The sequence below is a fragment of the Pseudomonas hygromyciniae genome (genome assembly GCF_016925675.1).
GTDB lineage: Bacteria > Pseudomonadota > Gammaproteobacteria > Pseudomonadales > Pseudomonadaceae > Aquipseudomonas > Aquipseudomonas hygromyciniae.
In genome coordinates this window covers 5,108,485-5,221,653 of record NZ_CP070506.1, presented here as the reverse complement: position 1 = coordinate 5,221,653, position 113,169 = coordinate 5,108,485, and the positions used below count along the sequence as shown (strand labels likewise).

Sequence of the window (113,169 nt, the reverse complement as noted above, 5' to 3'; positions counted from 1 at the left end):
AGTGGCAGTTGCGCCTGGGCGGCGAGCAGCAGGCGTTGTTCCTGGTGCAGTTCGACGCCGGGCAGGGCAGTGAGGTGTTTTTCGGCAAGGAACAGCACGCTGGCTTCACGCAACCATTGGTCCTGTTCGGCGCTGATGCCGTCGAGGAAGTTCAGGTGATGGCGCACCCGCTGCCAGATTTCATCGGCAACGGGATGCTTGGCCAGAAGGCGCCGGCGACGCCAGGCGCTGAGGGACCACATGGCCGGTCAGTGCGGCTTGGCTTCGGATGAGGTGCGGCCAAAACGGCTGCGGACCACGCCAATGATCATCGGCACCAGCGAGAGCAGGATGATGAACACCACCAGCAGCGACAGGTTTTTCTTGATGAACGGTACGTTGCCGAAGAAGTAGCCGAGGGTGACCAGGCCGCCGACCCAGAGGATGGTGCCCAGCACGCTGAAGCCGAAGAACCGCGGGTAAGGCATTCTGGCAACACCGGCGACGAACGGCGCGAAGGTACGCAGGATCGGCAGGAAGCGCGCCAGGGTCACGGTTTTGCCGCCGTGTTTGTCGTAGAAGTCGTGGGTTTTTTGCAGGTAGTCGCGACGGAAGATTTTCGAGTTGGGGTTGCTGAACAAGCGTTCCCCGGCGGTTCGGCCGATCACGTAGTTGGTACTGTCACCCATGATCGCCGCTAGCATCAGCAGGCCGCCCAGCAGGACCGGGTCCATGCCGCCACCTGCAGCTACGGCGCCGGCAATGAACAGCAGCGAATCGCCCGGCAGGAACGGCATGACCACCAGGCCGGTTTCGCAAAAAATCACCAGGAACAGGATGGCGTAGATCCACGGACCGTAATTGGTTACCAGCAAGTCGAGGTACACGTCGAGATGCAGGATAAGGTCGAGCGGGTTGAAATCCATGGATGGCACCTGTGTGAATGGCCCAACTCAGCGGGCCTGTGCGGAAGCTTCGGGCAATAAGGCTACAGGCGTATGCCGGTTTTCTTACAGTCCTAAAAGGTCGGCATTATACGTATTGAATGATGAAAAGCGTGTTGGTTTTGTAGCGGGGGATGTCGCAGCTATTCTGGCTCGCGCTGATCCAAATGTGGGAGCTGGCTTGCCTGCGATAGCATCACCGAGGTCTGACTGACACACCGAGGTGCCTGCATCGCAGGCAAGCCAGCTCCCACATTTTTTTGCGGTGTTTCACTCTTCGCTGATCGGCAAGGTGTAGTTCTTGAACTCGGTGTCTTCACGAAAGCCCATGGATTCATAGGTCTTTTGCGCCACGGCGTTGTCGCTGCTGGTCGACACGCGCAAACGCACGGCATTGGTTTCCTTGGCCATCTTTTTTGCGGTGCGCATGAGGTTGTCGGCCACCAGTTGGCGGCGAGCGTCCTCGGCGACGTAGATGTCATTGAGGATCCACACCCGTTTCAACGACAGCGAGGAAAAGCTCGGATACAGCTGACAAAAGCCCAGCAGCTTGCTGTCGTCGTCATCTGACAGGGCCAGGTAGATCACCGACTCTTTGCGTCGCAGACGCTTTTCCAGAAAGGCTCGGGATGAGTCGGGAAAGGGCAGCGCGCCATAGAACTCGCGGTACTTGACGAATAATGGGGTCAACAGGTCCAGGTGTTCCAGAGTCGCTTGAGTGATCCGCATGCTAGGCCTCAACTTCTATAGGAATACGACGGCAAACGGTCCTTTACTCGGGCGCCCGCTGCTTGATGCTGCCTAAAGCGGTGAAAAATCGCAATCGTGCTGGTATCACTCCTTGGGCGGACTGAGCAGGAAGTTGCCTTTCATCAAGTCCGGATCATCCGATTCGAGGGTCTGAACCTGCGCCTCATCCTTGAGGTTGACCCCCGACAACTGCCGTCGACAGGCCTCGCGCATCAAGTACAGCAAACGGTGCGCCGCCATGCCGTAGCTCAGGCCTTCCAGGCGCACATTGGAAATACAGTTGCGGTAGGCATCGGTCAGGCCAACCTTGGGGTTGTAGGTGAAATACAACCCCAGGCTGTCCGGCGAACTGAGTCCCGGCCGTTCACCGATCAGGATCACCACCATTTTGGCGCCGAGCAATTGGCCGATTTCATCGGCGACCGCCACCCGGCCTTGTTCCACCAGAATCACCGGCGACAACGACCAGCCTTCGGCGTGGGTCTGTTCTTCCATGCGTGTCAGAAACGGCACGGTGTGTTTATGCACCGCCAGCGCCGATAAACCATCGGCCACCACCACCGCCAGGTCCACACCGCCCGGGTTGGCCAGGGCATAGTCGCGCAGGGTCTGTGCCGATTCATCGCTCAGGCGTCGCCCCAGGTCCGGGCGTTGCAGGTAGCTGTGGCGGTCGGGGGCGGCGCTGTGTAGCAACAGGCTGTCGCGGCCGCGCTCGGCCATCTGGCTGCTCAGGCCGGCATGGTCGAACGGTAGGTGTACCGCGTCGCGGGCCTGGGCGTGGGCGAACTGGAAGTCCAGTTGCGCGCCGGTGGGGATGCTGGTGCCGGTGCGGCCCAGGGCAATCCGCGCCGGTGTCAGGCGCCGCAGTTCCAGCCATGGGTTGTCGTTTTCTGGGGTATCAAGCTGCACTTCAGGCTCCTTCTTCATCCCAATTGCGCCAAGGCATGGCGGAAGGCCGGGGGCAGGTTGTTGCCAAACTGCACCTTGCCATCGGCTTGCGTGAAGATGCCCATTTTCGCCAGCCACTGTTCAAATTCCGGCGCGGGCTTCAAGCCCAGGGTCTGCCGGGCATAGAGCGCGTCGTGAAAGGACGTGGTCTGGTAGTTGAGCATGATGTCGTCTGAGCCCGGGATGCCCATGATGAAGTTGATTCCGGCCACCCCTAGCAGGGTCAGCAGGGTGTCCATATCGTCTTGGTCGGCTTCGGCGTGGTTGGTGTAGCAGATGTCGCAACCCATGGGCACGCCCAGCAGCTTGCCGCAGAAATGGTCTTCGAGGCCGGCGCGGATGATCTGCTTGCCGTTATACAGGTACTCAGGGCCGATAAAACCGACCACGGTGTTGACCAAAAACGGCTTGAAATGCCGCGCCACGGCATAGGCGCGGGTTTCGCAGGTTTGCTGGTCGATGCCAAAGTGCGCGTTGGCCGACAGGGCGCTGCCTTGCCCGGTTTCGAAATACATCAGGTTTTGCCCCAGGGTCCCGCGATTCAGGCTCAAGCCCGCCTCGTAGCCTTCCTGCAGCACATTCAGATTGATCCCGAAGCTGGCGTTGGCCGCCTCGGTGCCGGCAATCGACTGAAACACCAGGTCCAGGGGCACGCCACGGTTGATGGCTTCAATGGAGGTGGTGACGTGGGTCAGCACGCAGGCCTGGGTCGGAATCTCGTAGCGCTGGATGATCGCGTCGAGCATCTCCAGCATGGCGCAGATCGAGGCGATGCTGTCGGTGGCCGGGTTGATGCCGATCATGGCGTCGCCGTTGCCGTACAGCAACCCGTCGAGGATGCTCGCGGCGATGCCCGCCGGTTCATCCGTGGGGTGGTTGGGTTGCAGGCGCGTGGACAACCGCCCGCGCAGGCCCAGGGTGCCGCGAAACTGGGTGACGACGCGGATCTTCTGCGCCACCAGCACCAGGTCTTGCACGCGCATGATCTTCGACACAGCCGCGGCCATTTCCGGGGTTAGCCCCGGCGCCAGCGCACGCAGGCTGTGTTCGTCGGCCGCATCGCTGAGCAGCCAGTCGCGCAGGCCGCCGACGGTCAGGTGGCTGACCACCGCAAAGGCCTGCTGGTCGTGGGTGTCGATGATCAGCCGGGTGACTTCATCGCTTTCGTAAGGGATCAACGCTTCTTCAAGGAAGTGCTTGAGCGGGATATTGGCCAGGGCCATTTGCGCCGCAACCCGTTCGCCATCGTTCTGCGCGGCGACGCCTGCGAGAAAGTCCCCGGAGCGGGCGGGACTGGCCTTGGCCATCACGTCCTTGAGGCTGTCGAAACGGTAGGTCAATGCACCGACCGAGTGGGAAAAACTTGCCATACAGACTCTCCATGACGACGCGGGCGCTGGCCCGCGTCGTGGTTTACGGCGTTTAGTGCAAGGCGGCCTCTGCGGCCTGGATCGCCGCGAATTCTTCTTCCGGCGTGCCTGCTACCAAGTGATGCCGACTGTAGAAAGCAAAGTAAGCAATTAATACTCCATAGATGATCGCCGCGCCAATCACCACGCGTGGATCCACCAGGAAACCCGCCACTACGGCGATGCAGGCCAGTATCAAGGCCAGGCCCGAAGTGAAGATGCCGCCCGGGGTGCGGTATGGCCGCTCCATTTTGGGGCGACGGATGCGCAGGGTGATATGCGCGGCCATCATCAACACGTAGGAAATGGTCGCGCCAAACACCGCCACCAGGATGAGCAGGTCGCCCTGGCCGGTCAGCGACAGGCCAAACCCGATGATCCCGGGGATGACCAGGGCCAGCACCGGTGCTTTGCTTTTATTGGTTTGCGACAACTTGCGCGGCAAGTAGCCGGCGCGGGACAGGGCGAAGATCTGCCGGGAGTAGGCATAGATGATCGAGAAGAAACTCGCGATCAGCCCGGCCAGGCCCACCAGGTTGACGAAGCTGCCCATCCAGGTCGAACCGCCGTAGGCCAGGGCCAGGGATTCCACCAACGGGTTGCCGGACTTGACCAGCGCCAGAGTGCCGGCGCCGCCCGGTGCGATTACCAGGATCAGCAGGGCGAAACTGGTCAGCACCACAATCGCGCCGATCAGGCCGCGGGGCAGGTCGCGTTTCGGGTTCTTGGTTTCTTCGGCGGCCAGGGGCACGCCTTCGACGGCGAGGAAGAACCAGATGGCATAAGGAATTGCCGCCCACACACCCACATAGCCAAACGGCAGGAAGCTGCTGGCGCCCTTGGCCTCGGTCACGGGAATGTCCAGTAGGTTGGCGACGTTGAAGTGCGGCACCATCGCCACCAGGAACACGCCCAGGGCAATCGCGGCGATGGCGGTGATCACAAACATCAGCTTCAGCGCTTCACCGACACCAAAGATGTGGATGCCGATAAAGATGATGTAGAACGCCAGGTAGATCATCCAGCCGCCAATGCCGAACAGCGACTCGCAATAGGCGCCGATAAACACTGCGATGGCGGCGGGGGCGATGGCGTATTCGATGAGGATCGCCGTGCCGGTGAGGAATCCACCCCAGGGCCCGAACGCACTGCGGGCAAACCCGTAGCCACCGCCGGCGGTGGGGATCATGGATGACAGCTCGGCGAGGGAAAAGCACATGCACAAGTACATGGTGGCCATCAGCAATGTGGCGAGGAACATCCCGCCCCAGCCGCCTTGGGCCAGGCCGAAGTTCCAGCCGGCGTAGTCGCCGGAAATGACATAGGCGACGCCGAGACCGACTAATAGCACCCAGCCGGCAGCGCCTTTTTTCAGTTCGCGTTGTTGGAAATATTCGGAGTCGACTTTTTCGAAGTCGACGGAGGATCCTGTCGGTTCGCTAGGCATGGGGAAGTACCTTTGGTTCTTATTGTTTTATCCCGACTGACTTGAGCCGGATGAGATGCCGAGTATTTATGACGATTCAGTGTGGGAGCTGGCTTGCCAGCGATAGCGGCTTCACATTCAACATGAGTATTGGCTGTGCTGGCCTCATCGCAGGCAAGCCAGCTCCCACATTTGAAGGTATTTCAAATGTGGGAGTCGGTTGTCTGTTAGCGGGTTAGAAGAAACCCAGTGGATTGATGTCGTAGCTCACCAGCAGGTTCTTGGTCTGCTGATAGTGATCCAACATCATCTTGTGCGTCTCGCGACCCACACCGGACTTCTTGTAACCACCAAACGCCGCATGCGCGGGGTAGAGGTGATAGCAGTTGGTCCACACACGCCCAGCCTTGATCGCCCGGCCCATGCGGTAGGCGCGGTTGATATCGCGGGTCCACAAGCCGGCACCCAGGCCAAACTCGGTGTCGTTGGCAATCGCCAGCGCTTCGGCTTCATCCTTGAAGGTGGTGATGCTCACCACCGGGCCAAAGATTTCTTCCTGGAACACGCGCATCTTGTTGGTGCCCTTGAGCAGGGTCGGCTGGATGTAATAACCGGTGGCCAGGTCGCCGGTCAGTTTCTCCACCTTGCCGCCGGTCAGCAGCTCGGCGCCTTCGCCCTTGGCGATTTCCAGGTACGACAGGATCTTGTCGAACTGCTGCTCGGACGCCTGGGCGCCGACCATGGTGTCGGTGTCCAGCGGGTCGCCACGTTTGATCGACTCGACCTTTTTCATCACCACTTTCATGAAGTCGTCGTAGATCGACTCTTCCACCAGCGCACGGGATGGGCAGGTGCACACTTCGCCCTGGTTGAAGAACGCCAGCACCAGGCCTTCGGCGGCCTTTTCGATAAATTGCGGTTCGGCTTTCATGATGTCGGCGAAGAAGATGTTCGGCGACTTGCCGCCCAGCTCAACAGTGGACGGGATAATGTTCTCGGCCGCGCAATGCATGATGTGCGAGCCCACCGGAGTGGAGCCGGTGAAGGCGATCTTGGCGATGCGCTTGCTGGTGGCCAGGGCTTCGCCTGCCTCCTTGCCGAAACCGTGGACCACGTTCAGCACGCCCGGTGGCAGCAGGTCACCGATCACTTCCATCAGCACGTTGATGCCCAGTGGAGTCTGCTCGGCGGGCTTGAGCACCACACAGTTACCGGCGGCCAGGGCTGGCGCGAGTTTCCAGGCGGCCATCAGCAGGGGGAAGTTCCAAGGGATGATCTGGCCGACCACGCCCAGGGGTTCGTGGAAGTGGTAGGCGGCGGTGTGTTCGTTGATTTCGGCGCTGCTGCCTTCCTGGGCGCGGATGCAACCGGCGAAGTAGCGGAAGTGGTCAGCGGCCAGGGGGATATCGGCGTTGAGGGTTTCGCGTACGGCCTTGCCGTTGTCCCAGGTTTCGGTGATGGCCAGCAGTTCGAGGTTCTGTTCGATACGGTCGGCAATCTTGAGCAGCACCAGCGAACGGTCCTGGGCCGAGGTCTTGCCCCAGGCGTCAGCGGCGGCGTGGGCGGCATCCAGCGCCTTGTCGATATCCTTGGCTGTGGAGCGCGGGAAGTCGGCGATGGGCTTGCCGTTCACCGGCGAAGTATTGGTGAAGTAATTGCCATCGACCGGTGCCACAAATTCGCCACCGATGTAGTTGCCGTACTTGGCCTTGAACGAAACGATAGCGCCTTCAGTACCGGGGTGTGCGTAACGCATGGTGGGTATCTCCTGACTTCTTATGTTTATTGGAGTGCAGCATTGCTGCGCTTGATAAGCCTAGAGCAAAGGTCGGGCCAGTGCCTTGCAGCCCAGGTAAATCAAGGGCTTGAGGTTTGTTGCAAGGCGTTGCTGTGACACAGTTGGTACAGTCAGGGTGACACTTTGTGCCATAAGCGATACAGGTCGTGACCCATGGGTCGCCCCGGGATTGCAATGCGCCCAGGCCTGGAGGATGCTGGGCGTCCCGGTCCGCGGTGTGTTTCGCGCAACAGGAGAACAATAAGAATATGCATAACGATCATTTCAGTCGCCATGCCCGCCAAGTCCTGACGGTCGCCCGTGGCCAAGATCCACTGCACGGTCCCGGTAGCGATCCGTCGATTGCTCGCTCCTGGCTGCGTTGCGTGGAGGATTACCACCTCGATCCGGCGCTGACCATTGCCCCCACGGTACTGGAGCATGATCGCCTGCTGGAAAGCCGCGAGCGCTTGCAACAAGTGCTGCACATCGCCGGCAATGAAATGAACAATTTGCATCAACAACTTTCCGGCGCCGGCCACGCGGTGCTGCTGACCGATGCGCGCGGGGTGATCCTCAATTGCGTCACCGCGCCCACCGAGCGCAAGGTGTTCGAGCATGCCGGCCTGTGGCTCGGCGCCGACTGGAGCGAAGCCTGCGAAGGCACCAACGGCATCGGCACCTGCCTGGTGGAGCGCCAGGCCCTGACCATTCATCGCGACGAACATTTTCGCGGGCGTCATACCGGGCTGACGTGCTCGGCGAGCCCGGTCTTTGATCCCCATGGCGAACTGCTGGCGGTGCTCGACGTGTCGTCGGCCCGCGAAGCGGTTTCACGCCAGAGCCAGTTCCACACCATGGCACTGGTCAACCTCTCGGCCAAGATGATCGAGAGCTGCTATTTCCTGCGGCACTTCGAGAATCATTGGTTGCTGCGTTTCCACTTGCAGGCTGAGTCCGTGGGCCTGTTCAGCGAAGGGCTGCTGGCATTCGATGGCGAAGGACGGATCTGTGCGCTCAATCAAAGTGCACAGAACCTGCTGGGCCAGCCGCGTGGGCGTCTGCTGGGCCTGCCGGTAGAGATGTTCTTCGATTGCACCCTGGATCAATTGCTCGGTCGTGCCAGTGCCAATGCCAGCGCCAGTTGGCCGTTGCGCACCCGCGACGGACGTAGCGTGTTTGCGGTGCTGCGCGGCGAGGCCCGCCGGGCGCCAAGCCCGCAGGTGCAAGCACCGCCCAAGGTTGAGCGGCCCCGCTTGCCGGGGATTTGCATGGGGGACGAGGCGCTGCAAAGCGACTTTCGCAAAGCCTTGCGGGTCTTCGAACGTGATGTGCCGCTGCTGATCAATGGCGAAACCGGCTCCGGCAAGGAGGCCTTTGCCAAGGCCGTCCATCACGCCAGCCAGCGTGGCGACAAAGCCTTCGTGGCCCTGAACTGCGCAGCCATCCCTGAAAGCCTGATCGAAAGCGAGTTGTTCGGTTATCGCGGCGGCAGTTTCACCGGTGCCCGCAAGGAAGGCATGCAGGGCAAGCTGCAACAGGCCGACGGTGGCACGTTGTTTCTCGATGAAATCGGCGACATGCCCCTGGCCCTGCAAACCCGGCTGTTAAGGGTGCTGGAGGATCGGCTGGTGGTGCCCATTGGTGGGGAGCCGCAAGCTGTGGATGTCCGAGTGATCAGCGCGACCCACCGCAACCTGCTGGAACGGGTGCAAGACGCCAGCTTCCGCGAGGATTTGTATTACCGGCTCAATGGTCTGGAAATCGCCTTGTCGCCCTTGCGTGAGCGCAGTGACAAGTCGCAGTTACTGGATTTTCTCCTGGCACAAGAGGCGCAGGGGCAGTCGATAACACTTGAGCTTGATGCTCGCCGGGCGCTGCTGGATTTCTCCTGGCCGGGTAACGTCCGACAGCTGCGTACGGTGCTGCGTACATTGGCCGCACTGTGTGAGGGTGGGCGGGTAAGGTTGGACGACTTGCCGGCGGTCATTCGCCAGACGCCCTCCCAGACTCAGATCACTGTACCGCGGGGCAAGCAACCTTTGGAGGATGCCGAGCGCTTGGCGTTGCTTACCACGCTGGAGCAGCAGCGCTGGCATATGACCCTTGTCGCGGAGCAATTGGGTGTCAGTCGTAATACGCTGTACCGAAAATTACGCAAGCATGGCATCGCCCTGCGCTCAGCGCTCTGAGTGACGTAAAAGGCTGCTTTTGGTTTATTACTCCGTTCCTGAATAACTCACTCACGCCTTTGCTTTTTTTAAGGTGTGGGTGGGAGTGTCGTTAAAATCTGGTAGTACATATTTGTATTTGTTGTGGTTGTCAGGCTGTGCGTTAACTTTCAGAAGAGGGTTTGTAAAGTGGCTATTTAATCTGCCCGTTGTCTGTAATCGTTGCGCGGTATGTCGGTGTTAAGAAAGGTTGCGTGTGGAAAGAGGGGGGGATTTTAATTCTGTGGTTTATGGAACCGAATGTGTGTTTTTTGTACTCATAGGGAAAGGATGATTCACTGTTTTTGCTTTTTGGGAAGCAAGGATAAATAAGTTTGGTGACGCGTCATGTACGTGTTTTTACTCTATAGGTGAAGATATGAGTATTACAGGGTTTCCTGTTTTTGTTCCTTTGCAGGTGAAAGATGTGGAGGCGGGCTCGCCGAGTCAGCAGGCAGTCGGCGATACAAAAGTTGTGTCTGGTATGGAGAAATCAGCGGACAACCAGCAGAACCAGTTGTACAGCGAGGAAAGTATCGCTGGTGAAAAGCTGGATAACGGTTCTGTACGTACTAAGCGGGGGTTTAAGTCTCTTGGATTTCCCAGAATTTTTCCTTCAAGAAGGCCGACGATTTCGCCGGTTATCAGTGGGACACAGGGTCATTACAGACCGACTTCCCCTCTCGGTCCTCGTGGGTCCGTTAGTCCGACGAATAGCCCAGGGATAACTAATTTCAGGGCGTTGGTACACAGAACTCTGAACCCCGGCGCGTCAATCATTGGTCCAGTTAAGCCTGTAGTTGCCAAACCCAAGACATTTGGCGATATGGCCTACAATCTAATTGCGGCTGATCGCCTGGTCAAAGCCGGTGTATTCAAAACCGACACGCCTTTGAAGACCGTCGTGCGTGATGCTTTTATAGGGGCGTCGGTAAATGGGCTCGTTAGCACACCGTTGAGTATTGGTACTTATGCGGGATCTGTTTGGACCGGTGAAACCATCAAGGGTAACTTTACTCCCAATACCCCATTGTTGCCCCCGGCCCACCTGCCGGCCCCAAGTCAGCAAGCGAATGGAGTCGCAACAACAGCAACTAATACAGGCGAGCAAAACGCCGAAATGATTAAGTTGCGTATGGATAATACCGAGACAAAATTTCTATATTTGGCTAACACGACTCAACTGCTGGTTGAGGGCGGGGAGGCAAAGGCCCTTGGCAAAAGTCCGACCTGGCCGACCGAGACAAATGAACGTCTCAGTAATATTGAGAAGTTGTACGATGCGGAAGAGAAAAATATGCAGGCAATTGCAACGGAAAACGATTTTGTTTTCAAACCTTATAAAGGGGACGCCGCAAGCGAGCCTAAAACTGTTGCCGCTCGCCTGGATGCACTTGATAAAAGGCATGAGGCAGCCAATAACTTTATTGCGAGGATGATTGCCATTCGGGATGTGGAAGCAAAAGGGAAGGAAGATACTGCGTGATAAAAGCCTGTCTGTTTTTGGTTTGGTAGTTTGAGTGCTTGTATACTTTTTGAGTGGCGGCTATCAGGCCTGGTGTTGCGCAACTCTGCCTAAATGCCAGGCTTGATCTCAGTTTGTGAAATTGCATAAAGAGTAGAAAAAGCCAGCGGTTTATCAATGATGGCGACGCTCGCTGGCGGAAAAAATTGCACGCTAATCGCTAAAAGAGTGCGAATTTTCCCACCCTACGCTAACCTGCCTCGAAGTTTTACGAGGTCCACTATGCACATTCATATTCTCGGTATTTGCGGCACTTTCATGGGTTCGATGGCGGTCCTGGCCAAGGAGCTGGGCCATCATGTCACCGGTTCCGACGCCAACGTCTATCCGCCCATGAGCACGCAATTGCAGGCCCAGGGCATCGAGTTGACCCAAGGCTACGACCCGGCACAATTCGACCCGGTCCCGGACCTGGTGGTGATCGGCAATGCCATGTCCCGTGGCAACCCTGCCGTGGAATACGTGCTGAACAAAGGCCTGCCCTATGTCTCCGGCCCGCAATGGTTGGCCGATCATGTGTTGCAAGGGCGCTGGGTACTGGCAGTTGCCGGTACGCACGGCAAGACCACCACCAGCAGCATGCTGGCCTGGGTCCTGGAGCACGCGGGCATGAGCCCCGGCTTCCTGATCGGCGGCGTACCGCAGAACTTCTCGGTGTCGGCCCGCCTGGGCGATACACCGTTCTTCGTAATTGAAGCTGATGAATACGACAGTGCCTTCTTTGATAAGCGCTCCAAGTTTGTTCACTACCGCCCACGCACGGCGATTCTGAACAACCTGGAGTTCGATCACGCAGACATCTTCCCCGATCTGCCAGCCATCGAGCGGCAGTTCCATCACCTGGTGCGTACCATTCCCAGCGAAGGCCTGGTGATCCATCCGACCACCGAACCTGCCTTGCAGCGCGTGATCGAGATGGGCTGCTGGACCCCGGTACAAACCACCGGCGCGGGCGGGCAGTGGCAGGTCAAATTGCTCCGTGAGGATGGGTCCCGGTTTGAAGTGCTGTTCGAGGGCGAGGCCCAAGGCATCGTTGACTGGGATATGACGGGCCAGCATAACGTCGCCAACGCTTTGGTGACCCTGGCGGCTGCACGCCATGTTGGCGTGGTGCCGGCCATGGGCATTGCGGCGCTGAGTGCGTTCAAGAGCGTCAAGCGGCGGATGGAAAAGGTCGCTGAAGTAAATGGGATTACCATCTATGACGACTTTGCCCACCACCCTACGGCGATTGCCACCACCCTCGACGGCCTGCGCAAACGCGTTGGCGAGGCGCCGATAATCGCCGTTATCGAGCCACGCTCCAACTCCATGAAGCTCGGAGCACACCGCGACGGCCTGCCTGAAAGTGTCAACGATGCCGATCAGGTGGTGTGGTACGCGCCGGCCAACCTGGGCTGGGATCTGGCGGCGGTGGCCGAACTCTGCAGCGTGCCGTCGATTGTCAGCGATTCCCTGGAAGGCATCATCGAGCGGGTCAAGAGCCAGGCCAAACCCGGTACCCACGTGGTGATCATGAGCAATGGCGGCTTCGGCGGCTTGCACGGCAAACTGGCCGAGGCGCTGCAATGAGTGGGCCGGAGCGCATTACCCTGGCGATGACCGGCGCGTCCGGCGCGCCTTACGGGTTGCGTTTGCTGGACTGTTTGGTGCGTGAAGACCGCGAAGTGCATTTCCTGATATCCAAGGCTGCGCAATTGGTGATGGCTACTGAGACTGACGTCTCGCTGCCGCCCAAGGTGCAGATGATGCAGGCGTTCCTCACCGAATACACCGGTGCGGCGGCGGGGCAGATCAAGGTCTATGGCAAGGAAGACTGGATGTCACCGGTGGCCTCCGGTTCCGGTGCGCCTGCGGCGATGGTGGTGGTGCCGTGTTCCACCGGCACGTTGTCGGCGATCGCCACCGGCGCTTGCAATAACCTGATCGAGCGCGCGGCGGACGTGACCTTGAAGGAACGCCGCCAGTTGATCCTGGTGCCGCGTGAGGCGCCTTACTCGAGCATTCACCTGGAGCATATGCTCAAGTTGTCGAATATGGGCGTGACCATCCTGCCTGCATCGCCGGGTTTCTATCACCAGCCACAGACCATTGATGACTTGGTGGATTTCGTGGTGGCGCGGATTCTCAATCTGCTGAATATCCCCCAGGACATGTTGCCGCGTTGGGGCGAGCATCATTTGAGCAGTGATGAATAAAATCTTGCTGATGCTGCTGGCGCTGCACCTGACAGGCTGCGCCACGGTGCGCACCCTCGATGCGGCGAAACCTGGGGCGCCGGTGGTGTATGCGGGGACACGCCTGGACTTGTATGCGATGCAAGGTGGTTGTTGCGCCATGGATCGCTTCGGCGCGCAAGCGCCGAGTTATCCGGGCCTTGATCTGCCAGCCAGTGCATTGCTCGACACGCTGCTGTTGCCGCTGTCGGCGTTGACGGTGCTGGGGGTTGGGTTTAATGCGACGGGTGGGTTGTAACGCTGAGCCAAGGTTTAACACCGACCTGAAATGTGGGAGCGGGCTTGCTCGCGAAGGCGCAGTGTCAGTCACCTGATCCATTGACTGACACTGCGCCTTCGCGAGCAAGCCCGCTCCCACATTGGGGCGGTGCAAAACTGTTGAACAGACTCACTTGCCGAGCTTGCGCAACTCATCCGACTCGACGATCCGCACTCCATCCTGCTCTTCCAGCGCCAGGCGCCACATGGCCCGGGCCAGTTCACACACTTCAATGCCACGATACTTGCCGGGAATCAGCCGCGACAATGGCCCCACGAGCTTTTCTGCCAGGCGTGTTTCCAGGCGTTCGCCCAGCAGCAGCGAGGGCCGCACGATGGTCAGTTGCGGCCAGTCCTGGGCCTGCAAGGCCTGCTCCATCTCACCCTTGACCCGGTTGTAGAACACCGAGGATTTCGGGTCGGCGCCAATTGCGCTGATCACGATCAGGTGCCGCGCCCCCATTTCCCGGGCACGCTTGGAGAATGCGACGACCAGGTCCAGGTCAACGGCGCGGAACGCCTGTTCGGAACCTGCTTGCTTGAGAGTGGTGCCCAGGCAGCAGAAGGCCAGGTCCACCCGGCCGCTCAGTTGTGGCAGCAATATGCTAGGGTCGCCGACCGGGTTTTCCAGGTGCGGGTGTTCGGCCAGCGGGCGGCGGCTGGGCGCCAATACGCGGGTGACGGTGGGCTCGTTGAGCAGGCGGTCCAGCAGATGTTCCCCGGTCAAGCCAGAGGCTCCGGCAAGCAATATATGCTGAGGCGTCAAGTACATGGTGTTTCCCCCCTTGATACAGTTTCAGCTTAGTTGCTCTTTGCTTCCTTGCTATTGATAGAGACGCTTTCCAGCGCCTTTCGTGCCTGCTGTTTGCGTAATAATTGCCAGCGGGCGATGACGCTCTTGGGGGCCCAGATCTGTGGTTCGGAGGCTTCGAAGTTGTCAGCCATTTCGCGTTCGGTCACATGCCGTTGGGCCAGCTTGAAGGCGTGTTGCAAATCGTCGGTCTGGGTCAGGGCCTGGGCGAACAAGGCATCGCCAAAGTAGGTGAAGTCGGCTTCTTCCGAGCAGCCAAACGACACACGATCGGCGCGGGAGGCGGTCATGATCAGGGTGTGATCATCCTTGAGTGCCGGGATGAATCCACCGGAGTAACACGCTGAGATCACGATGACCTTGTCACGGTTTTTCAGCGGCGCCATCACCGCTGCCAGTTCGTCGCTCGGCAGGTCGGCCAGCTCCATGCGGGGTTGGTCGAGCACCAGTTGGTGTTCGTGGGTGCCGTGGCTGGTCAGGTAGATAAACACCAGGTCTTCGGGGCCGGTGCGCTCGGCCAGGGTCTGCACGGCGCGGCGCAGGCTTTCGCGGGTCGCCATCGGGCGGTCGGCGATATGGTCGCGGTGGTTGACCAGGCGGATCTGCCCGCGGGCGCCGAAACGGCTGGCCAGCAGGTTGCTGACATAGTCGGCCTCGCGCAAGAACACGCTTTGCTTGCCGTCGCCGGCCACCACCAGGGTGTACAGCTCGACCGCCGGGGTGGACGCCGGCACGGCGGCGAGGGCGTCGTCGAGCAAGCGGCCCTGGGCCAGTACCCCGACCTCCAGGGCATCGGGCAGCAGCTTGCCGTCGGCATCGCGTACGCGCAGGCCGTTGGCCCAGGTCCCGGCCTGCACCGTGCCATCGGTGAGCACCAGGGTGCCTTGCCCGTGATAGCTGTCGTTGTCGAAGCCACCGATGTAGAAACTGCCATCGCTGAGGTTCAGACGCCCTTCACCGGTAAAGCGCCAGTCACTGAATTGCCCGATGTAATGGCTGCCATCCACGCCGGTCAGCTCGCCTTTGCCGCTGAGGGCGCCTTCGCGAAATTCGCCGGTCCACACATCGCCGTCGGCGTTTTCGTAGCGGCCCTTGCCGTTGAGTTGGTTCTGCTTGAAGTGGCCGATGTACATGTCGCCTTCGGCGCTGTTGAAGGTGCCGTTGCCTTCCAGTTGGCCATTGACGAAGTGACCGCTGAACTGGTTGCCGCTGTCGTCGTTGCGCTGGCCTTCACCGTTGGGTTTGCCGTGGGCGAACAGTCCCTGGTACTGACTGCCATCCGCCAGCTCCAGGCGACCGAGGCCGGAATACTGGTCGTCCTTGAACTCGCCGCGATAGGTCATTTGCCCCTCTTTGAGGGTGCCTTCGCCGTTGCGCCGGCCTTGCTTGAAGCCGCCGATGTAGGTGTTGGCCGCCGTGGTCAGGGTGCCCTGGCCATCGAACAGGCCTTGCTGGAACTGCCCTTTATAGATCTCGCCGTTGCTGCCGTGCCATTCGCCCTGGCCATGCCACTGGCCCTTGTCGAACTGCCCGGCGTACCAACTGCCGTTGGGGTAGTCCACCCGGCCCTGGCCTTGCAGCAGCCCATCGACCACATCCCCGCGATAACGCCCGCCGTCCGGCAGCCGTGCGTCGGGCGGCAACAAGGGTTCGCCGTCGCCGCAAGCGGTGAGCAACAAGGCCAGAGCAAGGGGAACGATTGGGCGCATAGCGGGATCCGGATAATTGAGCGCCGAGTATGCCGCAGCGGGGGAAGCTATACCTAGTGGTCTGTGTGGTAATCATGACTTGTCGGCGATGGCGCCGCAGCGGGCGCTATCGCCGGCAAGCCGGCTCCTACGGATGTATCAGACGAAGCACAGTGACAATGACTCGGCGATGTAGGCGGGTTTTTCCTGGCCGTCGATTTCCAGGGTGCAGGTGGCCTTGAGCAGCCACTGGCCAGGCTTTTTCTCGGTGGCGTCGGTGAGGGTCACCGCCAGGCGCACCTTGGAATTGACTTTCACCGGCTGGATAAAGCGCACGCTGTCCAGGCCGTAGTTGACCGCCATCTTCAGGCCCTCGGGCATGATCAGGATGTCTTCGATCAACTTGGGGATCAGCGACAGCGACAGGAAACCGTGGGCGATAGTGCTGCCAAATGGGGTCTGGGCGGCCTTTACCGGGTCGACGTGGATGAACTGAAAATCGCCGGTCGCTTCTGCGAACAGGTTGATACGCTCCTGGTCGATGGTGAGCCATGCGGAACGTCCCAGTTCCTTGCCGACATAATCATTGAGTTGCGCTACAGGTACGAAGGGCATTGCGACTCTCCTTGGTTCATCAGTCTGTCTCCCTGTAGGCGCGAGCTTGCTCGCGAAAGTCGTCAACGATAACGCGGGCATCCTGGATATGCCCGGTGCCTGGACGACCTTCGCGAGCAAGCTCGCTCCTACAGGGTGTTGTTGTTTTAGGTGGATTCCCGAGAACCAATGTAGATCATCATGGGCAAATGGCCCGGTCAACCCTCCATGCTTTTGGCGAATGCCTGTTCATAGGAGCGGCGTGCTTATAATGCCCACGGGCTTTTGGGGGGAGAAAACCCATGCTGTTACGCGGTCTGACTTGGCTGGTGTTGTTTCAATTGCTGGGCACGGCGATCAATCACTTGTTCCTGCCGATCTTGCCCGGGCCGATTGTCGGCCTGCTGTTGCTGCTGGCGTATCTGGTGTGGCGCGGCGAGGTTGGTGAACCGCTGAGCCTGGCGGCCAGCAGCCTGCTGCGTTACCTGCCACTGCTGCTGGTGCCGCCGGCGGTGGGGGTGATGGTATATGCCAAGGACATTGCTGCCGATTTCTGGGCCATCGTCGGGGCGCTGGTCCTGTCGTTGGTGATCGCCATGGGCGTTGTTGGCGTGATGATGCAAAAACTGGTCAAGCGCCAGGCACGGCGGGAGGAGGGGCAATGACCTTCGATTGGCAGGGCGCATGGACGGCGGTGATCCACCATCCCTTATTTGGTATTGGCATCACGTTGGGCGCCTATCAACTGGTACTGGCGGGGTTCGAGAAAACCCGCTGGATCTTCCTGCAGCCGGTGCTGGTCTCGATGTTGCTGGTGATAGGCGTGCTGCTGGGGTGCGGGTTGACCTATGTCGAATACCGCAAAAGCACCGAGATCATGAGCATCCTGCTGGGCCCGGCCACCGTGGCGCTGGCGGTGCCGCTGTATTTGAACCTGCGGCGGATTCGACAGTTGTTCTGGCCGATTTTTACTACGCTGATGGTGGGTGGGGTGTTTGCCACCGGCCTGTGTGTGTGGCTCGGTTGGTGGTTTGGCGCTGAACACATGGTGCTGATGACCATGGCGCCCAAGTCCGTGACCTCGCCCATCGCCATGCTGGTGGCCGAGCAGATCGGCGGCGTCGCGGCGCTGGCGGCGGTGTTCGTGCTGATCACCGGGGTGATCGGTGCCATGATCGGGCCGGCCTTCCTGTCGCGCCTGGGGGTGCACAGCCCTGAGGCACGGGGCATGGCCCTGGGCATGACCGCCCACGCGGTCGGCACCTCGGTGGCCTTGCAAGAAAGCGAGGAGTGCGGGGCCTTTGCCGCACTGGCGATGAGTTTGATGGGCGTGGCCACGGCAGTGTTCCTGCCACTGGCCGTGTCTTTGGTGATTTAAGTCGGGTTTAAGGAACGCTTTATGAGTCTGGCGCTGTTCCCTCTCAATACGGTGCTGTTTCCAGGCTGCACCCTCGACCTGCAACTGTTCGAGGCGCGCTACCTGGATATGATCGGCCGCTGCATGAAAAAGGGCGAAGGCTTTGGTGTGGTCTGCCTCTTCGGCGGCCAGGAGGTCGGCCAGGTGCCGGAGCGCTATGCGGTGATTGGCTGCGAAGCGATGATTCGTGATTTCGAGCAGCAGGACAACGGCTTGCTGGGGATTCGGGTCGAGGGTGGGCGCAGGTTCCGCGTGCGCGGGGCCCAGGTGCAGCGCGATCAGTTACTGGTGGCCGATGTCGAGTGGCTGGAGGAGATGCCCGAGCGCGACTTGGAGGAGGAAGATGGCGATCTATTGGCGCTGCTGATGGCCCTGGCGGAACACCCGATGGTCGCCTCCCTGGGCATGGACGCCGATGTGCAAGGGCAGCAACAGTTGAGCAACCGTCTGGCTTACCTATTGCCGTTTGCCGACACCGACAAGATCGAGTTGCTGGAGCTTGACGATCCCCTGCAACGGCTGGACGCCATTCAGTTAATGCTGGATGAGTTGCAGGGCGAACTGTTCCAGTGAGTCCGCCCCGCAGGCCATTGTCGAAATTGCCGTCGGCGTAGCTCAATAAGCGTATCGGAGCAGGGCGTGGGAGGTTCCGCTCAGGGCAAAGAACCCCAAGACCGCCACGCACCCCGGCACGATCAACCACCACACCTTTGGCGCCATGGGCGGGAGCAGGCTGTGGCGCTGGCTCAAGGTCAGGCTGAAGGCGCAGACGGTCATGGCCAGCAAGGTGCCGGCGAGAATATCGCTCGGCCAGTGTGCCCCCAGATATACCCGCGACAGGGCAATGGCCGCAGCCGGGATTGCACCCAGCAGCAACCAGGCCAGGCGCATGCGAATTGGCTGGCCGCGACCGGCCAGCACCGCCAGCGCAAGGAAGAACGCAAACGAGCCAGAGGCGTGACCGCTGGGCATGCTGAAGCTGGTCAACGGGTCGACGAGGATTTCGGGGCGGCCACGGGCAAAGAACAGCTTGCTTGCCGTGTTGATCAGCGCGGCACCCAGCAGCGTAGCGCCGACGAAAATCGCCTGGCGCCATTGCCGTGCCAGCAACAGCAGGCCGGTCAGCACGGCGCTGGCGACGAACATCTTCTTGAACTCGCCCAGTTGGGTGATCATCACCATGGCCTGGTCCATGGCCGGGCTGCGGTGTTCCTGGACCAGCGCCATCAAACCTTGGTCGAAATGGTTCAGGTAGGGGTAGCCGATAAACATCGCAATCAGTAGCGCCAGGCTCGCGCAGCCCATCCACAGTGTGGCGCGGCGGTGGCCGCGCAGGGTGCTATTGAGGGTGACGCCGAACAGCACGGCCAAGCAGGCGGCAACCACCCCGGCCTCGGGCCAGAACCCTTCGGGCAGCGGCAGGCGAAACGCCGCGCCAGCAGCCCAGCCTGGCAGCAGATAGGCTACCGTCCAGCCGGCGGCGGCCAGCACGCTCACGGCGGCAAAGCGCGGGAAGGGCATGTCGCACATCCCGGCGACCATGGGCAACATCGGACGCAATGGGCCAATGAAACGTCCTACCAGCAAACTGACGATGCCGTACTTCTGAAAGTAGGCCTCAGCCCCGTCCATCCACTCGGGATGATGACGCAGGCCTGGCAGGCGGCGGATGTTCTGGTGGAAATGCCGACCCACGTAGTAGGAAATCCCGTCGCCCAGCAGCCCGCCGAGCAGGCCCAGCAGCAGGGTTTCGCCCAGCGAAAGTGCGCCGCTGCCGGCCAGCGCGGCAATGGCGAACAGCAGTACCGTCCCCGGCACGATAATCCCGGCGATGGCCAGGCATTCCACAAAAGCGACGATAAACACCGCCGCCGCCAGCCATTGCGGGTTAAGGGTCAGCCAGCCGGTAATGCCATCGAGCCATGGGCCCATAAAATCACTCCATCAATGAACCGCTACCTGGAATACGCTTCTCAAAACACCGGCGCCCCCTGTAGGCGCTGTGTTGCAGATGCCATTTCCAGCAAAAACGGTTGTTTCAAATATTCAAATCAAAACGTAATCGCGGCCTTCGACCTGGCCGCGTCGCAACGGGTTCCGTGTGCAATAGGGCGCCAAGTCAGCATCCACGAAGCGATACATCAGGTGTTCATCGCGCCCGCCGGGAATGCCCAGGCGGGTGGTCTGGATAATTTGCGCGGGCGCCAGGCCCACATCTTCGACGTAGAGCCCCTCCTGGTCGAAGCGTTTGGCGTCCCACATCGGTACCTTCAAACCCAGGGCCTTGCACAGCAACGTCTGTCCGGCGCAGAGCTTATGGGCTGGGCGCGGACGGCCGCTAGCGTCGGGATTGTTCAACAACATTTGCGCCAGGCTTGCAGGCCCTGAGACCTCATCCGTCCATGGGTAGGCCGACTTGATCAAGACGGCGTTGCCTGGCCCCTGGGCGCTGAAGTTCAGGGAGTCCCCACCACGGGCGTAGTACATATAGATGTGGCCGCCATCCAGAAACAAAGCCTTACGCTTTTCTGTGTAGCCAAGGGACGCATGGCTGCCTTTTTCGGCCAGGTAATAGGCTTCGGTTTCAATAATTCGCGCCGACAGCCACACATCGCCGACACGATGGCGGATGACTTTGCCCAGCAAATCTTTCGCGAGCGTTTGCGCATCGCGGTCGAAAAAACCATCAGGCAGGGGCTTGGCGGGGATCTTGGGGTGGGAACTGGACATGACGATGGACGGTTGCGCAGGCCAAATGTGACAGGATGATATCAACTCCAGGCTTAATCACCGCTGAACCTCGAGTTTTTACAGTTCATTTCGACCATCCGCCCCTCACCGCTGTCCGTAGGACGGCGCGACAGCTATAATCTGCCGCTTTCCTCTTTGCCAAGACCCCACCAGACCATGACTGAGTCCGTTCTTGACTACATGACCCGCCTGGGTCGCGCTGCCCGTCAGGCCTCGCGGTTGATCGCCCGTGCGAGCACCGCGCAGAAGAACCGTGCCCTGCTGGCTGCCGCCGATGCTCTGGATGCCTCGCGCTCCGAGTTGACCGCCGCCAACGAGTTGGACCTGGCCAACGGCCGGGCCAATGGTCTGGAGCCGGCATTGCTGGATCGCCTGGCGCTGACGCCGGCCCGTATCGACGACATGATCGAAGGCCTGCGCCAGGTAGCCAAACTGCCTGACCCCATCGGTGAAATCCGCGATATGCGTTACCTGCCGTCAGGCATCCAGGTCGGCAAGATGCGCGTGCCCCTGGGCGTGATCGGCATCATCTATGAGTCGCGTCCGAACGTGACCATCGACGCCGCGAGCCTGTGCCTGAAGTCCGGCAATGCCACCATCCTGCGTGGCGGCTCCGAGGCCATCCATTCCAACCGCGCCATCGCCGCCTGCATCCAGCAAGGCCTGGCCGTGGCCGAGTTGCCGGCCGAGGTGGTGCAAGTGGTGGAAACCACCGACCGCGCTGCCGTTGGCGCGCTGATCACCATGCCTGAATATGTCGATGTGATTGTGCCGCGTGGCGGCAAGAGCCTGATCGAGCGCGTCAGCCGTGATGCCAAGGTGCCAGTGATCAAACACCTGGATGGCGTCTGCCACGTCTTTATCGATGTGGCGGCCGATCTCGACAAGGCGATCCGCATTGCCGACAACGCCAAGACCCATCGCTATGCGCCGTGCAACACCATGGAAACCCTGTTGGTCCACGCCGGTATTGCCGCGCGCGTGTTGCCGCCGCTGGCTGCGATCTACCGCGACAAGGGCGTGGAACTGCGCGGTTGCGAGCGTACCCGGGCGCTGTTGGGCAGCGATGTGATCGAGGCTACCGAGCAGGACTGGTACACCGAATACACCGCGCCGATCCTGTCGATTCGGATCGTCGATGATCTGGACCAGGCCATCGAGCACATCAACACCTACGGCTCCAAGCATACTGACGCCATTGTTTCCGAGCATTTCAGCGATGCCCGGCGTTTCCTTAACGAAGTGGACTCCGCTTCGGTGATGATCAACGCCTCGACACGCTTTGCCGACGGCTTCGAGTATGGCCTGGGGGCGGAGATCGGGATTTCCACCGATAAGCTGCATGCCCGTGGGCCGGTTGGTCTGGAAGGCCTGACCAGCGAGAAGTACGTGGTGTTTGGTGACGGTCATGTGCGCACTTGATGGGTAAACGCATCGGGCTGTTCGGCGGTACCTTCGACCCCGTGCACATCGGCCATTTGCGCAGTGCCCTGGAAGTGGCGGATACCCTCGGGCTGCAAGAGCTGCGGCTGATCCCCAATGCCAGGCCGCCGCACCGCGACACCCCGCAAGTCAGCGCGCAGGAGCGCCTGGCGATGGTGCAGTGCGCGGTGGCCGGGATTGCCCCGTTGGTGGTGGACGACCGCGAGCTCAAGCGCGACAAACCGTCCTACACTATCGACACCCTGGAACAGACGCGGGCCGAGTTGGCCGCCGATGACCAGTTGTTTTTGCTTTTGGGCTGGGACGCATTTTGCGGACTGCCCACTTGGCATCGCTGGGAAGAGTTGCTCCAGCATTGCCACATCCTGGTTTTGCAACGCCCGGATGCCGACAGCGAACCGCCGGATGCCTTGCGCAACCTGCTGGCAGCGCGGTCGGTAAGTGACCCACAGGCCCTGACCGGGCCGAGCGGGAATATTGCATTCGTCTGGCAGACCCCGCTTGCGGTGTCGGCCACCCAGATCCGTCAACTGCTGGCCAGCGGTAAGTCGGTACGTTTCCTGGTGCCTGACGCGGTCCTGGCCTACATCGATGCGCACGGGCTTTACCGTGCGTCGAACTGAAAAGGCGCGCTTGAAGGCACGAATAATCGTGTATTGAAGCGCCCGAACTAATGAGCAAAACGAGTTTTATATGACGAACAAAGACGTAAGCAAAGTTAAGCGCAAAGGCACGTTCAAGAGCGCACCGTTGCCGGTGGAAGCCCTGTTGGTCCCGGCTCCCGAGGGTGAAGCGCTGGTAGCGCTGGCCGTCGCGGCCCTGGAAGACGTGAAGGCCCAGGACATTCAGGTCCTGGACGTGCGTGACAAGCAAAGCATCACCGACTTCATGATCATCGCCACCGGTACCTCCAACCGCCAGATCGGCGCGATGCTGGACAAGGTTCGCGAAGCCGTCAAAGCCCAGGGCGTCAAGCCATTGGGTGAAGAAGGCAAGGGCGACAGCGACTGGGTGCTGGCTGACCTGGACACCGTGATCGTACACATGATGACCAGCAACGCCCGCCAGTTCTACGACCTGGAGCGTCTGTGGAAAGGCGCCGAGCAGAGCCGTGCCGCCGATGGCAAGCACCACAGCCCGGAAGTCGGTCACGCGCACTTCGACAAGCTCAACAAAGACCAGGAATAAGGAACGGCTGTGCGCCTGCGTCTGATTGCTGTCGGTTCACGCATGCCCAAGTGGGTGGAAGAAGGCTGGCATGAATATGCCAAGCGTCTGCCATCCGAGCTTGCGCTGGAACTGGTGGAAATACCGCTCAACACCCGGGGCAAGAACGCCGATGTGGCGCGCTTTATCCGTCAGGAAGGCGAGGCGATGCTGGCCAAGGTCGGTGCCAACGAGCGCATCGTCACCCTTGAGGTGCACGGCAAGCCCTGGAGCACCGAGCAGTTGGCGGTGGAGCTGGATCGCTGGCGCCTGGATTCGCGTACGGTCAACTTCATGGTCGGCGGCCCCGAGGGGCTGGCGCCGGAAGTCTGCGCCCGGGCCGATCAGCGCTGGTCGCTGTCGCCCCTGACGTTGCCCCATCCGCTGGTGCGGATCCTGATTGGTGAACAGCTGTATCGCGCCTGGACAGTTCTGTCCGGGCACCCTTACCACAAATAGTCTGCGCCCTGCCTGATGACCCAGCCGATCCGCATCAAGGACCACGAGAAAGACGCACGCCTTGTACGCGCGCGGGTGATCTTTGGCGCTATCGCGGTGGTGGCGTTGATGTGCGTGTTGATCGCCCGTCTGTATTACCTGCAGGTGATTCAGTACGAGTATCACTCCACGTTGTCGGAAAACAACCGGGTGCATGTGCAACCGATTCCGCCGACCCGTGGCTTGATTTTCGACCGAAATGGCGTGGTGATCGCCGATAACCGGCCCAGTTTCAGCCTGAGCATGACCCGCGAACGCTCCGGTGATTGGCCGCAGGTCCTCGATGTGATTGTCGAGGTGCTGCAGCTGACGCCGGAAGATCGGCTGATCTTCGAGAAGCGCATGAAGCAGGGGCGGCGCCCGTTTGAACCGGTGCCGATCCTGTTTGAGCTGACCGAAGAGCAGATCGCCAGGATCGCGGTGAACCAGTTCCGCCTGCCGGGCGTGGAAGTGGTGGCGCAGTTGGTGCGCCATTATCCGCAAGGGGCGCACTTTGCCCACTCGGTGGGTTACATGGGGCGGATCAACGAGAAAGAGCTCAAAACCCTCGATCCGGTCAATTACAGCGGCACCCACCATATCGGCAAGACCGGTATCGAGCGCTTCTACGAGCCGCAGTTGCACGGTCAGGTGGGTTACGAGGAAGTCGAGACCAACGCCCGTGGCCGCGTGCTGCGGGTGCTCAAGCGGACTGACCCGATTCCCGGCAAGGACATTGTCCTGAGCCTGGATATCAAGCTGCAGGAGGCCGCAGAAATGGCCCTCGGCGGGCGTCGCGGAGCGGTGGTGGCGTTGGATCCGAACACCGGCGAGGTCCTGGCGATGGTCAGTCAGCCGAGTTTCGACCCCAACCTGTTCGTGACGGGGATCAGCTTCAAGGCCTATGCCGAGTTGCGCGACTCCATTGATCGACCGCTGTTCAACCGAGTGCTGCGCGGTCTGTATCCACCGGGTTCGACCATCAAGCCAGCGGTGGCGATTGCTGGCCTGGACGCGGGTGTGGTCACGGCCTCCAGCCGGGTCTACGATCCGGGCTATTACATGCTGCCCAATTACGATCACAAGTACCGTAACTGGAACCGTACCGGCGACGGCTATGTGGACCTGGACACGGCGATCATGCGCTCCAACGACACCTACTTCTATGACCTGGCCCATAAGCTGGGGATTGATCGTTTGTCGACCTACATGGGCAAGTTTGGCCTGGGTCAGAAAGTGTCCCTGGACATGTTTGAAGAATCCCCAGGCCTGATGCCTTCCCGGGAGTGGAAGCGCGCAACCCGTCGCCAGGCCTGGTTCCCGGGCGAGACGCTGATCCTGGGGATCGGTCAGGGCTACATGCAGGCCACCCCTTTGCAGTTGGCCCAGGCTACGGCACTGGTGGCCAGCAAGGGCAAGTGGATTCGCCCGCATCTGGCCAAGACCATCGAGGGTGAAAAGCCGGTGGATGAAAACCCGATTGCGGACATCATCCTGCGCGACCCGTCCGACTGGGCCAAGGTCAACCACGGCATGCAACAAGTGATGCATGGCGCCCGGGGTACGGCGCGCAAGGCGGCCGTTGGTGCGCAGTACCGGATTGCCGGCAAGAGCGGGACCGCCCAAGTGGTGGCAATCAAGCAGGGCGAGAAATACGACCGCTCCAAGGTCCAGGAACGCCATCGCGACCACGCCTTGTTCGTCGGTTTTGCCCCGGCCGACAACCCGAAGATCACCGTGGCGGTGATGGTCGAGAACGGCGAGTCCGGTTCCGGTGTGGCCGCCCCGGTGGTGCGCCAGATCATGGACGCCTGGTTGCTGGACCCGGACGGCAAGCTCAAGCCTGAGTTTGCCAACCCTTCAAGCGCGGAGGCTACGGCCCGTGAAGAGTAATTTTGATCGCATTCTCTCCAGTGAGGATGTGATGCGTCGCCGCGCCACTTTGTTGCAGCGCTTGCACATTGATGGCCCGTTGCTGATCCTGCTGCTGACCCTGGCGGCCGGCAGCCTGTTCGTGTTGTATTCGGCCAGTGGCAAGAACTGGGATCTGTTGATCAAGCAGGCGTCGTCATTTGGTTTGGGTCTGTTGTCGATGGTGGTGATCGCCCAGCTGGAGCCGCGTTTCATGGCGCGCTGGGTGCCGCTGGGATACGTCGCCGGCGTACTGTTGCTGGTGGTGGTGGACGTCATGGGGCATAACGCCATGGGCGCCACCCGCTGGATCAATATCCCTGGGGTGATTCGCTTCCAGCCGTCGGAATTCATGAAGATCCTGATGCCGGCCACCATCGCCTGGTACCTGGCCAAGCGCACCTTGCCGCCGCAGCTCAAGCATGTGGGGATCAGCCTGATCCTGATCGGCATCCCCTTCATCCTGATTGTGCGCCAGCCCGACCTCGGCACCGGCCTGCTGATCCTCGCCGGCGGTGCGTTCGTGCTGTTCATGGGCGGCCTGCGCTGGCGCTGGATCGTCAGCGTGCTGGTGGCGGCCGTGCCAGTGGCTGTCGCCATGTGGTTCTTTTTCATGCATGACTATCAGAAGCAGCGGGTCCTGACGTTCCTCGATCCCGAGAGCGATCCGCTGGGCACCGGGTGGAATATCATCCAGTCCAAAGCCGCCATCGGTTCCGGCGGGGTGTTTGGCAAGGGCTGGCTGCTGGGCACCCAGTCGCACCTGGACTTCCTGCCGGAAAGCCACACTGACTTTATTATTGCGGTGATGGGTGAGGAGTTCGGCCTGGTGGGCATCTGCGCACTGCTGTTGATCTACTTGCTGTTGATCGGGCGCGGCCTGGTGATTACCGCGCAAGCGCAGACGCTGTTCGGCAAATTGCTCGCCGGTGCGCTGACAATGACTTTTTTTGTTTACGTTTTCGTCAACATCGGTATGGTCAGTGGCCTGCTGCCGGTGGTTGGGGTGCCGTTGCCGTTCATTAGCTACGGCGGAACTTCGCTGGTGACATTACTGTCAGCGTTTGGGGTTTTGATGTCGATCCATACCCATCGCAAGTGGATCGCACAGGTTTGAATAAGGTGAAGATGTCAATGCAAGCAATGCGCGGCTGGGCTGCTCGATACGCGTCCTGTCTGGGCCTGCTGGGCGCCTTTGGCGCTTCACAGCCAGCCCTGGCCGGCGATTACGACGGCTCGCCCCAGGTCGCCGAATTTGTCGGTGAGATGACCCGTGACTATGGTTTTGCCGGCGAACAACTGATGGGCGTGTTCCGCGAGGCCCAGCGCAAGCAGGCGATACTCGACGCCATTTCTCGCCCTGCCGAGCGCGTTAAACAGTGGAAGGACTATCGCCCGATGTTCCTTACCGACGCACGTATAGCGCGGGGTGTGGACTTCTGGCGGCAGCACGAGGCCGTGCTGGCCCGCGCCGAGCAGGAATACGGCGTGCCTGCCCAGGTGATCGTGTCGATCATCGGCGTAGAAACTTTTTATGGGCGCAATACCGGCAGTTACCGGGTGATCGACGCCTTGTCGACCCTGGGCTTCGATTACCCGCCCCGCGCCGAATTCTTCCGCAAGGAACTGCGTGAGTTCCTGCTGCTGGCCCGTGAAGAGCAGGTCGACCCATTGACCCTCAAAGGCTCCTACGCCGGTGCCATGGGCCTACCCCAATTCATGCCCAGCAGCTTTCGCGCCTATGCCGTGGATTTTGACGGTGATGGCCATATCAATATCTGGAGCAACCCCGATGATGCCATTGGCAGCGTTGCCAGTTACTTCAAGCGTCATGGCTGGGTAGGTGGCGAACCGGTGGTGATCCGTGCGGACGTCACGGGCGATCGCGCCGATGAGGGCCTGACCCAGGGCATCGAGCCGGTGAAAACCGTCGGGGAGTTGCGGGCGCTGGGCTGGTCAAGTCATGATGCGCTGCGCGATGATATGCCGGTTACCGCCTTCCGCCTGGAAGGTGCAGACGGCCCGGAATATTGGATGGGCCTGAAGAATTTTTACGCAATCACGCGTTATAACCGCAGTGTGATGTACGCCATGGCCGTGCATCAGCTGTCAGACATGCTGGTTCAAGCACGGGGCGTCAAGTAATGCGGGTATCGCCGATCAATAAACCGCTCAAGCTGGTGGCGCTAGCCGCATTGTCCTTGCTGGTTGTCAGTTGCTCCACCAGCCGAGCGCCGGTGCAGAAGGCCGGTGGCCCGGTAGTCCGCGCGCAGCCGGGGCTGGACATCAACCGGGCCCACAAGGACGGCGCGCCGTGGTGGGACGTCGACGTCTCGCGTATCCCGGATGCCACGCCGACCCTGCATACCGGCAACTACAAAGCCAACCCCTACACGGTGCTGGGCAAGACTTACTTCCCGCTGCAAGAGTCCAAGAACTACGTGCAGTCGGGCACGGCGTCCTGGTACGGCACCAAGTTCCACGGCCAGAACACCGCCAACGGCGAGGTGTATGACCTGTACGGCATGAGCGCGGCACACAAGACCCTGCCGCTGCCTGCCTATGTGCGCGTGACCAACCTGGACAACAACCGCACGGTGATCCTGCGGGTCAACGACCGTGGGCCGTTCTATTCCGATCGAATCATCGACTTGTCCTACGCTGCCGCGAAAAAACTCGGCTATGCCGAATCCGGCACGGCGCGGGTCAAGGTCGAAGGCATCGACCCGGCCCAGTACTGGGCCCAGCGCGGCAAACCGGCGCCATTGATGCTCAACGAACCACAAAGCGCGCAACCGCAGATCACCGCTTCGGCGGGCAAGGTCGAGCAGTGGACGCCGCCGCCCCAGCAACACGCCGCGCCAGTCGTGGCCGTGCCACAGGCGGCGCCGGGCAACGCGGCGGGCGGGCAATACCTGCAAGTCGGCGCTTTCGCCAACCCGGATGCGGCAGAACTGTTAAGGTCCAAGCTCAGCGGGATGGTCAGCGCGCCAGTGTTTATCAGCTCCATCGTGCGTAACCAACAGACCCTGCACCGGGTACGCCTGGGCCCCCTGGGCTCGGCGGGCGAGATTGCCCAGGTGCAGAACAGCGTGCGATTGGCCAACCTGGGTCAGCCCAGCGTGGTCAGCGCCGAATAAGCAGTAGCGGATCTAGGGTGCTGGCGCGCTTGCGTGCCGGGGCCCTGGTTGTAGGCTCGTCGAATAATAAAAACCCGAAGGCAAGGGTTGAGCTGGCAACTGAATACGCGACAGCCTGGCAACGGGTTGTCTGAATAGTTTTGCCCGCGAGGGCAAGTTTCCATAAGCAATTTCGAGAGACGGATGAACATCACCACCTTAGCCAAACGCCTGTGCCTGCTTGTCCCGCTGATCATCGCGCCCGCTGCCTGGGCCGTCGAAATGATGCCAGCGCCACCGCAACTGGCTGCCAAGTCCTACGTGCTCATGGATGCCGCCAGCGGCAACGTGCTGGTCGAAAACAATGGTGACCAGCGCCTGCCGCCGGCCAGCCTGACCAAGCTGATGACCGCCTACATCGCGACCCTGGAAATCCGTCGCGGCCAGATCGGTGAAAACGATCCGGTGACCGTCAGCGAAAACGCCTGGCGTACCGGCGGTTCGCGGATGTTCATCAAGGTCGGCTCCCAGGTAACTGTCAGCGACCTGCTGCACGGCATCATCATCCAGTCCGGCAACGACGCTAGCGTCGCCCTGGCTGAGCACATTGCTGGCAGCGAAGATGCATTCGCCGACATGATGAATAAAACCGTGACTGACCTGGGCATGACCAACAGCCACTTCATGAACCCGACCGGCCTGCCGAACCCAGACCACTACTCGTCGGCCCATGACATGGCGATCCTGGCGCGCGCGATCATTCGTGTCGACCCGGTGCACTACGCCATCTACTCCCAGAAAGAGTTCTTCTGGAACAACATCAAGCAGCCTAACCGCAACCTGCTGCTGTGGCGTGACAAGACTGTGGATGGCCTGAAAACCGGCCACACCGACGAAGCCGGCTACTGCATGGTGTCTTCGGCTGTGCGTGACGGCCAGCGCCTGATCGCCGTGGTCTTCGGCACCAACAGCGAGCAGGCTCGTGCCGCCGAGACTCAGAAGCTGCTGACCTACGGTTTCCGTTTCTTCGAAACCCAGACCTTCTACCAGAAGGGCGCTGAACTGGCCCAGGCTCCGGTCTGGAAAGGTACCGAGCGTCAAGTCAAGGCCGGCCTGGCTGATGACCTGACCCTGACCATGCCTAAAGGCCAGCTGAAGAAACTGGCTGCCAGCATGACCATGAACCCACAACTGACCGCGCCTATCGCCAAGGGCGATGTGATCGGTAAAGTCGAAGTGAAGCTGGACGACAAAGTCGTACACAGCGCCGATCTGATCGCACTCGACGCTGTTGAGGAAGGTGGTATCTTCCGTCGCGTGTGGGATAGCATCCGTCTATTCTTCTACGGCTTGTTCAACTGATTGTGTGCACCCGCAAAGCCCCGCGTTGATCCGACGCGGGGCTTTGCTCGTCGCCACGGCTTACCGCTTACGAGGCCGTTACGCCATGACCGATAAAGAAGTAAAGGCGCCAAAGATCGAATTCCCGGTGGTGGACTATCCCATCAAGGTGATCAGCGATACCGGTGTAGGCCGTAAAGACCTGATCCTCGAAATCGTGCGCAAGCACGCTACGATCAACGATCAGCGAGTGGATGAGCGCTCCAGCTCTACCGGCAAATACACCACGATCCAGTTGCACATCGTTGCAACCGATCAAGACCAGCTCTACGACATCAATAGCGCACTGCGAGCCACCGGTTTCGTACACATGGTGTTGTGATGTCACAGGTCCTGGGCTTTCGCGAGCTCGGCCAGATGGCCTACGAGCCCGTCTGGCACGCCATGCAGCGCTTCACCAATGAGCGCGGCACTTCGGCTCCTGATGAAGTCTGGTTGGTGGAGCACCCGCCGGTATTCACCCAGGGCCAGGCCGGTAAGGCTGAGCATCTACTACTTCCGGGTGATATTGCGGTGGTGCAGGTCGACCGAGGTGGTCAAGTGACTTACCATGGGCCCGGGCAACTGGTGGCTTATTTGCTGCTGGATGTGCGCAAGCTGGGTTATGGCGTGCGCGAGCTGGTCAGTCGCATGGAAAACTGCCTGATCGAACTCTTGGCCAGCTACGGTGTAGCGGCGACGGCCAAGCCCGATGCACCTGGTGTGTATGTCGACGGCGCGAAAATCGCCTCCCTGGGCCTGCGCATCCGCCATGGTTGTTCCTTTCATGGCCTGGCCCTGAACGTGGACATGGACCTGGCGCCGTTTCGCCGGATCAATCCCTGTGGTTACGCCGGTTTGGCCATGACCCAGTTGAGCGATCACGCAACACCCATAGAATTTGCCGAGGTAAGTGCCCGGCTGCGCGCGCAGCTCGTCAAACACCTCGACTATGCTGAGCAGACGACCCTGACGGGCGGAATCGACTGATATGACTACTGATGTTGTGCAAACCATGATCCCGACGCTGGACATTACCGAACGTCCGGCCCCGGCTCCGCGTGCCAAGGTGGAAGCCGGCGTCAAGCTGCGCGGCGCCGAGAAGGTTGCACGCATCCCGGTGAAGATCATTCCGACCACCGAACTGCCGAAAAAGCCCGACTGGATCCGCGTGCGCATCCCGGTTTCTCCGGAAGTCGACCGTATCAAGGCCCTGCTGCGCAAACACAAGCTGCACAGCGTGTGCGAAGAAGCCTCCTGCCCGAACCTGGGCGAATGCTTCTCCGGCGGCACCGCCACCTTCATGATCATGGGTGACATCTGCACCCGTCGTTGCCCGTTCTGCGACGTTGGCCATGGCCGGCCGAAGCCACTGGACGTCAACGAGCCAGAAAGCCTGGCCATCGCCATTGCCGACCTGAAACTCAAGTACGTGGTGATCACCTCGGTAGACCGTGATGACCTGCGCGACGGCGGTGCCCAGCACTTTGCCGACTGCATTCGCGAAATCCGCAAATTGTCGCCGAACGTGATGCTCGAGACCCTGGTCCCGGACTACCGTGGCCGCATGGATGTCGCCCTGGAAATCACCGCTGCCGAGCCGCCAGATGTGTTCAACCACAACCTGGAAACCGTGCCGCGCCTGTACAAGGCCGCGCGTCCGGGTTCGGACTACCAGTGGTCGCTGACCCTGCTGCAGAAATTCAAGCAGATGATGCCGCACATCCCGACCAAGTCCGGTCTGATGCTGGGCCTGGGCGAAACCGACGAGGAAGTGATCGAAGTCATGAAGCGCATGCGCGAACACGACATCGACATGCTGACCCTGGGTCAGTACCTGCAGCCGTCGCGCAGCCACTTGCCGGTGCAGCGCTTCGTACACCCGGACACCTTTGCCTGGTTTGCCGAAGAAGGCTACAAGATGGGCTTCAAGAACGTTGCGTCGGGCCCGCTGGTGCGTTCGTCGTACCACGCCGACGAGCAGGCCAAGCTGGTCAAGGCGAGCCTGGTTTCGTAAGCCGCACCGCAATCAATGTGGAATGCGGGCTTGTGTGGGAGCGGGCTTGCCCGCGATGCAGACGCCCCGGTGTATCAGTTGCGCCGAGGTGATGCTATCGCGGGCAAGCCCGCTCCCACAGTTCGTTACGCTGTACAGAATAGGGAGAACCAAGGATGACTAACCCTCCTGCCACCGTCGTCCCCGCCCTACGCGCCGAAGGCGTGATCGGCCTCATCGCCCCCGCAGGCCCCGCCGCGCTGGATGTTGAGAAGGCCGGGCAATGGATGCGTACCCGCGGCTACGAGCTGCGGATTTTCTCGGGGGTGTACGAGCGCGACGGCTACCTGGCCGGCAGCGATGAAGTACGTCTGCGCGACCTGCACGCGGCCTTCGCTGACCCTGATATCGACGCCATCTTCTGCCTGCGCGGTGGCTATGGCACCCCACGCTTACTCGACAGCGTGGATTTCGAGCTGCTGGCCGCCAATCCTAAGCCCTTCGTCGGCTACAGCGATATCACCGCGCTGCATCTGGCAATCAGCCGCTACGCCGGTTTTGTGACCTTCCATGGCCCAATGCTCAATGCTGATCTGCTGGGCGACAAACAACCACCCACTGAGTCATCGCTGTTCAGCCTGCTGCGTGGGCAACTAGGTGCCGGTAGTGTGCTGGCGCATCCGGCGGCCTACCCGTTGACCACCATCGAACCTGGCATCGCTTGTGGGCGCCTGCTGGGTGGCAACCTGTCGATGATCGCGGCCGTGATGGGCACACCGTTCGAAATCGATGCCGAGGGCATCATCCTGTTTATCGAAGACGTCAACGAACCGATCTACCGTATCGACCGCCTGCTGACGCATTTGCGACTGGCAGGCAAGTTGGCGCAGGTTCGCGGTGTGCTGGTGGGGGATGTAGCGGGGGTAGATAGCGCGGCGCTGGACAGGCTGCTGAAACAGACGTTCGCACCGTTATGCATCCCGGTCCTGTCCGGCTGGCGCAGCGGGCATTGCGACCCGAACCTGACCTTACCGATGGGCGCTTTGGTGCGCCTGGATGCGGGGGAACAGCGGTTGGTGCTGGAGCAGGATGTGGTGCTCAGGGCCTGAGTATTTAGTCGTCTGTCAGGCCGTTATCGCCAGCAAGCCCGCATTTGCCCCTGTGGGAGCGGGCTTGCTCGCGAAGGCGGTAGCCGCTTTACGCAGTTCTAGCGGCTTTGCAAGGATTCCAGCAACTTCACCGTCGGGTACCCATCCGCCGGCCAGCCCAACGACTGCTGCGCCGCACGAATCGCCTTGCGCGTATTGGCACCGATGATCCCATCCGGGTTGCCCGCCTCATAACCCTTGGCACTCAACACCGTCTGCAACTCGATACGCTGGGAGCGGGTCAGTGGCAGTTCGTCCGTTGGCCAATCCCCACGAATCACGCCGCCCCCGCCAAAACGCTCGGACAACAGGCCGACCGCCAGGGCGTAGGACGACGAGTTGTTGTACTTGAGGATCGCACGGAAGTTATCCAGCACCAGGAATGCCGGACCACGGTGGCCTGCCGGCAGCAGAAGGGCAGCGGACAGCGTATCTACATTGGGCGGTACGCTGGCACCGGCGGGCACCTGCAGCCCCAGTCTCAACCATTCGCCCACTGGCTTGCGTACCACGCCATCGGCCAGCGCGTAATCGAAGCTCACGGGTAACTGTTGCACCTCAAAACCCCAGGGCTGGCCTTTCTGCCAGCCCGAGCTCTGCAGGTAGTGCGCGGTGGAAGCGAGGGCGTCGGCCGAGCTATTCCAGATATCGCGGCGACCGTCGCCATCGAAGTCCACCGCGTGGGTGTTATAGGTGGTTGGAATGAACTGAGTCTGGCCCATGGCACCGGCCCAGGAACCGCGCATCTGCTCGGCCGGGATATCGCCGTGCTGGATGATTTGCAGCGCGGCCAGCAACTGCGCCTGGGCGAATGCCGGGCGGCGGCCTTCGTAGGCCAGGGTCGCCAGCGAGCGGATCACCGAGTTGTTGCCCTGGAACGTGCCGAAGTTACTCTCCATGCCCCACACCGAGACCAGCACCTGGCGATCGACGCCGTAGCGTTGTTCGATGCTTTGCAGGATATCGGCGTGTTTGATCAGCAACGCCTGGCCATTGCGCACGCGTAGTGGCGACAAGGCGCCGTTGAGGTATTCCCAGACCGGGCGGGAAAACTCCGGTTGGCTGCGATCGGCGCGGATGACTGCCATGTCGGGGGTGACGTTGGCGAATGCTGTATCAAACACCGCAGGGGTAATGCCGGCCTTGAGGGCCTCGACGCGAAAACCTGCCTGCCATTGGGCGAAGGTCTGGGTCGGCTGGATATCGAGATTGGTCACGGCCAGGGGCGCAACTACGGCGGGTGCGGCAACCGGTGCGGTCTGGAGCGTGGGTAGGGGCTGAGCGTCGGCGGCGGTGGGTTTTTCGGCGCAGGCGACTAACAGGATCAGGCTGGAGGCAGCAATCAATTGGCGAAGGTGCCAACGACGGGAAAGACTAGAGGGCATGCACAGGTCCAGGAAATACGAATCAGGTGCAGACCTTATCATGCCAGAGGGGCGCTTGCCTTCAGGCAGCCAGAAAGTAAGAAGCCTCCCAGCTATTAGACTGGAAGGCTTCGCGGCGGTAGCTGCCTTTGCCTTTGCCGGCTCGTTCCTGGCGACTGCGGAACAACGGCTGGGCGATGATGGATTTGGCCTTGTTGGGGCCATGCTTGGATGGCTTTTTGCTCATGATCGGGACTCTCCGATGGGGTGGGTAATGCGGTGCAAATCATCTGCCGAAGTTGGCCGGCTGTCCAGCCCGGCGCGATGTAGGACATGGCCTCGGTCTGAATGTGAAATGCCGGTTTGTGTGGGAGCGGGCTTGCTCGCGAAGGCGGAGTGTCAGTCACCTGATCCATTGACTGACACTGCGCCTTCGCGAGCAAGCCCGCTCCCACATTGGTTTTGTGTTGCTCTGGGGAATTTATTATTCGGCAGGCAGTGTCAGGCGCTGGCCGGACATGAGCAGCGACAAACGGCTCAAGCTCATCCACGGCGATCCTGCAGCCTGGCCCTTGATCTGTGCATCGATGCGCTGTGCCTCGAGTAACAGTTGCGCCCAGCGTTGCGCCGAGTGCCGTTGCAGCGCCTTGCTCATCAGGGGCTTGCGCTTGTCCCAGATCGGCGGGCGGGCCTGGCTGAAACATTTGTCCAGTGGCGTGCCCTGGCTGTATTGCAGGGCAATATTGGCCAGCACGCGCAGTTCGCGGGCCAGGGCCCAGAGAATCACTGGCGGTTCCACGCCTTCGCCGCGCAGCCCTTCGAGCATGCGCAGGGCATGCGCCGGCTCGCCATTGAGGATCGCGTCCACCAACCCGAACACGTCAAAACGCGCACTGTCGGCCACCGCTCCCTGCACGGTTTCGACGGTAATCTGCCCGTCTTCGGCCATCAGCTTGAGCTTTTCGATTTCCTGGGCGGCGGCCAGCAGGTTGCCCTCGACCCGAGCAGCAATCAGTTCGACAGCATCCTGGGTGGCCGATAGCCCAGCTTGCGACAGGCGTTGACGAATCCATTGTGGCAACTGGCTGCTATCGACCGGCCAGATCTGGATGAGCTGGGTTTGCGCCCCTTCCACCAAGGCCTTGCCCCATTTGGTTTTCTGCGCACTGCCATCGAGCTTGGGCAAGCTGATCAACAGCAGCGTGTCCTCGGCGGGGCGTGAACAGTATTCCATCAGGGCTGCCGCGCCTTTATCCCCAGGCTTGCCCGAGGGCAGGCGCAGTTCCAGCAGGCGTTTTTCGGCAAACAACGACATGCTGGCCCCAGCCTGGAGCAGGGTACCCCAGTCGAAGCTGGCGTCGGCGCTGAACACCTGGCGTTCATCAAAGCCTTGCTGGCGCGCAGCTTGGCGAATGGTGTCGGCGGCTTCCTGGCACAGCAGTGGATCATCGCCACTGATGATGTACACAGGCGCGAGGCTGCCTTGCAGGTGTTTGGCGAGTTGGGCGGGAGCGAGTTTCATAGGCAGGATGAACGGGGCGCTTGACGCGCCCCGTCTGGTTTACTCGGCAGGGACTTCAACAGGCGATTGCTTGGGGATGCTGTTTTCATAGTCCTGCGCGGCTTTCAGCGCCTCTGCATCCGCCTTGGCCTTGGCGTCGGCAGTCTGCTGCAGAGCATCCAGTTGGGCCGGGCTGATCATCTGCAGGCGCATGACCATGCGCTGGACCAGGTCACGGCGCATTTCATTGCGCACCTGGCTGACCTCGGTGTCGGAGCCGACCATATTGTTGCCGTCATAGCTCACCACTTTCTGCACTTGCAACTTGTCGTTGATCAGTGGCAATTGGTCGTGGCCCTGGATTTGGAATACGAGCACGCTGCTCATTTCCAGATCGGAAGAGCGGCCGGCACTGGCGTAGCTGATATTACGCTGGGTTTCTTTCTCATCGACCAGCACCAGCTTGTAAGCCGCTCCGGGATAGACTTTGACGCCGCTGTTTTCCAGGGTTTGGCGCAGTTGAGTCACGGTTTCGCCATAGGCGTTGCGTGCGCTGACATCCAGTTCCTTGATCGCCAGTTCCGTGGTGCCGGTGCCGCGCAGCTGGAAGCCGCAAGCGCTCAGCAGTACGGCAAGGCCCATAACCAGCAGGTTGCGTTTGATCATTTTATTGCTCCCCTTGAAACCATGTGGGCCTTATCGAGGCCCTGGAGGTTTTGTTCGGCGCCGGGGCTCTTGCCCTGGCGCCCGATCCGATTAGCTAGCGACGATATTGACCAGTTTTCCGGGCACCACGATCACTTTGCGGATCGTCAGGCCTTCGGTGAAGCGCAGCACGTTCTCATTGCAGCGAGCGGCGGCTTCGACGTCTTCACGGCTGGCGCTGGCCGGCATGTCGATCTGGCCGCGCAGCTTGCCGTTGACCTGAATCACCAGTTGCAGCGTGTCCTGTACCAGGGCGCTGTCATCGGCGACCGGCCATGCAGCATCGATCACCGCGCCACTGTGGCCCAACTGGCTCCACAGGTCGTGGCTGATGTGCGGAGTAATCGGTGCCAGCAACAGCACCACAGTTTCCAGGCCTTCCTGTACCAGTGCGCGGTCCTGTGCGGTGGCTTGTGGCGCTTTTTCCAGCACGTTCATCAGCGTCATCACCTGGGCGATGGCGGTGTTGAATTTGTGGTGCTGGCCCACGTCCTGGCTGGCTTGCTTGATGGCCAGGTGGGTGCTACGGCGAATGAGTTTTTGCTCGTCGTTCAGCGATGCCACGTCCAGTTTGCCCGGCAAGCCCTGGCTGATATGGGCGTGCGCCAGGCGCCAGACGCGCTTGAGGAAACGGTGCGAACCTTCGACGCCGGAGTCCGACCATTCGGCGCTCATGTCAGGCGGCGAGGCGAACATCATGAACAGACGGCAGGTGTCGGCGCCGAACTGATCGATCATCGACTGTGGGTCGACGCCGTTGTTCTTCGACTTGGCCATCTTCTCGGTGCCGCCGATTTCCACCGGCAGGCCGTCGGATTTCAGCTTGGCGCTGATTACCTTGGCCTTGCTGTCACGTTCCAACTCGACGTCTGCCGGGTTGAACCAGGTGTAGGCGCCGTTGGCTTCGCGACGATAGTAGGTCTCGGCGATCACCATGCCCTGGGTCAGCAGGTTCTTGAACGGCTCGTCGGAACTGACCAGGCCTTCGTCACGCATCAACTTGTGGAAGAAGCGCGCGTACAGCAGGTGCAGGATCGCGTGTTCGATACCGCCGATGTACTGATCCACTGGCAACCAGTGGTCAGCTGCGGATTTCTCAACCAGGCCGCCTTCATAGTGTGGCGAGGCGTAGCGGGCGTAATACCACGAGGACTCGACGAAGGTGTCCATGGTGTCGGTTTCACGCTTGGCAGGCTGGCCGCATTTCGGGCAGTTGCACTCGTAGAACTCGGGCATGCGCGCCAGGGGCGAGCCGGCACCGTCTGGCACCACGTCTTCCGGCAGAACTACTGGCAGTTGGTCTTCCGGCACCGGCACATCGCCACAGCTTTCGCAGTGGATGATCGGGATCGGGCAGCCCCAGTAGCGCTGGCGGCTGATGCCCCAGTCGCGCAGGCGGAACTGGGTGCGCGAGGCGCCGAGGTTTTTCTTGATCAGTGCGACTTCCATGGCGTCGAAGGCACCGACGAAGTCCAGGCCGTCGAACTCGCCGGAGTTGATCAGGGTGCCGTGCTCGCCGTAGGCGTCTTGCCACGGGGCCGGGTTGCTATCGCCGGAACTGGTGCGTACCACCGACTTGATCGGCAGGTTGTACTTGGTTGCGAATTCGAAATCGCGCTCGTCGTGGGCCGGCACTGCCATTACTGCGCCATCGCCATAGTGCATCAGCACATAGTTGGCGACCCATACCGGCAGTTTTTCGCCGGTCAATGGGTGCTCGACGAACAGCGAGGTCGGCAGGCCTTTTTTCTCCTGGGTGGCGACGTCGGCTTCGGCCACGCTGCCGCCTTTGCATTCGGCGATAAAGGCCTGCAGCTCAGGATTGTTCTTGGCGGCCAGGGTGGCCAGCGGGTGTTCCGCGGCCACGGCGACGTAGGTCGCGCCCATCAGGGTGTCCGGGCGGGTAGTGAAGACTTTCAGTGCGCCCTCGGCGCCGATGGAATCGACGTTGTACGGGAACTGCACTTCCATGCCCTTGGACTTGCCGATCCAGTTGCGTTGCATGGTCTTGACCTGTTCAGGCCAGCCCGGCAGGTCGTCGAGGCTCGACAAGAGTTCATCGGCGTAGGCGGTGATCTTGAAGTAGTACATCGGGATTTCGCGCTTCTCGATCAGCGCGCCGGAACGCCAGCCGCGACCGTCGATCACTTGTTCGTTGGCCAGGACGGTCTGGTCGACCGGGTCCCAGTTCACGGTGCCGCTTTTTTTGTAGATCACGCCTTTTTCGAACAGGCGAGTGAACAGCCATTGTTCCCAGCGGTAGTAGTCCGGCTTGCAGGTGGTCACTTCGCGGGACCAGTCCACGGCCAGGCCCAGGCTGCGCAGTTGGGACTTCATGTAGGCGATGTTTTCGTAGGTCCACTTGGCGGGCGCTACGTTGTTTTTCATCGCGGCGTTTTCCGCAGGCATGCCGAAGGCGTCCCAACCCATAGGTTGCAGGACGTTTTTGCCGAGCATGCGCTGGTAGCGGGAAATCACGTCGCCGATGGTGTAGTTACGCACGTGCCCCATGTGTAGTTTGCCGCTGGGGTAAGGGAACATCGATAGGCAGTAGTAAGTCTCCTTGCCTGGCTGTTCACTGACTTCAAAGGACTTTTGCTCATCCCAGAAAGTTTGGGCGGCATTTTCTATTTCACGGGGCTGATATTGTTCGTGCATGGCTACTTTTGAACTGAATAGGGGTGGCCTAATCCTCTTCGGTGCATTGTCCGGGTTGATCGACACCAAAAAGCGGCGCGTCCGTGCCCAAACCCTGCGGGAAGTGGAGTTACAGGAAGCGCCGTAGCATACATGACCCCACTCTATCGAGGGAAACCCTGATTACGCAGCGCAGGCCGTTGGTCGCGGCGCGCGGTTGGTTGCGTCAGTGCAGCTACGCTGTTTATTGGGGAGTGAGACTTATCTTTAATGAGGTGAGGGGATGGTTGATTCGCAGCGAATGAGAACGAAACCTGACGTGTATGAAGGACTGATCGACCGCTTGGGTCGAGCACTGGACGCAGCAAGAACCGCTGGCCGATTGCGTGACGAACGGCCTGATGAGCTGGAGCTGCGAGGCTTGAGCCCCGCAGAGTTTGAAGTGATCAAGGCCTACCTGGACTTGAACGTGTACCCAATCCCGCAATGGGTGGCTCCTGTGCCAGCCAGGGAGCCGGTGCGATCGTCCAAGGTGGTATGGCTCAAGGACTTGTCGGCCGGCCGTGGCCCGGAAAAGCTACGGTCTGTGCGATTCAAGTGACCTGATCAGGGTTATCCACCGCTTGTAAAGATTGTCGCTAAACCCCGTTACACCTTAGGCTTCGGGCATCTTTGGAGATGCTCGATGCCTATTCGTTATTTCATCAAACAATTATTGCTGCCGCCCGGCATTCTCTTGCTGTTGCTGGCGCTTGCCTGGTGGTTTCGGCGTAGCCGTCCGCGCCTGGCGGGGCTGTGCTTTGCCCTGGGGTTTGGCGGGATGTGGCTGATCAGCCTGCCGGTGATGGTGGAGTGGGGGGCACGCACCCTGGAAACCGAACCGCCATTGGCCGTGGAAGACTGGGCCAGCCTGGCGCAGCGGGCCGATGCCATTGTCGTGCTGGGCTCGGGTCGTGAGCGGGGTGATCCGGCCTGGGGCGCAGACCAACCGACCGGTGTCGGCCTGGAGCGCCAGCGTTATGCCGCACGCTTGGCCAAGGCGTCGGGACTGCCGGTGCTGACCACCGGCGGCCTGCACTATGGCACGCCGCCCAGCGAGGCGGAGTTGATGGCGGTGTCGATGCAGCAAGACTTTGGCGTGGCCGTGCGCTGGAAGGAAGAGCGCAGCCGCACGACCTGGGAAAATGCGCAGATGAGTGCGGAGATCCTGTTGCCCCAGGGCATCAAGCGCGTGGTGGTCGTGACCCAGGCCTGGCATATGCCCCGTTCGGTATGGAGCTTCGAGAAGGCCGGCTTTACCGTGGTACCGGCGCCGGTCGGCTTCCTGGGGGTGGACAATGCCCGGCCGCTGGGCGGTTGGATGCCCGAGTTCAAGTCGATCTGGCAGAGCGGGCAGTTGATCAATGAGGCGGTGGGGCAGGTAGGTTACCGCCTGTTCTACCGTTAACCCCGCACATCAACATGTAGGAGCGGGCTTGCCCGCGATGGCGGTGTGTCAGTTATTGGATACTTGACTGACCCACTGCCATCGCGGGCAAGCCCGCTCCCACATTGGGTTTTGTGTTTTTCTGCTTAGACGGTCTTGGCCATGCGCCCGGCCAGCAGCGCCCAGCCAAACAGCCCCAGGCACAGGATGATCAGCGGCCACGAACGCCATTGCAGGTAAGGCGTCAGATTATGCATCGGTACCACTTCGCCGTAGAGGATGCCCCGCTGGAACTGCGGGATCTGCTCGGTGATCTGCCCGTACGGGTTGATCAGGCCGGTCACGCCGTTGTTGGTGGCGCGAATCATCCAGCGGCCAGCCTCGAGGGCGCGCATCTGGGCCATTTGCAGGTGCTGCAAGGGGCCGATGGAGGTGCCGAACCAGGTGTCATTGCTGATGGTCAGCAGCAAGTCGCTGCGGGCGGCGAGGCTGGCGGCGAACTCCGGGTAGACCACTTCGTAGCAGATATACGGCGCGATCTGATAGCCCTTGGCTTGCAGCAGCGCCTGGTCTTCAGGGCCGCGGGCAAAGTCCGACATCGGCAGGTCGAAGAAAGCAATCAGGCCGCGCAGCACATCCTGCAGCGGCACGTATTCGCCAAAAGGCACCAGCTTCTGCTTCAGATAGGTGCCGTCGCCCTGGCCGACCACGGTGATGCCATTGAAGTAGCGCTTTTCATGGCGCACTTCCTGGCGGATCGGCACGCCGGTGATCATCGCGCCGTTCCGGTCGGCGGCAAACTTGCCCATCATCCCCAGGTAGCCCTCGACGGACTCCTTGAGTACTGGCACGGCGGTTTCCGGCCAGATCAGCAGGTCTACGCGCTTGGAGGCAAAACTCATGTCGCGGTACAGCGCCAGTTGCTCGTTGAGCTGCGCCGGATCCCACTTCATGCTCTGTTCGACATTGCCCTGAATCGCGGCGACGGTCAGCGGCTCGCCAGCGGGGCTGGTCCAGGCGTGGTGCTTGAGGGCCAGGCCAATGGCCCACGGTGCCACCAGCAGTACCAGGCCGGCGCCGACAAACACGTTGCGCCTGGCCGCCAGCAAGCGGGGCAGGTTGACGATCAGCGCAGCGCTCAGGGCCAGGGCAAACGAAATCAGCCACACCCCGCCCAGCGGCGCGAGCCCTGCCAGGGGGCCGTCGAGTTGGCTGTAACCGGAGTACAGCCAGGGGAACCCGGTGAGGAACCAGCCGCGAAACGCTTCCTGGCCCACCCATAGCGCGGCAAACGCCAAGGCATCGGCCAGGGGCGCTTCGTTACGGCGGATCCAGCGTGCCCAGAGCCAGGCTGGCAGGGCAAAGAATAGGGCGATCGCGGCGGTGAAGGCGAGCATCAACAGCCCGGCCAGCAGCACCGAAGCGCCGCCAAAGTGATGGATGCTGTAGTAGATCCAGCTGGTGCCCGCGCCAAACAGGCCAAAACCGAAACACCAGCCACGCCCGAAGGCCTGGCGCGGTGTCAGTTGGCGCATGCCGGCATAGAACACCCCGACCGCCACCAGCGCCAGCGGCCAGATATCGAACGGCGCCAGCGCCAGGGTGGTGATAGCACCGGCCACCACGGCCAGCAGGTTACCGGGCCAGCCGGGTGCGGTGAGACGGCGCATATCAGTCCTTAGCGGGCAATAGGTGTCAGGCGGATCAGGTGGATGCGACGGCTATCGGCATTCAGGATGCGGAAGCGATAGGCACCGATCTCGGTGGTTTCGTTGCGCTTGGGCAGATGGCCAAATGCACTCATCACCAGGCCGCCGACAGTGTCGAATTCATCGTCGGAGAATTCGCTATCGAAGAACTCATTGAAGTTCTCGATCGGCGTCAGCGCCTTGACCAGGAAATCCCCGCTAGGCAGCGGCTTGATGTAGCTGTCTTCTTCGACGTCGTGTTCGTCTTCGATATCGCCGACGATCTGTTCCAGCACGTCTTCAATAGTCACCAGGCCGGCGACGCCGCCGTACTCGTCAATGACGATGGCCATGTGATTGTGATTGGCGCGAAATTCGCGCAGCAGCACATTCAGGCGCTTGGATTCAGGCACGAAGGTCGCAGGGCGCAGCAGGTCCTTGATGTTGAAGCTGTCGCCGTTCTCCTTGAGGATCAGCGGCAGCAAGTCCTTGGCCAGCAGGACACCCATGACGTCGTCATGGCTTTCGCCGATCACCGGGTAGCGCGAGTGCGCCGAGTCGATCACGGCCGGGAGGAATTCCCGTGGGGTCTGGGTCGCCTTGATGCTGATCATCTGCGAACGCGGGACCATGATGTCCCGAACTTGCAGGTCAGCCACCTGGATGGCGCCTTCGACGATGGCCAGCGCTTCGCTGTCCAGCAACTTGTTCTGATGGGCCTCGCGCAGCAGCTCCAGAAGCTCCTGGCGGTTTTTCGGCTCGTGGGCAAAAGCCTGGGTCAGTTTACCCAGCCATGACTTTTGCCCGTTGCTCGATCGGTCTTCGCTCATAGCGATTACTCTAAATCCTTGATTGTTTCAGTTGAGTGTCGATTAGTGTTCGTCGTCGGCATAGGGATCAGGATGACCCAACTCTGCAAGCAACGTTCGTTCCAGTGCTTCCATTTCTTCGGCTTCTTCATCATCTATATGGTCGTAACCCAACAGATGCAAGCAGCCGTGCATGACCAGGTGGGCCCAGTGGGCCTCCAGCGCCTTGCCTTGTTCCTTTGCCTCGCGCTCCACCACTGCGACGCAGATCACCAGGTCACCCAGTAGCGGGATATCCAGCAGTTCATCCGGTACATCGGCGGGGAACGACAACACATTGGTCGCGTAGTCTTTCTGGCGCCAGGTGTGATTGAGCTCGCGGCCTTCAGGCTCATCCACCAGGCGGATGGTCAGTTCCGAGTCAGCGGTGCGCTGGCGCAGGGCCAGTGCGCACCATTGGCGGAACTGTGCTTCGCTGGGGGCTGGCGCTTGGGTGGCCAGTTGCAGGTCAAGCTCAAGCATCGCGTCGGTTGTCCTTCGACAGGCCGTCGTCGCGGTGTTCGAAGCGCTCGTAGGCCTCGACAATGCGCTGCACCAGCGGGTGACGCACCACGTCCTTGGGCATGAAGTGGGTGAAGCTGATCCCCGGCACATCCTTGAGCACTTCGATGACCTGGCCCAGGCCCGACTTGGTGCCCTTGGGCAGGTCGACCTGGGTGATATCGCCGGTGATCACGGCGGTGGAGCCGAAACCGATACGAGTCAGGAACATCTTCATCTGCTCGACCGTGGTGTTCTGGCTTTCGTCGAGGATGATGAAGCTGTTGTTCAGGGTGCGGCCGCGCATATAGGCCAGCGGGGCGATCTCGATCACCTGGCGCTCGATCAGCTTGGCCACGTACTCGAAGCCGAGCATTTCATACAGCGCGTCGTACAGCGGGCGCAGGTATGGGTCGATTTTCTGGGCCAGGTCGCCGGGCAGAAAGCCCAGTTTCTCGCCCGCTTCCACTGCCGGGCGCACCAACAGGATGCGTCGCACCTGTTCGCGCTCCAGGGCATCTACCGCACAGGCCACGGCCAGGTAGGTCTTGCCCGTACCGGCCGGGCCGATGCCGAAGTTGATGTCGTTGCCGAGGATTTCCTTGACGTAGCGCTGCTGATTCAAGCCCCGTGGGCGAATCATGCCTTTTTTGGTCCGCAGCGCCACGCTGGCTTCGGCCACCGGGTTGTTGGCCAGGTCTTCTACGGCCGATTCCTGCAGGTACAGGTGCACCGTCTCCGGCGACAGCTCGCTACCCTTGGTTTCGCGGTAGAGGCGACGCAGCAGGTTTTCTGCAGACGTGGTGTGCTGGGGTTCACCAATGAGCTCGAACTGATTGCCGCGATTGCGGATCTCGATGCTCAGGCGTTGTTCGATCAGGCGCAGGTGCTCGTCGAACTGTCCGCACAGATTGGCGAAACGACGAGCCTCAAACGGCTCGAGGAGGAAACGATGGGGTTCTGCTATGGGTGCGTTCAAGGTTGCTTTTAGCCGCCCTTTGGCTGTTTAGGTGAAATAGAGGATAACGCCAGCTGCCGGTGTGCGAAAGCACTTAAGTTATCGGAATGCTGCGCGGTTCCCATGTGGGAGCGGGCTTGCTCGCGATAGCGGTGTGTCAGTCAATGTATTTGTCACTGATCCACCGCTTTCGCGAGCAAGCCCGCTCCCACATTTTGATCTCCATCAGTCAGGAGTATTGATCGGTTACTGGATCAACGAGCCGCGCAGCGAGTGCGGTTGCGCCGCGTCGATGTGCACATCGGCGAACTGGCCGATCAGCGTCGGGTTATCGCAACGGAAGTTGACGATCCGATTATTCTCGGTACGTCCCTGCAACTCGCCCGGGTCTTTCTTCGAGTAATCGGTGACCAGAATGCGCTGGGTCGAACCGACCATTTGTCGGCTGATCTCGAAACCCTGCTGGTTGAGGCGATGTTGCAGCGCGTTCAGGCGTTCCTTTTTCAGCTCCTCCGGGGTTTCGTCCGCCAGGTCTGCGGCCGGGGTGCCGGGGCGCTGGCTGTAGACGAAGGAGTAGGAAAAGTCGAAACCGACGTCTTCAATCAGCTTCATGGTCTGCTGGAAATCTTTCTCGGTCTCGCCGGGGAAGCCAACGATAAAGTCCGAACTGATGCAGATGCCCGGCACGGCGGCGCGCAGTTTGCGCAGCTTGGACTTGTATTCCAGGGCGGTGTGGTTGCGCTTCATCGCCGACAGGATGCGATCGGAGCCCGATTGCACCGGCAAGTGGAGGTGCTTGACCAGTTCCGGCACTTCGGCGTGTGCCTGGATCAGGCTGTCGGAGAACTCCAGCGGGTGCGAGGTGGTGTAGCGAATACGCTCGATACCGTCCACCGCCGCGACCACGCGAATCAGCTCGGCCAGGTCCGCCAGGCGCCCATCATGGGTCTGGCCCCGGTAGCCGTTGACGTTCTGCCCCAGCAGGGTCACTTCCCGCACGCCGTTTTCGGCCAGGTGGATGATTTCGGCCAGCACGTCGTCGAACGGGCGGCTGACCTCTTCGCCACGGGTATAAGGCACCACGCAGAAGGTGCAGTACTTGCTGCAACCTTCCATCACCGACACATAGGCACTCGGGCCGTCGATGCGTGGCTCGGGCAAGTGGTCGAATTTTTCGATTTCCGGGAACGAGACGTCAACCTGCGGCAGCTTGGTAATGCGCGCGGCGTCGATCATTTCCGGCAGGCGGTGCAGGGTCTGCGGGCCGAAGACCACGTCGACATAGGGCGCGCGGTCGCGAATGGCGGCGCCTTCCTGGCTGGCCACGCAACCGCCGACGGCGATCACCATCTCCGGGTTGGCCAGTTTCAGTTCGCGCCAGCGGCCCAGTTGCGAGTAGACCCGGTCCTGGGCCCGTTCGCGGATCGAGCAGGTGTTGAGCAGGATCACGTCGGCATCTTCGGCGCGAGCCGTGACTTCCAGGGCCTGATGTTCACCCAGCAGATCGACCATGCGCGAGCTGTCGTACTCGTTCATCTGGCAACCGTGGGTTTCGATGTAAAGCTTCTTGGCCATGGGAATCGTCAACTGGTGGTAAAGAACCGCGCATTATAGGGGGCATGCCCATTGGTTCCTAGCACTGTGCATCGGGTGCCATGCTATAGTTCGCGCCCTCCTTTATATCCGCCGATGTGCTGCCCGCCCCCCATGACCAAACGTGAAGCTCCAATCTACAAGGTGATTTTCCTTAACCAGGGCCAGGTGTTCGAAATGTACGCCAAGCAGATCTATCAAAGTGATCTGTGGGGCTTCCTGGAAGTGGAAGAGTTCGTCTTTGGCGAGCGCACGCAACTGGTCGTCGAACCGGGCGAGGAAAAGCTCAAGGCCCAGTTCGAAGGCGTGGTGCGCAGTTTTGTGCCGATGCATTCGATCGTGCGCATCGATGAAGTCGAGCGCCTGGGCACGCCGAAAATCAGCGAAGCCCGGGGCATGAGCAATGTCATGCCGTTTCCGATGCCGATGCCTGAGAAGTAGCATTCAATTATTTTGTAGGGTGTTTCCGATTTTGCGCTCTCATGCATAGACATTCTGTTTGAAAAATAGCAGATTTTGTTTATGCAGAGAGCAGGCCCTGAATACATAAATAATAAAACGCCGCGAGACTTTCCGAACTCCAGCCGCACTTTACGCCTGCTTTTTACTTAATGGGCAATCGAAAAAAAGCGATCCTGAAATGGATCTGCATTCGTATTCTATTGCCCCGTTAAACATTACCCATTAGTTAACGTCGAGTTTTTTCTAACGCAGCCATCAACGAACTTACTTGTTTGGGAGTAGCCCTGTGCGCGATCCTCGCTATGACGTTCTGTTTGAGCCGGTACAAATTGGCCCGGTGCGCACCCGTAATCGCTTTTATCAAGTTCCCCACTGTAATGGCATGGGCCATGTGCACCCCTCAGCCATGGCACGTATGCGCGGCATAAAGGCCGAAGGCGGGTGGGGTGTGGTCTGTACGGAAGAATGTGAAATCAGCCCACTCAGTGAGTTCTCTCCCTACATTGAGGCACGCCTGTGGGACGAGCGTGACATTCCGGCGCTGGCACGCATGTGTGAGGCGGTCCACCAGCACGGCTCACTGGCCGGCGTGGAGTTGGCGTTCAATGGCTATTCCGCGCCCAACCGCTACAGCCGGGAAATTCCCTGGGCACCGTCCAATACGCCGGTGCGTGGTTATGACCCGGTGCAGGCGCGGGCCATGAGCCGGGCGGATATCCAGCAATTGCGCGTCATGCACCGGGCCGCCGCGCTGCGGGCGCGGGAGGCGGGGTTTGACGTTATCTACGTGTACGCCGGGCATGACCTGGGCATGCCGTTCCATTTCCTCACGCCGCGCAATAACCGCCGCACCGATGAGTACGGCGGGGTACTGGAAAATCGCGTGCGGCTGTTGCGCGAATTGATTGAGGACACCCGCGATGCCGTGGGTGATCGGTGCGCCGTTGCGGTACGCCTGGCGGTGGATGAACACATGGCTGGCGGCCTGAGTCGCGAGGGCGAAGGTGCTGAGATCTTTTCGATGCTGGCCGACTTGCCAGACTTGTGGGATGTCAATGTTGCCGACTGGTCCAACGACAGCGTGACGGCGCGCTTTGCCTCGGAAGCTTACCAAGAGGCTTTTCTCTTGGGGCTTAAGGCCATGACCCGTAAGCCCGTGGTGGGCGTAGGGCGGTTCACTTCGCCGGACACCATGGTCTCTCTGATCCGCCGTGGTGTGCTGGACCTGATTGGCGCCGCCCGCCCTTCGATTGCCGACCCTTTCTTGCCGAAGAAGATTGAAGAGGGGCGCGTGGAGGAGATTCGTGAATGCATCGGCTGCAATGTCTGTGTCAGTGGCGACCACACCAGCACGCCTTTGCGCTGCACGCAGAATCCGACTATGGGTGAGGAGTGGCGACGCGGTTGGCACCCCGAGTCGGTCAAGTGTGCGCAGCAACCTGGGCGGGTGTTGGTGGTCGGGGCCGGTCCCGCAGGGCTTGAGTGCGCACGAATTCTGGGGGCGCGCGGGATGGAAGTGGCGTTGGCTGACAGCCTGCGCACGTTGGGCGGGCGCGTGGCGCTGGAGGCAAAACTCCCGGGGTTGGCGAGTTGGGCGCGGGTGATCGACTATCGACTGGATGCGTTGAGCCGTCTGGCATCGGTTGAGATTTATCGGGAAAGCCCGTTGCAGGCCCAGGACGTCCTGGACTTCGCTGCCGAGCATGTGTTTATCGCCACCGGCTCGCACTGGCGGCGGGACGGCCTGGGGCGTTCCCTGCGTCAATCATTACCGGGCCTGGAGTGCCTGCCCGTGCTGACGCCAGACGACCTGATGGCCGGTGTCCTGCCTCCGTCGCCGGTGCTGCTGTTCGACGACGATCACTATTACATGGGCAGCGTGCTGGCCGAACACTTGGTGGCGCGGGGCGTGGAGGTGATATTCGTCACGCCGGCGGCGGATGTGGCGGCCTGGACTCACAACACCCTTGAACAACATCGCATCCAGCGGCGCCTGCTGGAATTGAATATTACGATCGTCCCGTCCCATACGCTGGTGCGGTGTACGCCGCAAGGCTTGGTCACCGGCTGTGTGTACACCGACCGGACACGCTTCATTCCCGCTACATCGTTGTTGTTGGTTACCTCCCGCGAGCCCGAGCAGGACTTGTATCAGGCCTTGGCCAACGCACCTGAACGGGTGCACGCAGCCGGTATCAGCACACTGAAGTTGATCGGCGACTGCGTGGCGCCAGGCACGATTGCCGCAGCCGTGTATTCGGGGCATCGAATGGCCCGAGAGTTTGATGTGCCTGCTGACTCCTTGGTTGTACACAGAGAAATCCCCTATATCGAGTTGTAGTTCGTTTCGCTGTTTGATCAATAACGAGGAATACAATAATGAAAAAAATAATCCTGATGTTATTCGCCGCACTCTTCGTGACGCTTCCAACTTTTGCCAACGACTATACGGTTATCCGTTTCGGTGCGGATCCCAACTATGCCCCATTTGCCTATAAGGACAATAAGGGAACTTTGGCCGGCTTCGAAGTTGATATCGGTAATGCCATTTGTGAGAAGTTGAACGTTCGCTGTCAGTGGGTCGAGAGCGACTTTGATGGACTGGTCCCGAGCCTGAACGCGGGAAAAATCGATGCGATCCTGGCTTCAATGACGGTCACTGACGCGCGACAGAAAGTCATTGATTTTTCCTCGGAGGTCTTTTCCAGCCCCTCCGCCATGGTGTGGCGGCCAGGCACTGAGCTCTCCCGTGGCACTGCCGTGGGTTATTTGCAGGGCAGTACCCAGGAAGCCTACGCCCGGCAAGTGCTGGCACCGCAGGGTATGAAAATTGTGGCTTATGCCGATCAGGAGCAGGTGTATGCCGACCTGGTCGCGGGGCGTTTGCAAGCCTCCCTTCAGGATGCGCAGCAGGCACAAAGCGGATTTTTGCGTTCCGCCCAAGGCGCGAATTTCGTGCTGGGGCCATTGATTGAAAGCGAATTGATGCCCTCCCGAAGCGCCATCGGCATTGCCAAGGGCAATGACAGATTGAAAACGCTGCTCGACAAAGGACTGGCCGCGCTCCATGCCGACGGCACCTATGCCCGGTTGCAGGAGCACTACTTCCCGGGTGTGGATATGTTCAGCGGTCAATGATCAGCGAGGGCGCAACCATGCTACCTACCTTCACTCAATTCGCCTCGACCCTGGAAGGATTTGCGCCGTTGTTGCTGCGCGGCGTCTGGGTCACCCTGCAACTGGCGCTGTTGTCCCTGTTGCTGGGGCTGGCATTCGGCCTCATCGGTGCCGGTGCCAAGCTCTCCAGGGTCAGAACCTTGCGAGTCTGCGCGCAGCTCTACACCACGCTGATCCGCGGCGTGCCGGACCTGCTGTTGATGTTGTTCATTTTCTATGGGGTGCAAACGGGCTTGAGTCGTCTGACGCAAGCGCTGGGCTGGGCCTACATCGAAATCGATCCCTTCGCCGCTGGCGTACTCACTCTGGGGTTTATCTACGGCGCCTATTTCACCGAAACCTTTCGTGGCTCCTTGCTGGCAGTACCCCGCGGCCAGTTCCAGGCTGCCAAAGCCCTGGGCATGACCTTCAGCCAGGGCTTTGTGCATGTGATATTCCCGCAAATGATGCGGTTCGCGCTGCCGGGACTGGGCAATAACTGGATGGTCTTGCTCAAGGCTACGGCGCTGGTTTCGATCATTGGCTTGGCGGACTTGGTAAAAGTGGCCCAGTTGGCAGGAAAAAGCAGCCAGCAACTGCTGGCCTTTCTGATACTGGCAGGGCTGATCTACCTGTTGCTCAGCAGCATTTCAAACGCCATCTTGCGCTGGTTGGCGCGCCGCTACGGGGCCGGTGTGCAGGAGGCTTCAAGGTGATTGAGCTGATCCTGGAATACTGGCGGCCGTTTATCTATTCAGACGGTCAACAAGTTACCGGCCTAGCCATGACCCTATGGCTGACCAGTGCTTCGCTGTGTTTAGGCCTGCTGTTGGCACTGCCGCTGTCCATTGCCAGGGTATCTAGCCGCCGCTGGCTGCGTTGGCCGGTGCAAGGTTTTACCTATGTGTTTCGCGGCACGCCGCTGTATATCCAGTTACTGATTTTCTACACCGGTATCTACAGCATCGCCGCCGTGCGGGAACAGCCGTTGCTGGACGGATTTTTCCGCGAGGCGCTGAACTGCACGCTGTTGGCGTTCGCCCTGAATACCGGGGCGTACACCACGGAAATACTGGCGGGTGCCATTCGTGCGATGCCTCGCGGTGAAATCGAAGCCGCACGGTCCCTGGGGTTTGACGGTTGGAAGCTGTATGTCCACCTGATCATGCCTTCGGCCTTGCGCCGCTCATTGCCCTACTACAGCAATGAAGTGATTTTCATGCTGCATTCCACCACGTTGGCGTTCACGGCCACGGTGCCGGACATCCTGAAGGTTGCCCGGGATGCCAACGCTGCCACTTTCCTGACCTTCCAATCCTTTGGCTTCGCTGCGGTTCTCTACCTCGGCGTGACCTTTGTCTTGGTTGGGTTGTTTCGCCTGGCTGAACGACGTTGGCTGCGCTTTCTTGATGCGGGCCGATAGGAGACCGATATGCAGACTCAAAGGCACCCATTGCTGGTGGGCGTACCGGGTACGACGCGCCAGATCCACAGCTTTCATTACGGCCCGGCCAAGGCGGCTGGCAAGGTGTATATCCAGGCGTCCCTGCACGCCGATGAACTGCCGGGGATGCTGGTTTTATGGCACCTGAAGCGGCAACTGGCGTGCCTGGAAGCGGCAGGGTTACTGCGCTGGTCGGTTGTGTTGGTACCGGTGGCCAACCCGCTGGGGTTGGAGCAAGTGTTGATGGATGTGCCGCAGGGGCGCTTCGATAACGACAGTCGGGAGAACTTCAATCGTTTCTTCCTGGATGTCAGCCAGCAGGTCGGCGATCGCGTGCAAGGCTTGCTGGGCGATGACCCTGCCTGCAATCTGCGATTGATCCGTTCGACTTTGTTGCAAACGCTTGCCAGCCAAGTACCGGCCACGCAGGTGCAATCCATGCGCTTGACCCTGCAAACCCTGGCCTGTGACGCCGATATAGTGCTGGACTTGCATTGTGATTTCGAGGCTGTGCAGCACCTGTATCTGTCGCCGGATTCCTGGCCGCATGTGGAGCCCTTGGCCCGTTACCTGGGCGCCAGGGCCTGTTTTTTGGCCAAGGAGGCAGGTGGGCAATCGTTCGATGAGTGCTTTACGTTGTTCTGGGAGCAGATGCAGGCGCGGTTTGCCGGGCGTTTTTCGGTCCCTGGGTTCGCTGTGACCGTGGAATTGCGGGGTGTTGCCGATGTTGATCACGGGCTTGCGCGGCAGGATTGCCAGGGGTTGATCAACTACCTGATTCTGCGCGGCGCGATTGATGGCCAGGCACCGCCGCTCCCGCCATTGCTCAACCCGCCAACACCGTTGGCGGGGGTAGAGCCGGTGCAGAGCCCGGTGGGAGGCTTGATGGTGTTTTGCGCGCAGGTGGGAGATTACCTGGAAGCGGGGCAGATCCTGGCGGATATTATCGATCCGATCACAGACTGCGTGACACCCGTCGCTTGTGCGCGGGCAGGGCTCTTGTATGTTCGGTCTGTGCGACGAATGGCGACGGCGGGTATGACGATTGCCCATGTCGCTGGCGCGAAGGCCTATCGACAGGGGTATCTGTTATCGCCCTGAAGTCAGGGCAGGGGGGAGAACGGCGAACGCCCATCCGCACTCTGCAATTCCTGCAGATAGTTGCGGAAAATCTGGCCCAGCACCTGGGTCGCTACTTCCAGTTCATCGCGCTGCATGTGTTCGGCGACTTCGTCGGCAGTGTCCAGCGCGTCTTCGGCGCCGTTGACCGCGGCCATTTTCAGCACGATGTACGCCTGCACGTTATTGGCCGGCACGCCTTCGCCATGGAAGAACATGCTGCCCAGCTTGAACTGTGCCTGGGCATGGCCCTGCAACGAGGCTTTCTCGAAGAAGCTCAGGGCCTTGTTCAGGTCGCGGGCAGGGTTTTTGTCGTCGTAGAAGAATTCGCCCAACTCGTATTGCGCCTGCGCATCCCCGCCATCGGCCAGCGTTTGGCAGGCGCTCAGCGCCTCGGCCTGGCTGTCGGGCTGAGTATTGAGGGTGCAACGACCCATCGCTGGGATCAACAACGAGTTGCCGCCCGCTTGTGCAAGTGCAAGCAGCGGTTGAAGGAGCAACAGGCAGCCCAGAACCAGGGTGCGGCCGGTGCGTTTCATGGGAATCGACTTACCTCTGACGGGGCGCGTGGAGCCACGTGGGGATCCAATAAGCGCGCATTATGAAATAAGCAGGCCCCTGCTTACAAAGTCTTTACTCGTTTTTCTGCTGCATGGGCAAGTTATCTGCCGGATTGCAGGTGATTTCTCGAAAAAAGAAGGAAATTTCTGTAAGCAAGGTAGCAAATCTGACGCCGCCAGGGGCGACGTCAGGTTGTGGCTGGTTTACTTCAGTGCGGCGAAGGCACGTTCGGCGGCGTCCAGAGTCAGCTTCAGCTCGGCGTCGCCATGGGCGATGGAGGTGAAACCGGCCTCAAAGGCACTCGGTGCCAGGTACACACCGCCTTCGAGCATCAGGTGGAAGAAGCGCTTGAACAGGTTGGCATCGCTGCCCATCACATCGTCAAAGGTCACGATGTCGTCGGCACCGCTGAAATACAGGCCGAACATGCCACCGGCCTGGGTGGTGACGAACGGGATGCCCGCCGCATCGGCGCGTTGTTGCAGGCCGTCCAGCAGGCGCGTGGTGTAGTCGGTCAGCTCGGCGTGGAAGCCCGGGCGGCTGATCAGGCGCAGGGTAGTCAGGCCGGCGGCCATGGCCAGCGGGTTACCGGACAGGGTGCCGGCCTGGTAGACCGGGCCCAGCGGCGCGATGTGCTGCATGATTTCGCGCTTGCCGCCGAAGCAGCCGACTGGCATGCCGCCGCCAATGATCTTGCCGAAAGTGCTCAGGTCCGGGGTGACGCCGTAGTAGGCCTGGGCACCGCCGAGGGCAACACGGAAACCGGTCATCACTTCGTCGAAAATCAACACCACGCCATGCTTGTCGCACTGCTCGCGCAGGCCTTCGAGGAAACCCGGCGCCGGTGGCACGCAGTTCATGTTGCCGGCGACCGGCTCGACGATGATGCACGCTACGTCCTGGCCGACTTCGCTGAGCATTTTTTCGACGGCGGCGATGTCATTGAACGGCAAGGTCAGGGTGTGCTTGGCAAACGCCGCCGGCACGCCCGCCGAACTCGGTACGCCCTGGGTCAGCAGGCCCGAGCCGGCCTTGACCAGCAGGCTGTCGGAATGGCCGTGGTAGCAGCCTTCGAACTTGATGATGCTGTCGCGGCCGGTGAAGCCACGGGCCAGGCGGATTGCGCTCATGGTCGCCTCGGTGCCGGAGCTGACCATGCGCACCATCTCCATCGACGGCACGATCGAGCACACCAGGTCAGCCATCTCGGTTTCCATGGCGGTTGGCGCGCCATAGGACAGGCCGTGCTCCAGTTGCTTGCGTACCGCGTCCAGCACCTCGGGGTGGCTGTGGCCGAGAATCATCGGGCCCCAGGAACCCACATAGTCCACATAGCGCTTGTCATCTTCGTCGGTGACGTAGGCGCCTTCGGCGTGCTTGAAGAACAACGGGGTGCCGCCAACGCTCTTGAACGCGCGCACGGGGGAGTTCACACCGCCGGGGATATGTTTCTGGGCATTGGCAAACAGGGTTTCGGAACGAGACATGGGCAGGCTCTCTGAATTCAGGATTTGAGGAGTTCGTTGAAGGCGCGGGCGCGGCGCGTCACTTCCTGGGGGCTGTCGGCACCGAACAGGCCGTGGACAACTGCCAGCAGATCGGCACCGTGTTCCACCAGGGGCGCGGCGTTTTCCAGGGTGATACCACCAATCACGCAGATCGGTACCTGCAAGCGGGCGCGGGCCTGGGCCAGCATTTCAACGGTGGCCGCGGACGCACCGGGTTTGGTCGTGGAGTTGAAGAAACGGCCAAAGGCAACATAGCTGGCGCCTTCGCGCGCGGCCTGTTCAGCCAGTTCGATCTGGCTATGACAGGTGGAACCGATGATTGCATTGCGCCCCAGCAACGCCCGGGCCGGGGTCAGTGGGCCGTCGGTCTGGCCCAGGTGGACGCCGACGCCAAGACGCGCGGCCAGTTCGGCGTCATCATTGATGATCAACTGGGTCTTGTAGCGCGAGCACAGGTCACGCAGCGCTTCGGCTTCGCGCAGGCGACGGGCCTCGTCGCTGCTTTTATCGCGGTATTGCAGCAAGGTCACGCCGCCTTCCAGCGCGGCCTCGACGTAGGACAGGAACTTACCGGCCAATAGTTGGCTGTCGGTAATGGCATACAGGCCACGTAGTTTCATCGAGCAGGCCCCTTGGTGTTACGAACAGAAATCCAGTGGCAGGCGCCGCGGCACAAACTGCCCCTGGCCCAGTTGTTCGGCGTCCCGCAGGGTGCGCCAGGTGTAATTGAGTGCCGACTCCACGGCGCTGGCCAAGCCTTCGCCCTGGGCCAGGCGACCGGCGAGGGCGCTGGCCAGGGTGCAGCCGGAGCCGTGATAGCTGCCTGGCAGGCGCTGGCAGGTGAAGGTGCGGCGCGTGCCGTCGCGGCTGTACAGGCGATTGTGCACCTCATGCTCGTCGCCGTGGCCGCCGGTGATCAACAGGTGCTTGATAAACGGCAGTAGTTTCTCGGCGCATTCGTCTGCCGTGCCATCGGGCAGTTCGGCGAGGATGCGTGCCTCAGGCAAGTTGGGCGTGGCAATCAGCGACAACGGCAACAGCCGCTCGCGCATCGCATAGCCGACTTCATCCTTGCCCAGGCTGCCACCGCCACCGGCACGCAGCACCGGGTCGCAGACCACCGGCAGGTGGGGGTGCTGCTGCAGCAGTTCGACCACGGTATCCACCATCACGGTGGAACCGAGCATGCCCAACTTGACCGCCGCGACTTCGGAGTCGCCAAGCACGGCGTTGGCCTGGGCCAACACCCACTCGCGATCGAGCACGCGGAAATCGCTGACATTCACGGTGTTCTGCACGGTCAGCGCGGTCACGGCCGGGGCCGCGTGACAGCCTTGGGCGAGCAGGGCTTCGATATCTGCCTGCAAGCCGGCGCCACCACTGGGATCATGGCCGGAGAGACAGAGGACAACGGGGCGAGAGCTGTAGATATTCATGGTGCGCGAGCTTACCACCAAACGCTTTTTGCGTGGCTGTCGGGCAACGCATGTATTTCCGGCGGAAACACTTGGGGAGATGGCTACGGGCTATCATGCAATTCCAGCACGTTGTGCCCTGAAAGGCCCGTTTTAGAGCCTTTCAAAAAATTATTTCAATGGTGTCTTTTGGCCTTTAGCGGCTATGCTAGAGTGGATCCAAACAACTTAATGTATCGCCGGTGTACGTCTTCTCAAAAGGAATGGGGGGCTTTTGACATAACCGGACAGGCCACGCTGGGGCTCTATGCGCTATTTGCTGATGTTTCTCTTGTGTGGGCTGCCGATGTTGGCCGGCGCCGTTGAGTTCAATGAAACTACCCGAAGCCTTCCCTTGGGCCGGGTCATGCAAGTACTCGAAGACCCAAGTGGTAGCGTCACCATCGCCGATGCCCGTTCTGCGGCACTGGCCAGTCGTTACACCCGCCATGATAAAGACACCCTCAATGCCGGCTATTCACGCTCGGCGTTCTGGCTCAAGGTCGACCTGCATTACCTGCCCAAGGATCCCCAGGCCCAGCGCACCTGGCTGCTGGAGCTGGCCTATCCGCCCCTTGATCATCTGGAGTTGTACGTTCCCGATGGTGCCGGTGGCTACCGCCTGGCCGGGCGCACCGGGGACGCATTGCCCTTTGCCAGCCGTGAGATTCACCAGAACAATTACTTGTTCAATGTCGACTTCAAGGCCGGTGAACAGAAAACGCTCTATCTGCGCCTGCAAAGCGAAGGTTCGATCCAGGCGCCGTTGACCCTGTGGTCGAGCACTGCGTACCTGGAAGACCAGCCACTGCGCCTGTACGTGCTGGGCCTGATCTATGGCGTGCTGCTGGGCATGCTGGTGTACAACCTGTTCATCTACCTCAGCGTGCGCGACACCAGCTACCTCTATTACATCTTCTATATCGCCTCGTTCGGCATGTACCAGCTCTCGGTGAATGGCGCGGCGGTGGAGTACTTCTGGCCTGACAACCCTTGGTGGGCGAATGCGGCGACGCCGTTCCTGATCGGCGCGTCAGCGTTGTTCGGCAGCCTGTTTGCCCGCAGCTTCCTGCACACCGCCCTCTATAGTCGCTGGCTGGACCGGCTGCTGCTGATGCTGGTGGGCACAGGGGCGGTGGTGATGTTGTTGTCGCTGATGACCAGCTACGCGCTTGCCCTGCGCCTGGCGACCGCGCTGGCCCTGGTTTTTACCGTGACCATCTTTGTCGCCGGGATCAAGGCCTGGTGCTGCGGCCAGCGCGTGGCACGGTATTTCATCATCGCCTGGTCGGCGTTCCTGATCGGCGGGGTGGTCAACACGATGATGGTGCTGGGCTACTTGCCCAACGTGTTTCTCACCATGTATTCGAGCCAGATCGGCTCGGCCATCGAAGTCGCCCTGTTGTCCCTGGCCCTGGCCGACCGAATCAACGCGATGCGCGAACAGCAGGCGCAAATCCTGTTTGATGCCAGCCAGAAACTGGAAGTGCTCAACCAGCAACTGGCCCACAGCAACCAGTTGAAAGACGAATTCCTCGCGACCCTGACCCATGAACTGCGCACGCCGATGAATGGGGTGATCGGTTCATTGGAGTTGATGCAGACCGTGCCCCTGGCCGGGGACCTGGCGCAATACCAGCACACCGCCGCCGGCTCGGCGCGGGACATGATGCGCATGGTCAATGGCATCCTCACCCTCACCGAATTGCAAGCCGGCCGCCTTAGCGCGCAGGCGCAAGTGTTCAGCCTGCGTGGGGTGCTGGATACCTTGCGCCAGCAATTCCAGGGTAATGCCCAAGGCAAGGGCCTGGAGTTCTCCATCGATGTGGCTGGCCAGTTGCCCGATCGCCTGGAGGGCGACGCTGGCAAGCTGATGCAGTGCCTGGAATGCCTGCTGGATAACGCGTTCAAGTTCACCCATGAAGGCGCCGTGCGCCTGCGGGTGGTGGGCGTGCCGCGGCCTGATGGTCATCTGGATCTGACCTTTATCGTCACCGACTCCGGAATCGGTTTTGCGCATCTGGATGAAGCGACCCTGTATCAGCGCTTCTTCCAGGTGGATGGCTCGACCACCCGTGAATATGGCGGCCTGGGCATTGGCCTGGCGATCTGTCGGCAGTTGATCGAGTTGCTCGGCGGGCGCCTGACCCATCATTCCGAGCCGCGCAAAGGCAGCCGTTTTCAGCTGGAGGTGGCCGTCATTGCGGTGCCGCCGGAGCCGGCCCGGGCCGTGGAGCTGCACCGCGCGCCACAGGATTGCACGGTACTGTTGGTGGACGAGAACAACGTCACGCAATTGGTCTTGCGCGGCATGTTGCTCAAGCTGGGTTACCGGGTGAAAGTGGCGGACAGTGGCCCCGTGGCCCTGTCCATGCTGCAGGCTGGGGCGTTTGATGCGGTGCTGCTGGATGTGCCCGAGGATGGCTTCTCCCTGTGCTGCCAGATCCGCGCCTTGCCCGGCTGTGCTGAGCTGCCGGTGATCGCCTTGAGTGACTCCCTGCAAGGCGGCGCACGCCAGCATTGTCATGGCATTGGCCTTTCCGAGCAGTTGCTCAAGCCAGTACGGTTTGAGCTGTTGCAGGCCGTATTGCAGCGGCGCCTGCTGTGCCCGCTAGAGGGCGAAAGCGCCGGCAGTTAGGCGTATATGCCACTTTTTTAAGCGCAGTGACGATGCTTAACTGAATTTAAGGCCTCCATCAGCGTGGCCTTTTCTCAGGAGGCCCGTCATGAATCTGCACCAGTTCGCCGAAACCCACGACGTCACCAACCAGCCGCCGTCCCTGGACGGCGCCAATCTGTATCGGCTCGACCTGCCCCTGCAGGAATGGTCGCGGCGCTTTGGCGCGGGCTGGGCCGAGGCGCGTATCGATGCCTATGGCGCCTTGGCGGGCGGGCCGCTGATGGAGGCCGGGTTCCTGGCGAATCAGAACAAGCCGGTGTTCAGCAGCCATGATCGCTATGGTCACCGCATTGACCTGGTGGAGTTCCACCCGGCGTATCACCAACTGATGCGCACCGCCGTCGAACATGGCCTGCCGTCGCTGCCCTGGGCCCATCCCCAGGCGGGTGCCCATGTCGCCCGTGCGGCCTTGACCTACCTGCACAGCCAGGCCGAAGCCGGCACGGGTTGCCCGCTGACCATGACCTTCGCCTGCGTGCCGGCACTGCGCCTGCAACCGGACCTGGCCGACACCTGGCTGGGGAAAATCCTCAACACCGAATATGATCCGCGCAACGTCGGCATCGCCCATAAGGCCGGCGCAACCATCGGCATGGCCATGACCGAGAAACAGGGCGGCACCGACGTGCGTGCCAATACCACCCGCGCTTACCCCGTGGGTACTGGCGGCCCTGGCCAGCCCTATGAGTTGGTGGGGCATAAGTGGTTCTGCTCGGCGCCGATGTGCGATGCCTTTCTGACCCTGGCGCAGACCGACAAGGGCCTGACCTGTTTCCTACTGCCCCGCCAGCGCCCGGATGACACGCGTAACCAGTTCTATATCCAGCGCCTGAAAAACAAACTCGGCAATTGCTCCAATGCGTCCAGTGAAGTCGAGTTCCGTGGCGCCCTGGCCTGGATGGTCGGCGAAGAAGGCCGTGGCGTACCGACCATCATCGAAATGGTCGCCATGACCCGTTTCGATTGCATGGTCGGCTCCAGCGCCTTGATGCGCCAGGCGCTGACCCAGGCCAGCCATCATTGTGCCCATCGTTTGGTGGGTGGTCGCGTGCTCAGTGAGCAGCCCTTGATGCAAAACGTGTTGGCCGATCTGGCCCTGGAAAGCGAGGCGGCCCTGGCCTTGAGCTTGCGCATGGGCCAGGCGCTGGATCATCTGGACGATGAGCAGCAAGCCAAGTTCGCGCGGCTGGTGACGGCGGTGGGCAAGTATTGGATCTGCAAGCGCGCGCCGGCGATGATCAACGAAGCCGCCGAGTGCATGGGCGGCGCCGGGTATGTCGAGGACAGCATCCTGCCGCGCCTGTACCGTGAGGCGCCGGTCAATTCGACGTGGGAAGGTTCTGGCAACGTGCAATGCCTGGACGTGCTGCGGGCCTTGTCGAAAGAGCCCGGGGTGCTGGAGACATTGTTTGTCGAATTGGGCGATGGGCATGGCGATAAGCGCCTGGCGCGGCATATCGAGCAATTGAAGTTGGCGTTTATGGATACCCAGGACATCCAGTACCGGGCGCGGCAACTGACCGAAGCTATCGCTGTGGCGTTGCAGGCAAAGTTGTTGCTGGAGGCGGGCAATGCCAGTGTCAGCGATGGGTTTATCGCCAGTCGCCTGGGTGAGTCGTCGGGGCGGGTGTACGGCACCTTGCCACGAGGTGTGGATGTGCAGGCCATCGTCGCTCGCTCAACCCCATCGCTCTGAATAACCACGGTAAACAATGTAGGGGCTGATTTGCCTGCGATGGCCATAGGTATCTACACAACTGTCAGACACTGATGAGCTCCCCTGTGGCGAGCGGGCTTGCCCCGCGCTGGGCTGCGAAGCAGCCCCAAAAAGCCCGCCGCGTTTCTTCAGATAAACCGCGATGGCAGGGTTTAGGGCTGCTTCGCAGCCCAGCGTGGGGCAAGCCCGCTCGCCACGGGGGCGTCAGTTTCTGAAGTTGTGTAGATACCTATGGCCATCGCAGGCAAGCCAGCTCCCACATTTGAACGCATTTCAACTCAGAGGTGGGTAGGTCAGCCTATGGATAATCAGGCCTGCCAATTCAGAGTTTGCGTCTGGCGGCGATGCAGGCAAGATGAAGGCCTGCACGTCAGAACACAGGATGCTTACCGTGACCGAAGCTTTTGTTGTCGTTCAAACCGCTGAAGAGGCCGTTGACCGGCTGGCCGCTCTGCATGAGCGTGCTACCGGTGCGCTCAACCAGGCTCTCAAGCAATACCTCAAGGATCGCGTCGAGCCCGACGCTGCACAACGTGCGCTCTTTCGCTACCCCGAACTGCGCCTGACCTACCACTGCCATGGCGAAGTCCCACAGACCACTCGCGCTTACGCCAAGGTGCAGTTGCCGGGCACCTACAGCGTCACCGTCACCCATCCGGCGGCGTTCCGCAAATACCTGCTGGAGCAGTTGGTGCCGTTGATGCACGACTTTACCGTGACGGTGGAAGTGGGCGTCAGCCAGCAGAATATCCCGTACCCCTATGTGGTGGAGCAGGGCGACGAGTTGGCCGGTTCCGGCGTGACCGCCGCGACCCTGGCGCGGGTGTTCCCGAGCACCGACCTGTCCGCCGCCACCGATGGTATCGCTGATGGTCTGTATGACTGGGAAAATACCGATCCGCTGCCCCTGGCGCTCTTCGATGCGGCCCGCGTGGATTTCTCCCTGCGCCGTCTGGTGCACTACACCGGCAGCGATTGGCGGCATGTGCAGCCGTGGATTCTGCTGACCAACTACCACCGTTACGTCGACCAGTTCATCGTCCATGGCCTGGAACAATTGCGCAGCGACCCACGCTTTATCCGCATGGTGTTGCCGGGCAACGTGATCATCGAAAAAGGCATGGACCATGGCGAAGCGTCTGCCATTGCTGCAGGCGTGGTCTGGCACCGTTATCAGATGCCGGCCTACCACTTGCAGGCCAGCGACGGCCATGGCGTGACCCTGGTCAACATCGGTGTCGGCCCGTCCAATGCCAAGAACATCACCGACCACCTGGCGGTGTTGCGTCCCCATTGCTGGCTGATGATCGGTCACTGCGGTGGCTTGCGCCAATCCCAGACCATCGGTGACTACGTGCTGGCCCACGCTTACATGCGCCGTGATGGCATTCTCGACCGCGTGGTGCCGCCGAACATCCCGATCCCGGCGCTGGCCGAAGTGCAGATGGCGTTGCAACAAGCGGCGGCCAACGTCACCGGCGAGAAGGGCGAAGAGCTGAAAAAACGCCTGCGTACCGGCACCGTGTTGACCTACGACGACCGAAACTGGGAGCTGCGCTGGGCTCAGGAACGGCCGTTGATCAACCTGTCGCGTGCGGTGGCGGTGGATATGGAAAGCGGCACCATCGCCGCGCAAGGCTACCGTTTGCGGGTGCCTTACGGCACATTGCTGTGTGTGTCGGACAAGCCGCTGCACAGTGAAATCAAGTTGCCAGGTTCGGCCAACGCGTTCTATGAGCGGGCTGTGAGCCAGCACTTGAAGATCGGCATCGAGGCGGTGGACTTGTTGCGCACCGAGCTCAACTCGTTGCATTCGCGCAAACTGCGCAGCTTCGACGAGCCGCCGTTCCGCTAAATAGCAGGGTGGTTATTTAACGGTCAGGCCACTAGCATGGTCGGTCCTGACCGTTAGATATTCCGTTGCCATGTCCCGTCCTGCCCGTCCTGACTCGCGCCGCCCTGGCGTGAAACCTCCACATGCCGCTGCTCGCCGTGTCGCCAAGGCGCCGCCGGCCGAGCCGAAGTTGATCCTGTTCAACAAACCCTTCGACGTGCTGACCCAATTCAGTGACGAAGGCGGGCGCGCGACCCTCAAGGATTTCATTGATATTCCAGGCATCTACCCCGCCGGACGCCTGGATCGGGACAGTGAAGGCCTGTTGCTGCTGACCAACGATGGCCAGTTGCAGGCGCGGATTGCCGACCCCAAGCACAAACTGGCAAAGACCTACTGGGTACAAGTAGAAGGCGAGCCTACCGAGGAGCATCTGCAACGCCTGCGCGCGGGGGTGGAGTTGAATGACGGTATGACCCTGCCGGCTGAAGCCCGGCGATTGGATGAGCCAGAACTGTGGCCGCGCAACCCGCCGGTGCGGTTTCGTAAAAACCTGCCGACCTATTGGCTGGAACTGGTGATTCGCGAGGGGCGCAACCGTCAGGTACGGCGCATGACCGCCGCCGTAGGCTTGCCGACCTTGCGCCTGGTGCGGGTGAAAATCGGCGATTGGTCGATTGAAGGCCTAGGCCAAGGCCAGTACCGCGAAGTGCCGGCGCGCTTATAAAGCCCCGGATTCGATCAGGCCGATCACCACGCTCTTGATGATAAACGCGGCCACGCCCAGGCCCAGCACGAAGAACAGAATCATCGAGCCAAAGCGCCCGGCTTTGGATTTCTTCGCCAGGTCCCAGACGATAAAGCCCATGAAAATGATCAGGATTGTGACCAGTCCGGTCATCATCCACTCTTCAAACAGCACGGGGTCAATCGAATTCATTGGGCAGTTTCCGACAAAGGCAGGCGCGAAGTATAAGGCAATGAGGCAGGTGCAACGTTGACCTGCGTCGGTGCGTCGCACCCAGGTGTCACTGCCTGAGCACGCCCAAAATGTAGGCGCTGGCTTGCCTGCGATAGCCATAAGTATCTACACAACTTTCAGAAACTGACGAACTCCCCTGTGGCGAGCGGGCTTGCCCTCGCGCTGGGCTGCGAAGCAGCCCCAAAACCAGCCGCTGCGGTGTATCTGGTACAACGCATTCGGCTTATTGGGGCTGCTTCGCAGCCCAGCGCGGGGCAAGCCCGCTCGCCACAACTGCGCTATCTGCCTGGATTTAGGCGTTGCGGCAAAGTTGTGTAGATACCTATGCTGCGATAGCGGACTGTCAGCTGGCCTATCAGCGGCTGAAACACCGCTATCGCAGGCAAGCCAGCTCCCACATGGGTTCGATGGTGAGTCTTAGGTACGCAGGTGAGTCAACGGCAACTCCGTGCTGTTAAGCACCTGGTTGAGCACAAAGCTTGAGCGCACGCTGGTCACCCCTTCAATCCGGGTCAGGTGGCCCAGCAGCAGTTTTTGATAGTGATCCATATCCGGCACCACCACTTTCAGCTGATAGTCGGCATCCATCCCGGTGACCAGGCTGCATTCCAGCACCTGCGGCAAGGTGCGGATGGCTGCTTCGAAGTTCTCGAAACGCTCGGGGGTGTGTCGGTCCATGCCGATCAATACGTAGGCTGTAAGGCTTAGGCCGAGCATCTTGCGGTCGAGCAGGGCGACTTGGCGTGAGATGTAGCCGTCGTCTTCCAATTGCTTGACCCGGCGCGAGCAGGGTGACGGCGACAGGCCGATCCGCTCGGCCAACTCCTGGTTGGAGATCCTCGCGTCGCGCTGTAATTCCGCCAAAATACTCAGGTCGTATCGGTCAAGTTTGCTCATGGGGATGGCCTTTGTCGTAACTATTGCTGTGAATTATCTATCCAGGGTTAAAAATTGCGCAAGCACTGTTTATTGACGCAATCTTCGCAATCATCTGCCGGCGCCTCACGCCTATGATTACCAACAGAATCACTGCCCGGACATACAGTCCACTGCAGCCCGCCCAATCAGGCCGGCTGCGGCCCGCCAACCCCACCGGGTTGCGCTGGCCCCCGGGCTACACACTGTCCACAAGACGGCGTGAGGTGAGCCAACGTCATAAGCGTTGAGCCAGGACGAAGTTCTCAAGGGGCGACCGACGGGTCGCCCCTTTTCTTTTGCCTGCGAAAATTGTTCTGGCGACTGATAACCTGTTGCAGAACCGGGCCCGGCTTTTCCAGTCTCATGCGTAGGCCCTAATCCGCAGTGAGGAATAGCATGAAGCGCATCTGGCGTTTGGCAGGTGTAGGGATGTTGATGGTCACCTTCGGCACGCAGGTGATGGCCGACGAACGAGACAATTCACCACATCAGGGCCAAGGTCCGCAGGGCGGTGGCGGGCAGCGAGAGCGAGGGCCTTCGACCAACCAGCCGCGTGCGGAACACATCCAGCCACGCCCGCAAGAACAGCAGGGTGAGCGCGGCGGCCAGAATGGCCAGTGGCAGGCTCGTCCGCAAGGGCACGAAGCACCACGCCCTGCACCCCAGGCCGGGAGCAACCTGCCAATCCAGGGCCGTCCCGATTCCGTAGGCCAGACCCAGGAGCCGCGCCAGGGCAATTACCGTGACATTCCCAGGCGCAACGACGGTAATCCGCATTGGCAAGCCGGCGGCCCCGGCTCGCGCCCAGGCTACAACGGCCACCCCAATGACAATCGCTGGCCAGGCCGCCCCGACGGGCATGGCAATGGCTGGGGCCCCGGCCCGCAGTATCGGCCCGGCTACACGGTGGACCGCTTCCCCGACCGTAATTACCGCGTGCCCTATCGCGGCCAGGATTATTTCTTCTCGGGCGGCTATTGGTATCGGCCCCAAGGCCCGCGCTACGTAGTGGTCGCGCCACCCTATGGGATTCGTGTGCATTACCTGCCGGACTATGCGCGGGAAGTATGGGTGGGAGGCGCGCTGTTTTTTCTCGCCGCTGGCGCCTATTACAGTTACGAGACCAGTACCCAGCAGTACGTGGTGGTGCAACCGCCGGTGGCCAGTTTGCCGCCGCAGCCGGCGCCCCAGGGCAATGGGTATGACGTGGTGGCCTATCCCGCCAACGGCCAATCGCCCGCCCAGGTGCAGCAGGACGGTTACGATTGCTATCGCTGGGCAGTGCAGCAGAGTGGCTTCGACCCGCAGACCGTCACCTACGCGCCTGCGCCAGCGGTGGTGCAAACCTACCGCCAGGCCCAGGGCAACTGCCTGAGCAGTCGCGGGTATCAGGTGACCTACTAAGTCTTGTTGCCGGTGACCACTTCCAGCGGGTCGGCGTGCACCAGCACCTCGGCCCGTGGATAGGCCTGATGGATGGCATCGGCGGCCTGGTCGCTGATGTCATGGGCTACCGACAGGCTCAACTCTCCCGGTAACTCCAGATGCAACTGCACAAACCAGTGGTGGCCGGAAATCCGCGTGCGTAAATCATGGGCCCCCAGCACGCCGGGTACGCTACGGGCCAGTTCGAGCATGTGCTGGCTGACTTCGGCCGGCAGTTCCTCGTCCATCAGCACGGCAAAGCTTTCCCGGGCGATCTGGATCGCGCTCCACAAGATATAGGCGGCAATCCCCAGGCCAAACCAGGCATCGACTTGATGCAAGCCAAAGGCCGCCAGCACCAGCGCCAATAGAATGCTGCCATTGAGCAACAGGTCCGAGCGGTAGTGCAGCGAGTCGGCGCGCACCGCGTTCGAGCCGGTTTCGCGGATCACCCGGTATTGCAAAGTCAGCAGCGCCACGGTCAGCGCCAGCGACAGCACAATCACCGCGATACTCAGCCATGGCGCGCCCACCGGCTCCGGGTGCTGCAAACGCTGGTAAGCCTGGTAGGCGATCAACACCGCACTGCCGGCGATAAACAGCGCCTGGGCCATGCCCGCCAGGGATTCCGCCTTGCCATGCCCATAACGGTGTTCGTCATCCGCCGGGCGCAGTGCGTAATGCACCGCCAACAGGTTGAGCAGCGAAGTCACGCCGTCGAGCAGCGAGTCGGTCAGCCCGGCGAGCATGCTCACCGAACCACTGAACCACCACGCGACGGCTTTACCGATAATCAGGATGCTGGCCACGGCGACCGAGGCGCGGGTGGCCAGGCGCAATAGGCGGGCGTGTTCGGTGCTCATGGGGCAATCAAATCCTTACGCGGCAGGTTGCAGGCCCAGGGACGCGAGTTGCTGCACGCTGCCCTTGAACTGGATCAGGCGCGGGTCATCCAGCGGCAGGCTGCGCCCGGTTTCGTGCTCGATGATGGTTTGCAGCTTGGTGTTATCCACCTTGCCGTCGGCGCCGATGGCTTCTTGCAGCTTCTCGGGGGCCACTTGTGCGGTCTTGCCCGGCTCGAAGTAAATCGCGCCGGTGGCGAAGTCCACGCCGAAGGCGATCAGGCCGGGGATCACGTAGAACAGCAAGCCGACCGCATCGAGCACGGCAATCGCTGGGTCGATCTTGCCGTCGATCTGGCCACGGCGGTCAGGATAGAAAATCGAACCGCAGGCCGTCAGTTGGCTCAACAGGGTGACGGCCAGAACACCGCCGATGACACGGGTAGCAATACGCATGGGATTCTCCTGAACTTGTATGGGTTGACTATAAAGCAGATCTACCGCGCGCCCCCCCTCTAATGTGGGGGCCAGCGCCTACTTTTGGTCGCATTCCAATTGGACGCGGCACTCCACCGATATCCAGCCGTTCGCCGTTATACTCGCCGCTCTGCCTTGGAGCCAGTATGAATTCGTTGCCAATCGATGATGTTTTACCCGCCTTGCGTGAAGCCTTGGCGACGCGCCATGAAGCTGTGCTCGAAGCACCGCCCGGCGCCGGTAAAACCACGCGGGTGCCGTTGGCGCTGTTGAATGAAACCTGGCTGGCCGGGCAAACCATCCTGATGCTTGAACCCCGTCGGCTCGCCGCCCGTGCCGCCGCCGAGCGCTTGGCCAGTGAACTGGGGGAAAATGTCGGGGAAACCGTCGGCTACCGCATCCGCCTGGACAGCAAGGTCGGCCCCAACACCCGTATCGAAGTAGTCACCGAAGGCATCCTCACCCGCCGCCTGCAGGATGATCCGGCACTCGATGGCGTGGGCCTGCTGATCTTCGACGAATTCCACGAGCGCAGCCTCGACGCCGACCTGGCATTGGCCCTGAGCCTTAATGGCCGCGAACTGTTTCGCGACGAGCAGCCGCTGAAAATCCTCCTGATGTCCGCCACCCTCGAAGGCGAACGTTTGTCGGGTCTGCTGGACGACGCACCGATCCTGCGCAGCGAAGGCCGCATGTATCCGGTGCAGATGCGCTGGGGGCGGCCGTTTCAGCCCGGTGAATTTATCGAGCCACGGTTGGTGCAGACCATCCTTGAAGCCCTGCACGACGAAACCGGCAGCGTGCTGGTGTTCCTGCCGGGGCAGGCGGAGATTCGCCGGGTCAATCAACAGCTGGCCGACGCCCTCGGTGAGCGTAGCGATGTGCTGCTCTGCCCGCTGCATGGCGAGCTCGATCTGGCAGCCCAGCGGGCAGCCATTGACCCGGCGCCGGCGGGCAAGCGCAAGGTGGTGCTGGCCACCAACATTGCCGAGACCAGCCTGACCATCAATGGCGTGCGGGTGGTGATCGACGCGGGGCTGGCGCGGGTCCCGCGTTTTGACCCCGGTAGCGGCATGACCCGTCTCGACACCCAGCGCATCTCCCGTGCCAGTGCTACGCAGCGCGCAGGCCGGGCCGGGCGACTGGAGCCAGGCGTGTGTTATCGCTTGTGGTCCGAAGACCAGCATGAAGGGCTGGCGGCCTATGGCAGCGCGGAAATCCTCTCGGCGGACCTGGCCGGCCTCGCCCTGCAACTGGCGCGTTGGGGCGTGACGCCGACGCAGTTGGTCTGGCTTGATGTCCCGCCCACCGCCGCCTATGCCCAGGCCCAGGATTTGCTGGAACGTTTGGGCGCGTTGAAGGACGCGATCTTGACTCCCCACGGGCAGAAAATGGCCAGCCTGCCGGCGCACCCGCGTATTGCACATTTGTTGCTGCGCGGCCAGGACCTGGGGCTGGCGAACATGGCGTGTGATGTCGCCGCGCTACTGGGCGAGCGCGACATCTTGCGCGGTGCGGGCGCCGATTTGCACAGTCGCCTGGCGTTGTTGTCCGGCGAGGAGCGCGCCCGTGGCACTCAAGGTGGCGTACAGCGGGCCAGGCAGTTGGCCCGGCAGTATCGCGGTTATCTAAGAGGCAAGGCCGAGCAGCCGGTGGCCGATCCCGATCACCCGCGTTGGCTTGGCGCGTTGCTGGCGCTGGCCTACCCCGACCGGGTGGCGCAGCAGCGTCGTGCGGGCGGTGCGGAATATCGCCTGGCCAACGGTCGCGCCGCGTTGTTTGCAGAGGCCGATAGCCTGATGAAACAAGCATGGTTGGTGATCGCCGACCTGGGCAGCCGGCAGGGCCAGCGTGAAGAGCGGATCTACCTGGCTGCGGATTTTGATCCGGCGCTGTTCGATTCGGTATTAGCCGAGCAAGTGCGCAGCTTCGATCAATTGGATTGGGATGAGCGCGAAGGCGTGTTGCGCGCCGAACGCCAGCGCAAGGTTGGTGAACTGGTCCTCAGCCGCGAGCCGCTGACGGGTCTGGACGAGTCCGCCCGCAGCCAGGCGCTGGTCAATCTGGTACGGCGCAAGGGCCTGGAGCTGCTGCCTTGGACCCCGGAGCTGCGCCAGTGGCAGGCCCGCGTCATGTTGCTGCGTCAACTGGATGCCGGCAAACCCAGTCAATGGCCTGACGTCAGCGACAGCGCCTTGCTCGCCAGCCTGGAGCACTGGTTGATGCCGTACCTGGGCAAGGTCTCGCGCTTGAGCCATTTCGCCAACCTGGATATTTCCAGCTTCCTGCATAACCTGTTGCCTTGGCCGCTGCCCCAGCGCCTGGACGAACTGGCGCCCCATCATTTGAAAGTGCCGTCGGGCTCATCGGTGCGCCTGGACTACAGTGAGCAGCCGCCGATTCTTGCGGTGCGCTTGCAGGAGTTGTTCGGCCTTGCCGACACCCCACGCATCGCCGGTGGGCGGCAGGTGGTGAAGTTGCACCTGCTGTCGCCAGCGCGGCGGCCGGTGCAGGTGACCCAGGATCTGGCGAACTTCTGGCGCAGTACCTACGCCGAGGTGAAGAAGGATCTGAAGGGGCGGTATCCCAAGCATTACTGGCCGGATGACCCCTTGGTGGCAGAAGCGACTGCGCGGATCAAGCCCCGCAAGTAATCCCGATCGAGATCTAAATGTGGGAGCTGGCTTGCCTGCGATGGCGGTGGGGCAGTTAGCCAGGTTCTGGATGACAGACCGCTATCGCAGGCAAGCCAGCTCCTACACAAACCCTATTCCACATTGGGTTTGGGGGTGTTTGCTATTGCGCCGCAGGCAGCAGGAACCGCGCAATCACCGGCAAATGATTGGAAATACGTAACGTATCGTCCTGCCGCACCCGCGCTTCCACTTTTTTCAGGCGTGGGCTGAAGAATAGATAATCCACCGTGCGATCCGGCCCATCGAGGCTCGGGTCATTGGGGAAGTGGGTCAGCCACTGCGCTCGGTCAATCCCGCTGGATTGGCTGTTGCTGGGGATCATCGGGTATTTGTCCCACAGCAGATGCAGCTCACTGTCCGGTGAATACTGTCCGCGCCTGCCGGCGTCCAGGCGCAGGAATTGCCCCAGCGGCAGCAGGTTGAAATCCCCGCCAATCAGCCACGGCGTGCCCCGGCTTTCGAATTTATCCAGCAGTTTGACGGTTGCCTGTACTTGTTCGCGCACCGCGCTGTGGCCGGGCGCGCCATTGTCCAGGCGGGTGTTGAGCACCGCCAGTTGGCCGCCATCGCTTAATGGCAGGTAGCTGAGCAGCAATGCTGGCTTGGGTTGGAATTGGCGACTGATCAGGTTGCCCGAAGCCACCGGCAGTTGCAGGCGTTCGGCATGTTCGATCTGGTAGCGGCTGAGGGTTACCAGCTTGCGGCCGACGCTGCCGAATATATGCCAGTCGGGGACAAAGTCGGCTTTCCAGTCGAAGGCCTGGACGCTGCACGGGTAGAGGTCCACCAGACGCTCCTGGAGCAGCGCCAGTTGATCCTGGTAATGGGAGGGCTTGGCGCCTTCGTCCAACTCCTGCAGCAACAGCACGTCCGGCTGTTCGTCACGGATCACCCGCGCCACTTCGTCCAGGCTGGAGGCCATGTCTTCAATGGTGGGGCGTTCGTCCGGGCCGCTGCCGTCGGGGGTGTCGTACCAGAACACGTAGTTCTTGCCCGCCAGGTATTGCACGTTCCAGGTCATCACCTTGAGCGCCTGGCCGGGCAACAGCGTCGGCGCACGCGGGGCGACGCAGCTGACGGGCAAGGTCTGTTTGTCGGCGGGGCGCCAGGTCAGGCTGTAGAGCAGGGCGCTCAACAAACCTGCGAGGATCAGCAGGCTCAGCAGGGTTATACGCAGTAAACGGGTCATCGGCTCGCCTTATGGCGCTGCTGGACAGGCACCGAGCATACCCGACCGGCGGCCGGGAGCCCAAGGGTCATGTTAGCGGGCGTCGGCATCACCGGCGATCAGCATGAACAGGCGGAACAGCACCACGCTGGTAAACAACTGCAAGAAGCTATGGGCGCTGTCGATCAGCACCGCCAGCAGTGGGTTCTGGAGGTCGGGCCAGGCAGAGACGCTGGCGCCCTTGAGCAGCCACAGTGGGGCCATTACGCACAACAGGCACACCAGGATGCGCAGGAAATGCCCCCGGGTCAGGCGCAAACTTTCCTTCATCGCCGCCAGCGCAGACATGCCGCGCAAAACCAACAGGTACTCGGCGAAGGCCAGGGTGACCATCAGCCATATCCCCGGCAGGAAATACAGCGACAGCCCCAGCAGGATCAGCAGGGTGCTCATGGCGGTCAGCAGCGCATAGCGAGGCCACAGGGTCAGCGCCATGGCCAGCACGTCAGCGGTGCGCGGCGACTCGCCACGGCTGCGGGCGTCGAGGAACAGGATCAAGGCCGCGGTGTACAGCGGATACACCAGCAACCCCACGACCACGCTGTAGCCGGGGAATGCATCCGGGCCCAGCGAACGGTCGAGCACTTGTTGCAGGGCGGCTTCCAGAATCACCAGCGGCAGGCACAACTGCACGATGGCGCCCAGGTTGCGCTGGAAAAAGTAGAAAGAGTCGCGCAGAACGGTCAACGGATTCATCAAAGTCATCACAGGCCAAAAAAGCAGCGGACACTTTAACCGATCACCGACAAACGTAAACCTTGGGTAAAGACCATTGAAACGCCGCGGGCCAGCCCCATTACTGGTGGCGTACCTTGCCCATTGCGGGCGGGACGCAGATTTTTACCGGCAATCTAACGAGGTCGCCATGAACAGCGAAGAGCAAACCCTGATCGATGGACTGTTTTCACGGTTGCAGCAAGCCGAAACGGACTCAGCCCCCCGCGACGCCCAGGCAGAAGCGCGGATCAAGGAGCACATTACTCGCCAACCAGCCGCCGGGTATTTCATGACCCAGGCGATTCTGGTGCAGGAAGCCGCGATCAAGAGCCTGGATGCGCAGAACAAGCAGCAGGCGCAGCAGATCCAGCAATTGCAGGATGAGTTGCAGCGGGCCAAGACCGCGCAGCCGGCCGCGAGCAGCGGTGGGTTCCTGTCGAGCATCTTTGGCGGCAGCTCCCGCGAGCCGCAGCCTGCGCCCAGCGCGCCGGCCTCTGGCGCGGGTGGTTGGCGCGAGCCGACCCGACCGGGCTTCAACAGCGCGCCTGCACCGCAACAGAATTATCAGCAACCCCAGCAGGCAGCGCCCGCCGGTGGCGGCTTTCTCGGCGGCGCCCTGAAAACCGCAGCCGGCGTGGCCGGTGGTGTGATGCTGGCCCAAGGCATCAGCAGTCTGTTCAGCCATAACCAGCAGCCGCAGGTGGTGGAAGAGATCGTCCGCGAAGAGCCGGCGCCGGCCAGTGACAACGGCGGTTGGGGCAATGACAGCGCTGACAGCTTCGCCGACAGTGGTTATGCCGACGACTCCTCCTACTTTGGTGACGACGATTCCTTCGTCTGACACTCACTGAATCGGGGCGCTCTGTCGCCCCGGTCTGATTTTTCTCGGAAACCTCCTCTTGGCTGGCATACTGAGCGCCTTTGCGGGCCATCACGTCCCCGGTGCCATGAGGATATGCGGTGAAAAAAATAGCAGTGTTCGCCGATGTGCAGAACCTCTACTACACCGTGCGCCAAGCCTACGGCTGCCACTTCAACTACGCCGCCCTGTGGGCTGATATCAGCCAGCGCGGGCAGATCGTTGAGGCGTATGCCTATGCCATCGACCGTGGCGACAGCAAGCAGCAGCAGTTCCAGCAGATCCTGCGCAACCTGGGCTTTACCGTGAAGCTCAAGCCGTACATCCAGCGCAGCGATGGCTCGGCCAAGGGCGACTGGGACGTGGGCATCACCATCGACATCATGGACGCCGCCGACCATGTCGATGAAGTAGTGCTGGCCTCGGGGGATGGCGATTTCGACATGTTGCTCGACCGCATCATTCATAAACATGGCGTCGAAGCCGTGGCTTACGGCGTGCCGGGGTTGACGGCCAACTCGTTGATCCGCGCAGCCAGCCGCTACGTGCCTATCGAAGGCGCGTTGTTGCTCAAATAGATTTTCAGATGGGGTTGGAACAGGTTTGGAACGTATAGCGGTCATCGACTTTGAAACCACCGGCATCTCGCCGAGCAGCAGTTGCCGGGCCACGGAAATTGCCGTGGTCATCCTGGAACAGGGCCAGATTGTGGACCGCTACCAGAGCCTGATGAACGCCGGCGTACGCGTGCCGGGTTTTATCGAGCAACTGACCGGCATCAGCAACGCCATGCTGCGCAGCGCACCGCCGGCGGAGCGGGTGATGAATGAGGTCAACGAGTTCGTCGGCACCACACCGCTACTGGCGCACAACGCCGCGTTCGACCAGAAGTTCTGGGACTTCGAGCTCGGCCTGATCCGCCGCACCCGCCTGCAAAAATTCGCCTGTTCACTGCTCCTGGCCCGCCGGCTGATGCCCACGGCGCCCAACCACAAGCTCGGCACCTTGACCTCCTACGCCCAGTTGCCCCATACCGGCAAGGCTCACCGGGCGATGGCGGACGCGGAAATGGCGGCCAACCTCACCGCCCACCTGGCCCAGGAACTGCGCCGCACCCACGGCTTGCGCGAGCTGTCCCATGACCTGCTGTGCAGCTTGCAGAAAGTGCCGGCGGCGAAGATCAATGACCATCTGAAGAAGCATCGCGGGTTCTGATCTCAATCCCGAGCACAACTAAGATCAAACTGTGGGAGTGGGCTTGCCCGCGATGGCGGTGTGTCAGTTTAGCCATTCGGGCCTGACACACCGCTATCGCGGGCAAGCCCGCTCCTACACTTATTCGCATCCAGCCCCTGCAACCCGATCAACACTAGGCCTGCGCTCAGGCGCCGCCATTCTTCCCCTCCAAATGCCCCAGCGGCACCCGCCGAGCTATGGCGCTCGACAAGATGATCGAGGTCTTGCTGAAGCCAAACTTCGCCACGCGGTTGATCAGGTTTTCCAGTTCTGGCATCGAACCCACCGCCGCCTGCATGATCACGCACGGGTCGCCGGTGACCCGGTGGCATTCGGTCAACTCGGGGATTTCTGCCAGGGCGTCGTACACCTTCTGGCTGCCGTTGTTGGTCAAGCGCAGTTCGATCGTGCACTGGATCGGCAAGCCGATCTTGGACAGGTCGACCTTGGCCTGGTAGCCGGTAATCACGCCGCTGGCTTCCAGCTTGGCCACGCGTTCGGCCACGGCGGGGGCGGAGAGGTTAACGGTGCGGGCCAGTTGCGCGTAGGTGGCGCGGCCATCCTCCAGCAGGGCGCTGAGGAGCATGCGGTCGTATTTGTCCATGATAAGGCTCTGGCGATAGGGGGCTTTCGAATACAAGGCTTATAGCCTTGATAACCATGATTTGAAAAGTGTATGGGCGCTTTAAACAGGTTTTGTAACTTATGTTTACTGGCGTGGATTCCTAAAATAGCGATCCCTTGTCTTGCCGCAGAGCTGCCCATGCCTGGCCCACGTCGTTTTCCGTTACCGTTGATCGCCGCTTTTTTTGCGTTGTACGTGATCTGGGGTTCTACCTACCTGGTTATCCGCATTGGTGTGGAGTACTGGCCGCCGTTGATGCTGGCGGGGATTCGCTTTTGTACGGCGGGGGCGCTGATGTATGGCTACTTGCGCTGGCGCGGGGTGCCGGCGCCGACCTGGGCGCAGTGGAAAGCCGCGGGCATGATCGGCATTTTGCTGCTGACGTTCGGCAATGGTGCCGTGAGTGTGGCTGAACACACCGGCGTGACCTCCGGCGTCGCCGCGCTGGCGGTAGCGACGGTGCCGCTGTTTACCTTGCTCTGCGGATATTTCTGGGGCGCGCGTAACACCCGTCTGGAATGGGCCGGGGTAATCCTGGGGATGATCGGCATCGCCATGCTCAATATGGGCTCCAACCTGCAGTCGAGCCCACTGGGCGCTGGGCTGCTGTTGTTCGCCGCCGCTTCCTGGGCGTTTGGTTCGGTCTGGAGCCGGCACTTGCCGTTGCCTCAGGGCGCCATGGCCAGCGCCGCTGAAATGCTGATCGCCGGTGTGGTGCTGTTGATCGGCAGCGCACTCAAGGGCGAACACCTGGAGGCGATGCCCCCGGTGGAAGGCTGGCTGGCCCTGGCCTACTTGACCGTATTTGGCTCGATCATCGCGTTCAACGCGTATATGTACCTGCTCAAGCATGTGCGTCCGGCAGCGGCCACCAGCTATGCCTACGTCAACCCGGCCGTGGCGGTATTGCTGGGGATTGTGTTTGTCGGCGAGACCATCGGCCTGGAAGAAGCCCTGGCGATGCTCGTGATCATCAGCGCAGTGCTGTTGATCAGCCTGCCCCAGTGGCGTAAGCCGAAGCCGGAAATAAGGTAAACTGCCGCGCATTACGCCCTTGCGCTGAATTTTTCCTACGGTAAACACATGACTTTCGCCACACTTGGCCTGATCGAACCCTTGCTGCGCGCCCTTGAGGCGCTTGGCTACCAGACCCCGACGCCGGTGCAGGCGCAAGCCATTCCGGCGGTGCTGGCCGGTCGCGACCTGATGGCTGCGGCCCAGACCGGCACTGGCAAGACCGCCGGTTTTGCCGTGCCGCTCCTGCAATTGCTGACCATGGAAGGGCCGAAAGTCACCGCTAACTCGGTGCGCGCCTTGATCCTGTGCCCGACCCGCGAGTTGGCCGAGCAGGTCCACGCCAGCGTCGCCGAGTATGCTGAACACCTGCCCCTGACCACCTACGCGGTATACGGCGGCGTCAGCATCAACCCGCAGATGATGAAGCTGCGCAAGGGCGTCGACATTCTGGTTGCCACCCCTGGGCGCTTGATCGACCTGTTCCGCCAGAACGCGCTGAAACTCAATCAGCTGCAAACCCTGGTGCTGGATGAAGCCGACCGCATGCTCGACTTGGGCTTCTCGGAAGAACTGGCGAACATTTACCGCATGCTGCCGAAAAAGCGCCAGACCCTGCTGTTTTCCGCGACCTTCTCCGACGATATCCGCCTGCTGGCCGGGCAGATGCTCAATGACCCTTTGAGCATTGAAGTCAGCCCGCGCAACGTCGCCGCCAACACCGTCAAGCAGTGGGTGGTGCCGGTGGACAAGAAGCGCAAGGCCGAGCTGTTTGTGCACCTGATGCGCAAGGGCAAATGGAAGCAGGTGCTGGTGTTCGCCAAGACCCGCAATGGCGTGGATGCGCTGGTAGATAAGCTACAAGGCCTGGGGATCAATGCCGACGGCATTCACGGCGACAAGCCACAAGCTACGCGCCAACGAGCCCTGGACCGCTTCAAGGCCAGCGACGTGCAAATCCTGGTGGCCACCGATGTGGCGGCCCGTGGTCTGGATATCGAAGATTTGCCGATGGTGGTCAACTTCGACCTGCCGATTGTCGCCGAGGATTACATCCACCGCATCGGCCGTACTGGCCGGGCTGGCAACACCGGCGAGGCGATTTCCCTGGTGTGTGCCGATGAAGTGAATATGCTTTCGGCCATCGAGATGCTGACCCGCCAGACCCTGACCCGCAAAATGGAACAGGACTTCGAACCGGAACACCGCGTGCCGGACACCGATGCCAGTGGCCAGGTGGTGAAGAAGCCGAAAAAACCGAAGAAGCCGAAAACCTCGGGTGGTGGCGGCAAGCGCAACCTGGGTAAATGGGTAGAAAGCGGTGAAGTGGCGGCTGAGCCTTCGATCAAGCCGGTGCGCAAGGTGCCGGTGTTCAATACCGGGCCGCGTAAGAAGAAGTAATTCTTTGCTGCCTGTCAGGGCCTCATCGCAGGCAAGCCAGCTCCCACATTTGAACTGTGAACACATTCAAATGTGGGAGCTGGCTTGCCTGCGATGGCGGACCTGAGTTCGCCGCAACTATCGGCGTTGGAGCCATTCCAGCATCCCGCGCCCCGCAGCCCGCCCACTGGCAAAACACCCCGTCAGCAAATAACCGCCCGTCGGCGCCTCCCAGTCCAGCATCTCCCCGGCACAGAACACCCCCGGCAATTGCTTGAGCATCAAGCGCTCATCCAATGCTTCAAACGGTACACCGCCAGCGGTGCTGATGGCTTCGTCCATTGGCCGGGTTTTCACCAGCGTCAGCGGCAGAGCCTTGATATCCGTGGCCAATTGTTGCTGGTCGTTGAAGTGTTCGGCGGGCGCCAACTCGCGCAACAGCGCGGCTTTTACCCCATCCAGCCCCAACTGACTGTGCAAATGCTTGCTCATCGAACGTGAGCCACGGGGTTTGGCCAGTGCCGCCTGCACCTTGTCCAGCGGCTTGCCCGGCAGCAGGTCGATATGCACGGTGGCGGATCCATCGTGGTTGATCGCTTCGCGAATCGGCGCCGACAGCGCGTAAATCAAGCTGCCCTCGATACCGGTCGCGGTGACCACGCATTCGCCCAATCGGGGTTTGTCATCTGCTAAACCAATGGCGACGTTTTTCAGCGGCGCTCCGGCGAATTTGCTCACCATCAAGTCGCTCCAGGCCGTCACCTCGAAGCCACAGTTGCTCGGTTGCAGCGGGGCGTAAGGCACGCCTTTGTCTTCCAGCAACGTGAGCCAGGCACCGTCGGATCCCAAACGCGACCAGCTGCCGCCGCCGAGGGCCAGGAGCACGGCATCGCTGTGGACAGTTTTCTCGCCATCCGGGCTGTGGATAATTAATCCGCCATCGGCATTCCAGCCCAGCCAGCGGTGGCGGGTGTGGATAACTACCCGTTGGTCGCGCAGGCGCTTGAGCCAGGCGCGCAGTAGCGGCGCGGCTTTCATATCGGTCGGAAACACCCGGCCAGAGCTGCCGACAAAGGTTTCTATCCCCAGGCCATGAATCCATTCGCACAACGCCTCGGCGCCAAACTGGCGCAGCAGCGGAGCGATGTCTGGGGCGCGTTCGGCATAGCGCGAGAGAAATGCCGGATAAGCTTCGGAGTGGGTGATATTCATGCCACCTACGCCGGCCAACAGGAACTTGCGCCCCACCGAGGGCATGCCGTCATACAGGTTCACCTGGACCCCGGCCTGGCTCAGGACTTCGGCGGCCATCAGCCCGGCGGGACCGCCGCCGATGATCGTGACGTGATAAGGCTGGGCTGGGATATGGGGCATGGCGGTGACTGCGGTTCGGCGAAGTAGGCCGAGCATTCTACCCGAGGACCGCGAAACTGCCTGATCAAAAAACGTACACGTTCCTACACCCTATACGGCGTGTGCCTTGCAGACGCTTACGCTCAACTTATCCACAGGCCGTTCCACAGGCATTGTGGGTAACGCACCCACACTTCAATGACAACCTGATGACGTCCATACCCGCTGGGCACTGTGGTGCAGGATGCCGTGGCGGCGGGCCAGGGCAGGGCGGTCCTTGCTGTAGCCGCCACCGATCACGCCCATCACCGGGATGTCGCGGCCCAGGCAATGGCGCATCACGCTTTCATCACGGGCGGCGACGCCTGCGTCTGTCAGCTTGAGGTAACCGAGGGCGTCGTCCTTGTGCACATCGACACCCGCGTCATACAGCACTAGGTCGGGCTGGTAGAGCGGCAACAGGTAGTTGAGGGCGTCGTCCACCACCTTGAGGTAGTCGGCATCGCCCATACCCATGGGCAGCGGGATGTCCCAGTCGCTGGTGGCCTTGCGCGCCGGGAAGTTTTTTTCGCAGTGCAGGGACACGGTAATGGCATCCGGCGTGTCGTGGAGGATGCGCGCGGTGCCATCGCCCTGATGCACGTCGCAGTCGAAGATCAGCACGCGGTTGGCCCGCCCGCTGGCCAGCAGGTAGTGGCTGATCACCGCCAGGTCATTGAAGATGCAAAAGCCCGCCGGGTAATCGTAATGGGCGTGGTGGGTGCCGCCCGCCAGGTGGCAGGCCAGGCCGTGTTCCAGGGCCTGTTCGGCCGCCAGCAAAGAGCCGCCGACTGCGCGTACGGTGCGCCGGGCCAGGGCTTCGCTCCAGGGCAGGCCCAGGCGCCGTTGGTCTTCGCGGGACAACTCACCGCTCATATAGCGTTCGATATAGCCAGGGTCATGGGCCAGGGCGAGGACCTCGGCCGGGCACAATGCCGGGCGCAGCAGTTGGCTGTCCTGAGTCAGGCCGCTGTCGACCAGGTGATCGCGCAGCAGGCGGAACTTGTCCATGGGGAAGCGATGATCCGCCGGGAACTCGGGACTGTAGTCGTCGTGGTAGATCAGTGGCAAAGGCATGGCAATTTCTGACAGGAACCAGCGAAGGATCTTAACAGCGCTGTACACTCACGCACATGGCAAGGGAGGGGAACGATGGAGCCAATACTGGAGTTGGAAAGTGCACGCCTGGTGCTGCGCCAATGGCGCGACAGCGATCTGCCGGCGTTTGCCCGGATGGGCGCCGATCCGCAGGTGATGCGCTATTTTCCGGCCCCCCTGGATCGTCTGGAAAGCGCGGCATTGATCGGGCGAATACGCGGGCATTTTGCCGAGTACGGGTTTGGCGCGTGGGCCCTTGAGCGTAAGGACACCGGCGAGTTTATCGGCCTGACGGGGTTGATGAATGTCGGCTTTGAGGCTGACTTCACCCCAGCGGTGGAGATTGGCTGGCGCCTGGCCCGCGAGCACTGGGGCCTGGGCTTTGCCAGCGAAGCGGCCTGGACCGCATTGCGCTGTGGTTTTGACCGTTTGCAGTTGGACGAGATAGTGGCCTTCACCACCGAGGCCAATCTGCCGTCGCAGAAAGTCATGCAGGCCATTGGCATGCATTACGATCCGACGGCAGATTTTCAACACCCCAGGCTCGCGGCGGACGATCCGCTGCGCCATCATGTGTTGTATCGCATCACCCGCGCCCAATGGTTGGACACGCTGCACGGATAGGCAGGCGGTAATACTTGTAGGCGCGAGCTTGCTCGCGAAAAACGTCAACGATAACGCGCAGGGCCTGATACCCCGCGTCGTCTCTGGTGTTTTCGCGAGCAAGCTCGCTCCTACAGTAGAAAAATAGAAGGTAGAAACCGTTTTGCTCTGAGGAGAGTGTATGAGCCAAGTGTTGGAAGATCTGGTCGATTTGCTGACCCTGGAACCGATTGAGGAAAACCTCTTTCGCGGCCGCAGCCAGGACTTGGGCTTTCGCCAACTGTTCGGCGGCCAGGTGTTGGGCCAGTCGCTGTCGGCGGCCAGTCAGACCGTCGAAGAAGCGCGGCATGTGCATTCGTTGCACGGCTATTTCCTGCGCCCTGGGGATGCCGCGCTGCCGGTGGTCTATCAAGTGGACCGGGTACGCGATGGCGGCAGTTTCAGCACGCGCCGGGTGACGGCGATCCAGAAGGGCAACCCGATCTTCACCTGCAGCGCCTCGTTCCAGTACGACGAAGAAGGCTTCGAGCATCAGACCACCATGCCGGTGGTAGTGGGGCCGGAGAACCTGCCGTCGGAGTTGGAACTGACCCAGCAGCGTGTGCACCTGATTCCCGAAGCCATGCGCGAAAAACTGCTGTGCCCCAAGCCCATCGAAGTGCGGCCGGTGACCGAGAAAGACCCGTTCAATCCGCAGCCGACCGATCCGGTCAAATACGTGTGGTTCCGCGCCGATGGTGCTCTGGCCGACTTGCCAGCGCTGCACAAGTACCTGCTGGCCTATGCCTCGGACTTCGGCCTGCTGACCACCTCGTTGCTGCCCCATGGCAAGACCGTGTGGCAGAAGGATATGCAAGTGGCCAGCCTCGACCACGCGTTGTGGTTCCACGCCGACCTGCGGGCCGACGACTGGTTGCTGTACGCCATGGACAGTCCCTGGGCCGGCAATTCCCGTGGGTTCTCCCGTGGCAGTGTGTATAACCGCGCCGGCCAACTGGTGGCCTCGGTGACGCAGGAAGGCTTGATCCGCCATCGCAAGGATTGGGCATGAGCCTGGCGGATGTTAAGCACTGGGTGTTTGATATGGACGGCACCCTCACCGTGGCCGTGCATGACTTCGCAGCGATCCGCGTGGCTCTGGATATTCCACCTGCCGACGACATTCTCACCCACTTGGCGGCACTGCCTGCCGCTGAGTCGGCGGCCAAACATGCCTGGTTGCTGGAACATGAGCGCGAGCTGGCACTGGGCTCGGTGGCGGCCACGGGCGCGGTGGAATTGGTGCGGGACTTGGCGGCACGAGGCTATCGCCTAGGGATCCTGACGCGTAATGCTCAGGAACTGGCCCATATCACCTTGCAGGCGATCGGCCTGGCGGACTGTTTTGCCGTGGAAGACGTGTTGGGCCGCGACGACGCACCGCCCAAGCCGGATCCCGGAGGCCTGTTGAAGCTGGCGCAGGCCTGGGATGTGGCTCCCGGCGAGATGGTGATGGTGGGTGACTATCGCTTCGACCTCGATTGCGGGCGGGCGGCGGGCACGCGGACGGTGTTGGTGAACTTGCCGCAAAACCCATGGCCGGAATTGGCCGATTGGCACGCCAGGGACTGCGCGGCATTACGCCAGATGATCTAAAGCAAGCATCAAAAATCAAATGTGGGAGCGGGCTTGCTCGCGAAAGCGGTGTGTCAGTCGGCACATGCATCAACTGACAGGCTGCTTTCGCGAGCAAGCCCGCTCCCACATTTTTGATTGGGTTTTGTCTGACGGATTATCGGAACAGGACCGCCTGCCCCTGCGGCGAGGTGAACATCTTGTCGCCGTCATGCCCAACCCCCGGTACTTCAACCAACCGCTGGCTCAACTGCGGATGACGTTGCTTGAGGTAGTTGAAATAGTTATGCCCGCGAATCAGCCGGTAGGCGCCCTGGGTCTCGGCTGCGCAGCTTTTGTCCAGGGCCGGATGGTTGGGGTCTGTGTCCTGCTGGCCGAGCAGGTAGGTGATTTCGCGCGCGGCGTAGGCTTTTTCCAGTTGCTCGGGGCTTTGGCCGTTGGCGTAGGCCGGCAGCTTTTGCATGCCGTACTTCCAGTCATTGAACCCCGGGCAACTGGCTGGGGCGAATTGCACCGGGCGTTGCGGGCTGAAGTAGGCGTAGGACGACGGGTTGGCGATCACATAGCGCAGGCTGATCCCCGCCGCGTGCAGGGCCGGGTGGTCATGGCCGGTCAGGGCAAAGCGTTGCACCACCTGGCCACCACCGGAATGCCCGGCGACCACTATTTCCTTGAGCGCCGGGAACAGTTTGCGGTTGCCCAGATGCTTGATGATCTGGTCCAGGGCGCCGTAGGAACTGATCTGGCCATGGCCGATTGACGACTCGCCAGCCATCCACCCATTGCGGTGCCAGCGCAGCACGCTATCGCCCAGGTGATGGCGCTGGATATCGGCGTCGTTGAGAAACTGCGGCGCGATCACCAGGGTGTTGGCGCTTTGCCCCGCGTGGGCCGCAGCGGCTTGGGCGCTTTTGAGGTAGGTCTGGGCGTTGCGCAGCCGGCCATGCACGATAATCAACGCGCGGGTGATCTGCGGCAGCGGCTGGCGCCAGTCCTGGCTCAGGCCCAGGCTCAGGTCGCCGGCTTGCAGGGTGAATCGATCCGGGCTGATCACCTTGACCGCCTGCTCGGCGGCCAGGGTGGCGGTCGAGCAGGTGATCAGCAGGCCCAGCAGCCACCCGCAGCGTGTATTCATTTACAGACTCTTGGCCGAAAACGTATCGCATTGGCTGATCTGGCCCTGGGCAAACCCGGTCTTGAACCAGCGGACCCGCTGTTGTGAGGTGCCGTGGGTGAACGAGTCGGGGACTACGCGGCCCTGGCCCTGTTGCTGCAAGCGGTCATCGCCGATGGCGTTGGCAGCGTTCAGCGCCTCTTCGATATCACCCGGCTCCAGCCAGTTCAGGCGTTTTTGCGCACGGTTGGCCCAGACCCCGGCAAAGCAGTCGGCTTGCAGTTCCTGGCGGACCAGCAGGCCACCATCGCCTTGCATCTGCCGGCCTTGCTGGCGCGCGACCTGGATCTTTGACGAAATCCCCAGCAGGGTTTGCACGTGGTGACCCACTTCGTGGGCGATCACATAAGCCTGGGCAAAATCCCCGGCCGCCTGGAAGCGTTGGGACATTTCCCGGAAGAAATCCAAGTCCAGGTAGACCTGCTGGTCGGCCGGGCAATAGAACGGGCCGCTGGCGGAGGTGGCGCCGCCGCAGGCGGAATTCACCCGGCCACGGAACAGGATCAGCTTGGGATTCTTGTAGGCCAGGCCGTTTTCCTGGAACACCTGGCCCCAGGTGTCTTCGGTATCGCCCAGCACGGCACGCACGAAGTCCGCCTGTTCATCGTTGGCCGGTGGTGCCTGGCGTGTTTGCGGGCTGACCGAGGGGGCTTGCTCGGTCATCTGGCCGCTCAGTTGCCCGAGGATCTGCATCGGGTCCTGGCCGGTCAGCAGGCCGATGCCGACGATCAGCACGATAGCGGTCAGGCTCAGGCCCTTGCCGCCGCCAAAGCGCATGCCGCCGCCACCGCCGCCGTCATTACGCGCGTCGACCACGTTGTCGCTGCGCCGACCCTTTTTCCATAGCATGTGGCAATCCTCTTGATGATCGTTATGTAGGAGCGAGCTTGCTCGCGAAAAACGCAAAGGCACCGCGTTAAACCAGGCATGCGGCGTTAGCGTTAACGACTTTCGCGAGCAAGCTCGCTCCTACAGTAATCGGGGTTGTGGTGATTGAGTATGGCCGTTATTCGCGGCAATACCCTTCGCCCGTATTGACCACCAGGCAATCTTTTTTATCTGCCAGCCATTTCAAACCGGTCGCGGCACCGTCGCCGGCGCGCAGCACTTGCGGGCCGTCGGGGCGGTTGAAGATGATGCCGTCTTCGCCGGCCTCGCCCTTGAAGGTGCCGGAGGCATCTGCATCCAGGCCGTATTGTATGGTCAGCAGGTAGTGCCCGCGGCCAATGCTGTCGTCTTTGCTGACCGTCAGGTGCAGGCCTTCGACGCCGATCCACTTGCCGACCCATTTGTCGGTGGGCAGGGTTTCCGGGACCAGGGTCGCCTGCACCGAGGGCGGCGCCGGCTTCGGGGCCTCGGGGGCTTTATCGCAGGCGCTGAGCAGGGCGAGGGTCGAAAGGAGCAACAGGGATTTTTTCATGGACTGGCCTTGGTTAAAAAGCGTGCAATGGCAGGCTGGCGTGCAGCGTTGGACTGGGTTTGGGCAATTTAGTGCGCTGATCGCCCGCTGTTTGGTTATGCTCTTGAGACCGATGCACCACCCGCTCTAGATTAGCGCGTTGAGTGCCACTGCTTGCGGCGGTCATTTCAGCCTGTCACGCACGAGAATTCAATGACCCTCAGCACCCCTCTTTCCGGTGTCAACCATCCCTTCAAGGGCATCGCGCTGATTGTACTGGCGACGCTCCTGTTTTCCAGCCATGACGCCTTGTCCAAATACCTCGCTGGCTTCTACCCCATCGTGATGGTGGTGTGGGCCCGCTACATGGTGCATACGCTGCTGATGGCGGGGATTTTCCTGCCGCAATCGGGCCTGCGCGTGCTGCGCAGCAAGCGCCCGTTGTTGCAGGTCGCCAGGGCCTTGTGCCTGCTGGGCACCAGCCTGTTTTTTACCGCAGCCCTGCATTACATCCCGCTGGCGGAAGCCACGGCGGTGAACTTTCTCGCACCGATCCTGGTGACGGCCCTGTCGGTGCCGCTGCTGGGCGAGCATGTGACGCGGGGCCAGTGGCTGGCGGTGATCTGCGGGTTTGTCGGGGTGCTCATCATCGTGCACCCGGGCGGTGAGTTGTTCACCCCGGCGGTGTTGTTGCCCTTGGTCTCGGCGTTGTTCTTCTGCTTCTACCAACTGCTGACCCGCATCCTCAGCCAGTACGACAGCCCGACCACCAGCAACTTCTTCGCCGGCCTGTGCAACACCCTGGTGATGAGCGCGCTGGTGCCGTTCTTCTGGGAGGTGCCAACCCTGGGCCATGGCCTGTTGATGCTGGCGCTGGGCAGTTGCGGCATGACCGCGCACTTGATGCTGACCCAGGCCTTCCGCTTCGCTGCGCCGGCCTTGCTGGCGCCGTTCGGCTATTGCCAGATCGTGTTTGCGGGGTTGTTGGGCTGGCTGGTGTTCAATCACACCCCGGACCTGACCACGGTGGTCGGGATCGGGGTGATCTGCCTGAGCGGGTTGGCCGCTGCCTGGCAGCAGCGGCGGCGGTGAATCAAACCTCGACCGTCGGGATCTTGCGCGGCGCCATGAAGTACATCCAGGTCAGGGCAATGAAGTACATCGCCGGGATCAGGGTGAACAGCACGGTGTAGTTGTTGTGGGTCACGGTCAGGATATGGCCGACGATCTGCGTCATGAACATCCCGCCGATGGCCGCGCACATCCCGCCAAAACCGAACACCGTGCTCATCATGTGCTTGGGCGTGTAATCCATCACCAGGCTCCAGATATTGGCGGTCCAGGCCTGGTGTGCGCCGATGGCCAGGGAGATGGCAAACACCGCGACCCATAGCTGGCTGGAGCCTGCAGCCATGATCACGCCGACGATGCAGCAGGCAAACAGCAGCATCGACAGCAAGCGCGCCTTGATCGGCTGCATGCCGCGACCGATGAGGAACGAGGACAGAATCCCGCCGCCCACGCTACCGAAGTCTGCCGTCAGGTAGATGATGATCAGCGGGATGCCCATCTGGGTCACGTTGATCCCCAGGTTGTATTGCTGGTTGAGAAACGGCGGCAGCCAGTACAGGTAGAACCAGAACACCGGGGCGGTCAGGGCATAGGCAATGGCGAAGGCCCATGTGCCGCGCATGCGCAGGATACGGCTGAAAGGCACGCGCGGTTGTTCCGGCTCGACTTCCTGTTGCACGTAGTCCAGTTCTGATTGCTTCACGCTCGGATGGTCTTCGGGGTTGTAGTACTTCAGGCCCCAGAACACCAGCCAGATCCCACCCAGTGCCGCCATGCACAAGAAGGCAGCCTGCCAGCCCCACACATGCAGCACCAGCGGCAACAGCATCGGGGTCATCATGGCGCCGACGTTGGTGCCGGCGTTGAAGATGCCGGTGGCCACCGCACGCTCACCGGCGGGGAACCACAGACGGGTGGTCTTGACGCAGGCGGGGTAGTTGGCCGCTTCGGTCAGGCCGAGGATAAAGCGGCAGACCATAAAACCCACTGCCGACGTCGCCAGGCCGTGGGCGCCGGTGGCGATGCTCCACAGCAGCACCGCACAGAAGAACACGCGCTTGACGCCGACCCGGTCGATCAGCCGGCCTTGCAAGACAAAACCAATGGCGTAACCGACCTGGAACCAGAAGTTGATGTTGGCGTAGTCCATCGCCGTCCAACTCATCTCCTTGGCCAGGATCGGCTGCATCACGCCCAGGGCGGCGCGGTCGATGTAGTTCAGGGTGGTGGCGAAAAACACCAGGGCCAGCATGCCCCAGCGGGTTTTGCCGACGGCGAGGGCGCCGCGAATCTTGTCGCCAATGGCCGCTTGCGGGTTGCCGGGGCGCGGGGCCACGGCGGAATTTTGCGAAGGCATGAGAGGTACCCGTTTTTGAAATTTTTATGGTGTGTTCTGGGTCGTGATCACAGGTGCGTGCCGACAAAAAAACGGCCCTGGATGCGCAATCGATGGTGCGCAGTGGCTAAAAAATCGTCAATTCGCCAATCGCCATTGTGTTCGATAATCGCCCATAAAACTAACCGGTTGGTACATTTTAAATTGCTGCTTTATCGCGCGCGGCCAATAATTTTCCGCAAACAAGACCAGCCTTCATTGCCGGGAGTCACCCCATGCAACGTTCCATCGCCACTGTTTCCCTGAGCGGCACCCTGCCGGAAAAGCTCGAAGCCATTGCCGCGGCCGGGTTTGATGGGGTGGAAATCTTCGAGAACGACTTGCTGTATTACGACGGCAGCCCCCGCGAAGTGCGGCAGATGTGTGCCGATCTGGGCATCGCCATCACGTTGTTCCAGCCCTTTCGTGACTTTGAAGGATGCCGCCGCGAGCGCCTGGCGCGCAACCTGGAGCGGGCCGAGCGCAAGTTCGACCTGATGCAGGAACTGGGCACTGACCTGGTGCTGGTGTGCAGCAATGCCTCGGCGGACTCGACGGGTGAGCATTCGATCCTGCGTGATGACTTGAGCCTTTTGGCCGAACACGCCGGCCGCCGTGGCTTGCGCATTGGTTATGAAGCCCTGGCCTGGGGGCGGCACGTCAACACCTGGCAACAGGTCTGGCAACTGGTGCGCGAGATCGATCACCCCAGCCTCGGGGTGCTGCTGGACAGCTTTCATACCTTGTCGCTCAAGGGCGACCCGACGGCGATCGCCCAGATCCCTGGCGACAAGATCTTCTTTGTGCAAATGGCCGACGCGCCGATCCTTGCCATGGACGTGCTGGAGTGGAGCCGGCACTTCCGCTGCTTCCCCGGCCAGGGCGAGTTCGATCTGCCGGGTTTTCTCGCGCCGATCATCCAGAGTGGCTACACCGGGCCGCTGTCCCTGGAGATTTTCAACGATGGCTTTCGCGCCGCGCCCACCCGGGCCAACGCGGCGGATGGTTTGCGGTCGTTGCTGTACCTGGAAGAGAAGACCCGCCAACGTCTGGAGCAACAGGCCACGCCGGTGGATATCCTGTTTGAGACACCGGCCGCCAGCGAGTACGACGGCATCGAGTTTCTCGAGTTTGCGGTGGATGAAAACCTCGGCGCTCGGCTGACCCAGTGGCTGCAACGCCTGGGCTTCGTCAAGGCCGGGCAGCACCGCTCCAAGAGCGTCAGCCTGCTGCGCCAGGGCGATATCAACCTGATCCTCAACTGCGAGCCTTACTCCTTTGCCCACAACTTTTTCGAGGCCCATGGCCCGTCGTTGTGCGCCACGGCGATGCGCGTCAAGGACAGCGCCAAGGCCCTGGAACGTGCGGTGGCCTACAAGGGCCAACCTTATCGCGGCCTGGTCGGGCCCAATGAACTGGAGCTGGCGGCGGTCCGCGCGCCGGATGGCAGCCTGATCTACCTGGTGGACCAGCACGCGGGCGGGATCTACGACACCGATTTCAACCTGCAGGCCGCCAGCACCAGCGGCGGCGGCTTGCTGCGCATCGACCATATGGCCATGGCCCTGCCGGCCGACAGCCTCGACAGTTGGGTGCTGTTCTACAAGAGCCTGTTGGATTTCGAGGCCGACGACGAGGTGGTGCTGCCGGACCCCTACGGCCTGGTCAAGAGCCGGGCGCTACGCAGCCGCTGCAGTTCGATCCGCCTGCCGCTGAATATTTCCGAGAACCGCAATACCGCCATTTCCCACGCGCTATCGAGCTATCGTGGCTCCGGGGTGCATCATATTGCCTTCGATTGTGCGGATATTTTTGCCGAGGTCAGCCGGGCCAAGGAGGCGGGCGTGCCGCTGCTGGATATCCCGCTCAATTACTACGATGACCTGGCGGCGCGGTTTGATTTCGACGATCAGTTCCTCAGCGAACTGGCGTACTACAACGTGTTGTACGACCGTGACGCCCAGGGCGGTGAGCTGTTTCATGTGTACACCGAGCCCTTCGAAGGGCGGTTCTTCTTCGAGATTATCCAGCGCAAGAACGGGTACGCCGGCTATGGCGCCGCCAACGTGGCGGTCCGCCTGGCGGCGATGGCCAAGTCGCGCAGTGGGGCGGTGCGCCAGGCCAAGTTGTAGGGCGTTGGCGCTTCCTTCGTGGGACCTGGCGGCCCATAATCACGGCCTGCATAAATGGCCGTGAGCGCACCATGACCCCGACGCCCGAACTGCCCGCCGCCGCCGTGGCGCCGCGCAAGAGTCGCAAGAACAACCCGGAAAAGACCCGCGAGAACATTCTGCAAGAGGCCATTGTCGAGTTCGTGCAGCAGGGGCTTTCCGGGGCGCGGGTGGACGCCATCGCCGAGCGCATCCACACCTCCAAGCGCATGATCTATTACTACTTCGGCAGTAAGGAGCAGTTGTACGTCGAGGTCCTGGAAAAGCTCTACGGTGATATCCGCAACACCGAGACCCGGATGAACCTCACGGCGTTGGAGCCGCGGGAAGCGATCCGGCGCCTGGTGGAGTTCACCTTTGACCACCATGACCAGAATGTGGATTTTGTGCGGATCGTCAGCATCGAGAACATTCACAACGCCGAGTATGTGAAACAGTCGGATGCGATCAAGGCGATGAACAGCAATATCCTTGAAGCGCTGGGCGCGACCTTGCGTCGGGGCGCGGAGCTGGGGGTGTTTCGCGCGGGGCTGGAGCCGCTGGATGTGCATTTGCTGATCAATTCGTTCAGCTTTTACCGGGTGTCCAACCGGCATACCTTCAGTGAGATTTTTCAGATCGAGTTATCGGACGAAGCGATCAAGCAGCGGCATCGCGCGATGATCTGCGAGTCGGTGCTGCGTTACCTGCAGGCCTGATCCACCGCCGAATTCAATGTGGTGCGGGCTTGTGTGGGAGCTGGCAAGCCAGCTCCCACATTAGGAACCGGTTTCTACAGTGAAGTATTCATGCTCTGGAAATGATCGAGCATCCTTTGTGCATCTGCTTTCTTGCCGCTGAACAACTCAAACGCCTTCACCGCCTGGAACACGGCCATATTGCCTCCATCCAGGGTGCGACAGCCCAAAGCCCGGGCCGTGCGCAGCAGTTCGGTTTCCAGCGGGAAGTAGACGATTTCCGCCACCCATAGCGCCGCGCGCAACAACCCTGCTGGCACGGGCATGCCCGGCAGCTTGGCCATGCCCATGGGCGTGGTGTTGACCAGGCCGTCAGCCGCCGCCATGGCGCTATCCAGGTCACTGCCGGCACATGCCCGGCCGGGGCCGAAATGCTGGTTGAGGTTATCCGCCAGGCTTTGCGCGCGCCCGTTGTCGACATCAAAAATACTCAACTGCCCGACACCTTCGGCCAACAGTGCGTGGGCCACTGCCGCGCCTGCGCCACCAGCACCCATCTGCACCACACGCTGGCGCGCAGCTGCATGCAGGCCGCGGCGAAATCCTTCGGCAAAACCCAGGCAGTCGGTGTTGTGGCCGATGCGCTTGCCGTCGCGCCAGACCACGGTGTTGACCGCGCCGATACCCTGGGCCTCGGGCGACAGTTCATCGAGCAGCGCCAGGATCACTTGCTTGCACGGGTAGGTGATGTTCAGCCCGGTGAAGTTCATCTGCTCTGCGGCCGTGAGCAAGTCGGGCAGGGCGCTGCTGTCTATTTGCAACTGATCCAGATCGATCAGGCGATACAGGTAGCGCAACCCCTGGGCATCGCCTTCCTGCTCATGCAGGGCCGGCGTGCGGGAGGCCTGGATGCCGGCACCGATCAGGCCGGCGAGGATACGTGGCTTCATTTGAGCTCCCGGCTGAAATGCTCAAGGGCCAGGTGATAGCCGTGGCTGCCAAACCCGGCGAGCACGGCTTTGGCGATAGGCGAGACGAAGGAGTGATGGCGGAAGGGTTCGCGGGCATGCACGTTGGACAGATGCACTTCGATCACCGGCAGTTCACTGGCTACCAGGGCGTCGCGGATGGCCACTGAGGTGTGGGTCCAGGCCGCCGGGTTGATCACAATCCCGGCGCAACGGGCGCGTGCGCCATGGATCCAGTCCAGCAGTTCGCCTTCGTGGTTGGTCTGGCGAAACTCCAGTTTCAGCCCGAACTGTTCGGCGCTGCGACCGCACAGCGCGGCGAGGTCGGCCAGGGTCTCGTGGCCATAGGTGGCCGGTTCGCGGGTGCCAAGCAGGTTCAGGTTAGGGCCGTTGAGGACCAGCACGATAGGCGGCATAGGGATGTCTCCACTGTTGTTTTTATTGATCGAGACAAAATGTACTGAATGGTTAATTTGGTCAATTGGCCAAGCGCTGCACTGTGGATAACCGTTCGATTATCGAACGCTGAATAAAGCCCGTCGGGACTGCCCAAGAGTTGATATCAATTGAAAATCATTCTCGACAACGCTTAAGATGCCCGCCTGTTTCCTATACACCCCAGGGAGTCGGTTTGTCGGACGTGGATCTCAAGGGCCTGTTTCTCAAGCACGCCGATACCCTGCGCCGGTATCTGCTGCGCAAGGTGCGGGACCCTCAGTTGGCTGCGGACCTGGTGCAGGAGAGCTTCTTGCGCCTGGCTCAAAAGCCGTCCAGCGAGCGGATCGACAACTCCCAAGGTTATCTCTACCGCACGGCAAGCAATCTGTTGATCGACCATATCCGCCAGGAAGCGCGGCGCAAGACCGACTCCGTGCCCCATGAGGCGTTGGCCGAGATTGAAGATGAAGTGGCCGGGTTGGAGGCTCAGGCAATGGCGCAGCAACAGCGACAGGCATTGAAGCAGGCGTTGGCGGAACTGCCGGAGCGCACCCAGCAGATTTTCCGCCTTAACCGCGTCGAGGGCATGACCCACGCTCAGGTCGCGCGGCATCTTGAAATTTCCGACAGTTCAGTGCAAAAGCATCTGGCCAAGGCGCTGGCACATGTCATGCAGCGTTTGCGGGCGGGCGATGTGACGCCATCCGGTGAATGAGTTACTGAAAAAACGCAGCTCAAACGTCACTGTTTCATACAACGAGAATTCGAGACTCACACGTGAATAGCCAGGAGTCGCCACAGCCCAGCATTACCGAGGTCGCCGCCGATTGGGCGGTGCGCCTGCAGGCGGGGGGGCTGGATGTGCAGGAACATGCCGAACTGCAACGCTGGATCGACAGCGACAGTCGCCACGCCGCGGAACTGGAGTTTGCCCAGCAGACCTGGGCGGCGCTGGGTGATCTGCAATTGGATGCGCCGGTGTATCGCCAGCGTCCGCCGTCGGCTGGTGTGCCACCGCGTCGCGCCCCGCGTCGGCGGCCATGGCGCGTGGCTGCGAGTGTCGCGCTGTTGCTGGTGGTCGCCGGAGTTGGCTGGTTGCAGGGGCCGCAAGCCTTGCTGCAGATGCAGGCCGACTACCTGACCGCCAAGGGCGAGGTGCGCATGGTCCGCCTGATCGACGGCAGCACCGTGGAGCTGGATTCCTCCAGCGCCATCCGCCTGGACTTCGACGGCGAGCAGCGGCGGATCAGCCTGTTGGCCGGCTCGGCGATTTTTGACGTGGCGCCCATGACCGGGCAGGAAACCCGGCCGTTCGTGGTGCAAAGTGCCGGCGGGCAAACACGGGCCCTGGGCACACGCTTTGTGGTCGGTCGCGAGGCCGACGACCAGGCGTGGGTGGGCGTGCTGCAACACAGCGTGGCCGTGACCCAGCAAGATCGGCCGCAAACCACGGTCCTCGAGGAAGGGCAGGCCGCCCGCTACAGGGCGCAGCACGGTGTGAACGGCCTGCCAGGTTTTGACCTGGCACGGGCCACCAGTTGGCGGCGCGGGGTGCTGGTGTTCGATCGCCAGCCGCTGGCCAAGGTGGTCGAAGAGCTCAACCGCTACCGCCCCGGCCGGGTGGTGTTGAGCAATGCCGAGTTGGGCAAGCGTGAAGTCAGCGCGGTGTTCCGCCTCGACATGCTGGACAATGCCCTGGGCACCTTGACCGAAGAGTTGCAGGTGCGACGCTTTGATCTGGCGGGTGTCAGCCTGATTTACTGACATACCGCAAACCTCCCTGTGAACGTGCGCTTTTGTGTGGGAGCTGGCTTGCCTGCGATAGCATCACCTCGGTCTTCCTGGTAGACCGAGTTGCCTGCATCGCCGGCAAGCCAGCTCCTACACAAGCCCGCATTCCTGGCTGATCTTCAAACAATTTTCAGAAACACTTACTGACTCCCTGTGCCTGACGCGTCTTGCTAATCGAGAAGTATTCGCATAAACAAAAAACGCTCAGCGAAGGGATCACCACAATGTCTGCAATCACCAAAGGGCGCACCACCGGCAGTCGGTTGGCCCTGGCCATTCACTTGGGTCTGTTTGCCTGCGCAGGGCAGGCCTACGCCGCTGCTCCTGTGGCCGGCGCTTCGCAGCCTGCGACGCTGATGTTCGATATTCCCGCCCAACCCCTGGGCGGTGCAGTCCTGGCCTTTGCCGACCAGGCCGCTCTGCAGGTGCTGTTCGACAGCCCGCGCCTGCAAGGTCTCAGCAGCACCGCGTTGAAGGGCCAGTACAGTGTCCAGGAAGGCCTGGGACGCTTGTTGGGCAGCGCGCCGGTGGAGTATCGCTTTACCGGCGAACGCCAGGTCACCCTCAATCGCGTCAGCGTCGAACAGGACGGCGCGTTGACCGTCGGCACCACCACCATCAACGCCAATACCCACGGCAAGCCCAGTGACTGGGTGTATGAAACCCCGCGCTCGGTGGCGGTCATCACCCGCGAGCAGATCGACAAGCGCCCACCCCGGCACGCCGCCGACATGCTCGAGGAAACCGCCGGTGTCTACACCGCCGTCAACCAGCGTGACCCTGGCCTGTCGGTGAATATCCGTGGGGTGCAGGATTATGGCCGGGTCAATATGAACATCGATGGCATGCGCCAGAACTTCAACGTCAACGGCCACCAGCAGCGCAACGGAACCATGGTGATCGACCCTGAATTTGTCTCCAGCATCGAGATCGACAAAGGCAGCCAGTCGGGCATGGGCGGTGCGGCGGTGCTCGGTGGTATCGCGTCATTCAAGACCCTGGATGCCAGTGAATTTTTGGCCGATGGCAAGGAGTACGGCGGGCGCCTGCGCGCAGGTAACGGCATCGGCAAACTGGGCAATGGCACCTACTTCAATGGCAGCGGCGTGTTTGCCTTTGGCGATGAGCGTGGCGATGTGCTGCTGGGCTACAGCGAACGGCATTTTGGCGATTACCGCGCCGGTACCCACAACGACCAGAAGCTGGGGACCAACCTGCGCGCGCGCAAGCAACAGCCCGAGGCTTTTGACGATTGGTTGAACAGTGAAGTCGGCGACATGGGCAGTGTGACCCGCTCGCAGATCGTCAAGCTGGGCCTGAACCTGCCCAACGATCAGCGTGTGCAACTGAGCTACCTGCAAAGCGACAGCGACAGCAACGACGCCTGGGCCTATACCGCCGACGATGAGCAAAGCGTTTACTACCGGCGTGTGAGCAAGAACAACCTCAACGCCAAGAATGTCGCGCTGGACTACAGCTACACCCCGGACAACCCCCTGATCGACTTCAAGGCCAAGGCGTATTACGTCACCACTCAATTGGCGCGGACCAATACGCCGAACCTGGCGACGCCGGGCACGGGCAACGAGGTCGGCGGTTACACCGACCACTTCCAGACCGATACCTGGGGCCTGCAGGCGGACAACACCTCGCGCTTTGATTTCAATACCCTTGGACGGGTCAACTGGACCTACGGCCTGGAGATGTACCAGGACGAATTCAAACCGCGCAGCAACAAGGTCGAGGCGGTCAACCTGCAGGGCCTGCTGCCGTACGTCGAAGGCGATACCCCGGGCGGCAAGCGCACCATCGCCAGCCTGTTCAACAGCCTGCAATACGAATATGACAACTGGCTGACCCTGGATGCCGGTCTGCGTTACGACCGCTACCGGCTGGAAGGCCAAACCGGGATGACCCTGTACAGGCGTGATCGCTTCTACAACAGCCTGGTGGGGGCCAAGCGTGTGGCCGAAGTGTTTGATATCGACAATGAAGAGGGGCGCTTCTCGCCCACGTTTGGCATCGGCGTCAAGCCAGGGCTGGAGTGGATGCAACTCTATGCGCGCTGGGGCAAGGGCTGGCGTCCGCCTGCTGTCACGGAGACCTTCATGACCGGTCGGCCCCATGGCGGCAATTCGTCAGAGCGGGTGTTTCCCAATCCTTACCTCAAGAATGAAGAGTCGCGGGATTGGGAAATGGGCGTCAATGTGTTCAAGGAAGGGCTGTTTTTCAATGACGACCGCCTGGGCATGAAGGTCGCTTACTTCGATACCAAGATCGAAAACTTCTCGTTCCTCAACCACAGCGTCAGCTTGCCGGAGACCAGTGTCGGCGGTTTTCTCGGGACCATGGCCTACGTCAACAACACCAACCCGACGCGCTTTCGCGGTGTGGAATACCAGCTCAACTACGACATGGGCCGGGCCTACGCCAACCTGAGCTACACCCATATGATCGGCAGTAACGACTTCTGCTCGAAGAACTATTACATGGGCGGGGCCAAGACCAGTGGGCCGAGGACTACGCGTATCGAATCCTACATTCGTCCCGACGGCCGCCCGGGGATCAGACCGGTCACCACTTATGAAGTGCTGGATGATGAGGTTGCCAACAACAAGGAGAGTTGCGGCCGGATCATGGGCAACGCTACCTATATGCCAGCAGATCGCGGTTCGCTGACGCTGGGTGCGCGGTTCCTGGAAAAACGCCTGGATACCGGGGTGCGTGTGCGCTACAGCTCGGGTAACGGTGCCAACCTCGACCAGCAGGGCTACGACTTCATCGACCAGGCGCTGTGGCCGCAATACACCCTCTACGACCTGTACGCCAGTTACTGGATGACCGACCACCTGAACCTTGGCCTGGCCCTGGAAAACGCCACCGACGAAGCCTATTTCGTGGCCATGGGCGACGCCAACAACCTCAGCCTGGCGCGGGGCCGCACGTTGAGCGGGATGCTCGAATACCGGTTCTGAGCAAGGCGTTTGAGCCCGCAGGTCTTGGGCATTCGCGGTTACAACCCGGCATTTGAAGCCGTGTCATTCGTTACTAGTCTGTGAGGCAGCCCTGGCATTTAGAAGCAGCCGGCTGTCGGTTGGGGCCCGAGCAGGCGCTGATCGGTAATAAATAACCTAACGGATGGGTTACGATGAGAGTAGGCACTTACAAAGGACATGTGATTGCAGTGTTGCTCAGGGATGAGCATTGCCCGCCCCACGTACATGTCATGGGCAAGGACTGGGATGCGCGTTTTCGTTTCAGTTTTCTGGATGGCGATGTGGCGTTGTGGGATGTGGATCCTGAGCGGCGGCGACCATCCGGTGCAGTTCTGGAAGGTATTCGCCAGACGTTGAAGCAGCAGCATTATCTGGCGCGGGCCCGCAGGATCTGGTGGGAGAAGCTGCAAACGGTCTGCCTGGACAACCATTCCTGGGACTGGGAGGCCGATGAGGTTGTGCCGGGGCTGGTTATCCGGCGGGGTGTCTACGTGATTGCCAGTGCCCGGCACGATGTTGCAGGGCGGCGAACCATTTTGAATCTGGTGAGGGCGCCAGGATCCGTGGAGATTGAGTTATGAAAGTTGTAAAAGCCAAAGTACGGCCCGATGTCCCGATCACTGAGGCCGACATCGATAAGGCCGTGGCTCGTGGGCGCAAGCTCAAGCGGGTGCACGCCCATGCCAGTTCAGTGGGTTACGCAAATGACTGCATTTGCATCGGCTTCGGCGACGGTAGCCGCATCATGTTGCCAGTGGCCGGCCTTGCCGAGTTCGAGGGTTTTTCTGTGCAGGACTTTCAGGCACTGGAGGTCGGTTTTGGTGGCAAGGCGCTGTGCTGTGAAGCCCGTGACCTGCATGTATCGATCACAGGCCTGATCGCCACCAGCCAGCCGTTGATGGACCTGGCTGCGAGCATGGTGGCATCGCGTAACGGCCGTAAAACCAGTGCCGCCAAGTCCGAGGCCGCCCGCGCCAATGGCAAGAAGGGCGGTCGGCCGCGTAAGGAAGAATAAGCCGGGGGATACCCGCCAATCCAATGTGTACGGGCTTATGTGGGAGCGGGCTTGCTCGCGAATGCGGTAGGTCAGCCAACTACTTGGCAACTGATCCACCGCATTCGCGAGCAAGCCCGCTCCCACATAAGCCCCACATTTTTGGATCTGCTATGGCCTAAAGGGTTAGCGCCGGGTCAGCAGCACGCCTGATTCCATATGGTGGGTCCATGGGAACTGGTCGAACATCGCACAGCGGGTGATGCGGTGTGTGTCGTGCAGTTGTGCGATGTTCGCCGCCAGCGTTTCCGGGTTGCAGGAGATGTACAGGATGTTTTCGAAACGCCGGGTCAACTCGCAAGTATCCGGGTCCATGCCTGCGCGGGGCGGGTCGACGAATACGCTGCCGAACTCGTAGCTCTTGAGGTCAATACCGTGCAGGCGTCGGAACGGCCGCACTTCGTTCAGGGCTTCGGTCAGTTCTTCGGCGGACAGGCGCACCAGGGTCACGTTATCCACCGCGTTTTCATCGAGGTTGCTCAGGGCGGCGTTGACCGAGGTCTTGCTGATCTCGGTGGCCAGCACTTTGCGCACGCGGGTCGCCAGGGGCAGGGTGAAGTTGCCATTGCCGCAATACAGCTCCAGCAGGTCATCACTGCGATCGCCCAGGGCGTCATAGGCCCAGTTGAGCATCTTCTGGTTCACCGTGCCGTTGGGCTGGGTGAACGCGCCTTCGGGCTGGCGATAGCTGAAGGTGCGACCGCCGACAGCGAGTTTCTCGACCACGTAGTCGTGGCCGATCACATCGCGCTTGCCCTTGGAGCGGCCGATGATGCTGACGTTCAGGTCGGCAGCCAGCTTGTTGGCAGCGGTGTGCCAATGCTCGTCCAGTGGGCGGTGATAGCACAGCGTGATCATTGCATCGCCGGCCAGGGTGGTGAGGAACTCCACCTGGAACAGCTTGTGGCTCAGGGCGGCGCTGTCTTGCCAGGCGGCCTTGAGTTGCGGCATCAACTGGTTGATACGCAGGCTGGCGATAGGGAATTCTTCGATCAGGATCGGCGTGCGCTTGTCGTCCTGGGAGAACATCGCGTAGTGGCGCTGGCCGTCTTCGCGCCACAGACGGAACTCGGCGCGCAGGCGAAAGTTCTGCAGGGGCGAATCGAACACCTGCGGCTCGGGCGCGTCGAACGGCGCGAGCAGGTCACGCAAGCGCGTGACCTTTTCTTGCAGTTGCAGGGCGTAACTTGCTGCGTCAAAAGTCATGCGGGGAACCAGCCTAGCTTGATCACGAACAGGATCGACAGGATCACCAGCGCTGGGTTGAGTTCACGGTAGCGGCCTGTAAGCAGCTTGATACCGGTCCAGGCGATGAAGCCGAAGGCGATGCCATTGGCGATGGAGTAAGTGAAGGGCATCGCCAGGGCGGTGATCACCACCGGTGCGGCAACAGTAATATCGTCCCAGTCGATTTCCGCCAGGCCCGAGGTCATCAGCACCGCGACAAACAGCAGCGCGGGAGCGGTGGCAAACGCCGGGACGCTGGCCGCCAGTGGCGAGAAGAACAGCGCCAGCAGGAACATGATCGCCACCACGATGGCGGTCAGGCCCGTGCGGCCGCCGGCACTCACGCCAGCAGCCGACTCGATGTAGCTGGTGGTGGTCGAGGTACCCAGCAGCGAACCGGCCATGGCCGCGGTGCTGTCGGCGATCAGGGCGCGCCCCATTTTCGGCATGTGGCCGTCCTTGCCCATCAGGCCGGCGCGCTTGGCGACGCCGATCAGGGTGCCGGAATTGTCGAACAGATCAACGAACAGGAAGGCGAAGATCACGCTGATCAAGCCTACGTCGAGGGCGCCGGCGATATCCAGTTGCAGGAAGGTCGGAGCCAGGGACGGAGGCATCGAAACCACGCCGCCGAAGGGGGTCACGCCGAGCGCGATGGCAGCGACGGTCACCGCGAGGATGCCGATCAACACTGCACCGCGCACTTTCAGGGCTTCCAGGGCCACGATCAGGAAGAAACCCAGGGTGGCCAGGATCGGCGCCGGCTTTGCCAGGTCGCCCATGCCCAGCATAGTCGCCGGGTTGCTGACCACGATCCCTGCGTTATGCAGGGCGATCAGCGCCAGGAACAGGCCGATACCGGCGGCAATCGCCGAACGCAGGGGCAGGGGGATGGCATTGATGATCCATTCGCGGATGCGGAAGATCGACAGCAGGAAAAACAGCACGGCGGAGATAAATACCGCGCCGAGCGCCACTTGCCAGGTATGCCCCAGATGCAGCACGACGGTGTAGGTAAAGAAGGCGTTCAGGCCCATGCCCGGTGCCAGGGCAATCGGGTAGTTGGCGATCAGGCCCATGATCGTCGAGCCGATGGCCGCCGCCAGGCAGGTAGCGACAAACAGCGCGCCCTTGTCCATGCCGGTCTCGCCGAGGATGCTCGGGTTGACGAACAGGATGTAGGCCATGGCCAGGAATGTCGTGATACCGGCCAGAATCTCGGTACGCACGTTGGTGTTGTGTGCCTTGAGTTGAAACAGCTTTTCCAGCATGCCTGCTCCCTGTGGCGCGCTTGGCGCCGTGATTTGTTGACCTCAAAGTCAAAGCACAAACTGCGCCAAGCGCCGCGTGTTTTCTACAGAGGATCGGAAAAAGCGGCGCATCATACCAGCAGGTCGGCGGCCTGTGGCGTCCGGCCTCGGTTTTGTTGAGTGTGGCCTTGGGGCATACTCCGTCGACGTTCAGTCCAGGGTCATCCAAAGCATGAAAAAAGCCATCGCGTGGAGTCTAGCTCCGTTCGCCTGTATTGGCCTGTGGCCGGCGGCGGCACCGGCATGGGGCGCGCCTGCACCGGCCTTGAGCGAGGTGCGGGTCTTCAAGGTGCAATCCCAGGTGTGCAGCGAGTCCATCGCCGACGGCGTCGAGAGCACCCGGCGGTGCGAGCATCGTGGCCTGACGCGGGTTTCGGTGATGGAAGTGGGGCTGGGCAATAATTCCATCGCCACCTTTGATGGGGCGCGGCTTGCAGGGCAGAAAACGGCGATCTGCCAGGTGGGCTCCATCAGCCAGGCCTGCAATGGCGCTGGCACGTTGATGGGCTACATCTATGTATTTGACGTGAATATCCGCGCCGCGGGCTGGTTCGAGTACAGCAACACGTCGATCAATGTGCCCCGCAATACCCTGAAGACTCAGTTGCGCATCCAATGATGGCCCTCTGTAGGAGCCGGCTTGCCGGCGAAAGTCGTCAACGATAACGCGGGGTGTCTGGTGGCCCGTGTTGCTCTCTGGTTTTTCGCCGGCAAGCTGTTCTGGTCAAGTTTTTCCGGACACCGACTACGGTAATTAAGCCGACTGCTGCTCCATGGCTATTGGCGACAGGTAGTTGTTGTAGCTGTGGAGCCTGATTCGGTTGTATCGCATGAAGAAGCTGGTCATATCCTGCCTGGCTTCTTCAACTGTTGTGTAGCCCTTGGTGGGCACCCACTCTGATTTGAGTGTCCCGAAGAAACGCTCTGTTGGCGCGTTGTCCCAGCACTGCCCCCTACGGCTCATGCTTTGCGCTATCCCATGCTCCAGCAGTGCGGACTGAAAGAGCTGGCTGGTGTATTGGCAGCCTTGATCCGAATGAAACATCAAGCCTGCATGTTTGCCTCGAACCTCCACCGCCATTCTCAGCGCTCTGCTAACCAGGTTGGCGTCATTGACCAGAGAAAACGCCCAGCCAACGATTCGACGGGCGAACAGATCAATGACCGCTGCCAAGTGATACCAGCGCTTCCCAACCATCAGGCTGGTAACGTCGCCGCACCAGACCTGATTGATTGCGGTTGGCTCGAAGTTACGCTCGAGCAGGTTCTTGGCCACAAATGCTTCGACGCCTCTAGAGCGATACTGATGGCGGCGGCGCTGTCTGCTGGCCAGGTTTGCCTCCGCCATGAGTCTTCCGGCCAGATGCCGTCCCACCTTGATCTGCTGGGCCTTCAAGTGCTGAGAGATCATCCGCGCGCCTGCACTTCCCCGGCTTTCGACATGCAGTTGCACGACTTTTGCTCTGAGCGCGTCACGCTTGGCATTCGGCGCTGAGCGACGCTTAAGCCAGTCATAAAACGCGCTGCGGGAAACGCCCAGCGCACTACAAAGCAGACGGGTCGGATATGAGCTCGACTCCCTCAGCTCCTCGATCAGGAAAAACGATCGGGATCCGACATCAAGAGAGCCGTAGCCTTTTTTAAGATTTCAGCCTCGGTCTCCAGGCGCTTGACCTTGGCTCGCAGCTGTTGAAGCTCTCGCTGTTCGTCGCTGATTGCTTTGGTACCTGCCACTGGCTGCCCTTTCTGACGTTCTTTACGAACCTGATCAACCCAGCGGCGCAGAGCCGTAGGGCCAACGTCCATCGATGCACAGACGTCAGGAACTGAGCAGTTATCATCAAGAACCATGCTTGCAGCACGTTGCTTGAACTCGCGGGTGTAGGTCTTTCGTTCTTGCATGGAACCTCCTGGTTGGGCGAATCATATCGCCCTTAAGAGGTGTCCGGGATCATTAGGCCAGTTCAAGCCGGCTCCTACAGGTTCAGGGCGTTTCGGGTGGGGTATGCATGCGGTCCCGCTTGGCCAGCGTCGGGAACAGCTTGATCCACACTCCGGTCACCACCAGCGTGCCGACCCCGCCCAGCACCACGGCGGGCACCGTGCCCAGCCAGTGGGCGGTGACGCCGGACTCGAACTCGCCCAACTGATTGGACGCCCCGATAAACAAGCCATTGACTGCACTGACCCGCCCGCGCATTTCGTCGGGGGTTTCCAGCTGCACGAATGACGCGCGGATCACCATGCTGATCATGTCCGCCGCCCCCAGTACCACCAGCACCGCCAGCGAGAACCAGAACGAGGTGGACAGGCCAAAGGCAATGGTCGCCACGCCAAACACGCCGACAGCGGTAAACATCACGCGGCCCACATGCCGATCCACGGCAAACCGCGCCAGCCACAATGACATCACCAGCGCCCCAACCGCCGGCGCCGAGCGCAGCAGTCCCAGGCCCCAGGGGCCGGTCAGCAGGATGTCCTTGGCAAACACCGGCAGCAACGCCGTGGCGCCGCCCAGCAGCACGGCGAACAAGTCCAGGGAAATCGCCCCGAGGATGTCCGGTCGGCTGCGGATAAAACGAATCCCTGCCAGCAACGAGTCCAGCGTCGCCTTGCCCTTGTTCAGCGGGGTCTGTCGGGCGGGCAGGTTGAGGGTCAGCAGGCAGGCAATCAGGTACAGCAATACGGTCGGGCCATACACCCAGGCGCTGCCGAAGGCATAGAGCAGGCCGCCCAGTGCCGGCGCGACGATGGTTGCCGATTGCTGGGCCGACTGCGCCGCCGCCACCGCCCGTGGGAACAGGGCACTGGGCACGATGCTCGGTAGCAGGGCCTGGGTGGTGGGCAGTTCGAAGGAGCGGGCTGCGCCCAGCAGGAAGGCGAGGATAAAAATCATCTCGCGGGTGACATTGTCCGTCAGGCTGCCAATGACCAACACCAAGGCGATTAACGCCTGCAACGTCTGGCAAATGGCGGCGACTCTGCGTCGTTCGTAACGATCGGCCACGTGCCCTGTGTGCAGCATGAACAGCACCCGCGGCACAAACTCCACCAGGCCTACCAACCCCAGGTCCAGCACATTGCCCGTCAGTTGGTAGAGGTTCCAGCCGATGGCCACGGTGAGCATCTGGAAGCCGCTGGCGGTAAAAATCCGGGCCAGCCAAAACGCAATAAACGGGCGGTGATGACGTAACAGCAGCGGGGTTTCACTGGGCATCGGCAAGGACTGGACTGAACCTGGGAAGCGCCGAGATTAGCATCAAGCTGTAACAAATAGTTGCTGCCAAGGAAATATCCTTAGCAAGGCATCTATTTCGCTGAGTCATCCTGTCACGCGGCAAAAGACCACACAGTCCAAGCCGGAAAATGGGACTACTCTTTCATCGTTGCTTGATCCAGATCAATGCTTATTGGGGCGTTGGTATGGCGGCCAAAAGGCCAGAATCCCTACGTGGTTGGTAAAAAAAGAACGAATTGCAATTCGCCACACTCCATATCCGTGGGGGCAGTGGGTGCAGGCCACCAGCCAGCAGCCGGTATTACCTGACAGAGGAAGACTTATGTTCGGTTTGGAGGCGCTCGATCTCGCCCGAATTCAATTCGCGTTCACCATCTCGTTCCATATCCTGTTCCCGGCCATCACCATTGGCCTGGCCAGTTACCTGGCGGTACTGGAAGGCCTGTGGCTCAAGACCCACAACGATACCTACCGTGACCTCTACCATTTCTGGTCGAAGATCTTTGCCGTCAACTTCGGCATGGGGGTGGTCTCGGGCTTGGTCATGGCCTATCAGTTCGGCACCAACTGGAGCCGCTTCTCGGACTTCGCCGGTTCCGTCACGGGGCCCTTGCTGACCTACGAAGTGCTCACCGCGTTTTTCCTCGAAGCGGGTTTTCTGGGGGTGATGCTGTTCGGCTGGAATAAGGTCGGGCGCAAGTTGCACTTCTTTGCCACGGTGATGGTGGCCGTCGGTACCTTGATCTCGACGTTCTGGATCCTCGCCTCCAACAGCTGGATGCAGACGCCGCAAGGCTTTGAAATCATCGATGGCCGGGTGATCCCCACCGATTGGCTGGCCGTGATCTTCAACCCCTCGTTCCCCTACCGCCTGGCGCATATGGCCACCGCAGCGTTTGTCGCCACGGCGTTCTTCGTCGGCTCCTCGGCGGCCTGGCACCTGCTGCGGGGCAAGGACACTCCGGCAATCCGCACCATGCTGTCGATGGCGATGTGGATGGCGCTGATCGTTGCGCCGATCCAGGCGGTGATCGGTGACTTCCACGGCCTCAACACCCTCAAGCATCAGCCGGCGAAAATTGCTGCGATTGAAGGTCACTGGGAAAACGTCGGTAACGAGCCGACCCCGCTGATCCTGTTCGGCTGGCCGGACATGAAGGAAGAGCGCACCAAGTACAAAGTGGAGATTCCCTACCTGGGCAGCCTGATCCTCACCCACTCCCTGGACAAGCAAGTGCCGGCCCTCAAGGAGTTCCCGCCTGAGGATCGCGCCAACTCGACCATCGTATTCTGGTCGTTCCGCATCATGGTCGGCCTGGGCATGCTGATGATCCTCACCGGCCTGTTCAGCCTCTGGCTGCGCAAGGGCGACAGGCTGTACACCAACAAACCGTTCCTGTACCTGGCGCTGTGGATGGGCCCGTCGGGGTTGGTTGCGATCCTGGCCGGCTGGTTCACCACCGAAATCGGGCGCCAGCCCTGGGTGGTCTACGGCTTGATGCGCACGGCAGACGCCTCTTCCAACCACAGTTTTGTGCAGATGAGCATCACCCTGGCGCTGTTTGTGGTGGTGTATTTCGCGCTGTTCGGTGCCGGCCTGGGCTACATGATGCGCCTGGTGCGCAAAGGCCCGGTCACCCACGAAAGCACCGAGCCAGCCCACGGCGGCCCCGGGCAGCAACGCACCCCGGCGCGTCCATTGTCGGCGGCCGATGACAGCGGCGACGCCGATCACGGCGACACTCTGAACAAGGGGAATTGAGTCATGGGTATTGATCTTCCGCTGATCTGGGCCGTGATTATCATCTTCGGCATCATGATGTACGTGGTCATGGATGGCTTCGACCTGGGGATCGGCATTCTCTTTCCGTTTATCCCAGGCAAGACTGACCGCGACGTGATGATGAACACCGTCGCACCGGTGTGGGACGGCAACGAAACCTGGTTGGTACTGGGGGGCGCGGCGTTGTTCGGCGCGTTCCCGCTGGCCTACTCGGTGGTGCTTTCGGCGCTGTACCTGCCGCTGATCCTGATGCTGATCGGCCTGATCTTCCGTGGCGTGGCTTTTGAGTTCCGTTTCAAGGCCAAGGATGACAAACGCCACCTGTGGGACAAGGCGTTTATCGGCGGCTCGCTGGCGGCCACTTTCTTCCAGGGCGTGGCGCTGGGGGCATTCATTGAAGGCATTCCGGTGGTTGACCGCCAGTTCGCCGGCGGCTCATTGGACTGGTTCTCACCGTTTGCTTTGTTTTGCGGTGTGGCCTTGATCGTGGCCTATGCCCTGCTGGGTTGCACCTGGCTGATCATGAAGACTGAAGGCAAGTTGCAGGAGCAGATGCACAATCTGGCGCGGCCCCTGGCGTTCGTAGTGTTGGCAGTGATTGGCATTGTCAGCATCTGGACGCCCCTGGCCCACCCGGACATCGCCTCGCGCTGGTTCACCCTGCCGAACCTGTTCTGGTTCCTGCCGGTGCCGATCCTGGTGCTGGTGACCATGTACGCCCTGGTGCGTGCCGTGGCCCGCAATGCCCATTACGCGCCATTCCTGTTGACGCTGGTGCTGATCTTCCTGGGCTACAGCGGCCTGGGCATCAGCCTGTGGCCAAACATCATCCCGCCGTCGGTCTCGATCTGGGACGCTGCCGCGCCGCCACAAAGCCAGGGCTTCATGCTGGTGGGTACGCTGTTCATCATCCCATTCATCCTGGGCTACACCTTCTGGAGCTACTACGTGTTCCGCGGCAAGGTGACCCATGAAGACGGCTATCACTAGGAGGCCTGCACCATGAGCGGTAAACCTTCACTGGACGACATCGAACAGGCCGAGAAAAAGCCGCTCTGGCAGCGCCTGGGCTGGCTGGCGATGATCTGGACCGGCAGCGTCCTGGCCCTGTTCGTGGTGGCTAGCCTGATGCGCATGTTCATGAACGCTGCAGGCTTGAGCACCCACTGACATCCTGCGGTTTTATGACCCTCCTTGCGGAGGGTTTTTTTTGCCTGGGATTATTTGCGGGCCTTGAGGATCACGAACTTTGGCGTCGCCGCCACCTGCTCCACACCACGGAACAGCCGCGCCAGTTTGCTGTGATAACCCAGATGGCGGTTGCCGACGATGTACAAGGCGCCACCGACCACCAACGCTTCGCGGGCCTGCTGGAACATGCGCCAGGCGAGGAAGTCGCCCACTACTTGCTGTTGGTGGAACGGTGGGTTGCACAGCACCACGTCCAGCGATTGCGGTTCCTGGTCTGCCAGGCCATCGCCGGGACGAATGTTGACGGCCCGTTCGCCCAGCGCTGCCTGCCAGTTCTCGGTGGCCGATTGCACGGCCATATAGGACTCATCAACCAGGGTGTATTGCGCTTCGGGGTTGAGCAGGGCGCTGGCAATGGCCAGTACCCCATTGCCGCAACCCAGGTCTGCCACGCGCGCGCTGCCCAGGTTTTGTGGTAGGTGCGGGAGGAAGGCGCGGGTGCCGATGTCCAGGCCTTCGCGGCAAAACACGTTGGCATGGTTGAGCAGTTCGATGGCCGGAGCGTCGAGGCGATAGCGCGTGGGGTAGGGCGACACGGCCTGAGGCCGTTCGGCCAGGGTGGCGATCAGCAGCCGGGCCTTCTTCGCCGCCAGCGAGGCGTGCATCGGGCCGATGTAGCGCTCCAGCAGTTCACCGGCTGCCCGAGGCAGATGCTTGACCATCGCGCCAGCGATCACTTCGGCGCCGGGCGCCAATTGGCCTTGCAGACGGATCAACTGTTCTTCCAGCAGCGCCAGGGTTTTCGGCACCCGGATCAGGACGCGGTCGAACGGCCCGCACAATGCCTGGCTGGCGGGCACGAGCGATACGGCATCGAAGGCCTTGCCATTGCGCAGCAGGTTTTTTTGCAAGGCCTGGGTGCCCAGAAACGAATCACCACTGCTGGTGACGTGCACATGCCCTTCCAGACTGGCGGCCAGTGCGCCAAAACTGTCATTGAGCACCAGCACGCGGGTGTGGCTGGCCGGCTGCTGCGCGGCCAGATAGGCAAGCAGGTATTCATCGGCTGCATCGAATGCTTGCAGCGGTTCATTTGGCTGCTCGGGCTGGCGGATCAGGTCGAGTTGGGCGAAGGGGCTATCGAGCAGGGGGCATGGCGGGGGAACTCTGGATAATCGGCGGGTGTTCCTCGCGGGGCGAAGTACCTTCTGAGTGAACTGCGACGCGGGCGTTGAGGAGCTGCGTTATCACTCAGAACTGGCCGTAAATGTTACGTTTTTTTCGAGGGGATTACATTCAGTGTTTTTAGTGGTTCGGGCTGGTTGCGTTTAGAAAAGACCTTGTCTGACAGCGCAGAATACTGCCGCAATCTTATTGGAGACCCCGAGCTTCTTCATGGAGCTACTGATATGAAAGCCAACGGTACGCTCGGACAGGCACAGAATTGTTGCAATGTCGGCAGCCGTCTTGCCCATGGCTGACCATTGCAGAATCTCCGTCTCACGGCTGGTGAGTTTGTTGGATTTGTTGAAACACTGCTCTTTGACATAGGACTGAGCGGCAACGGTATGCAGTGCATGACATATCCACAGCACCTGGCCGGCCTTTTCGTAAAGTTCATGGGCTTTAACCGGCCCCTTATGGCGGCCCAGGCTGATCATGCTGAAAAGTCCGCGGAAGTCATGTACTGACTGGGACCAGCCATGGTTCAAGCCATTGGCTTGTGCGTGAACCCACATGTCCGGTACCGCCGCGAAGGTTTTTTCTTCCCATACGATCGGCAGCACATCGCGCTTGCAATGGCAGACCAAGGGATCCATTTCGAAGTAGTTTTCTGCTCGGTAGACTTTGTTCCATTCATCGGGATAGTTGTCGAGGCGGATGTTTCTGTTGGGGCGGTAAAGAGCATTGGATCCCATCAAAAAGCCACAGTATTCGAAGCCTAGCTCGTATGTGATGTTCAGAGCTGCCTCGAACATCGTTGCCACCTCATCCTCACCCTCTAGTTTAGGTAGACGTGTGTTTCGCCATTTGACCATCGGTAACTCTCCATGAGTCGCACACAGACTTATTCGTAACGCGGCTCCCCTTGCCGGTATCGATCGAGTGTAGGACAGCTCCTAGAATGTCGATGGGAATTTTCGTACTTATAACGATGATTTTTAGTCGGTTTGCGAGATGGATAACAGGCGGCGTTTTCTTCCCTCAGCCGATTTTCTTTCTCTTTTAAAGGGTTAACCGCGTGCTGTTAAATGCTCGCTCAAGAGTGGCTGTTGCGATGCAAGGTCCAAGGGCGGGTTAATCGCGAAATGGTTTGGGCTGCATAATAGGGTTAGTACTAAAGTGCTGTTGCAGCAGTGATACACGCCGGTTGTCGCCGGCTGGGCGGATGTCACTACAAACCAACGGTGTTTGCCGGCGCCACTTTGGGCGACACTAGGGGTTACCTGTCGCCCGGAGCCCACTATGACGGCCAGTGCTGAAAAATTCACACGCCAGACCCTGATTGAAGTGCAGTCATTGACCCCCAGTCTGTTTACCTTGCGCACCACCCGCGACCAGGGGTTTCGTTTTGTCGCGGGGCAGTTTGTCCGCCTGGGTGTGAGCAAGCCCGATGGCAGCCTGGTGTGGCGCGCTTATTCGGTGGTGTCGTCGCCCTTCGATGAGTTCCTGGAGTTCTTCTCCATTGTGGTTCCCGGCGGAGAGTTCACCAGTGAATTGAGCCGCTTGCGTGCCGGCGATGACCTGCTGGTGGAGCGCCAAGCCACCGGCTTTCTGACCCTGGACCGGTTTGTCGATGGCCGGGACCTGTGGTTGCTGGGTACCGGCACCGGCATTGCGCCGTTTCTGTCGATCCTGCAGGACTTTGAAGTCTGGGAAAAATTCGAGCGCATCATTCTGGTCTACAGCGCCCGCGAGGCTCGCGAGCTGGCCTACCAGACACTTATCCAGGAGTTGGGCGAGCGTGACTACCTTAAGGAACACGCCTATAAACTCACCTACCTGCCCATCGTGACCCGTGAGAAGCTCCCGGGCGTATTGAATGGGCGTATCACCACCCTGATCGAAAATGGTGAACTGGAACGTGCGGCGGGCGTGGCTCTGACGCCAGAGCATTCGCGGGTGATGATTTGCGGCAACCCGCAGATGATCGACGACACCCGCACGTTGCTCAAACAGCGCGATATGCAATTGAGCCTGGCGCGTCGGCCAGGGCAGGTGGCGGTAGAAAACTACTGGTAGCAAAAAGGCGCCCGGTCAGAGGCGCCTTTTTTAAGTGGCCGACAGGTGTTGCAGGTCGGCTACAGGGGCTTGTTGTTCTGAGCCTTGAGCAGGTCGCGGATCTCTCCCAGCAGTTCCTCTTCTTTGGTCGGCACCGGCGGCAGGCTTGGCGCGGCGGCTTCTTCACGCTTGAGGCGGTTGATGGCCTTGACGCCCATGAAGATTGCGAACGCGACGATCACGAAGTCAATGATGCTCTGGATGAATTTGCCGTAGGCCAGGACCACTGCTGGAACATCGCCCTGGGCTGCCTTGAGCGTTACCGCCAAGTCACCGAAATCCACCCCACCGATCAGCAGGCCGATTGGAGGCATTACCACGTCGCCTACAAAGGACGAAACAATTTTGCCGAAGGCGGCGCCGATGATAATACCGACCGCCATGTCGACCACATTACCTTTGACCGCGAAGGCCTTGAACTCACTGATCACGCCCATTGGTTATTCCTTGTTACAGTTGAGAGGAGAGGAACTTAGTGTAAGTCAGTCTGCAGTGGCTTGCTCGACACAACTGTTAACAAAGCTCGTTGTAATCGACACATTAAAACGCAAATAGTTTGCAAAGTGCCATCAATCGCGCGCGAAATACCCGCTATTTCAGTGGCTTAACACACTATTTTTTCAATCGGGTTGGTGGGGGTTTTCTATTTATCTTCTGGCGCCAGGATCACTAGCCTTTGGCATGCACCCTTAAAAGTGCCTATAAAACCAGAGGAATCCTTGATGAAAAACCTTATTAGTCGCAGGCCTATTGCTGCGCGCAATCTGCTGTTGGTTGCCGGTATCAGTCTATTGTCGTTGTCGGTCAGTGCCGCCAACCTGACCCGCGATAACGGTGCGGCGGTGGGTGACAACCAGAACTCGCAGACCGCGGGTGCGAACGGCCCGGTCCTGCTCCAGGATGTGCAACTGATCCAGAAGCTGCAGCGCTTTGACCGCGAGCGCATTCCCGAGCGTGTGGTGCATGCCCGTGGCACGGGCGCCCATGGCACCTTCACGGTCACTGATAACCTCAGCGACCTGACCAAGGCCAAAGTATTTGCGGCCGGCGAAGCCACGCCGGTGTTTGTGCGCTTCTCGTCCGTGGTCCACGGCAACCACTCCCCGGAAACATTGCGCGATCCTCGCGGTTTCTCCACCAAGTTCTATACCGCCGAAGGTAACTGGGACTTGGTGGGCAACAACTTCCCGACATTCTTTATCCGTGATGCGATCAAGTTCCCGGACATGGTGCATGCGTTCAAGCCGGACCCGCGCACTAACCTGGATGACGACTCCCGTCGTTTCGACTTCTTCTCCCATGTTCCTGAAGCTACCCGGACCTTGACCGAGCTGTATTCGAACTCCGGCACGCCGACCAGTTACCGAGAGATGGATGGCAATGGCGTCCATGCCTACAAGTTGATCAATGCCAAGGGGCAAGTGCATTACGTCAAGTTCCACTGGAAGAGCCTGCAAGGCATCAAGAATCTGGACCCCAAGCAAGTTGTTGACGTCCAGGGCCGTGATTACAGCCATCTGACTAACGACTTGGTCACACAGATCAACAAGGGCAACTTCCCCAAGTGGGATCTGTATGTACAAGTCCTCAAGCCTGAAGAGCTGGCCAAGTTTGATTTCGACCCTCTGGACGCCACTAAGATCTGGCCCGATGTTCCAGAACGCAAAGTTGGGCAGATGGTGCTCAACCGCAACCCGGCCAACGTCTTCCAGGAAACCGAGCAAGTGGCCATGGCCCCGGCAAACCTGGTGCCGGGCATCGAACCGTCGGAAGACCGTCTGTTGCAAGGCCGAGTGTTCTCCTATGCGGATACGCAAATGTACCGCCTGGGCGCCAATGCCCTGCAATTGCCGATCAACGCACCACGGGTCACCGTCAACAACGGTAACCAGGATGGCGCGATGAACTTCGGCAAGACCAGCAGCGGCGTGAATTACCAGCCAAGCCGCCTGGAACCGCGGGAAGAGCCGCAAAGTGCGCGTTACAGCCAGATGGCCCTTGCCGGCAGCACCCAGCAGGCGAAGATCCAGCGTGAGCAGAACTTCAAGCAGGCGGGCGACTTGTATCGCTCCTTCAGCAAGAAGGAACGCCAGGACTTGATCGACAGCTTCGGTGGCTCCCTGGCGACCACGGATGACGTCAGCAAGCACATTATTCTGTCGTTCCTGTACAAGGCCGACCCGGAATATGGCACTGGCGTGGCCAAAGTGGCCAAGGGTGATCTGTCACGCGTCAAGGCCCTGGCCGAAAAACTGAACGACTGATCTTAATACCCACTTCTGTAGGAGCGAGCTTGCTCGCGAAACTCTCAAGGGCACCGCGTACATTCAGGATTAACGCGGTGCCCTTACGTTCTTCGCGAGCCAGCTCGCTCCTACAGGGGGTCGTAGAGGATTTTGAAGATGCGTAGCTTTATTGGGGCGCTTTTGGCCTGCTGGTCCTTGAGCGTGTTCGCCGAGCCGCAGGCGCTCAAGGCGCAGTTACAGGATTACTACTTCGACGCCGCCCGGCGTGGCGACGTGGAAATGCTCAACACCTTTATCGAGTCCGGCTATTCCCTCAATACCGTTGATGACAAGGGTTACACCGCGCTGATCCTCGCCGCCTATCACGGGCAGGGGCCGGCCGTGGAGCAACTGCTGGCGGCCGGTGCCGATGCGTGCGTGCAGGACAACCGCGGTAATACGGCGTTGATGGGCGCGATCTTCAAGGGCGAGCTGAGCATTGCCCGGCGCTTGCTGGGCACCGCCTGCAACCCCGACCAACGCAACGGCGCCGGACAGACGGCGGCCATGTACGCCGGGCTGTTCAAACGCGTCGAATTGCTTGATGCGCTCAAGGCCCAAGGCGCTGACCTGAACGCCGAAGACCCGCTGGGCAACAGCGCTACACGATTGGCCAACGGGGAAATCCGTACCGCACCGCCGCGCTGAGCTATCATCGCGGTTTTTCGGTTGGAGGTTCTCAGATGGCAAAGGCCAAGCGCATGTACGGCTGCACGGAGTGCGGCGCGACCTTTCCCAAATGGGCGGGCCAGTGTGGCGAATGTGGGGCGTGGAACACCCTCACTGAAACCATGATTGAAAGTGGCGGCGCCGCAGCACCCACCGGTCGCGCAGGCTGGACCGGCCAGCAAGCCCAGATCAAGACCCTGGCTGAAGTCAGCGTCGAAGAAATTCCGCGCTTCTCCACCGCTTCCGGCGAGCTTGACCGGGTGCTCGGTGGCGGCCTGGTGGACGGCTCTGTAGTGCTGATCGGCGGTGATCCGGGCATCGGCAAGTCGACCATCCTCCTGCAGACCCTGTGCAGCATCGCCAGCCGTATGCCGGCCTTGTATGTCACCGGCGAAGAATCCCAGCAGCAAGTGGCCATGCGCGCCCGTCGCCTGGGCTTGCCCCAGGACCAGCTACGGGTCATGACCGAGACCTGTATCGAAAGCATCATCGCCACCGCCCGTGTGGAAAAACCCAAGGTGATGGTGATCGACTCGATCCAGACGATCTTCACCGAGCAACTGCAATCGGCACCGGGTGGGGTGTCCCAGGTGCGGGAGAGCGCGGCACTGCTGGTGCGCTATGCCAAGCAAAGCGGTACGGCGATTTTCCTGGTCGGCCATGTCACCAAGGAAGGCGCGTTGGCCGGCCCGCGGGTGCTGGAGCATATGGTCGATACGGTGCTGTATTTCGAGGGCGAGTCCGACGGGCGCCTGCGTCTGTTGCGGGCGGTAAAAAACCGTTTCGGAGCGGTCAACGAACTGGGGGTGTTCGCCATGACGGACCGGGGGCTCAAAGAAGTCTCCAACCCCTCGGCGATTTTTCTGACCCGCGCCCAGGAAGAGGTCCCGGGCAGTGTGGTGATGGCGACGTGGGAGGGCACCCGGCCAATGCTGGTGGAAGTCCAGGCCCTGGTGGACGACAGCCATCTGGCCAACCCGCGCCGTGTGACCCTGGGCCTGGATCAGAACCGCCTGGCGATGCTGCTGGCGGTGCTGCATCGCCACGGTGGGATTCCAACCCATGACCAGGACGTGTTCCTCAACGTGGTCGGCGGCGTCAAGGTGCTGGAAACCGCGTCGGACCTGGCATTGATGGCGGCCGTGATGTCGAGCCTGCGCAATCGGCCATTGCCCCATGACCTGTTGGTGTTTGGTGAAGTGGGCCTGTCGGGCGAGGTACGCCCGGTGCCCAGCGGCCAGGAGCGTCTGAAGGAGGCGGCCAAGCATGGCTTCAAGCGCGCCATCGTGCCCAAGGGCAATGCACCGAAGGAGGCGCCACCAGGCTTGCAGGTGATTGCGGTGACGCGTCTGGAACAGGCTCTGGATGCCTTGTTCGAGTAACCCGCAGCACCACAGAACCTTG

The 113,169-nt window shown here is 61.0% G+C and carries 108 protein-coding genes (1 of these 108 only partly in view); 59 read left to right on the top strand and 49 right to left on the bottom strand.

The window, feature by feature from the left end:
- The 7 genes from JTY93_RS23395 to exaC form a co-directional block, all read right to left on the bottom strand.
- Positions 1-242, bottom strand: partial view of a M90 family metallopeptidase gene (locus JTY93_RS23395; RefSeq protein WP_205479630.1) — the 5' portion only. It extends 571 nt beyond the left edge of the window; only the first 242 of its 813 coding nucleotides appear in the window; its start codon is at positions 240-242; the stop codon falls past the left edge of the window.
- A gap of 6 nt (positions 243-248) precedes the next feature.
- Positions 249-905 carry a DedA family protein gene (locus JTY93_RS23390; protein WP_205479632.1) on the bottom strand — a complete coding sequence of 219 codons (657 nt, stop codon included), beginning with the start codon at positions 903-905 and terminating at the stop codon, positions 249-251.
- Between the two features lie 288 nt (positions 906-1,193).
- Positions 1,194-1,652: a GNAT family N-acetyltransferase gene (locus JTY93_RS23385; protein WP_205479634.1), complete on the bottom strand. Its 459-nt coding sequence runs from the start codon at positions 1,650-1,652 to the stop codon at positions 1,194-1,196.
- Positions 1,653-1,757: 105 nt separating this feature from the next.
- A complete protein-coding gene (gene eutC, locus JTY93_RS23380; RefSeq protein WP_205479636.1) occupies positions 1,758-2,600 on the bottom strand; it encodes an ethanolamine ammonia-lyase subunit EutC in 843 nt (280 codons plus the stop codon).
- Positions 2,597-3,991, bottom strand: a complete 1,395-nt coding sequence (locus JTY93_RS23375) for an ethanolamine ammonia-lyase subunit EutB (protein WP_205479638.1) — start codon at positions 3,989-3,991, stop codon at positions 2,597-2,599. The genes eutC and JTY93_RS23375 overlap by 4 nt, the downstream gene beginning before the upstream one ends.
- 52 nt (positions 3,992-4,043) lie before the next feature.
- Positions 4,044-5,477 (bottom strand): ethanolamine permease, encoded by a 1,434-nt coding sequence (eat, locus tag JTY93_RS23370; RefSeq protein ID WP_169997704.1) that lies wholly within the window; start codon positions 5,475-5,477, stop codon positions 4,044-4,046.
- Positions 5,478-5,691: 214 nt separating this feature from the next.
- Positions 5,692-7,212, bottom strand: a complete 1,521-nt coding sequence (exaC, locus tag JTY93_RS23365; RefSeq protein ID WP_029292280.1) for an acetaldehyde dehydrogenase ExaC — start codon at positions 7,210-7,212, stop codon at positions 5,692-5,694.
- Positions 7,213-7,502: 290 nt separating this feature from the next.
- Between exaC and JTY93_RS23360 the strand changes: the two genes are divergently transcribed.
- From JTY93_RS23360 to JTY93_RS23340, 5 genes are all read left to right on the top strand, one after another.
- Entirely contained in the window at positions 7,503-9,425 is a 1,923-nt protein-coding gene (locus JTY93_RS23360; RefSeq protein WP_205479640.1) for a sigma-54-dependent Fis family transcriptional regulator, read from the top strand.
- Positions 9,426-9,822: 397 nt separating this feature from the next.
- Positions 9,823-10,929, top strand: a complete 1,107-nt coding sequence (locus JTY93_RS23355) for a hypothetical protein (RefSeq protein WP_205479643.1) — start codon at positions 9,823-9,825, stop codon at positions 10,927-10,929.
- 261 nt (positions 10,930-11,190) lie between these two features.
- Positions 11,191-12,540 (top strand): UDP-N-acetylmuramate:L-alanyl-gamma-D-glutamyl-meso-diaminopimelate ligase, encoded by a 1,350-nt coding sequence (mpl, locus tag JTY93_RS23350; protein ID WP_169997702.1) that lies wholly within the window; start codon positions 11,191-11,193, stop codon positions 12,538-12,540.
- Positions 12,537-13,166: a flavin prenyltransferase UbiX gene (gene ubiX / locus JTY93_RS23345; protein ID WP_038443595.1), complete on the top strand. Its 630-nt coding sequence runs from the start codon at positions 12,537-12,539 to the stop codon at positions 13,164-13,166. Before mpl ends, ubiX begins: the two co-directional genes overlap by 4 nt.
- Positions 13,159-13,443, top strand: coding sequence for a YceK/YidQ family lipoprotein (locus JTY93_RS23340; RefSeq protein ID WP_205479645.1), 285 nt, complete (start codon positions 13,159-13,161; stop codon positions 13,441-13,443). Before ubiX ends, JTY93_RS23340 begins: the two co-directional genes overlap by 8 nt.
- A gap of 150 nt (positions 13,444-13,593) precedes the next feature.
- On the opposite strand, the gene JTY93_RS23335 is transcribed toward JTY93_RS23340, so the two are convergent.
- The 3 genes from JTY93_RS23335 to JTY93_RS23325 form a co-directional block, all read right to left on the bottom strand.
- Positions 13,594-14,235, bottom strand: coding sequence for an oxidoreductase (locus JTY93_RS23335; protein ID WP_205478745.1), 642 nt, complete (start codon positions 14,233-14,235; stop codon positions 13,594-13,596).
- 29 nt (positions 14,236-14,264) lie between these two features.
- Positions 14,265-15,983 (bottom strand): C13 family peptidase, encoded by a 1,719-nt coding sequence (locus tag JTY93_RS23330; protein ID WP_205478744.1) that lies wholly within the window; start codon positions 15,981-15,983, stop codon positions 14,265-14,267.
- Positions 15,984-16,121: 138 nt separating this feature from the next.
- A complete protein-coding gene (locus JTY93_RS23325) occupies positions 16,122-16,577 on the bottom strand; it encodes a MaoC family dehydratase (RefSeq protein WP_169951243.1) in 456 nt (151 codons plus the stop codon).
- Positions 16,578-16,858: 281 nt separating this feature from the next.
- Between JTY93_RS23325 and JTY93_RS23320 the strand changes: the two genes are divergently transcribed.
- From JTY93_RS23320 to JTY93_RS23310, 3 genes are read left to right on the top strand one after another with little or no spacing between them, the layout of a single operon-like run.
- Positions 16,859-17,221 carry a CidA/LrgA family protein gene (locus JTY93_RS23320; RefSeq protein ID WP_029292271.1) on the top strand — a complete coding sequence of 121 codons (363 nt, stop codon included), beginning with the start codon at positions 16,859-16,861 and terminating at the stop codon, positions 17,219-17,221.
- Entirely contained in the window at positions 17,218-17,934 is a 717-nt protein-coding gene (locus JTY93_RS23315; protein ID WP_205478741.1) for an LrgB family protein, read from the top strand. The genes JTY93_RS23320 and JTY93_RS23315 overlap by 4 nt, the downstream gene beginning before the upstream one ends.
- Positions 17,935-17,955: 21 nt before the next feature.
- Complete coding sequence (locus JTY93_RS23310; RefSeq protein ID WP_205478739.1) at positions 17,956-18,546, top strand: LON peptidase substrate-binding domain-containing protein; 591 nt, start codon at positions 17,956-17,958, stop codon at positions 18,544-18,546.
- A gap of 42 nt (positions 18,547-18,588) precedes the next feature.
- Here the strand turns inward: JTY93_RS23310 and JTY93_RS23305 are convergent, their stop codons facing one another.
- Positions 18,589-19,905: a bifunctional DedA family/phosphatase PAP2 family protein gene (locus tag JTY93_RS23305; RefSeq protein WP_205478737.1), complete on the bottom strand. Its 1,317-nt coding sequence runs from the start codon at positions 19,903-19,905 to the stop codon at positions 18,589-18,591.
- 114 nt (positions 19,906-20,019) lie between these two features.
- Positions 20,020-20,703 carry a DNA-3-methyladenine glycosylase gene (locus tag JTY93_RS23300; protein ID WP_205478735.1) on the bottom strand — a complete coding sequence of 228 codons (684 nt, stop codon included), beginning with the start codon at positions 20,701-20,703 and terminating at the stop codon, positions 20,020-20,022.
- 177 nt (positions 20,704-20,880) lie between these two features.
- Here JTY93_RS23300 and JTY93_RS23295 point away from each other — a divergent pair, with 177 nt between their 5' ends.
- The 13 genes from JTY93_RS23295 to JTY93_RS23235 all read left to right on the top strand — a co-directional run bounded on the left by JTY93_RS23295 (position 20,881) and on the right by JTY93_RS23235 (position 33,365).
- Positions 20,881-22,146, top strand: coding sequence for a glutamate-5-semialdehyde dehydrogenase (locus JTY93_RS23295; protein WP_205478733.1), 1,266 nt, complete (start codon positions 20,881-20,883; stop codon positions 22,144-22,146).
- The gene (gene nadD / locus JTY93_RS23290) at positions 22,146-22,790 is read left to right on the top strand and encodes a nicotinate-nucleotide adenylyltransferase (RefSeq protein ID WP_029292264.1); all 645 of its coding nucleotides are present in this window, start codon (positions 22,146-22,148) and stop codon (positions 22,788-22,790) included. Before JTY93_RS23295 ends, nadD begins: the two co-directional genes overlap by 1 nt.
- A 70-nt stretch (positions 22,791-22,860) precedes the next feature.
- Positions 22,861-23,355 carry a ribosome silencing factor gene (rsfS, locus tag JTY93_RS23285; RefSeq protein ID WP_032861691.1) on the top strand — a complete coding sequence of 165 codons (495 nt, stop codon included), beginning with the start codon at positions 22,861-22,863 and terminating at the stop codon, positions 23,353-23,355.
- A gap of 9 nt (positions 23,356-23,364) precedes the next feature.
- Positions 23,365-23,832, top strand: coding sequence for a 23S rRNA (pseudouridine(1915)-N(3))-methyltransferase RlmH (gene rlmH, locus JTY93_RS23280; protein WP_029292262.1), 468 nt, complete (start codon positions 23,365-23,367; stop codon positions 23,830-23,832).
- 15 nt (positions 23,833-23,847) lie between these two features.
- Positions 23,848-25,743: a penicillin-binding protein 2 gene (mrdA, locus tag JTY93_RS23275; protein WP_205478732.1), complete on the top strand. Its 1,896-nt coding sequence runs from the start codon at positions 23,848-23,850 to the stop codon at positions 25,741-25,743.
- Between the two features lie 31 nt (positions 25,744-25,774).
- Positions 25,775-26,878 (top strand): rod shape-determining protein RodA, encoded by a 1,104-nt coding sequence (gene rodA / locus JTY93_RS23270; protein WP_205478746.1) that lies wholly within the window; start codon positions 25,775-25,777, stop codon positions 26,876-26,878.
- A 17-nt stretch (positions 26,879-26,895) separates the two neighbouring features.
- On the top strand, positions 26,896-27,906 hold the full coding sequence (gene mltB / locus JTY93_RS23265; RefSeq protein WP_205518914.1) for a lytic murein transglycosylase B: 1,011 nt from the start codon (positions 26,896-26,898) through the stop codon (positions 27,904-27,906).
- Positions 27,906-28,901: a septal ring lytic transglycosylase RlpA family protein gene (locus JTY93_RS23260; RefSeq protein WP_205478725.1), complete on the top strand. Its 996-nt coding sequence runs from the start codon at positions 27,906-27,908 to the stop codon at positions 28,899-28,901. Before mltB ends, JTY93_RS23260 begins: the two co-directional genes overlap by 1 nt.
- Positions 28,902-29,084: 183 nt before the next feature.
- Entirely contained in the window at positions 29,085-30,242 is a 1,158-nt protein-coding gene (locus JTY93_RS23255) for a D-alanyl-D-alanine carboxypeptidase family protein (protein ID WP_029292257.1), read from the top strand.
- Between the two features lie 85 nt (positions 30,243-30,327).
- The gene (locus JTY93_RS23250) at positions 30,328-30,603 is read left to right on the top strand and encodes a DUF493 domain-containing protein (RefSeq protein WP_205478723.1); all 276 of its coding nucleotides are present in this window, start codon (positions 30,328-30,330) and stop codon (positions 30,601-30,603) included.
- A complete protein-coding gene (lipB, locus tag JTY93_RS23245) occupies positions 30,603-31,250 on the top strand; it encodes a lipoyl(octanoyl) transferase LipB (RefSeq protein WP_205478721.1) in 648 nt (215 codons plus the stop codon). Before JTY93_RS23250 ends, lipB begins: the two co-directional genes overlap by 1 nt.
- A gap of 25 nt (positions 31,251-31,275) precedes the next feature.
- Positions 31,276-32,277, top strand: a complete 1,002-nt coding sequence (gene lipA, locus JTY93_RS23240) for a lipoyl synthase (RefSeq protein WP_057444888.1) — start codon at positions 31,276-31,278, stop codon at positions 32,275-32,277.
- Positions 32,278-32,432: 155 nt separating this feature from the next.
- Positions 32,433-33,365, top strand: coding sequence for a S66 peptidase family protein (locus JTY93_RS23235; protein ID WP_205478719.1), 933 nt, complete (start codon positions 32,433-32,435; stop codon positions 33,363-33,365).
- Between the two features lie 98 nt (positions 33,366-33,463).
- On the opposite strand, the gene JTY93_RS23230 is transcribed toward JTY93_RS23235, so the two are convergent.
- The 5 genes from JTY93_RS23230 to leuS all read right to left on the bottom strand — a co-directional run bounded on the left by JTY93_RS23230 (position 33,464) and on the right by leuS (position 39,632).
- Positions 33,464-34,789, bottom strand: coding sequence for a lytic murein transglycosylase (locus JTY93_RS23230; RefSeq protein WP_205478718.1), 1,326 nt, complete (start codon positions 34,787-34,789; stop codon positions 33,464-33,466).
- Between the two features lie 61 nt (positions 34,790-34,850).
- Positions 34,851-35,015, bottom strand: a complete 165-nt coding sequence (gene arfA / locus JTY93_RS23225) for an alternative ribosome rescue factor ArfA (RefSeq protein ID WP_003176285.1) — start codon at positions 35,013-35,015, stop codon at positions 34,851-34,853.
- A gap of 237 nt (positions 35,016-35,252) precedes the next feature.
- Complete coding sequence (holA, locus tag JTY93_RS23220; RefSeq protein WP_205478454.1) at positions 35,253-36,290, bottom strand: DNA polymerase III subunit delta; 1,038 nt, start codon at positions 36,288-36,290, stop codon at positions 35,253-35,255.
- Positions 36,291-36,329: 39 nt separating this feature from the next.
- On the bottom strand, positions 36,330-36,935 hold the full coding sequence (locus JTY93_RS23215; RefSeq protein WP_205478456.1) for an LPS-assembly lipoprotein LptE: 606 nt from the start codon (positions 36,933-36,935) through the stop codon (positions 36,330-36,332).
- A 90-nt stretch (positions 36,936-37,025) separates the two neighbouring features.
- Positions 37,026-39,632, bottom strand: a complete 2,607-nt coding sequence (gene leuS, locus JTY93_RS23210; RefSeq protein ID WP_205478460.1) for a leucine--tRNA ligase — start codon at positions 39,630-39,632, stop codon at positions 37,026-37,028.
- Between the two features lie 262 nt (positions 39,633-39,894).
- Between leuS and JTY93_RS23205 the strand changes: the two genes are divergently transcribed.
- Entirely contained in the window at positions 39,895-40,212 is a 318-nt protein-coding gene (locus JTY93_RS23205; RefSeq protein ID WP_205478462.1) for a hypothetical protein, read from the top strand.
- A gap of 84 nt (positions 40,213-40,296) precedes the next feature.
- The gene (locus JTY93_RS23200) at positions 40,297-41,058 is read left to right on the top strand and encodes a YdcF family protein (RefSeq protein ID WP_205478465.1); all 762 of its coding nucleotides are present in this window, start codon (positions 40,297-40,299) and stop codon (positions 41,056-41,058) included.
- Positions 41,059-41,183: 125 nt separating this feature from the next.
- Here the strand turns inward: JTY93_RS23200 and lnt are convergent, their stop codons facing one another.
- From lnt to miaB, 5 genes are all read right to left on the bottom strand, one after another.
- The gene (gene lnt / locus JTY93_RS23195; RefSeq protein ID WP_205478466.1) at positions 41,184-42,707 is read right to left on the bottom strand and encodes an apolipoprotein N-acyltransferase; all 1,524 of its coding nucleotides are present in this window, start codon (positions 42,705-42,707) and stop codon (positions 41,184-41,186) included.
- A gap of 8 nt (positions 42,708-42,715) precedes the next feature.
- Positions 42,716-43,555, bottom strand: a complete 840-nt coding sequence (locus JTY93_RS23190) for a CorC family transporter (protein WP_005791724.1) — start codon at positions 43,553-43,555, stop codon at positions 42,716-42,718.
- Between the two features lie 42 nt (positions 43,556-43,597).
- Positions 43,598-44,056 (bottom strand): rRNA maturation RNase YbeY, encoded by a 459-nt coding sequence (ybeY, locus tag JTY93_RS23185; RefSeq protein ID WP_169997659.1) that lies wholly within the window; start codon positions 44,054-44,056, stop codon positions 43,598-43,600.
- Positions 44,049-45,053, bottom strand: coding sequence for a PhoH family protein (locus JTY93_RS23180; protein ID WP_029292238.1), 1,005 nt, complete (start codon positions 45,051-45,053; stop codon positions 44,049-44,051). Before JTY93_RS23180 ends, ybeY begins: the two co-directional genes overlap by 8 nt.
- Positions 45,054-45,278: 225 nt before the next feature.
- Entirely contained in the window at positions 45,279-46,607 is a 1,329-nt protein-coding gene (miaB, locus tag JTY93_RS23175) for a tRNA (N6-isopentenyl adenosine(37)-C2)-methylthiotransferase MiaB (RefSeq protein WP_169997657.1), read from the bottom strand.
- 132 nt (positions 46,608-46,739) lie between these two features.
- Here miaB and JTY93_RS23170 point away from each other — a divergent pair, with 132 nt between their 5' ends.
- The 6 genes from JTY93_RS23170 (at position 46,740) to JTY93_RS23145 (ending at position 52,788) form a co-directional block, all read left to right on the top strand.
- Complete coding sequence (locus JTY93_RS23170) at positions 46,740-47,066, top strand: DUF1820 family protein (protein ID WP_205478468.1); 327 nt, start codon at positions 46,740-46,742, stop codon at positions 47,064-47,066.
- A gap of 307 nt (positions 47,067-47,373) precedes the next feature.
- Positions 47,374-49,428 (top strand): oxidoreductase, encoded by a 2,055-nt coding sequence (locus tag JTY93_RS23165; RefSeq protein ID WP_205478469.1) that lies wholly within the window; start codon positions 47,374-47,376, stop codon positions 49,426-49,428.
- Positions 49,429-49,466: 38 nt separating this feature from the next.
- Entirely contained in the window at positions 49,467-50,225 is a 759-nt protein-coding gene (locus JTY93_RS23160) for a transporter substrate-binding domain-containing protein (protein WP_205478471.1), read from the top strand.
- Positions 50,226-50,242: 17 nt separating this feature from the next.
- Positions 50,243-50,959, top strand: a complete 717-nt coding sequence (locus JTY93_RS23155) for an ABC transporter permease (protein ID WP_205478473.1) — start codon at positions 50,243-50,245, stop codon at positions 50,957-50,959.
- Positions 50,956-51,666, top strand: coding sequence for an ABC transporter permease (locus tag JTY93_RS23150; RefSeq protein WP_205478475.1), 711 nt, complete (start codon positions 50,956-50,958; stop codon positions 51,664-51,666). The genes JTY93_RS23155 and JTY93_RS23150 overlap by 4 nt, the downstream gene beginning before the upstream one ends.
- Positions 51,667-51,675: 9 nt before the next feature.
- Entirely contained in the window at positions 51,676-52,788 is a 1,113-nt protein-coding gene (locus tag JTY93_RS23145; RefSeq protein WP_205478477.1) for a succinylglutamate desuccinylase/aspartoacylase family protein, read from the top strand.
- 2 nt (positions 52,789-52,790) lie between these two features.
- On the opposite strand, the gene JTY93_RS23140 is transcribed toward JTY93_RS23145, so the two are convergent.
- From JTY93_RS23140 to JTY93_RS23125, 4 genes are all read right to left on the bottom strand, one after another.
- Entirely contained in the window at positions 52,791-53,345 is a 555-nt protein-coding gene (locus JTY93_RS23140) for a tetratricopeptide repeat protein (RefSeq protein WP_169997653.1), read from the bottom strand.
- A gap of 225 nt (positions 53,346-53,570) precedes the next feature.
- Positions 53,571-54,854, bottom strand: a complete 1,284-nt coding sequence (hemL, locus tag JTY93_RS23135) for a glutamate-1-semialdehyde 2,1-aminomutase (RefSeq protein WP_205478479.1) — start codon at positions 54,852-54,854, stop codon at positions 53,571-53,573.
- Positions 54,855-54,871: 17 nt separating this feature from the next.
- Positions 54,872-55,495 carry a thiamine phosphate synthase gene (thiE, locus tag JTY93_RS23130; RefSeq protein WP_205478482.1) on the bottom strand — a complete coding sequence of 208 codons (624 nt, stop codon included), beginning with the start codon at positions 55,493-55,495 and terminating at the stop codon, positions 54,872-54,874.
- A gap of 18 nt (positions 55,496-55,513) precedes the next feature.
- A complete protein-coding gene (locus JTY93_RS23125) occupies positions 55,514-56,311 on the bottom strand; it encodes a hydroxymethylpyrimidine/phosphomethylpyrimidine kinase (RefSeq protein ID WP_038443553.1) in 798 nt (265 codons plus the stop codon).
- A gap of 286 nt (positions 56,312-56,597) precedes the next feature.
- On the opposite strand from JTY93_RS23125, the gene JTY93_RS23120 reads away from it, so the two are divergent.
- The 4 genes from JTY93_RS23120 to JTY93_RS23105 all read left to right on the top strand — a co-directional run bounded on the left by JTY93_RS23120 (position 56,598) and on the right by JTY93_RS23105 (position 63,287).
- On the top strand, positions 56,598-58,967 hold the full coding sequence (locus tag JTY93_RS23120; protein WP_205478484.1) for a hybrid sensor histidine kinase/response regulator: 2,370 nt from the start codon (positions 56,598-56,600) through the stop codon (positions 58,965-58,967).
- An 88-nt stretch (positions 58,968-59,055) separates the two neighbouring features.
- Positions 59,056-60,705: an acyl-CoA dehydrogenase family protein gene (locus tag JTY93_RS23115; protein WP_205478487.1), complete on the top strand. Its 1,650-nt coding sequence runs from the start codon at positions 59,056-59,058 to the stop codon at positions 60,703-60,705.
- 376 nt (positions 60,706-61,081) lie between these two features.
- Complete coding sequence (gene amn, locus JTY93_RS23110) at positions 61,082-62,581, top strand: AMP nucleosidase (RefSeq protein ID WP_169851182.1); 1,500 nt, start codon at positions 61,082-61,084, stop codon at positions 62,579-62,581.
- Between the two features lie 70 nt (positions 62,582-62,651).
- A complete protein-coding gene (locus JTY93_RS23105; protein ID WP_240344666.1) occupies positions 62,652-63,287 on the top strand; it encodes a pseudouridine synthase in 636 nt (211 codons plus the stop codon).
- Here the strand turns inward: JTY93_RS23105 and JTY93_RS23100 are convergent.
- Both JTY93_RS23100 and JTY93_RS23095 read right to left on the bottom strand, forming a co-directional pair.
- Positions 63,282-63,491, bottom strand: a complete 210-nt coding sequence (locus JTY93_RS23100; RefSeq protein WP_032861950.1) for a DUF2788 domain-containing protein — start codon at positions 63,489-63,491, stop codon at positions 63,282-63,284. The genes JTY93_RS23105 and JTY93_RS23100 overlap by 6 nt on opposite strands.
- Positions 63,492-63,959: 468 nt before the next feature.
- Positions 63,960-64,439 (bottom strand): Lrp/AsnC family transcriptional regulator, encoded by a 480-nt coding sequence (locus tag JTY93_RS23095; protein WP_003176264.1) that lies wholly within the window; start codon positions 64,437-64,439, stop codon positions 63,960-63,962.
- A 417-nt stretch (positions 64,440-64,856) separates the two neighbouring features.
- Between JTY93_RS23095 and JTY93_RS23090 the strand changes: the two genes are divergently transcribed.
- Complete coding sequence (locus JTY93_RS23090; protein ID WP_205479813.1) at positions 64,857-65,864, top strand: DUF6515 family protein; 1,008 nt, start codon at positions 64,857-64,859, stop codon at positions 65,862-65,864.
- On the opposite strand, the gene JTY93_RS23085 is transcribed toward JTY93_RS23090, so the two are convergent.
- Both JTY93_RS23085 and pmcY read right to left on the bottom strand, forming a co-directional pair.
- On the bottom strand, positions 65,861-66,748 hold the full coding sequence (locus tag JTY93_RS23085) for a cation diffusion facilitator family transporter (protein ID WP_205479816.1): 888 nt from the start codon (positions 66,746-66,748) through the stop codon (positions 65,861-65,863). The genes JTY93_RS23090 and JTY93_RS23085 overlap by 4 nt on opposite strands.
- 15 nt (positions 66,749-66,763) lie before the next feature.
- Positions 66,764-67,183: a periplasmic Zn2+ metallochaperone PmcY gene (gene pmcY, locus JTY93_RS23080; RefSeq protein ID WP_169997637.1), complete on the bottom strand. Its 420-nt coding sequence runs from the start codon at positions 67,181-67,183 to the stop codon at positions 66,764-66,766.
- 167 nt (positions 67,184-67,350) lie between these two features.
- On the opposite strand from pmcY, the gene hrpB reads away from it, so the two are divergent.
- Positions 67,351-69,858 (top strand): ATP-dependent helicase HrpB, encoded by a 2,508-nt coding sequence (hrpB, locus tag JTY93_RS23075; protein ID WP_205479819.1) that lies wholly within the window; start codon positions 67,351-67,353, stop codon positions 69,856-69,858.
- Positions 69,859-70,000: 142 nt separating this feature from the next.
- Here hrpB and JTY93_RS23070 read toward each other — a convergent pair whose 3' ends face one another.
- Together JTY93_RS23070 and JTY93_RS23065 are read right to left on the bottom strand one after the other, a co-directional pair.
- On the bottom strand, positions 70,001-71,089 hold the full coding sequence (locus JTY93_RS23070; protein WP_205479829.1) for an endonuclease/exonuclease/phosphatase family protein: 1,089 nt from the start codon (positions 71,087-71,089) through the stop codon (positions 70,001-70,003).
- A gap of 72 nt (positions 71,090-71,161) precedes the next feature.
- A complete protein-coding gene (locus JTY93_RS23065; RefSeq protein ID WP_205479831.1) occupies positions 71,162-71,824 on the bottom strand; it encodes a YciC family protein in 663 nt (220 codons plus the stop codon).
- Positions 71,825-71,993: 169 nt separating this feature from the next.
- Between JTY93_RS23065 and JTY93_RS23060 the strand changes: the two genes are divergently transcribed.
- The 3 genes from JTY93_RS23060 to JTY93_RS23050 all read left to right on the top strand — a co-directional run bounded on the left by JTY93_RS23060 (position 71,994) and on the right by JTY93_RS23050 (position 73,919).
- Positions 71,994-72,686 (top strand): DUF2076 domain-containing protein, encoded by a 693-nt coding sequence (locus JTY93_RS23060; protein WP_205479833.1) that lies wholly within the window; start codon positions 71,994-71,996, stop codon positions 72,684-72,686.
- 119 nt (positions 72,687-72,805) lie between these two features.
- On the top strand, positions 72,806-73,282 hold the full coding sequence (locus JTY93_RS23055; protein ID WP_169997627.1) for an NYN domain-containing protein: 477 nt from the start codon (positions 72,806-72,808) through the stop codon (positions 73,280-73,282).
- Positions 73,283-73,307: 25 nt separating this feature from the next.
- Positions 73,308-73,919 carry a 3'-5' exonuclease gene (locus tag JTY93_RS23050; protein ID WP_169997625.1) on the top strand — a complete coding sequence of 204 codons (612 nt, stop codon included), beginning with the start codon at positions 73,308-73,310 and terminating at the stop codon, positions 73,917-73,919.
- 166 nt (positions 73,920-74,085) lie between these two features.
- Here JTY93_RS23050 and JTY93_RS23045 read toward each other — a convergent pair whose 3' ends face one another.
- Positions 74,086-74,544 (bottom strand): Lrp/AsnC family transcriptional regulator, encoded by a 459-nt coding sequence (locus JTY93_RS23045; protein ID WP_169951152.1) that lies wholly within the window; start codon positions 74,542-74,544, stop codon positions 74,086-74,088.
- A gap of 159 nt (positions 74,545-74,703) precedes the next feature.
- Between JTY93_RS23045 and yedA the strand changes: the two genes are divergently transcribed.
- Both yedA and rhlE1 read left to right on the top strand, forming a co-directional pair.
- Positions 74,704-75,600 carry a drug/metabolite exporter YedA gene (gene yedA / locus JTY93_RS23040; protein WP_029292188.1) on the top strand — a complete coding sequence of 299 codons (897 nt, stop codon included), beginning with the start codon at positions 74,704-74,706 and terminating at the stop codon, positions 75,598-75,600.
- A gap of 48 nt (positions 75,601-75,648) precedes the next feature.
- Positions 75,649-76,980 (top strand): RNA helicase RhlE1, encoded by a 1,332-nt coding sequence (rhlE1, locus tag JTY93_RS23035; protein WP_169999377.1) that lies wholly within the window; start codon positions 75,649-75,651, stop codon positions 76,978-76,980.
- A 117-nt stretch (positions 76,981-77,097) separates the two neighbouring features.
- On the opposite strand, the gene JTY93_RS23030 is transcribed toward rhlE1, so the two are convergent.
- The gene (locus JTY93_RS23030) at positions 77,098-78,369 is read right to left on the bottom strand and encodes a TIGR03862 family flavoprotein (RefSeq protein ID WP_275899076.1); all 1,272 of its coding nucleotides are present in this window, start codon (positions 78,367-78,369) and stop codon (positions 77,098-77,100) included.
- Positions 78,370-78,507: 138 nt separating this feature from the next.
- Complete coding sequence (locus tag JTY93_RS23025; protein ID WP_205478642.1) at positions 78,508-79,428, bottom strand: histone deacetylase family protein; 921 nt, start codon at positions 79,426-79,428, stop codon at positions 78,508-78,510.
- A gap of 75 nt (positions 79,429-79,503) precedes the next feature.
- On the opposite strand from JTY93_RS23025, the gene JTY93_RS23020 reads away from it, so the two are divergent.
- The 3 genes from JTY93_RS23020 (at position 79,504) to JTY93_RS23010 (ending at position 81,687) form a co-directional block, all read left to right on the top strand.
- Positions 79,504-80,073, top strand: a complete 570-nt coding sequence (locus JTY93_RS23020; RefSeq protein ID WP_205478643.1) for a GNAT family N-acetyltransferase — start codon at positions 79,504-79,506, stop codon at positions 80,071-80,073.
- 160 nt (positions 80,074-80,233) lie between these two features.
- Entirely contained in the window at positions 80,234-81,103 is an 870-nt protein-coding gene (gene tesB / locus JTY93_RS23015) for an acyl-CoA thioesterase II (protein ID WP_169999380.1), read from the top strand.
- A complete protein-coding gene (locus tag JTY93_RS23010) occupies positions 81,100-81,687 on the top strand; it encodes an HAD family hydrolase (protein WP_205478644.1) in 588 nt (195 codons plus the stop codon). Before tesB ends, JTY93_RS23010 begins: the two co-directional genes overlap by 4 nt.
- A 136-nt stretch (positions 81,688-81,823) precedes the next feature.
- Here JTY93_RS23010 and JTY93_RS23005 read toward each other — a convergent pair whose 3' ends face one another.
- From JTY93_RS23005 to JTY93_RS22995, 3 genes are all read right to left on the bottom strand, one after another.
- Positions 81,824-82,801 carry an alpha/beta hydrolase gene (locus tag JTY93_RS23005; RefSeq protein ID WP_205478645.1) on the bottom strand — a complete coding sequence of 326 codons (978 nt, stop codon included), beginning with the start codon at positions 82,799-82,801 and terminating at the stop codon, positions 81,824-81,826.
- Positions 82,802-83,689 (bottom strand): KPN_02809 family neutral zinc metallopeptidase, encoded by an 888-nt coding sequence (gene ypfJ / locus JTY93_RS23000; RefSeq protein ID WP_029292172.1) that lies wholly within the window; start codon positions 83,687-83,689, stop codon positions 82,802-82,804.
- A 157-nt stretch (positions 83,690-83,846) separates the two neighbouring features.
- A complete protein-coding gene (locus tag JTY93_RS22995) occupies positions 83,847-84,260 on the bottom strand; it encodes a hypothetical protein (protein ID WP_205478647.1) in 414 nt (137 codons plus the stop codon).
- A 192-nt stretch (positions 84,261-84,452) separates the two neighbouring features.
- Here JTY93_RS22995 and JTY93_RS22990 point away from each other — a divergent pair, with 192 nt between their 5' ends.
- Entirely contained in the window at positions 84,453-85,331 is an 879-nt protein-coding gene (locus tag JTY93_RS22990) for a DMT family transporter (RefSeq protein ID WP_205478648.1), read from the top strand.
- 1 nt (position 85,332) lies between these two features.
- Here the strand turns inward: JTY93_RS22990 and JTY93_RS22985 are convergent, their stop codons facing one another.
- On the bottom strand, positions 85,333-86,667 hold the full coding sequence (locus tag JTY93_RS22985) for an MFS transporter (RefSeq protein ID WP_205478649.1): 1,335 nt from the start codon (positions 86,665-86,667) through the stop codon (positions 85,333-85,335).
- 254 nt (positions 86,668-86,921) lie between these two features.
- Between JTY93_RS22985 and quiC the strand changes: the two genes are divergently transcribed.
- A complete protein-coding gene (quiC, locus tag JTY93_RS22980) occupies positions 86,922-88,817 on the top strand; it encodes a 3-dehydroshikimate dehydratase QuiC (protein WP_205478650.1) in 1,896 nt (631 codons plus the stop codon).
- 71 nt (positions 88,818-88,888) lie between these two features.
- Complete coding sequence (locus tag JTY93_RS22975; RefSeq protein ID WP_205478651.1) at positions 88,889-89,554, top strand: TetR/AcrR family transcriptional regulator; 666 nt, start codon at positions 88,889-88,891, stop codon at positions 89,552-89,554.
- 74 nt (positions 89,555-89,628) lie between these two features.
- Here JTY93_RS22975 and JTY93_RS22970 read toward each other — a convergent pair whose 3' ends face one another.
- On the bottom strand, positions 89,629-90,483 hold the full coding sequence (locus JTY93_RS22970; protein ID WP_205478652.1) for a shikimate dehydrogenase: 855 nt from the start codon (positions 90,481-90,483) through the stop codon (positions 89,629-89,631).
- A complete protein-coding gene (gene aroQ, locus JTY93_RS22965; protein ID WP_205478654.1) occupies positions 90,480-90,917 on the bottom strand; it encodes a type II 3-dehydroquinate dehydratase in 438 nt (145 codons plus the stop codon). Before aroQ ends, JTY93_RS22970 begins: the two co-directional genes overlap by 4 nt.
- A 215-nt stretch (positions 90,918-91,132) precedes the next feature.
- Here aroQ and JTY93_RS22960 point away from each other — a divergent pair, with 215 nt between their 5' ends.
- From JTY93_RS22960 to JTY93_RS22940, 5 genes are all read left to right on the top strand, one after another.
- Positions 91,133-91,654 carry an RNA polymerase sigma factor gene (locus JTY93_RS22960; protein ID WP_205478660.1) on the top strand — a complete coding sequence of 174 codons (522 nt, stop codon included), beginning with the start codon at positions 91,133-91,135 and terminating at the stop codon, positions 91,652-91,654.
- 62 nt (positions 91,655-91,716) lie between these two features.
- Positions 91,717-92,703, top strand: coding sequence for a FecR family protein (locus JTY93_RS22955; RefSeq protein WP_205478662.1), 987 nt, complete (start codon positions 91,717-91,719; stop codon positions 92,701-92,703).
- A gap of 251 nt (positions 92,704-92,954) precedes the next feature.
- Positions 92,955-95,705, top strand: a complete 2,751-nt coding sequence (locus JTY93_RS22950; RefSeq protein WP_205478663.1) for a TonB-dependent receptor — start codon at positions 92,955-92,957, stop codon at positions 95,703-95,705.
- Positions 95,706-95,878: 173 nt separating this feature from the next.
- Entirely contained in the window at positions 95,879-96,307 is a 429-nt protein-coding gene (locus JTY93_RS22945; RefSeq protein ID WP_169999394.1) for a DUF4160 domain-containing protein, read from the top strand.
- Entirely contained in the window at positions 96,304-96,741 is a 438-nt protein-coding gene (locus tag JTY93_RS22940) for a DUF2442 domain-containing protein (protein ID WP_169999395.1), read from the top strand. The genes JTY93_RS22945 and JTY93_RS22940 overlap by 4 nt, the downstream gene beginning before the upstream one ends.
- Positions 96,742-96,906: 165 nt before the next feature.
- Here the strand turns inward: JTY93_RS22940 and trmA are convergent, their stop codons facing one another.
- Entirely contained in the window at positions 96,907-97,986 is a 1,080-nt protein-coding gene (gene trmA, locus JTY93_RS22935) for a tRNA (uridine(54)-C5)-methyltransferase TrmA (protein ID WP_205478665.1), read from the bottom strand.
- A complete protein-coding gene (locus JTY93_RS22930) occupies positions 97,983-99,278 on the bottom strand; it encodes an NCS2 family permease (protein ID WP_029292147.1) in 1,296 nt (431 codons plus the stop codon). Before JTY93_RS22930 ends, trmA begins: the two co-directional genes overlap by 4 nt.
- Before the next feature lie 211 nt (positions 99,279-99,489).
- Here JTY93_RS22930 and JTY93_RS22925 point away from each other — a divergent pair, with 211 nt between their 5' ends.
- On the top strand, positions 99,490-99,936 hold the full coding sequence (locus JTY93_RS22925; RefSeq protein ID WP_205478667.1) for a DUF4879 domain-containing protein: 447 nt from the start codon (positions 99,490-99,492) through the stop codon (positions 99,934-99,936).
- 135 nt (positions 99,937-100,071) lie between these two features.
- Here the strand turns inward: JTY93_RS22925 and JTY93_RS22920 are convergent, their stop codons facing one another.
- The 3 genes from JTY93_RS22920 to JTY93_RS22915 all read right to left on the bottom strand — a co-directional run bounded on the left by JTY93_RS22920 (position 100,072) and on the right by JTY93_RS22915 (position 102,534).
- Entirely contained in the window at positions 100,072-100,902 is an 831-nt protein-coding gene (locus tag JTY93_RS22920) for an IS3 family transposase (protein WP_240344684.1), read from the bottom strand.
- An 8-nt stretch (positions 100,903-100,910) separates the two neighbouring features.
- Complete coding sequence (locus JTY93_RS29250) at positions 100,911-101,219, bottom strand: transposase (RefSeq protein ID WP_012723623.1); 309 nt, start codon at positions 101,217-101,219, stop codon at positions 100,911-100,913.
- Between the two features lie 82 nt (positions 101,220-101,301).
- The gene (locus tag JTY93_RS22915) at positions 101,302-102,534 is read right to left on the bottom strand and encodes an MFS transporter (protein ID WP_205478801.1); all 1,233 of its coding nucleotides are present in this window, start codon (positions 102,532-102,534) and stop codon (positions 101,302-101,304) included.
- A 343-nt stretch (positions 102,535-102,877) separates the two neighbouring features.
- On the opposite strand from JTY93_RS22915, the gene JTY93_RS22910 reads away from it, so the two are divergent.
- Genes JTY93_RS22910 through JTY93_RS22900 form a run of 3 tightly spaced genes read left to right on the top strand, consistent with a single transcriptional unit; the run spans position 102,878 to position 105,508 of the window.
- Positions 102,878-104,317 carry a cytochrome ubiquinol oxidase subunit I gene (locus JTY93_RS22910; RefSeq protein WP_205478802.1) on the top strand — a complete coding sequence of 480 codons (1,440 nt, stop codon included), beginning with the start codon at positions 102,878-102,880 and terminating at the stop codon, positions 104,315-104,317.
- 3 nt (positions 104,318-104,320) lie between these two features.
- Complete coding sequence (gene cydB, locus JTY93_RS22905; RefSeq protein WP_029292140.1) at positions 104,321-105,328, top strand: cytochrome d ubiquinol oxidase subunit II; 1,008 nt, start codon at positions 104,321-104,323, stop codon at positions 105,326-105,328.
- 12 nt (positions 105,329-105,340) lie between these two features.
- A complete protein-coding gene (locus tag JTY93_RS22900) occupies positions 105,341-105,508 on the top strand; it encodes a DUF2474 domain-containing protein (protein WP_065942821.1) in 168 nt (55 codons plus the stop codon).
- Positions 105,509-105,558: 50 nt separating this feature from the next.
- On the opposite strand, the gene JTY93_RS22895 is transcribed toward JTY93_RS22900, so the two are convergent.
- A complete protein-coding gene (locus JTY93_RS22895; RefSeq protein ID WP_205519041.1) occupies positions 105,559-106,677 on the bottom strand; it encodes a methyltransferase in 1,119 nt (372 codons plus the stop codon).
- 180 nt (positions 106,678-106,857) lie between these two features.
- A complete protein-coding gene (locus JTY93_RS22890) occupies positions 106,858-107,568 on the bottom strand; it encodes a helix-turn-helix transcriptional regulator (RefSeq protein WP_205478805.1) in 711 nt (236 codons plus the stop codon).
- A 427-nt stretch (positions 107,569-107,995) separates the two neighbouring features.
- On the opposite strand from JTY93_RS22890, the gene JTY93_RS22885 reads away from it, so the two are divergent.
- The gene (locus tag JTY93_RS22885) at positions 107,996-108,772 is read left to right on the top strand and encodes a ferredoxin--NADP reductase (protein WP_205478806.1); all 777 of its coding nucleotides are present in this window, start codon (positions 107,996-107,998) and stop codon (positions 108,770-108,772) included.
- A gap of 59 nt (positions 108,773-108,831) precedes the next feature.
- On the opposite strand, the gene mscL is transcribed toward JTY93_RS22885, so the two are convergent.
- A complete protein-coding gene (gene mscL, locus JTY93_RS22880; RefSeq protein ID WP_076963559.1) occupies positions 108,832-109,248 on the bottom strand; it encodes a large-conductance mechanosensitive channel protein MscL in 417 nt (138 codons plus the stop codon).
- A gap of 285 nt (positions 109,249-109,533) precedes the next feature.
- Here mscL and JTY93_RS22875 point away from each other — a divergent pair, with 285 nt between their 5' ends.
- The 3 genes from JTY93_RS22875 to radA all read left to right on the top strand — a co-directional run bounded on the left by JTY93_RS22875 (position 109,534) and on the right by radA (position 113,147).
- Positions 109,534-111,075: a catalase gene (locus JTY93_RS22875; protein WP_205478808.1), complete on the top strand. Its 1,542-nt coding sequence runs from the start codon at positions 109,534-109,536 to the stop codon at positions 111,073-111,075.
- 138 nt (positions 111,076-111,213) lie between these two features.
- A complete protein-coding gene (locus JTY93_RS22870; RefSeq protein ID WP_205478809.1) occupies positions 111,214-111,744 on the top strand; it encodes an ankyrin repeat domain-containing protein in 531 nt (176 codons plus the stop codon).
- 35 nt (positions 111,745-111,779) lie between these two features.
- Positions 111,780-113,147: a DNA repair protein RadA gene (gene radA, locus JTY93_RS22865; protein ID WP_029292126.1), complete on the top strand. Its 1,368-nt coding sequence runs from the start codon at positions 111,780-111,782 to the stop codon at positions 113,145-113,147.
- Positions 113,148-113,169 lie beyond the last annotated feature (22 nt).

Coding starts and splice junctions, on each gene's coding strand:
- JTY93_RS23095 (WP_003176264.1), bottom strand. CDS start 64,439: ATGAGCAAACTTGACCGATACGACCTGAGTATTTTGGCGGAATTACAG.
- JTY93_RS23105 (WP_240344666.1), top strand. CDS start 62,652: ATGTCCCGTCCTGCCCGTCCTGACTCGCGCCGCCCTGGCGTGAAACCT.
- eat (WP_169997704.1), bottom strand. CDS start 5,477: ATGCCTAGCGAACCGACAGGATCCTCCGTCGACTTCGAAAAAGTCGAC.
- JTY93_RS23355 (WP_205479643.1), top strand. CDS start 9,823: ATGAGTATTACAGGGTTTCCTGTTTTTGTTCCTTTGCAGGTGAAAGAT.
- JTY93_RS23335 (WP_205478745.1), bottom strand. CDS start 14,235: ATGTACTTGACGCCTCAGCATATATTGCTTGCCGGAGCCTCTGGCTTG.
- JTY93_RS23255 (WP_029292257.1), top strand. CDS start 29,085: ATGAACATCACCACCTTAGCCAAACGCCTGTGCCTGCTTGTCCCGCTG.
- JTY93_RS23295 (WP_205478733.1), top strand. CDS start 20,881: ATGACTGAGTCCGTTCTTGACTACATGACCCGCCTGGGTCGCGCTGCC.
- JTY93_RS23360 (WP_205479640.1), top strand. CDS start 7,503: ATGCATAACGATCATTTCAGTCGCCATGCCCGCCAAGTCCTGACGGTC.
- JTY93_RS22925 (WP_205478667.1), top strand. CDS start 99,490: ATGAAAAAAGCCATCGCGTGGAGTCTAGCTCCGTTCGCCTGTATTGGC.
- tesB (WP_169999380.1), top strand. CDS start 80,234: ATGAGCCAAGTGTTGGAAGATCTGGTCGATTTGCTGACCCTGGAACCG.
- cydB (WP_029292140.1), top strand. CDS start 104,321: ATGGGTATTGATCTTCCGCTGATCTGGGCCGTGATTATCATCTTCGGC.
- rodA (WP_205478746.1), top strand. CDS start 25,775: ATGCGTCGCCGCGCCACTTTGTTGCAGCGCTTGCACATTGATGGCCCG.
- JTY93_RS23085 (WP_205479816.1), bottom strand. CDS start 66,748: ATGAGCACCGAACACGCCCGCCTATTGCGCCTGGCCACCCGCGCCTCG.
- JTY93_RS23005 (WP_205478645.1), bottom strand. CDS start 82,801: ATGAATACACGCTGCGGGTGGCTGCTGGGCCTGCTGATCACCTGCTCG.
- JTY93_RS23390 (WP_205479632.1), bottom strand. CDS start 905: ATGGATTTCAACCCGCTCGACCTTATCCTGCATCTCGACGTGTACCTC.
- eutC (WP_205479636.1), bottom strand. CDS start 2,600: ATGAAGAAGGAGCCTGAAGTGCAGCTTGATACCCCAGAAAACGACAAC.
- JTY93_RS23310 (WP_205478739.1), top strand. CDS start 17,956: ATGAGTCTGGCGCTGTTCCCTCTCAATACGGTGCTGTTTCCAGGCTGC.
- JTY93_RS22870 (WP_205478809.1), top strand. CDS start 111,214: ATGCGTAGCTTTATTGGGGCGCTTTTGGCCTGCTGGTCCTTGAGCGTG.
- JTY93_RS23205 (WP_205478462.1), top strand. CDS start 39,895: ATGGTTGATTCGCAGCGAATGAGAACGAAACCTGACGTGTATGAAGGA.
- JTY93_RS23065 (WP_205479831.1), bottom strand. CDS start 71,824: ATGAATCCGTTGACCGTTCTGCGCGACTCTTTCTACTTTTTCCAGCGC.
- JTY93_RS23030 (WP_275899076.1), bottom strand. CDS start 78,369: ATGCTCGGCCTACTTCGCCGAACCGCAGTCACCGCCATGCCCCATATC.
- hrpB (WP_205479819.1), top strand. CDS start 67,351: ATGAATTCGTTGCCAATCGATGATGTTTTACCCGCCTTGCGTGAAGCC.
- holA (WP_205478454.1), bottom strand. CDS start 36,290: ATGAAACTCGCTCCCGCCCAACTCGCCAAACACCTGCAAGGCAGCCTC.
- ybeY (WP_169997659.1), bottom strand. CDS start 44,056: ATGCTTGAGCTTGACCTGCAACTGGCCACCCAAGCGCCAGCCCCCAGC.
- JTY93_RS22995 (WP_205478647.1), bottom strand. CDS start 84,260: ATGAAAAAATCCCTGTTGCTCCTTTCGACCCTCGCCCTGCTCAGCGCC.
- JTY93_RS22890 (WP_205478805.1), bottom strand. CDS start 107,568: ATGGTCAAATGGCGAAACACACGTCTACCTAAACTAGAGGGTGAGGAT.
- JTY93_RS23315 (WP_205478741.1), top strand. CDS start 17,218: ATGACCTTCGATTGGCAGGGCGCATGGACGGCGGTGATCCACCATCCC.
- JTY93_RS22875 (WP_205478808.1), top strand. CDS start 109,534: ATGAAAAACCTTATTAGTCGCAGGCCTATTGCTGCGCGCAATCTGCTG.
- JTY93_RS23045 (WP_169951152.1), bottom strand. CDS start 74,544: ATGGACAAATACGACCGCATGCTCCTCAGCGCCCTGCTGGAGGATGGC.
- trmA (WP_205478665.1), bottom strand. CDS start 97,986: ATGACTTTTGACGCAGCAAGTTACGCCCTGCAACTGCAAGAAAAGGTC.
- ypfJ (WP_029292172.1), bottom strand. CDS start 83,689: ATGCTATGGAAAAAGGGTCGGCGCAGCGACAACGTGGTCGACGCGCGT.
- JTY93_RS23200 (WP_205478465.1), top strand. CDS start 40,297: ATGCCTATTCGTTATTTCATCAAACAATTATTGCTGCCGCCCGGCATT.
- JTY93_RS23375 (WP_205479638.1), bottom strand. CDS start 3,991: ATGGCAAGTTTTTCCCACTCGGTCGGTGCATTGACCTACCGTTTCGAC.
- ubiX (WP_038443595.1), top strand. CDS start 12,537: ATGAGTGGGCCGGAGCGCATTACCCTGGCGATGACCGGCGCGTCCGGC.
- JTY93_RS23325 (WP_169951243.1), bottom strand. CDS start 16,577: ATGCCCTTCGTACCTGTAGCGCAACTCAATGATTATGTCGGCAAGGAA.
- JTY93_RS23305 (WP_205478737.1), bottom strand. CDS start 19,905: ATGGGCCCATGGCTCGATGGCATTACCGGCTGGCTGACCCTTAACCCG.
- JTY93_RS23155 (WP_205478473.1), top strand. CDS start 50,243: ATGCTACCTACCTTCACTCAATTCGCCTCGACCCTGGAAGGATTTGCG.
- JTY93_RS23340 (WP_205479645.1), top strand. CDS start 13,159: ATGAATAAAATCTTGCTGATGCTGCTGGCGCTGCACCTGACAGGCTGC.
- JTY93_RS22900 (WP_065942821.1), top strand. CDS start 105,341: ATGAGCGGTAAACCTTCACTGGACGACATCGAACAGGCCGAGAAAAAG.
- lipB (WP_205478721.1), top strand. CDS start 30,603: ATGTCACAGGTCCTGGGCTTTCGCGAGCTCGGCCAGATGGCCTACGAG.
- JTY93_RS23235 (WP_205478719.1), top strand. CDS start 32,433: ATGACTAACCCTCCTGCCACCGTCGTCCCCGCCCTACGCGCCGAAGGC.
- thiE (WP_205478482.1), bottom strand. CDS start 55,495: ATGAAACTACGTGGCCTGTATGCCATTACCGACAGCCAACTATTGGCC.
- exaC (WP_029292280.1), bottom strand. CDS start 7,212: ATGCGTTACGCACACCCCGGTACTGAAGGCGCTATCGTTTCGTTCAAG.
- JTY93_RS23385 (WP_205479634.1), bottom strand. CDS start 1,652: ATGCGGATCACTCAAGCGACTCTGGAACACCTGGACCTGTTGACCCCA.
- mpl (WP_169997702.1), top strand. CDS start 11,191: ATGCACATTCATATTCTCGGTATTTGCGGCACTTTCATGGGTTCGATG.
- JTY93_RS23250 (WP_205478723.1), top strand. CDS start 30,328: ATGACCGATAAAGAAGTAAAGGCGCCAAAGATCGAATTCCCGGTGGTG.
- miaB (WP_169997657.1), bottom strand. CDS start 46,607: ATGGCCAAGAAGCTTTACATCGAAACCCACGGTTGCCAGATGAACGAG.
- JTY93_RS22945 (WP_169999394.1), top strand. CDS start 95,879: ATGAGAGTAGGCACTTACAAAGGACATGTGATTGCAGTGTTGCTCAGG.
- JTY93_RS22930 (WP_029292147.1), bottom strand. CDS start 99,278: ATGCTGGAAAAGCTGTTTCAACTCAAGGCACACAACACCAACGTGCGT.
- JTY93_RS22910 (WP_205478802.1), top strand. CDS start 102,878: ATGTTCGGTTTGGAGGCGCTCGATCTCGCCCGAATTCAATTCGCGTTC.
- JTY93_RS22975 (WP_205478651.1), top strand. CDS start 88,889: ATGACCCCGACGCCCGAACTGCCCGCCGCCGCCGTGGCGCCGCGCAAG.
- JTY93_RS23125 (WP_038443553.1), bottom strand. CDS start 56,311: ATGAATATCTACAGCTCTCGCCCCGTTGTCCTCTGTCTCTCCGGCCAT.
- yedA (WP_029292188.1), top strand. CDS start 74,704: ATGCCTGGCCCACGTCGTTTTCCGTTACCGTTGATCGCCGCTTTTTTT.
- JTY93_RS23260 (WP_205478725.1), top strand. CDS start 27,906: ATGCGGGTATCGCCGATCAATAAACCGCTCAAGCTGGTGGCGCTAGCC.
- JTY93_RS23160 (WP_205478471.1), top strand. CDS start 49,467: ATGAAAAAAATAATCCTGATGTTATTCGCCGCACTCTTCGTGACGCTT.
- arfA (WP_003176285.1), bottom strand. CDS start 35,015: ATGAGCAAAAAGCCATCCAAGCATGGCCCCAACAAGGCCAAATCCATC.
- JTY93_RS23060 (WP_205479833.1), top strand. CDS start 71,994: ATGAACAGCGAAGAGCAAACCCTGATCGATGGACTGTTTTCACGGTTG.
- JTY93_RS23120 (WP_205478484.1), top strand. CDS start 56,598: ATGCGCTATTTGCTGATGTTTCTCTTGTGTGGGCTGCCGATGTTGGCC.
- mltB (WP_205518914.1), top strand. CDS start 26,896: ATGCAAGCAATGCGCGGCTGGGCTGCTCGATACGCGTCCTGTCTGGGC.
- JTY93_RS23020 (WP_205478643.1), top strand. CDS start 79,504: ATGGAGCCAATACTGGAGTTGGAAAGTGCACGCCTGGTGCTGCGCCAA.
- quiC (WP_205478650.1), top strand. CDS start 86,922: ATGCAACGTTCCATCGCCACTGTTTCCCTGAGCGGCACCCTGCCGGAA.
- lipA (WP_057444888.1), top strand. CDS start 31,276: ATGATCCCGACGCTGGACATTACCGAACGTCCGGCCCCGGCTCCGCGT.
- JTY93_RS23170 (WP_205478468.1), top strand. CDS start 46,740: ATGACCAAACGTGAAGCTCCAATCTACAAGGTGATTTTCCTTAACCAG.
- pmcY (WP_169997637.1), bottom strand. CDS start 67,183: ATGCGTATTGCTACCCGTGTCATCGGCGGTGTTCTGGCCGTCACCCTG.
- JTY93_RS22950 (WP_205478663.1), top strand. CDS start 92,955: ATGTCTGCAATCACCAAAGGGCGCACCACCGGCAGTCGGTTGGCCCTG.
- JTY93_RS22970 (WP_205478652.1), bottom strand. CDS start 90,483: ATGAAGCCACGTATCCTCGCCGGCCTGATCGGTGCCGGCATCCAGGCC.
- nadD (WP_029292264.1), top strand. CDS start 22,146: ATGGGTAAACGCATCGGGCTGTTCGGCGGTACCTTCGACCCCGTGCAC.
- JTY93_RS22985 (WP_205478649.1), bottom strand. CDS start 86,667: ATGCCTTCGCAAAATTCCGCCGTGGCCCCGCGCCCCGGCAACCCGCAA.
- JTY93_RS22915 (WP_205478801.1), bottom strand. CDS start 102,534: ATGCCCAGTGAAACCCCGCTGCTGTTACGTCATCACCGCCCGTTTATT.
- JTY93_RS23330 (WP_205478744.1), bottom strand. CDS start 15,983: ATGCGCCCAATCGTTCCCCTTGCTCTGGCCTTGTTGCTCACCGCTTGC.
- JTY93_RS23190 (WP_005791724.1), bottom strand. CDS start 43,555: ATGAGCGAAGACCGATCGAGCAACGGGCAAAAGTCATGGCTGGGTAAA.
- JTY93_RS23300 (WP_205478735.1), bottom strand. CDS start 20,703: ATGTCCAGTTCCCACCCCAAGATCCCCGCCAAGCCCCTGCCTGATGGT.
- radA (WP_029292126.1), top strand. CDS start 111,780: ATGGCAAAGGCCAAGCGCATGTACGGCTGCACGGAGTGCGGCGCGACC.
- mrdA (WP_205478732.1), top strand. CDS start 23,848: ATGACCCAGCCGATCCGCATCAAGGACCACGAGAAAGACGCACGCCTT.
- JTY93_RS23320 (WP_029292271.1), top strand. CDS start 16,859: ATGCTGTTACGCGGTCTGACTTGGCTGGTGTTGTTTCAATTGCTGGGC.
- rhlE1 (WP_169999377.1), top strand. CDS start 75,649: ATGACTTTCGCCACACTTGGCCTGATCGAACCCTTGCTGCGCGCCCTT.
- hemL (WP_205478479.1), bottom strand. CDS start 54,854: ATGTCTCGTTCCGAAACCCTGTTTGCCAATGCCCAGAAACATATCCCC.
- JTY93_RS23230 (WP_205478718.1), bottom strand. CDS start 34,789: ATGCCCTCTAGTCTTTCCCGTCGTTGGCACCTTCGCCAATTGATTGCT.
- rsfS (WP_032861691.1), top strand. CDS start 22,861: ATGACGAACAAAGACGTAAGCAAAGTTAAGCGCAAAGGCACGTTCAAG.
- JTY93_RS23215 (WP_205478456.1), bottom strand. CDS start 36,935: ATGATCAAACGCAACCTGCTGGTTATGGGCCTTGCCGTACTGCTGAGC.
- JTY93_RS23025 (WP_205478642.1), bottom strand. CDS start 79,428: ATGCCTTTGCCACTGATCTACCACGACGACTACAGTCCCGAGTTCCCG.
- lnt (WP_205478466.1), bottom strand. CDS start 42,707: ATGCGCCGTCTCACCGCACCCGGCTGGCCCGGTAACCTGCTGGCCGTG.
- JTY93_RS23070 (WP_205479829.1), bottom strand. CDS start 71,089: ATGACCCGTTTACTGCGTATAACCCTGCTGAGCCTGCTGATCCTCGCA.
- aroQ (WP_205478654.1), bottom strand. CDS start 90,917: ATGCCGCCTATCGTGCTGGTCCTCAACGGCCCTAACCTGAACCTGCTT.
- JTY93_RS23140 (WP_169997653.1), bottom strand. CDS start 53,345: ATGAAACGCACCGGCCGCACCCTGGTTCTGGGCTGCCTGTTGCTCCTT.
- amn (WP_169851182.1), top strand. CDS start 61,082: ATGAAGGCCTGCACGTCAGAACACAGGATGCTTACCGTGACCGAAGCT.
- JTY93_RS23145 (WP_205478477.1), top strand. CDS start 51,676: ATGCAGACTCAAAGGCACCCATTGCTGGTGGGCGTACCGGGTACGACG.
- JTY93_RS22990 (WP_205478648.1), top strand. CDS start 84,453: ATGACCCTCAGCACCCCTCTTTCCGGTGTCAACCATCCCTTCAAGGGC.
- JTY93_RS23115 (WP_205478487.1), top strand. CDS start 59,056: ATGAATCTGCACCAGTTCGCCGAAACCCACGACGTCACCAACCAGCCG.
- JTY93_RS22885 (WP_205478806.1), top strand. CDS start 107,996: ATGACGGCCAGTGCTGAAAAATTCACACGCCAGACCCTGATTGAAGTG.
- JTY93_RS29250 (WP_012723623.1), bottom strand. CDS start 101,219: ATGCAAGAACGAAAGACCTACACCCGCGAGTTCAAGCAACGTGCTGCA.
- mscL (WP_076963559.1), bottom strand. CDS start 109,248: ATGGGCGTGATCAGTGAGTTCAAGGCCTTCGCGGTCAAAGGTAATGTG.
- JTY93_RS23090 (WP_205479813.1), top strand. CDS start 64,857: ATGAAGCGCATCTGGCGTTTGGCAGGTGTAGGGATGTTGATGGTCACC.
- JTY93_RS23010 (WP_205478644.1), top strand. CDS start 81,100: ATGAGCCTGGCGGATGTTAAGCACTGGGTGTTTGATATGGACGGCACC.
- JTY93_RS22940 (WP_169999395.1), top strand. CDS start 96,304: ATGAAAGTTGTAAAAGCCAAAGTACGGCCCGATGTCCCGATCACTGAG.
- leuS (WP_205478460.1), bottom strand. CDS start 39,632: ATGCACGAACAATATCAGCCCCGTGAAATAGAAAATGCCGCCCAAACT.